The organism is Halobacillus sp. SY10, assembly GCF_045401165.1.
In the GTDB taxonomy this organism is placed as follows: domain Bacteria; phylum Bacillota; class Bacilli; order Bacillales; family Halobacillaceae; genus Halobacillus; species Halobacillus aidingensis.
The window spans coordinates 3,665,406-3,780,748 of sequence record NZ_CP174345.1 but is presented as its reverse complement, the minus strand read 5'-3'; the positions used below and the strand labels follow the sequence as shown (position 1 = coordinate 3,780,748).

Genomic DNA, 115,343 nt, shown 5'->3' with positions numbered 1-115,343 from the left:
AGCGCAAATGTTCTCAAGGACGATTCTTTCATTTTTATGATTTTGAGACAACCAACGGACGATGCCGTCATTGGTTAGTAACCCTGAAAAAGCCCGTTCTTTTGTGTAGATAGGGAACTGAGAGATCCCGTGCTGGTCGAACGCTTCCATCACGTGACTGAGCGCTGTATCTTCTTTGAAAAAGAGGACGGGACGAGTGGCGAATTCCAGGGCTTCGGGCGGTTGGTCAAGCGTTCGTTTAATTCGTTTCAATGCGTTTACGACATCCTCATGAGGGGTGGCGATAAAGTAATCCCCACTGATCCGTTCATGAACGATCGCATTTCGAAGTTTCGCATACTGCTTCAACTGGTCAAAGTGGATACGGATGACGCTATGCTTCAGTTTGGAACGCTGAAGAAGCTCCACGAAATTATCATTTTTCGGGAAGCCATTCAGTTCTTTCAAATGTTGATGGATCTGGTTGAATGTAATTTCAAACTGCTCCACAATGTCATTCATCTTGTTCACCTTTTCCTAAGGATTATCACTCGTTTTTACAGTTAGTGTGTGAATCCTAGACGAAAGTGATTCATTTTAACCATAATTCGATTTATGAATTACCCAAAGGTTTATTTAACTATAGCTCCCTATTCTTGAAGACTCAGTTTCGAGACTTTTGTTGAAGTGGATGGGGGCGGAGGGGAATAGCTCGCTTTCCGCTGGAGCGCGGTGAGTCTCCTCGGACTGCGTCCTGCGGGGTCTCACCAAGCACTTTTTTCCTCTTAGTTATCCGGTTCCGGCGCCTAGCGGCTAGTGAGACTTCCCTCGCTTCTGTACGATAAGTCAACATCGAATCACTCCGTTCTTCGTGTTTCCTTTATCTCCGCCAGCTCAGTCCAGTCCATACGCCGCTGATCGAGGCTCCTGCACACTTAAGATAGGAGTCTCGCCATTCCCCTCCGCCCCTTTGCCATATAATTATCTCGAAACCACTTCCAGAATAAAGCTGCTTCATGCACATCGAATTTGGAAGGAATCAATGACTAAAGTAGCTATTCTGCATATGGAAAGCTTGTTATAGAGCGTTTTTTCCTATACCAACAGAGTAGTGGAAGACAGCCTCTCTCGTTAATGGGGTTCTTTTCTCACCTATATCGAATGGGGTGGTTGGGAAGCTGCGAGACTCCCGTGGGAGAAAGGAGATAGGCGAGATCCCGCAGGACGAAGTCCGAGGAAGCTTGCCACTCCCCCACAGGAAAGCGAGTAGCTTCCCAGCCACCCCTAACGCTCAACACGGCAAACGAACCCCGAAACATCTCGAAATCAAGTCTTCCACAATCCTGCCATATACATGAAAAAAGCTAAAAAACGTTCGTTAAAATAAAACTTTCACTAAATAATTTGTATGATTGTACGATAATAAAAGATAGGGAATAGGAAGTATACACATAGAGGAAACGAAAGCATACATAGGACTCCGTATTGATTTTCGTGCTTTAAATAGAACGGTTGTTCAATCTGTGCTATACTCATATCAACAGGAAAGAAGGTGAGATCATGATCGGTGAACGCATTCAAAAAATTCGTAAAGACCGACATATGTCGCTATCTGAATTAGCCGAAAGGGCGGGAGTCGCAAAATCTTACTTGAGTTCGATTGAGCGGAATATCCAGACCAATCCTTCCATTCAGTTCTTGACTAAAATATCCCAGGAACTAGACGTTTCGATCAACTTTTTACTCCACGGAGAAAACGAACCTCAAGATGAAACGCTGGACAAAGATTGGATGAATTTGGTTCAGGAAGCGATGAATTCAGGGATCTCTAAAGAACAATTCCGTGAATATCTGGAGTTTAATAAATGGAGAATCCACCAGAATAAATAAAAGCCTGACTCTTTTTTTTAAGAGGTCAGGCTTTTCTCTTTTTCTTCCGGGAAACTCTGCTGGCTGCTGAATAATTTGTAGACGGTGACAAAAAGGAAGCCACCTAAAACAGCCCCGATCAGTACATCTGAAAAATAATGATGACCAAGATATACTCTTGAAACTAGAATGACGAATCCAAGAAAGATCCCCGCCCATTTCAGTCTGCTTCCAATTATCCACAGCAAGGCGATAAAGATGCCGACAAATAATGCTTGCTCACTGGGAAAAGAGGCACTCGCTTCTTTTTCGATCAATGGTGTGACCTCTTCAAGGGCTACGAAAGGTCTTTCCCTTGGCGCGATCCAGCGAATGGTCCTGCTAATGACTAACCCCATCACAGATGCAGCAATGGCCGTAAGTCCGAGCTTCCGCGTCGTTTTGAACAATGCCAACAAAAGGAATAAAGCGATCATCGCTTTGTATCCCCATGTGGAAAAGAAGATCATGAGTGCATCCACCCATTCGGCTTCAGAAAAATTATAAATCCATGATACGAATGCTTTTTCCATTTGTTTCTCCTTACATAAAGAAGGAGCGTGAAGAAATCACGCCCTTCCGTTTATTTATTCAATTGAGGGAACTTCTCTTTTAAGTAATTCATACTGATTTCCAAGCTTTCTAAAGGTGTGCGGCGGCTTTCATCCTGCTCGACGATCCAATACTTTACCCCGGCTTTCTCACCAAGAACAAACACCGTGTCTAAATCAACGCCGCCTGTCCCGAGCTCAGCGAAATATTGTTCTTCATCAAGGGTCATGTCCTTCAAATGAATCAATGGCGTACGTCCCTGGTAGCGGTCGATCCACGCAGAAGGTTGATCGCCTGCTTTTTGAAGCCAGTAGATATCGAATTCCGCCTGAACCTGGTTCTCATCGGTTTCCTCAAGGATCGCGTCCAGTGGCTTTCTTCCATCCGGCAGCGGCTCCAATTCGAAGTCATGATTATGATAGCACAAAGTAAGACCATGCTGACGGCATTCATCACCGATTTTTTTCAAATCCTCAATTAACTGCACATAGTCCGCTTCATTTCGATTCTCGATGTACGGACAGACGACATATTGGCTTCCAATCGTTTTTTGATCCTCGATGACCTGCGGAAGATTGTTTTTTAGTTCATCCAGCGGGACGTGGCTGGAAGCAGCTTTTAAACCAAGTTCATCTAATAAGCGTTTGACCTCGAGAGCTGTCATGTCACCAAAACCGGCAAACTCGACGGCATCAAAGCCTAAATCGGCTACTTTCCTTAACGTTCCAGCAAAGTCTGCGGCGGTTTCATTTCGTAAAGTATAAAGCTGTACTGCGATAGGTATAGGTGTATTCATATTGATCCCTTTCCTTTCATCCTCATTGCATTTAATTTTCTACTCTTATCAAAATTAGATTTCCATTGTCGAATTCCCTTCCGAAAACGAAAAATAACCAGAAGAAAGTAGAAAAAGAACAACCAAAGGTAGGGGACAAAGGGCATTTTGCTGATTTTGAAAGTGTCTGGGTACCGCGTAAGATAACGCTATAGCCAAACAATCAAAGGTGGGATACGAATGGGTTGGAAAGAGACGATGCAGGAAATGAATGAAGTTCACAGCGTTTGCTGGATGTGTAAAAAAGAGCTTCGTGAGTATGAAGTGTGTACGGTTACAGATGGAGCGACTCTTGAGATTGACTTTTGCTTTGAATGTTACGGGAAGCATGGGAGTGATGTAGGTTTGTCCGAAAAAGACACATTCCAAATGTTCTAGAATAGGATATCAGAAGAAAAGGTGAGGTGAATAGGAATGCCCGTATCTGTCGTCTTCAATCAAATCGCTGTCAACTCCATTACTGAAAATGGAATCATATCCACAGGGCAGAACAATCAACCCGATTGGTCCTGGCAAGGGAAGAACAATAATGCTGCAGGAATTCCCGTCGGTTTTTTCATTGCGACCAACAATGTGAATACGATTATTGATAATGATGTTAATGATACACCGATCGTTAACCCTACCGTCAGCAACCCTCAACCAAACGTCCAATATTAGGGGGGCTTCTGATCGATATTCAATTTGACTCCATCTATGTCAATCACATGACGAATAACTCCGGCATATTTGTCGGTCCGAACACCCAAACCCATTGGGAAGCGCAGGAAAAGCAAAATGCTGCCCTTGGTACAGTCGTAGGGGACGGAAACATCATTTCTTATAATGTGAATGTGATTCATGATAACGATGAAATCGATATGCCGATAACGAAAATGGCACGTCCATCCAAAAAGGAGAATGGAGCCGATCAATCTTCAGGATGATCCTCCATTTTCTTTTCCATGAGTTTTTGTACCCACTCTGGAATTTCCTGGCCGTTTTCTTGGGACATCAGGTCAAGAATGGCTGAGTCACTTAAAATGGAACGTACCCCTTCGAGGGTATTGCCATCTCCATAGACGTTCCCAAAGCCCTGGTTATGTTTTTGATAACTCTCAAAACCTGTCGGGATATTGTTTCCCATATTCAAACAGGAGGCATTTTCAATCGTTCCAATCCTTATGTTCCCTATGAAAAAGTAAGGAGACAGACCGGCCATATTAGGAATCCTCCTTTGATTTGAAGCTGAACTTCAATCCATTGTCCGTTCGGCTCAATTCAGGACGTGAAGAGTTTTTCGGTTTGACGTTCACACCGAAATTGTTTCCCATATTAAGGGCTCCGCTCAATTCGTCGATATCTAATTGATCCAACTGGAACGTCAATTGTTCAAGGTTGGGGTCATGGATATCGACTTGGTCAAAATGAATATGGTATTCCACATGCTTCCCCTGCATTCCTTGGATCACTTGTTTTAATTCATGAATCTCTTTTACAAGATGATCGATATCCGCTTGCTTGTCACGACGTTTTTTAAACAACATATCGTCTACACTCTTTTAGAAGGCCGTTTGATGACTAGATGTTTATTATGCTGGAGGGTGTTGTTATGACCAATGATTTTCCCGTTTCCCTCCCATCTCTGTTCCACGGCCTTAAATCCGGACTGGAGGTTGGTTCCTGAAAAGATTCCAGATGCATCACTGATTTGGTCAACGGACAAATTCCTAAATTGAATGTGACTCATATCATCACCTCCTATGACTAATGTATGAAAGGAAAAGATAAGCATGAAAGACATTATGAATTGGTTCAATCCTTTGGGCAAAGAGAGTTCTTTTCTTCCTGATGATTTGATGGATATGGGGAAAATGAATGATTTCGTGCAAAAGTCGATTCAGGATGCTCTGACACCAAAAGATCGACAAAAACCAAGCCATCCGAGCAGTGATTATAGAGTGATGGAGCTGATGAAGGAAGTTGTTGTTACCATCCCTGTTCCTTACGAAGTGGATGTAGAAGCGATAAGATTGAGTGTTGGAAGCGGGAAACTGTTTGTTAGCGGGATATGGGCTGAAAGGATGGAGATTGCGCTGCCTGCTCAGACCAGCAGAAGAAATGGGTATGCACAGTACCAGGACGGGGCCATCGAAGTTCGTTTACAAAAAAAGAGCTCTGATGAAAAAGAGATCTTTTTGCATTATTGATGATCCTCTAATTCAATGGGAATATCCTTGTTTTTGTGGCGTTTAAAAATGGTGACGATCAACAGGCCTTCTTTGTAGGCGGTCACGATATCTTCTGCAGTAAAATGAAAGGGCACTGGGATCACACGTTTGAAGCTCCCTTTCAAACGTTCGTTATGGATTAAATCTCCTTCCGCTACGGGGTAATCGGGAGTAATCTCCCCCCGGATAATCATGGACGTGCCTTCCTGGGTCAGATAGACCGGGTCGTTCTTTGTTAAACCTGGCAGTTCAATCACAAGGACAGCCTGATCTTCCGTTTCAAAAAAATCATAAGAAGGACCGCGTTTTGGAATAACATGATGCATGTCGTTCCAGAAATCTTCTCCTAACACCTTCTCCACATTTTCTGAAAAAGCCTCCCAATTGATCGGACCGTTCTTTTTCTTCATTTCTTTCACCTCACTCTTACAAAGTATGTGGAATCGCGTATGTTCATGACATGACACATAAAAGACGGAAAAAACGAATCTATGTAAACGCTGTCTATTTGGAGAATTATTTGAAAAATAGTGTTGTGTTTGGAAGACCCCCGTGTTATGATTTACTCAACTTCATTAATCAATGAATTTTGTGCAAACGTATTCACATCTTAATCAAAAGCATTTTTATAACTCATTGTTGGACAAGCGGATGAGTTTTTTAACTACCATTTGCGCAAACGTATGCGCACATGTTGCACAAGTTAGAAAACTCTTTTCTTAGATGTGATATGTAAGCGGATTCAACGATTAATAAATTAATAGGGGTGGATCAGATGAAAAGAAACAAATTTTATTCTGGGATTGCGACAGCATTGTTGGCGTCTACTGTAGCTCTTACTGGTTGTTCATTTGGATCAGACGACAGCAGCAGTTCAGACGACAATGCTTCAGGCGATGCCGTTACCGTCGATGTCTTTCAGTTTAAAGTAGAGTTCAAGGACCAGTTTGAAGAGCTTGTCTCTATGTATGAAGAAGAAAACCCAGACGTGAACATCAACGTGAAAACCGTCGGTGGAGGAAACGACTATGGGGCTTCATTGAAGACTTCTTTCTCTTCTGGAGAAGAGCCTGACATTTTCAACGTTGGTGGACCGACAGATGTCGATGAGTATGAGCAGTACTTAGCAGACCTTTCTGATACAGATGCAGCAAACGCAGCACTTGAAGGGACGCTTTCCGGCGTATCCCGTAATGACCAAGTATTAGGACTTCCTTTCAACCAGGAAGGATACGGTCTTCTTTATAACAAAAAAGTTTTTGAAGAAGCAGGAATCAATGCTGAAGAAATCACAACGTTTGAAGCTCTAGAAGAAGCTGTTCAAACGTTGGAAGATCAAAAAGGCGAGCTTGGAATCGATGCACCATTTGCCTTCCCGGCTAAAGAGAAGTGGGTCATCGGTAACCACTTAGCCAATGCGTATATTGCAGATGAATTCAACAATGACATCATGGAAGCTTATGAAGCGGACACGATTGAGTTTCAGATGGGTGACCAAATGAAACGTTTCGTAGACCTTCAAAATGAGTACTCTGTTCAGCCAACACTTAGCCTTGATTATTCTCAACAAGTTGAAGAAAACTTCTCTCTTGGAAAAGTTGCGATGATTCAGCAAGGAAACTGGGTATATAACACGATTGAATCCATGGATCCTGAATTTGCTGAAAATAACGTCGGCCTTCTTCCAATCCCTGTAGAAGGTTACGAAGGCAGCATCCCTGTTGGTGTACCAAACTACTGGGTTGTGAACAAAGAGTCTGAAGATGAAGTCGTACAAGCAAGTAAGGATTTCTTGGACTGGATGTACACATCTGATCAAGGTAAGAAATTCGTAACGGAAGAATTCAAGTTCATTCCGGCATACGAAGGATATGAAGATCAGGAAATCGCAGATCCGATTTCTCAGGAAATCTATGAGTATGCGAACGAAGGCAACACACTTGGATGGGTTTTCCTTGGAGCGCCGACTGGCTGGACTGAGGACGCATTCGGAGTAGCTGTACAAGAATACCTTGCTGGAGATATCAGCTGGGAAGAAGTAGAACAAAGAGCAACGCAAGCTTGGGAAGATGCTCGTCAATAATTAGTAGAATTGGAACCAGTAAGGGCTTGCAGCCCTTACTGGTACTATAAAAGATCCCCTCTATTAGGATATTTAAATAGGTAAGTATGTTAATAGATGGGATGTTTTATCCAATCATATGAGATCGATATCATAACGCGCGGTTTGTGCCGCTTAAAGCATTGGAGGAGTAATACATGCAGAATCGAAGTTTATCTTTCTGGCTGTTCCTGACGCCGGTGATCATGGGTCTTGGTATAGTCGTCGTCATTCCTTTCTTATATGGTCTCTTCTATTCCTTCACGGATTGGAACGGGATTACAGCAAATGCATTCATAGGTTTTGAGAATTACATTAACCTTTTCCAAGAAAGTGAATTCATGGATTCGATTTGGTTTACGGTTAAATTCGCCGTTGTAACCGTCATCCTCTTGAACATCATGGGCCTCGGACTGGCTCTTCTTGTTACTCGTAACATCAAGTCAGGCAACCTTCTGCGTACTGTATTCTTTATGCCGAACTTGATCGGCGGTCTGATTTTAGGATTCATCTGGCAGTTCATCTTCATCAGCGTTTTTGGAGATATTGCCGGTCTTACTGGAATTGAAGGATTGAACGGTTGGTTGTCTACGACGAACACTGGTTTCTGGGGTCTAGTCATCCTGACCGCATGGCAGATGGCTGGGTATATTATGATCATTTACATTGCTTACCTTGAAAACATTCCGAAAGAGTTGATCGAAGCAGCGAAAATCGACGGAGCAAGCAGCTTCCAACGCTTCAAAAACATCACGTTCCCGCTCGTTGCACCGGCCTTTACGGTCAGTATGTTCTTGACGCTTTCCATGGCCTTCAAGATCTATGACCAAAACTTGTCCCTGACAAACGGCGGACCATTCAACTCGACGCAAATGGTTGCGATGGAAATTGTTCGTACCGCGTTCTCTGATAATCAAATGGCTTACGCTCAGGCCAAAGCCGTTATCTTTTTCTTGATTGTTGCTGTTATTGCATTGACGCAAGTGTATTACAACAAGAAACGGGAGGTTGAGATGTAATGAAAAAGAATAAAGAAAAACGGAATTTAATCTCCATTGAAATTCTCGGCCTTCTGCTTGGTCTCATCTGGATTGCGCCCTTCTACTTGATGATTGTCAATGCGTTTAAAACAAAGCGTGACATCTTCTCAGGCGTTTTAGGTTTTCCGGAAGAAGTTGTATTCTCAAACTTTGTAGAAGCATTCATTGATTTGGCATTCTTGAAGTCACTGTTCAACTCTGTCTTGATTACAGGCTTGAGTATCGCCATCATCATCCTGTTCTCTTCTATGGCCGGATATGCCTTAGCAAGGAACAAAAGTAAACTCAGCGGCATCATCTTCTTCATCTTCGTTGCTGCAATGTTGATTCCGTTCCAGTCCGTTATGATTCCACTCGTCTCTATTTTCGGACAGGCGGACATGCTGAACGCTGGTGGATTGATCTTCATGTACCTTGGTTTCGGTTGTAGTTTGTCGATCTTCCTTTACCACGGAGCGATGACAGGGATTTCGAAGTCCATGGACGAAGCGGCCATCATCGATGGAGCGAACCGTTTCCAAACGTTCTGGTACATCATTTTCCCATTGTTGAAGCCGATTTCCGTAACCGTAGCGATCTTGAACGTCATTTGGATCTGGAACGACTATCTCCTTCCATCTCTTGTATTGAGTGAGTCCAATGCAACGATTCCATTGAAGATGTTCTACTTCTTCGGTCAATACACGAAACAATGGCACCTGGCACTTGCAGGTCTGACCATCGCAATCCTGCCAGTCATCGTCGGCTACTTCTTTGCTCAGAAACAAATCATTAACGGCGTATCCGAAGGAGCCGTTAAATAAGGTAGGAAAATGAAAGATAAATAGAGGAAAGGAGTCGATGGGCGTGTCTGTCACGATTAAAGATGTGGCGAGAGTTGCGAATGTCGCTCCTTCTACGGTATCCAGAGTCATCTCCGATAGTCCGCGTATCAGCGAACGGACAAAACGGAAAGTGAGAAAAGTGATGGAGGAACTGGGGTATCACATTAACTACAACGGTCGCGTCCTTGTCAGTCAATCGACACAGACAATCGGCATTGTAACCAAAGTTTCTACCGTTCATTCTTTCGATAACCCCTTTTTCTCAGAATTGTTGAGGGGAATCAGCGATGCATGTCATGAAGAGGATTACAGCATTTATTTGACGACAGGCAACACGGAAGAAGCGATCTTCAAAGAGGTTGTCAAAATGGTGCAGGGGAAGCGGGTCGATGGTGTCATCGTCTTGTACTCCCGTGAAGATGACAAGGTCGTTCCGTATCTAAGGGATTGCAATTTTCCTTTCGTGATGGTCGGAAAACCTGTGAATCGGGCAGGTGAAACGATGTTTGTAGATAATGACAACATCCTCGCAAGTAAAGAAGTGACGGATTATTTGATTCAACTGGGTCATGAGAGGATCGGCTTTATCGGAGGGGATTCTCATTTTGAAGTAGCCAGGGACCGTTTAGAAGGATTTCGACAAGCTTTGGCGAATGGTCATTTAGAGGAAGACAAGAATTTACAGAAAAATATTCAATCGGGACTGGCGGATGCCGATCAAGTGGTGGAGGAACTGCTTCAGGTAAAGGACCCGCCGACGGGCCTTGTCATCACCGATGATTATAATGCATTGACCGTCATGAGAGCTTTAACCTCCAAAGGTTTGAAGCTGCCGGAGGATATGAGCATCGTCGGGTTCAACAACACGATGATTGCCCGTTTATCAAATCCCGCACTAACAACAGTAGATACACAGTCGTTTCAATTGGGTCATGAATCAGCCAGGAGCTTAATTGATTTATTGAACCGTCCGGACATGATCAAAAAAAGTGTGATCATCCCGACGGTCATCGTAGAACGGGATTCCTGTCACCCAAGGAAAACGATCAAACAAAAAGATTAATTTTTTTCTCAGAAAGAAAGCGCTTATTTTACAGAAAAGGGGAATGAACATGAACGTACTAGTATGGAATGAAAACCGTCACGAAAAAGAAAACCAGGTCGTTGCTGATATTTATCCAGAGGGCATTCATAGTGCAATCGCTGATTTTCTTGGGGAAGATCATGAGAATGTGAAAACAGCGACATTGGATGAGGAAGAGCATGGATTGACCGATGAAGTACTTGCAGAAACGGATGTACTCGTTTGGTGGGGACACAAAGCCCATGATGAAGTGCAGGATGAAATCGCTGAAAAAGTTAAGCAGCGAGTGCTCGAAGGCATGGGACTGGTCGTTCTTCACTCTGCCCACTTTTCTAAGCCGTTCAAAAAGTTGATGGGCACGTCCTGTGACTTGAAATGGCGTGAAGCGGATGAGAAAGAACGCATCTGGGTCGTCGATCCAAGCCACCCGATCACGGAAGGCATCGGCGAGTTCATTGAAATTGAAAAAGAAGAAATGTATGGCGAACATTTTGATATCCCTACACCTGAAGAATTGATTTTCGTCAGCTGGTTTGAAGGTGGAGAGGTGTTCCGTAGTGGGGCTACTTTCCGTCGTGGCAGAGGAAAGGTCTTTTACTTCCGTCCGGGACATGAAACGTACCCGACCTATTACAACAAAGAAGTACAAACCGTCATCCGTAATGGTGTGAAATGGGCGAACAATACAGAAACGCCGACACCTGTTTACGGTAATGCTCAACCTTTAGAAGAAATTTCAACTAAATCATAAAGGAGCTTTTAACTATGACACAATTGAAAATTGCTGTAATTGGATGCGGAAGTATTGCTCAAAATCGTCACCTTCCGGAATATGTTGCAAATGAAAATGTTGAAGTCACAGCCGTATGTGACATCGTTGAAGAACGCGCGAGAGAAGTAGCGCAATTGCACGGTGCGATTCTTTACACAGACTATGAAGAGCTATTACAGAAAGAAGAAGTGGACGCGGTGAGTGTTTGCCTGCCGAACTATTTGCATGCACCAGTCTCCATTGCTGCACTGAATGCCGGTGCTCATGTCCTTTGTGAAAAGCCGATGGCAACGTCCAAAGAAGAAGCAGAAAAAATGATTCAAGCGGCTGAGAAAAACGGAAAGAAATTGATGATCGCTCACAACCAACGTTTTGTTCCCTCTCACGTGAAAGCGAAAGAACTGATTGAATCAGGAGCCATTGGAAAAGTGTACAGCTTCCGTACGGCTTTCGGTCACGGTGGACCGGAAGGATGGAGTGCAGAAGGGGAAGACAGCTGGTTCTTCAAAAAAGATCAGGCGTTCATCGGTGCCATGGGTGACTTGGGAGTACATAAGGCAGACTTGCTCCGCTACATCCTTGGCGAAGAATTCGTCGATGTGGCAGGTTTTGTCGAGAACAATGCGAAGAAAGACATTACGGTTGATGATAATGCTGTCTGTATTCTACGTTCTCAATCCGGTGTCGTCGGAACGATGGCAGCGAGCTGGGCCTACAATCCGAACGAAGACAACTCAACAGTGATCTACGGGGAAAAAGGAACACTTCGCCTTGAAGACGATCCAGAATACTCCTTGATCGCTCAATACACGAATGGCGATATCGTCAATTATCAGCTTGGAAAAATTCAATCCAATGAAGAAGGCGGACAAAGCAATTCTCATGTCATCGACCACTTCGTTGATAGCATTGTGAATGATACCGAGCCGCTCATCACTGGCGAAGAAGGTATGAAATCACTGGAAGTCATCCTCGGTGCCCTCCGCTCAGGCGAAACGAGACAAATCAGCAGCCTGGAGAAAATCACGAAATGACTCGCTTAAAAATGGGAATCATCGGAGTAGGGGGAATTGCCCAAGGACGGCATATTCCCTCTTTCCTTGATTTAAAAGACAAAGTGGAGCTTACGGCTGTCCAGGATGTGAATGAAGAACGAGCGGAAGAAGTAGCCGAAGCCCATCAGATTCCCTATATTTTCAAAGAGTATAAAGATATGTTCTCAAAAGTTGATGCGGTCACAATCTGTACGCCGAACAAGTTCCATGCAGAGATTTCCATTGCCGCCCTTGAAGCTGGTGTGCACGTGTTGTGTGAAAAGCCAATGGCGATTACGACAGAAGAATGCGAAGCGATGATGGAAGCGGCGGAGAAGAATGACCGTCTTTTATCGATTGCTTATCATTACCGGTACACACCGGAAGCGCAGCTGGCGAAAAAAGCGATCCTAAATAATGAAATTGGCGATCCTCTTGTTACAAGAGTCCAGGCCATGCGGCGCCGGAAAGTCCCAGGCTGGGGTGTATTCACGAATAAAGATTTGCAAGGCGGCGGCAGTTTGATTGATTTTGGCTGTCACTTGCTTGACCTTGCGCTTTGGCTTCTGGATGATCCGAAACCTGTAGAGGTGATGGGACGCACCTACGATCGATTGAGTAAAACTCCGGGACAGGTGAACGACTGGGGCGCGTTCGATCATGAATCGTTCAACGTTGATGATCATGTGACGAGTTACATTACGTTCGAAAACGGAGAGTCGCTTCAGTTTGAGTGTTCATGGGCGGCTAATATCAAGGAAGACCACACGTCGCTTTCGATTTCTGGTGTCGACGGTGGCCTCAGTGTTTATCCATTTGAACTCTATCAAGCCAAATACGGGGCGCTGCTCGATAGTACAGCGAAAATCCGTGAAGGCGAACCGACCCCTGGTCTCGCACAGGCAGAAAATTTTATCGACAGCTGCTTAGGGAATGACGAATTAGTCGTGAAGCCGGAACAGGCGTTGAAAGTAACGAAGCTGATGGAAGCGATCTATCAAAGTAGTGAAGCAGGAACGAGTGTGAAACTATAAACCTAGCAGGAGGAGATTGATCATGAAATTAGGCGTTTTTACTGTATTATTTTCCGATAAATCCTTTGAAGAAATGTTGGACCATGCAAAAGAAGCAGGTTTGAAAGCGGTCGAAATCGGGACAGGCGGCTACCCTGGCAATGCTCACTGTAACGTTGATGAGCTTCTTGAAAGTGAAGAGAAACGAAACGAGTACTTAAAGAAAGTTCATGATCGCGGACTGACCATCAGTGCTTTCAGCTGTCATGGAAATCCGGTTTCACCGGACAATGCTTTCGCAGAAGAGTCTCATGAAGCATTTGTAAAATCAGTGAGACTAGCAAGCTTGATGGATGTTCCTGTCGTGAATACTTTCTCAGGTACACCAGGCGGGCACGAAAACGATACGGCTCCGAACTGGCCGGTCACTCCATGGCCACCGGAGTATTCAGATGTGTTAGAATGGCAGTGGAACGAAAAACTGATACCTTATTGGAAAGAACAAGGAAAGTTTGCCGAAGAACATAACGTAAAAGTCGGTCTTGAACTGCACGCAGGATTCCTTGTCCACACGCCTTACACGATGTTGAAGCTTCGTGAAGCAACAAGTGATGCCATCGGGGCGAACCTTGATCCAAGTCACTTATGGTGGCAGGGCATCGATCCAGTAGCGGCTATCAAGATTTTGGGTAAAGAAAATGCGATCCACCATTTCCATGCGAAAGACACATACATCGATCAGGATAACGTCAACATGTACGGTCTGACAGACATGCAGAATTACGGAAACGTACAGACACGCGCATGGAGTTTCCGCTCCGTCGGTTACGGTCACGGAATTGAAGAATGGTCTAACATCATCAGTGCACTTCGTACGTACGGCTATGATCATGTCGTCAGTATCGAGCACGAAGATCCGATCATGTCGATCAACGAAGGATTCAATCAAGCCGTGAAAAACTTGAAGTCTGTGCTGATTGAAGAACCAGCAACGGAGATGTGGTGGGCTTAATTTAGAAACAGCAAAACCCCTCTGACTTTTGAGGGGTTTTTATATTTAGGAAGGGGAAACGTATGAAACAAACATCAGGAATCAGAGGCGGCCTTTATGCCGTCAGCGAGTGGATCAGTAAATTTGCATTAACCAACCTTCAGTGGGCGTTGTTCAATCTGCCTGTTGCGCTATTATTGTTGAGCTTATTGAACATTGGAGACGTAAAAGAATTGTGGTATTTGCTGCCTTTCATATTTTTCCCTGCTACCACCGCCATGTTTGCAAAAGCACGTGACTGGGTGAGGAAGGATCATAAAGAAACCGCTGATCGGTCTTATCTCAGCTATTACAAAGAGAATTATAAAAACAGCATGAAGGCTGGAATCGCTCTTACAATCTTGTGGAGTGTGCTGGCAGCTGATCTTTATTATTTTTCTACGACGAGTTCCCTGCTCATGAATCTGTTTCTGATCTTAGGAATCTTATTGTTCGTGTACACGATCAACACATTCAGTACGCTTGTCCATTTTGATTTGAAAGCAGGAGCGGTGCTGAAAAAAGCGTTTATGCTTACGTTTGTCAGTCCGGTGTTGTTCTTGACGGTTGCGATTAGTTCAGGGTTCATTCTGGCCGTCAGTCTGTACATCTTCCCGCTGATCATTCCGATCTTCACAGGATCCATCATCGCCTTTCTCGCCTTCTCCGCTTACTACAGGCTTTATTTGAAATTGAGTAACGACCAATAAAAATAAGGAACCTCCTTAGTAATAAAGGAGGTTCCTTATTTTTATAATATGAGAAGAAAGGAGCCGGCAATGATGAAAGTGACTCCCACAACTTTTTTCAGCGTAATGACTTCATCCAAGAAGTAGTAAGAAATGATCAAAGTCCATATATAAGTGATGGAAGTTAAAGGAAATACAATGGTGTAAGGCAAGAAAACCAATGTAATGATATTGATAATCGCTCCTATTCCATAAAAGAAAGCACCAATCGTCAACTGTTTCATGAAGTATTTATTAATATGGAAACCGTCACTCGTCGCTTTCTTGAAGAAGTATCCTCCGACTGCTCCGCACAATGTGAACAGAGCTACGACTAAAATCCATTTAATTGTCACCACCACCTATAAGGGCGGCACCGATCATAATTAATGACGTACCGATAATGTTACTTGTCGAGATTACTTCCTGTAAGACCACGGCTCCTAGGAATAAAGCGAATACGTAACCGATACTCAATAATGGATGGAGCACAGATAAGCTTCCAAACCGGAAGGACACGATCATTAAGACGGCTCCTAAACCATAGAGGAAAAATCCGATGAACAGATAAATGTTTATTTCTCCGTTAGACATCTTCCAAAACATCTGGCCGAGAGCTGTTTGAGAGGCAGCAAACACCATTAATATAATACCTAGCTTATTTTTCTTTATTGAGCTTTTAAAATCATTCATGTTGTACCTTCTTTTCCTTGTCTTCATATCGAATGAAGAGAATACCTATCACAAAAAAGGTGATCAGAACATTTGCGAATTGATAACGGAAGTCCTGAGCAGGTGTAGCAAGTAACATGACTCCTGTGTTCAAAAGGACAGGAGCAATGATTAGTAATGCCTTTCCATTGTTTCTTAGTGCAAGAACTACTCCAGACAAAAGAATAATCGTGGTATAAAAAGCTGGTCTCAGCAAAGGTTCAAGCAAATAACGCTCAATAGAAACGAGCACTTTGTTCCCAACTCTATAAGCGGTTGAGCTTAAAGGATCGGTTTTTAAGTCGTAATCATTGTACAAGTAAACATTACGGGCATATGTGCTTGTATATCCATCGTCCGGTTGATTAATCTGCCATAGAATAGAAGTCTGGTTAAGGTAGGATTCGACGGCCAGTCCAAAATTTTTGGAGACGACAGAAGCCCACGTACTTAAATAAAACCCAAAGTCATCAAAAATCACATCTTGATTATATTCACCGTCGAATTTAATAGGATCCGTCAAATATGGATTGTAGTTTTCTGCCCATTTATCATAAGGAAGAATGTTTCCTAAATATTGACGCTCTTCTTCTGACAGGTCCCCATTTTCTTTAATGATGTGAGCGAACTGTTGAGTTGGGATGCTCAAAGCTTCATTTGGGCTTGTTGCTCTTACATCCATGTAATCGAAAAATGGTCCAGTAATGACAAAGTACATGACTAGGACCGCCCCTGTAGTCAACAGGATTCTCAAGAAATATTGTCTGAAAGCAATAAGTAATAAAACACCCATGACAAAGGTAATAGGCAGACCGTTTGTCCTCATCAGACTGGTGGCAAGTGCAACGAGTCCGAAGAAAACGAGATGGATGTTTGATGACAACCATTTACCTCTAGAAGCGACAATATTAAAGATGATTACAGTAAATAAAAAGAGTAAACCACTATAAAAGATATCTTTCCAAATGGCAATTGGGAAAATTCCATTTAAAGGATAAAGAGCGAAAAGGATAATCCCAACCCAAATCCAACGCTGTGACACTCCGTTCTTCTCAATGCTATAGGCTGCGTAACCACCAAACAAAGCTAAAAGGACGATTTGCGAAAATGCGATGATCGCCGGAGACTTCCAAATCGTAGTAAGAAGCATGATATACCAAGTGTAAACAACGGGATGCCAATTACTGAAATCCAGCGTGTGAATTTGCTCCCAATGAGAAAGGGAGTCTGGGGTCATAGTACCTGGAAAATAAGCAACTAAATAAAAGGACCAACAGACGATCGGGATAATAGCATACAAAATAATTCTATGTTTCGAAACTTTGGTCGGGACTCCTTTGACATTCAACATCAAAAGAAGGATGGTAAACCAAGAAACACTAACCAATATGGTCAGGTAAGACCAAACAAGGACAAAAAGGTTAATGTTTAGTGTTCCCTGATTTAAGGAATCTGTTGAACTCTTAAGGCTCCATAAAAGCACGAACGAAAAAATGAGCCAGAAGGCTACTAGGAATACTTTTTTATAATAGTGTAGAAAACGGTTTGGATTGTTCTTTATCGTTTGATACATGAAAAAGAAGATGGTCCCAAAAAAAAGAAAGGTAAATCCGACAATGATCCAGTGTGTCTCCGAAAAGTCCTGGTACCAAGAAATTAAAGAATAAGTACTTAAAAGACTGATTAGAACACTGGCTAACACTGCAAATAAGTGACGGTTCATTTTTACAATTCCTTTGTATCTTGTTTGATTTTGTTTAGTTCCCATTCAAACTGTTTCTTGAAGTTCGAAGCTACAGTATCCAAGATTAAACCGCATGCGAATGATAGAACAGCTAAAATCACCAGGCCTACGGCAAGGATGGCTGATGGGACCTTAGAAATAAAGCCGGTATTGAAATATTCTACAATAACAGGAATTCCGGAAGCTAAACCGAGGACCAACAAAACAATCGACCAGAAAGAAAAGAACAACATCGGTTTATACTCTTTGAATAGAGTGAAAATCTTGTTCAAAACTTTGAACCCATCACTGAAAGTATTTAACTTGGACTCACTGCCTTCAGGTCTATCTTTATATTCAATTGGAATTTCCTTAATACTGAATCTCTTATCAAGTGTGTGGATCGTCATTTCCGTTTCAATTTCAAATCCAGGGCTCATAACAGGCATGGATTTGACGAACAAACGATCGAATGCCCGGTAACCGGTCATAATATCTCTTAAATCACTCTTGTATAAGAAATTAATCAGCCCACGCACAAGGTTATTACCGAAGTTATGGAATTGGCGCTTGTTTTCCTCTACATATGTTCCATTGGAGAGGCGATCACCAATCACAATGTTGGCTTCCCCTTTTTTTAAGGGATCCAATAGTTGGTGTACAAACCTTGCTGGATACGTACGATCCCCATCGGCCATTACATAATAATCGGCTTCGATGTCACGGAACATGGAGCGGACCACATGTCCTTTTCCTTGACGCATTTCTTTTTTTACAATCGCACCATGCTTTCTGGCAACTTCTGATGTTCGGTCTTTTGAATTGTTATCATATACATAAATATCAGCATCTGGTAACTCTTCTCTAAATTCATCTATCACTTGCCCGATGGTTTGTTCTTCATTGTAGCAGGGCAATAGGACGGCTATTCTCACTTTATAACTCTCCTTCAAAATAAAGTAACAAAAAATATTCACCACATTAGTTTATCAGCTTCTTCCTGTTAATGTAACCGAAAGTGGACTCAATTTATGCTGTTTTGAACAAAGGTGTTATTGCGAATGTTTAAGAAAGCGTTTACAATTAAAGGAGATATTAGTCATTAGTAGTGAATCGGAAGCGTGGGGATAACGGTGTCACAGACGGTCTATATTGGTAAAATAGCTATGCTATTATCCGCATTAGAAAGTGATGATCTTGGATTCATCTCTGAAGATCTAGAACACGTCTCCTACTGCCAAGGGAAAGCGGGTTCAATGGAAGTTCAAAAAGTGATTGCTGCAGTCGAGACCGCCGCCAAACGGAACGGCATCATTGCAGAAAACGTCTACAGGGAGACGCATGCGTTATATCATGCGATCTTAGAATCCTTACAGGGCGTGACGCGGGGGCAGATCGGTGTCGGCAATATGATGCGTACCGTCGGGTTGCGTTTTGCCGTCGTGCGTGGGAAACCTTATGACCGGAAGGAAGAAGGTGAGTGGATCGCCGTTGCTTTTTACGGAACAATCGGTGCTCCGGTAAAAGGTTTGGAACATGAGACATTTGGACTCGGTATCAATCATATATAAAGAATAGGTGGCCTATAGTCATGAGCGATGAGGGGGCGACAATGGTATTTCCTATGCCATTGTCGCCTCTTTTTGTAGAAAATCCACCAGAATCTTTTCAAGCGAAAGGGGGATTGTGGATGATCGAACTCAATGGAAGAGACTTAACAATTGAGCAAATGAAGGAAATTTGTTTCGAGAGTGCCAAAATCGGCTTATCAAAAACGAGCCTGATCGATGTCAGGGCAAGCAGAGAAACCGTCGAAGAAATCGTGACCCGAGGGCACTCGGTGTACGGCATCAATACAGGGTTCGGAAAATTGAGTGATGTCCGAATTGCTGCAGAAGACGTCGACAGCCTGCAGCACCATCTGATCCGTTCGCATGCGTGCGGAGTGGGGGAACCTTTTTCTGAAAAAGTAAGCCGTGCCATGATGGTGCTTCGGTTGAACGCCCTTATGAAAGGCTACTCGGGCGTCCGGGAAGTGCTCGTCCAAAGGCTGTGTGATCTCGTAAACCTTCATGTCCATCCGGTCATTCCGTCACAAGGGTCACTCGGGGCTTCCGGGGACTTAGCTCCGCTCGCCCATTTGGCGCTCGTCTTGATGGGAGAAGGGGAAGTATTTTATGAAGGAGATCGACATGCAACAAAGGATATATTACAGAGGCTGTCGTTGAAGCCATTATCGTTAAAGGCAAAAGAAGGGCTTGCGCTCATTAACGGAACCCAGGCGATGACGGCGGTCGGAGTCATCAGTTACATCGAAGCGGAGCGGCTGGCTTTGCAGTGTGACTGGGTGGCAAGCCTTACGCTACAGGCACTGGAAGGCATACGGGATGCTTTTCATCCGAGCATTCATGAAGCGCGTGGCTACCCGGAACAAATGGCTGTCGCCGAACGAATGCGCCATTTAATCAACGGCAGTCATCTTGTCACTTTTCAAGGAGAAAAAAGGGTGCAGGACGCTTATTCCTTACGATGTATTCCACAAGTGCACGGGGCGACATGGCAGACGCTGCATTACGTAAGGGAGAAATTGACGATTGAAATGAATGCGGCAACAGACAATCCACTGCTTTTAGAAGGTGGGAAAGTCGTCGTATCCGGTGGTAACTTCCACGGCCAGCCGATCGCTTTTGCGATGGACTTTTTAAAAATAGCAATCAGTGAACTGGCCAATATTTCAGAGCGGAGGATTGAACGTCTCGTTAATCCACAGCTCAATGATTTTCCGCCGTTCCTCAGTGCGAATCCGGGGCTTGAGTCGGGGTTGATGATCGTTCAATACGTCGCTGCATCGTTAGTTTCTGAAAATAAAACCCTCGCCCATCCCGCAAGTGTCGACTCGATCCCATCGTCTGCGAATCAGGAAGATCATGTGAGCATGGGCACAACGGCTGCCCGGCACGCGGCCATGGTCATCGACAACGCGACAAAAGTTGCAGCGATTGAGTTAATATGCAGTTTGCAGGCGTTGGAACTAAGGGGAATTGAGCGCGCATCGGTATTTGCTCAGGACCTTTGGAAATCAGCAAGGACTGTCGTACCGAAAGTGACGCAGGACCGAGTGTTTTCCAAGGATATCGAAAACGTGGAGCAATGGTTGAAAGAGAGTGCTTTTGACTGGAGAAAGTGGAAATCCGTTCATGAAGGAGGAGAAACGTATGTCGACAACACGTAAAGTGAAAGCCAAAACAGGAACAACGTTGGAATGCAAAGGATGGGAACAGGAGGCTGTCTTAAGGATGCTCTGCAACAACCTTGATCCGGAGGTCGCAGAAATTCCAGAAGAACTCGTCGTCTACGGGGGCATCGGTAAAGCGGCAAGGAATTGGGAAGCTTTTAATGCGATCGTTGCAACGCTGAAGCGTCTGGAAAAGGATGAAACGATGCTCGTCCAGTCCGGGAAACCTGTGGGTGTTTTTAAAACTCATGAAAATGCGCCGAGAGTGCTGTTGTCCAATTCCGTGTTGGTTCCGAAATGGGCGAATTGGCAGCATTTCCATGAACTCGATCAGAAGGGTCTCATGATGTACGGACAAATGACGGCAGGAAGCTGGATTTACATTGGATCGCAGGGCATTTTGCAAGGAACATATGAAACGTTCGCATCTCTTGCTGAAAAACATTTTGGCGGGTCGTTGAAAGGGACGATTACACTGACGGCGGGCCTTGGTGGCATGGGAGGAGCCCAACCGCTTGCAGTCACAATGAACGGCGGTGTCGTCATTGCTGCCGAAGTGGATCCTGACCGTATTTCCAAGCGTCTGCAGTCTGGCTACTGCGATGTGAGCACAGAGTCCTTGGAAGAGGCGGTTTTATGGGCGAAGGAAGCGAAGGCGAACGGGGAGGCTCTTTCAATTGCTCTATTAGGAAACGCGGCTGAAACGCATGAACGGCTTTTACAAAATGGGTTGGAAGTGGATATCGTCACAGACCAAACATCTGCCCATGACCCGTTGAATGGCTATGTACCTGTTGGATATTCGCTGCAGGAAGCGGCCGTATTGAGGAAAAAGGATCCGGGTGAGTATGTACGCCTTTCATCAAAATCCATGGCCAAACACGTTGAGCTCATGCTCCAGTTCCAAAGAAAAGGCAGCATTGTTTTCGACTATGGCAACAATATCCGTCAGGTTGCATTAGAAGAAGGTGTAAAGGATGCCTTCGACTTTCCAGGTTTCGTTCCCGCCTACATCCGTCCATTGTTTTGTGAAGGGAAAGGGCCGTTTCGCTGGGCAGCTTTGTCAGGCGACCCGAAAGATATCTACCGCACCGATCAGCTTATCAAGGAACTTTTTCCTGAAAATGAGAAGCTGTTGAGGTGGATTGGCATGGCACAGGAAAAAGTCCAGTTTCAAGGGCTTCCATCAAGGATTTGCTGGCTCGGGTACGGGGAGCGGAAAAAGATGGGGATGGCGATCAATGAACTGGTGAGAAAAGGGGAGTTGAGTGCACCTGTGGTCATAGGAAGGGATCACCTTGATTGTGGATCAGTCGCTTCACCGAACAGAGAAACAGAATCGATGTTGGATGGCAGTGATGCGGTTGGGGACTGGGCGGTGTTGAATGCACTCATCAATACAGCGGCCGGTGGCTCTTGGATTTCCTTCCATCATGGCGGAGGCGTTGGAATGGGATATTCGCTCCATGCAGGAATGGTTGTTGTGGCAGATGGCACAGAGCTCGCGGAAGAAAGACTGGAGCGCGTCCTGACGACTGACCCAGGCATGGGCATTCTTCGTCACGCTGATGCCGGTTATGATAAAGCGATCGAAGAAGCGGATAAGTATGAAATTGATATCCCGATGAAAAGGAGAGGACAGTGATGTACGATACGCTGATTGAAAATATTGGACAGTTGATTTTACCTGCAGAGGGTCCGCTAAAAGGGAATGCGATGAAACAGTTGGAAGTAAAAGAAAACATGGCGATCGCTTTTGAAGATGGCAAGGTCGCCTGGATCGGCACAAATGAAAAAGCACGGAAACTAAAAGCCAGCGAGCGGGTCGATGCTATGGAAAAAACTGTAACACCTGGTCTCGTCGATCCGCACACCCATCTTGTTTTTGGTGGTTCTCGGGAAAATGAGCTGGCGCTGAAGCAGGCCGGGGTCCCTTATTTGGAGATTTTGCAAAAAGGAGGCGGGATTTTATCAACGGTGGAAGCGACGCGGGCGGAAAGTGAAACGCAGCTTTACGAAAAAGCGAAACAGACGTTAGAGCAGATGGCTGCTCATGGGGTGACGACACTTGAAGCGAAGAGCGGCTATGGACTTGAGTGGGAAGCAGAGTTGAAACAGCTGCGTGTCGTCAAACGATTGAACGAAGAAAGCGTGCTAGATTTAGTTTCCACTTTTCTAGGTCCTCATGCGATCCCACCGGAGTATAAGGGGGAGGAAGAAGCGTTTCTTGATGAAATGATCCGTCTGTTGCCGGAGATTAGCGATGAAGGGTTGGCGGAATTCACGGACATTTTTTGTGAGACGGGTGTCTTTACCATCGAACAGTCCCGGCGGTTTATGAAAGCTTCCCAGGAACTCGGCTTTCAAACGAAAATCCATGCCGATGAAATCGATCCGCTCGGAGGAACGGAACTCGCCGTTTCCATGGGAGCGGCATCGGCAGATCATCTTGTTGCGGCTTCTGACGCGGGGATCGACACCCTTGTCGAGGGTGGCACGGTGGCTGTGCTGCTTCCGGGAACGACCTTTTACTTAGGAAAAGACCATTACGCGAATGCTAGAAAAATGATTGATATCGGAGCGGCCGTCGCCCTGGCCACCGATTTCAATCCCGGCAGCTGTGTGACATACAACCTGCAGATGATCATGTCGCTTGCCGCGTTAAAAATGAAAATGACACCGGAGGAGATATGGAATAGTGTGACGGTGAATGCCGCACATGCGATTGGAAGAGGAGACGTTGCCGGGTGTTTGAGTATAGGGAGAAAAGCGGATGTCGTTTTGTGGGATGTCCCGAATTATAAGTACATTCCGTATCACTATGCAGCAAATCATGCGAAGGCTGTATGGAAGAATGGAAGAAAGGTGTGGGAGAGGAGGGGCGCTCGTGTCTTTTCAGTACCTCAACCCGGGCAGGGATGCTAGATTCAAAGATCGTTATACGACAAAGGTGGATGAAACGGTCTCACATTACAAGCCGGGGAAAACTGGGGATATAGGGGTCATTGGACTTCCTTTATCTAAAACTTCCATTTCATTGTCGGGTGCATCAGAAGCACCTGCAACTATAAGAAGGGCACTGGGATCTTACAGTACGTATTCAGGGGAGAAAGACAAAAGTTATGAAGATGTGCAGATGTTGGATTTTGGGGACGTTCCGGTGCATCCGACGGATAACGAGGAAACACGGAAACGTTTGAAGATGAGTGTGAAAGAAATGATCGACACCGAAGCTTGTTCCAAGTATGTAATGCTTGGCGGGGATCATGGGGTTAGTTTTCCTAGTATTTCTGCCTTTCATGAAAAATACGGGAGAGTCGGCGTCATTCAATGGGATGCTCACCATGATTTGCGAAATGTGGAAGATGGAGGACGAACAAACGGGACCCCATTCCGCAGTTTAGTCGAAGGGAGAGTCATTCGCGGAGAAGATCTCGTCCAAATCGGCATCCGCGACTTCTCCAACGCCAAAGCCTACGCCGACTATGCTAGAAAACACAACATCCACACCTACACCATGGCCGACGTCGAAGAGAAAGGCATCCATATTCTAACAGACCAGGTCATACAGATATTGGAAAATAAATGTGACTGCATTTATTTGTCTGTCGATATGGATGCGGTTGATCAGGCGTATGCACCTGGATGTCCAGCCATTGGGCCAGGAGGTATGACGGCGAGAGAGCTGTTAAGCAGTGTGTCCCTTGCGGCCGCACATCCTCTTGTCAAAGGCATGGATATCGTAGAAGTTGATCCTACCAAAGATTTCAGGGATATGACGAGCAGGCTTGCTGCTCACGTCATGCTAAGGTACATGTATGTTTGATATGGAAATAACTGTTAGACCTGGTCATCCATGAAATGGATGACCAGGTCTAACAGTATTTGTAAGAAAGCATATACAAGCGTTTCTCCTTATGGTATTTTTAGTTTAATCTTGTGATTTGTTTTAGCTTTTGAGATGGGAGAATGAGAGACTAGCAATGAGAGAAGTTATTTTATTGTTGGCTGATGTAGTCAATGTTTGGCATGACGTCATTTTGAAATTCACGCAAATGATGGGGTGGAATCTGACAGATAAGGACCTCCACTTCTGGGTCATTGGTATCCTTGGAATTATCGGTCTTATTTTCGTTGATATTCTTTTCCATGCCATAGCAAAGTGGAGCATAACGGCCATTTCGTTTTTATTTACATTCGCCATGGTGCTTGTTTTTGTTTTTGCCGTTGAGATTCAGCAGAAAATAACCGGCAGTGGAAACATGGAGTTTGCAGATGCATTAGTCAGTGTGCTGGGCTTCTTTCTGTTTTCCGGCATTTATTTTGTTTTCATTGGGATTATCCGTGCCATAAAAAAATATACAGCAAATAAAAAGGAAGATCAGGATGCTGCCTAAGCAAGGCGTCCTGTCTTCAAATGAAAAGCCCCCTTCTCAGGCGAGAAGGGGGCTTTGTATTATTCAGAACCAAAATTAACAATCATGTCATGTGTTTTTTGAATCTCTTCTTCAGGCATGTCGATCAAATACATGCCGTTAGCCCGGAAGTTTTCTCCCTCCATTTGATAGGTGGTCGAATTTTTACGAGCACTGCTGTAATTCGTGACGAGTCTGCGCATATCCGCGAACTGCATGTTTGTGCTCACATTGTCACCGAGCACATCCATAACGTCACCGACTTTGTTCACAGCGTCAAGACGCGCTCCTTTATCGATGATGCCCTGGATGACCTGACGTTGCCGTTCATTACGGCCTAAGTCTCCGTTCGGGTCATTCTTACGCATGCGGACGAAAGCAAGCGCTTCACGACCATCCAGTTTAATTTCGCCTTCTTTGAAATTAAATGGACCTGAGCTGAAGGCACGATCGTTATTGACTGTGATTCCATTCACAGCATCGACAACTTGAGATAGTCCTTCCATATTGACCCGGATGTAATAATCCAACTCAATATCAAGGAAATTTTCCACTGTATTCACGGCCATGTCACTACCCCCATAGGCGTAGGCATGGTTGATTCGTGTCTTACGTCCGTCGCCTGCAATTTCTGCATACGTATCCCGCGGGATGCTGACCATCTGCATTTGATCGTTGTTCGGATCAAGCGTCATTACAATCATTGTATCGGAACGACCGACATCATTCTCCCTTTCATCAACACCGAGAAGGAGGATATTCAACGGTTCCTTGTTATCTACTTTTTCTTTGGTTTCATCTGTATCGATCGAAGTTACATCTTCGTGTAAATCCTGGTTCACCGTCGTACGAACTTCATTATAGATGGTATATAAATAAACGCCTCCGATTAAAAATATGAGTGCGACTACAAATAGGAGGACTTTCCAACGTCTGCGTTTACGCCTTTTCTTTCTCTTCAGTTCCCTGCGTTCCATTCACCCACCTCTTTCTATAAACTACTATCCTATTATACGATTTTTGTAGATACATGTAAAAACTCTCCCATAAAGAGAGGGAAATATGGAATGTAATTGTTAAATATTGGTGTACCAGGTCATCCAGAATATGGATGACCTGGTACGTTATTTTCTGGAAGGTGTGGTACGAGGGGAGGGTTCGGCATATAGTGGTATAAGCTATTCTTTTGGAGGAATGTAAATTGAGAAAGTGGTTGGGACTGGTGCTCGTTTTGGGTCTTTTAGTGGGATGTGCACAGAATGCGACAGAGAGGTCGATCCAACAGTTTACATCCTCAATGGAGAATGAACTGCATTTTGTTTATTTTTATGATCAAGAACCGCCCGATAAAAAAATCCGTTCGCAATTGAACGGAATGAAGGTGTATCTGGCTCGAAAAAATATCATCGCAACCATCAGCTATCAAAAAATCGTGTCCGAAAAAAATTATGAGGAACTCCTCAATGTGAAAGATAGCCAGATTCTTGTTTTTGATTACAAAGGGATCCGGTACAACGCAAGGAACATCCATGTGTTAGAAGGAATGGTCCTGCAAATGCAAATGAATCCATAAAAAAAGATCCTGCCGTATGCTTCAAATTGCCGGCAGGATCTTTTATTATCTCGAGAAAAATTCTTCTAATATCAATACGCATGCCCCGATCGCTGATGCGTGCTCTTCTAATTTGGATAAAACGATATGCGTTTCCTTCGCTTTACTTGTCAGTCCCCTGGAATGGATCGTTTCTTTGATTCCATCCATCAGAAAGTCCCCGGCCTTCGAAACGCCCCCACCAATAATAATTCGCTTCGGGTTCAATGTATGAATTAAGTTGGTCAAGCCGATACCGAGAAACCTTCCTGTCTGATTTAACAGTTCAATGCTGAACTCGTCCCCTTCACAGGCTGCTTCATAAACAAGCTTTCCGTCCACTTTTTCAAAATCGTGATCCACAAGGTCACGAATCATGGATGGCTTCCCTGTTTTCAATTCTTTGCGAGCTCTCTCTGCAATGGCTGGACCAGCAGCAAGCGTCTGCAGACACCCGTAATTGCCACATGTACATTTCGGTCCGGAAAGGTCAATCGTGATGTGGCCGATTTCTCCTGCGATATTGTTTTCTCCGTGAAAAAGTTGTCCTTTGATCATCATCCCAGCGCCGATCCCGTTCCCGACGTTGACACCGACCATGTTATCCGCATCGTTTCCGTTACCGAACCAATATTCTCCAAGCGTCATCGCCTTCGCGTCGTTCTCAACTTTGACAATCATATCAAACTCATTTTCAAGTTCCGCTTTTATGGGGATATCGTAAAGCTGGAATGATGGAGCGAAACGAGAGACTCCTTCAATCGGATCCACGATCCCGTGCATCCCGATGCCGATGCCGAGAAACTTTTCTGGATCGCATTTACCTGACGTGAAAAATTCACGAATACCGCTTTTCATCGTATCTAGAATATCCTCTTTTGACGGGTAAGAAGGAATGTCTTTTTTTGCGACATCCTTCAGTTCTCCATATAAGTTCGTAACCACAAAGTTCATATGGAAGGTCCCTACATCGACTCCGATGATGTAAAAATGATCCGCGTTGATCTCCAGTAATGTTGGTTTACGTCCACCTTTGGACTGCCCCTGTGTCGTTTCAATAACAAATTGTGTTTGGATAAGTTCTTTCACGATATTGCTCACTGTGGGTGGAGTCAATCTCGATTGCTTCGCGATATCCGCACGGGAAATAGGCCCATGCTCGCGAATCATATTCAAAATAATCGAGCGGTTCATCGATTTCATCAACTGAAAACTACCTCTAGTATAGTGCGTGCTCATACGATTCCTCCAACTATGTTCTACTACTTCCATTTTACCACAAAAAGAAACTTATTAAATTTATTTTACTAAGTTACTGTCATTAACGTTGTCTCTATGGTATCTATTATAGAACAGCCTTCTCTTTAAAAGAGTTAATTTTGAAAAAACTCTTTTCATTTGCATGGTTCTGTGCTACCTTATAACTAGTTAGTTAATTTATTTTATTAAGTTTTGAAAACGCTATCAAATATGGGGGAGGAAGACAGAATGAAAAATTGGTTGAAAAGTTTTCTTTTGGTAGGCCTTGTGGCTGGTGGACTGGCTGCTTGTTCCGGTGAAACAGGGGGAGAATCCTCTGGAGAGAGTGGAGAAAGTGGAGAACCATCCGGCGAAATTACCGTTTGGGGCTGGAACGTAGCTGCTGAATCGATGGAGCTTGCTGTTGATGGGTTCAAAGAACAATACCCAGATGTTGAAGTGAATGTGGAAGATATCGGACGTTTGGATGTTTATGAAAAGTTAACCGTAGGCCTGGCATCCGGTGGAAATGGACTTCCTGACGTAGTGATGGTCGAGTCTGATCGTCTAGCGAACTATCATGATCAATTCCCAGATGCGATCGCTAACCTTTCTGAGCTCGGTTATGATGAGCACGCAGATAAATTCGGAGAGTATAAAAAGTCTGTGACTCAAAACGAAGACGGTGAGTTTTTCGCAGCTCCTTGGGATGTAGGACCTGCAGGTGTCTTCTATCGTACAGATATTTTTGAAGAAGCAGGCGTCAACCCAGATGATATCAAAACGTGGGACGACTACATTGAAGCAGGTAAAACGATTCAAGAAGCAACAGGAACAAAAATGGTTCCAATTGACATCGCAGCGGACGATGCACTTTACCGTATGATGATGAACCAGCAAGGTGCTTTTTACTATGATGAGGAAGGCAACATTGATGTAGCTTCCGAAGAATCACAAAAAGCATTTGATGTGATCCAGCGTTTGCATGAGGAAGACCTTGTCCTGAACAACAACGGTTGGGATGGCGTCGTTTCTGCAACGGTTAACGGCGAAGTGGCCACCGTTCCATTCGGAGTATGGTATTCCGGTACGATCATGGACCAGGCCCCTGATCAAAGCGGCAACTGGGATGTCTTCTACTTGCCGGCATTTGAGGAAGGCGGCAACCGCGCAGCAAACCTTGGTGGTTCTGACTTAGTGATTCCATCTTCTACGGACAACGAAAGTGCAGCCTATGCATTCGTTGAGTATTTCACAACAGAAGTAGATCCGCAGATGAAGGCGCTTAAAGAAAAAGGAATTTTCCCATCTTTGGAAACAACGTATGAAGAAGACTACTTCAGCCAGGAATCCGAATACTTTAACAGCCAACCTGTTTTCCAACTGTTTGCGGATGAAGTATCTGATATTCCTGTAGCGAATTACACGTCGGATTATGCACGTGCGTTCGATACGATGTCTGATACACAAGCATCCATCCTGCTTGATGGCACGCCGATTGAAGAAGCGCTTCAAAACGCAGCGGACAAGCTTGAAAGTGAGACAGGACGCAGCGCCAACTAATCCGTTTCATTGATCTCCCTATATCAAATAGAATGAAAAAAGGTCGATCTCCCAACATGGAGATCGACCTTTTTGTTTCAACCCTTTATTAAAGTATATAGCAGGATTCTTGAAGACTCAGTTTCGAGACTTTTGTTGAGTTGATGGGGGCTGCGGGGAATGAGTCGCTTTCCGTGGGAGCGCGGTGAGCCTCCTCGGACTGCGTCCTGCGGGGTCTCACCAAGCACTTTTTTCCCACAGGAGTCTCCCCATTCCCCTTCGCCCCTTTGCCATGGAAGATTCTCGAAAACACTTCTAAAAGATCAGCTTTTATCATTAACGGTAGTGGATCATATAAACTGCTCCACAGAACGTAAAAGCTAATGCAGAGCGCTTTATACTTCTAACAGGGGGATAGTGGAAGACCATCCAACTTGGTAAAGGGGTTCGTTTCTCACCTATATCGAAAGGGGTGGTTGGGAAGCTGCGAGACTCCCGTGGGAGAAGGAGATAGACGAGATCCCGCAGGGCGCAGTCCGAGGAAGCTCGACGCTCCCCCACAGGAAAGCGAGTAGCTTCCCAGCCACCCCTGAGTCCCGTTATGGCAAAACGAAGCCCAAAAACATCTCGAAACTGAGTCTTCCACAATCGGGAGCTTTATTGAAGTGAAAATGAATGTAATTTTTCTGAAAATGGAGCAGACAAACGGAGGAGGCTATGTTACTATTAAGTAAATTAAATTAATTAACAAAGTCTGAAGCCGCAAAAATGAAAGCGCTTTTAGTACTAACCAATATCTTTGAGGGGGTAGAACATTGTGAGTCAACCGAATGCTGAACAGATGGCAAATACCAACCACGAAACGAACAAGCAGCCATCTAAGAAACCGGGTCCGTCCAGCCAAAAACCGAAATCCCGTAAGAAATGGATTACACCGAAAACGGTGCCGTACTTATTTATTCTTCCAGCCGTTACATTCTTCTTAATCTTTACCGTTTATCCAGTCATTTCGTCTTTATTATTGAGTTTTCAAACGCGTGCAGGATCAGGGTATGAATTCGTTGGACTAGATAACTACATTCGTTTGTTCCAGGACACATTATTTTACAAAGCCCTCGGGAATACGTTCCTCATTTTGCTCATTCAAGTACCGATCCAGTTGTTCTTAGCTGTTGTCATCGCAGTGGCGCTTAATTCGCAACTGGTGAAAATGAAGAGTTTTTTCCGGATTGCTTTCTTCATGCCGGCGATTACGGCATTGGTCGCATCCTCAATCATCTTCATGATCATACTTGATGAAAACTATGGCCTTGCGAACTATGTACTTTCGCTGTTTGGTATTGAGGCGATCGCCTGGTTGTCCGACCCATTCTGGGCAAAAGTTGCACTGATGGCAGCGATCACGTGGCGCTGGACCGGTTACAACATGGTTATTTTCCTTGCCGGTCTCCAAAACATCCCTGGTTCGCTTTATGAAGCAGCAGAGATGGACGGGGCAGGAAAGGTCCGTCAGTTCTTTTACATTACTGTGCCACAGTTAAAGCCGATTTTCTTGTTCACTTTCGTCTTATCAACGATCGGTACGCTGCAGTTGTTCGATGAGCCTTACATTCTTACACAGGGTGGTCCAAACAATGCCACACTGACCATCACCCTTTATTTGTATCAAAATGGTTTCCGTTACTTTGATTTCGGTTACGCATCCGCCATTGCTTACGTTCTTGTATTAATCATCGGGGTCCTTTCCTGGGCACAAATGAAATGGGCAGGTGAAGATAAATGAAGCAACAGATCAGTCCGCTTAAAAAGACGTTTCTATACGCTTTCTTATTCATAGGGGTTATCATTTCCGTCTTCCCGTTCTATTGGATGTTTGTCGGCGCGACGAACCCGTCAGGAGAAATTTTCAAGGTTCCGCCGAACTTCCTTCCTGGTGATTATGGATGGGAAAACTTTAAAAATCTGAATGAAAACATTGGCATCATCCGCGTCATGGGGAACTCCTTGTTCATTACACTGACCTTTACTGCCATTTCCGCCATCGTTTGTACGGCGGCAGGCTATGCGTTTGCGAAGTTCCAATTCAAAGGACGTAACGCAATTTTCTTCATGCTGCTTGTCGCGATCATGATTCCTTATCACGTAACGTTGATTCCTTTGTTCGAAATCTTCGGAAGTGTCGGCTGGCTGAACACGTTCCAGGCGGTCATCCTTCCACAGGTCGCTTATCCATTCGCGATTTTCCTAATGAGACAGAACATGCAGTCCATTCCGGATTCTTTGCTTGAAGCTGCGCGAGTGGACGGGGCCGGAGAGTTTCATATTTTCTTCCGGATCGTACTTCCAGTCATGCGCCCGGCGCTTGCCGCTGTTGCGATTTTCTTGTTCATGTTCCAGTGGAACAACTTTATTTGGCCGCTCGTCGTCTTGCAATCACAGGAGATGTACACCTTGCCGGTTGCCCTCTCCAGCCTTGTCGGGATGTCACGGATCGACTACGGGCAGGTCATGATGGGAACGACACTGTCTACCTTGCCGATCATGATTTTCTTCTTGTTGCTGCAAAAGCAGTTCATTTCCGGTATTCTCGGCGGATCTGTCAAAGAGTAGAAGGAGGAGCAGCCATTGATCTTTATTAATGAAGAAACACAACAATTTCATCTAACCAACGGCCAAATCAGTTACATTTTCCACGTCATGAAAAACGGCCAGCTCGGTCATCTCTACTATGGCAAAGCACTCCGTGGCCGGGACTTCCGCCACTTTCAAGACTATGAAAATACCAACCCTTCGACGACACATACGTTTGAAGGGGATCTTGGTTTTTCATTGGAAACCGTCAAGCAGGAAGCGCCGGTTTATGGAAAAGGAGATTTTCGTACGCCAGCGCTCATTTTAGAAGAAAAGAAGGGCGTGTCCGTCGCTGATTTTCGTTATAAACATCACCACACAATAAAAGGGAAGCCAAAGCTGGAAGGTCTTCCAGCAACTTTCGCTGAAGAGTCTGAAGCAGAAACGCTTGTGGTTACGCTCGAAGATGACCAAGCGCAGGTGGAGTGGGAGCTCATGTACACGATTTTCCGTGACCTGCCTGTCCTCACAAGAAGCAACCGCCTCACCAACCATGGTGAAGAGTCGGTGACTTTGAAGCATTCCATGTCTTCATCCATCGATCTCCCTGACGCTGATTATGAAATGGTTCATCTATCAGGCGCATGGGCCCGGGAACGTCACATCGAAACGAGAAAACTAACGCCCGGCGTTTCATCAATAGGAAGTGTGCGCGGGGCGAGCTCGCATCAGCACAATCCTTTTCTCGCTTTGAAAAGGGAAGCGACGACCGAAGACAGCGGGGAGGCGATTGCGATGCAGTTCGTCTACAGTGGGAACTTTTTCGCTCAGGCTGAGGTCGATCATTATGATACAACACGCTTGTCGATGGGCATCCATCCACAGGCTTTTCAATGGAAGTTAGAGCAGAATGAAAGCTTCCAAAACCCGGAAGTGATTTTGACTTATACAGAAAACGGTTTGAACGAAATGAGCCAGACGTTCCATGACTTACACCGCAAGCATTTGATTGCACCACGGTGGATGAAAAAAGAACGTCCGATTTTAATCAACAACTGGGAAGCGACATATTTTGATTTTAATGAAAAAAAGTTGGATCGTTTCACCGATGAAGCACGAGATCTCGGAGTCGAGCTGTTTGTCCTTGATGACGGCTGGTTTGGAAAACGCAATGATGATACCACTTCGCTTGGCGACTGGTTTGTCGATGAAAAAAAACTCCCAAACGGGATCGGAACGTTAGCGAAAAAAGTAAAAGAGAAAGGGCTTCAATTCGGGCTCTGGTTTGAACCGGAAATGATTAGTCCTGGAAGTGAACTGATGAAACAGCACCCGGAATGGGTCGTCGGTCCACCACACAGACATCAGACGCTGGAGCGGAATCAAAAGGTGCTCGATTTCTCCAACCCTCAAGTGGTCGATTACTTGTTCGAACGGATGAGTTCTCTCATTGAAGAGACCGGACTCGACTACATTAAATGGGATATGAACCGTAATATCACAGAACCATATTCCCAATATCTAGATGACCAGGTCAACTTTTTTCATCAGTACATCCTCGGAGTCTATGAGTTGTATGAGCGTTTGACGACGAAGTACCCGGATGTATTGTTCGAATCCTGCGCGGGCGGAGGCGGACGTTTTGATGCCGGGCTTCTTTATTATGCTCCACAGGCATGGACGAGTGACGATACGGATGCGGTCGAACGGTTGAAGATCCAATACGGCACATCCCATGCTTATCCATTGTGCAGCATGGGATCGCACGTATCCGCTGTACCGAACCATCAGACCTACCGCAACACACCATTAAAGTTCCGTGCCGATGTCGCCTACTTCGGAACGTTCGGCTATGAATTCGATCCCAGTCAACTGACTGACGAAGAAAAGGCCATCGTAAAAGAACAAATCACCGAATTTCAATCACTTCGTCGTTTGATTCATTCCGGCACATTTTACCGCCTGTCCAATCCGTTCAACCATCAGGATACGGCATGGATGGTGGTCTCAGAAGAAAAAGCACAGGCAGTGGTCGGCTGGTATCGGGCTCACTATTACCCGAATCCGAAGAACGACCAGGTTTTAAAACTGCGCGGTCTGGATTCTGAAAAACAGTATGAAGTAGAGGGAACAAGCTCAACATTTTATGGTGACGAACTGATGTATCACGGACTCCCACTTGGTGTGGAATTTAATGGAGCGAATCATCAGAAAGCAGAACGCAGCGGAGATCACCAGTCTCAGCTTTTCGTTATCAAAGAGAAAAAATGAAGAAGGAGGGAATAGAAATGGAGGATTTACTTTCCGTTTTTTATGAGAAATTCAACGGAGAACACGAAGCGCAGACGTTTTTCGCTCCAGGTCGTGTGAATTTAATCGGTGAGCACACGGACTACAACGGAGGACACGTTTTTCCATGTGCTCTGAGTGTAGGAACGTATGTAGCAGCAAGAAAAAGAGACGATCAGAAACTTCGATTTTATTCGATGAATTTTCCAGACAAAGGAATTGTCGAATCTCATCTAGAAGGACTTGTATATGAGGAAGATCATGACTGGGCCAATTATCCGAAAGGCGTCATCGATGTTTTTCGAAAAGCCGGCTACGACATCGATACAGGACTTGATCTTGCTTTTTATGGAAACATTCCGAATGGTGCCGGGCTTTCGTCCTCAGCATCGATTGAACTTGTCACAGGGGTTGTGCTGGAAGACCTGTTTGGTTTATCGATCGACCGCGTCAAAATGGTCCAGCTTGCTCAACAAGCAGAAAACGAATTCGTCGGCGTCAACTGCGGAATCATGGATCAGTTCGCCATTGGCATGGGGAAGAGCGATCATGCACTGCTTTTGAACTGTGACACACTGGACTATCAGTACACGCCTGTCCAACTCAAAAACCATGTGTTGATCATTGCGAATACGAATAAGCGCCGCGGTCTCGCCGATTCCAAATATAACGAGCGAAGAGAGGAATGCGAACAGGCGCTGAAGCAATTGAAACAAGTCGCTTCTATTCATAGTTTAGGAGATTTGAGTGTCGAAGATTTTGAAACACACAAATTACTCATAAAAGATGAGACCGTTCTGAAGCGTGCCAAACATGCCGTCTATGAAAACGAGCGCACGATTGAAGCGGTTCATCAGTTGAATGCCGGCGACATTGAAGGGTTCGGGAAGTTGATGAACGCCTCCCACGTATCACTGCGAGATGATTATGAGGTGACAGGAAAAGAACTGGATGCACTTGTCGAAGCGGCCTGGAACGAAGGGGCTGTCGGGTCTCGCATGACAGGGGCTGGATTCGGTGGATGCACCATTAGTATCGTCAAACGAACGCATGTGGATGGTTTTATCGAAGCGGTCGGACGACGGTATCAAGAACATACAGGCTTAGAAGCTGATTTTTATGTCGTAGAAATTGGAGATGGAGCGAAACGTTTGGAGGAGGAGAAAATATGACCGTACTTTTATGTGGAGGAGCAGGATACATCGGAAGTCACGCCGTAGCACAGCTCCTGGACCAGGGCGAAAACGTCATCGTCGTCGATAACCTCCAGACAGGTCATCATCCCGCGGTGCTGGATGGAGCGAAATTCTATGATGGAGACTTGCGTAATGAGACGTTCCTGAACACCGTATTCAATGAAAATGATATCGATTCGGTGCTCCATTTTGCTGCCGATTCTCTTGTTGGAGAAAGTGTAGAAAAGCCGCTTCAATATTATGATAACAACGTTGGGGGAGCTACGTCCCTTTTGAAAGCCATGGCTGCACATGACGTCAAACGGATCGTCTTTTCTTCGACTGCGGCTGTTTACGGAGAGCCCGAGCAGGTTCCGATTCAGGAAAACGATCCGACACAGCCGACGAACCCTTACGGGGAGACGAAGCTTGCCATTGAAAAAATGCTGAAGTGGGCCGAACAGGCTTACGGTATCCAGTACACCGTCCTCCGCTATTTTAATGTGGCGGGAGCGGACGTCAAAGGACGAATCGGAGAAGATCATCGTCCGGAAACCCACCTTATTCCGATCGTTTTACAAGTAGCCCTTGGAAAAAGGGAGAAGATCATGATCTTCGGTGATGATTATCCAACTGCTGATGGTACTTGTATCCGCGATTACATTCACGTCGAAGATTTGGTAGCTGCTCATCTGCAGGCGATCGACCGCTTGAAAAAAGGAGGCGCAAGCACCATCTACAACCTTGGAAACGGGCAAGGTTTCAGTGTGAAAGAAATCATCGAAGCGGTTCGCAAAGTGACAGGACACCCGGTTCCGGCGGAAGTAGCTCCGAAACGCGCAGGAGATCCGGCTCAGCTTGTTGCCTCCTCTGAAAAAGCGAGGAAAGAGCTCGGGTGGGAGCCTCAATATCCAGGAGTCGAAACAATGATAGAATCCGCATGGAAGTGGTTTCAAGAACATCCACATGGGTACGAAGATTAAAAGGGTGGTGAGGATATGACGATTTATCAAGACATTGAACATCTCATTCAGTATGGGCTGCACAAAAAAATGATCTCGGTATGGGATGTCGATTATGTCCGGAACCGTTTATTTCATTTGTTCAAACTTGAAGGCGCTTCCGTGGAAGTTTCTCATGAAGACGAAGACTACACTACTCCTGTCGCCATCCTTGAACGAATGCTTTCTTATGCGGTTGAAAAAAGAATCATCGAGGAAGATACCATCACGGACCGGGACCTCTTTGACGCGAAAATCATGGATATCCTCGTCCCGCGCCCATCGGAGGTGAACCGGGACTTCTACTACAAATTTGAAAAAGAAGGACCGGAAGCAGCGACGGATTACTTTTATCAACTATCCAAGAACTCCCATTACATCCGCACAGACCGCATTGCTAAAAACAAGCACTGGTACAGCCAGACGGAATATGGAGATTTAGAGATTACGATCAATCTATCAAAGCCTGAAAAAGATCCAAAAGCAATCGCAGCTGCGAAAGCGAAGAAACAAGCGTCTTATCCGGATTGTCTGCTATGTAAAGAAAATGTCGGGTACGCCGGCAGGCTCGACCACCCGGCTAGAGACAATCATAGGATTATCCCTGTCGATCTCGAAGGCGAGCACTGGTTCCTGCAGTATTCTCCGTATGTGTACTACAACGAGCATGCGATCGTTTTATCACGGGAACACCGTCCGATGAAGATCTCCAAGGAAGGCTTTGATCGTCTCCTCGATTTCACGGATCAGCTGCCTCACTATTTTGTCGGCTCGAACGCAGATCTGCCTTTCGTCGGAGGGTCGATTTTAAGTCATGATCATTTTCAGGGCGGTCACCATGAATTCCCAATGGCGAAAGCACCAGTGGAAGAAACGTTCGATATTCCAAGATTCAAAGATGTAAAGGCTGGCATTGTCCGCTGGCCGATGTCTGTCATTCGTATAAGTGGCGAGGACCGCTACCGTGTATCTGAACTCGGAGACGTCATTTTGCAGTCATGGCGAAACTATTCTGATGAAAAAGTGGAAGTTTATGCAGAAACGGAGGGCGAACCTCATAACACGGTGACCCCGATTGCCCGCTACAGAAATGGGCATTATGAGCTTGATCTCGTCCTTAGAAATAACCGGACGAACGAATACCATCCGCTGGGAATCTTCCATCCTCATGAAGAAGTGCATCATATTAAAAAAGAAAATATCGGTCTAATTGAAGTCATGGGTCTCGCCGTGCTTCCAGGACGATTGGTTGATGAAATGGAGCAGTTGAGCCGTTTCATCAAAGAAGAAAAGTTAGACGCTGCGGCTAATGATGGAGCTGTCGCGAAACACGTGCCGTGGGCGAAAGAGATCAATTGGAACACAACATCAGAACAAGCGGTTTGGGAACAAATGCAGAAAGAAATCGGCAAACGATTTTCTACAGTTTTGGAACATGCAGGGGTGTTCAAACGTACAGAAGAAGGGAAGGAAGCGTTCCGGCGTTTCATGAAACAATTAGGTTAAGGAGGCGGTGACCAATGGTCGATGTTTGTACGTACCAGAAGACAAAATTCAAGAGTCTGGATGCCGTTGTACTGGAAAATGAGAGTGTAAGAGCGGTGATCCTACCGGGATACGGAGGGAAGATGGTCAGCTTTTTTGATAAAGAAGCCGATTATGAATGGCTGTATCAGACGAATCGTCCGAATCTCGAAACCCCGCCGTACGGAGCGGATTTTTCCAAGTATGATTCTAGTGGTTTTGACGAAATGTTTCCTGGGATCGACAAGGGCCCTCATCCGACAGACTGGAAGGAGATTCCCGATCATGGTGAAGTATGGACGCTTCCATGGGAATATAAAGCGACCTATGATGGGGTTTCGCTTGAGGTCCACAGTCCAGAATTTCCTTATGCATTGAGAAAGAAAATCTGCCTGCATGGCGATGGAGTCACGATCAAATATGAAGCGATCAACAAAAGTGATGAGCCTTTTCCGTTCATTTGGACGCCGCATGCATTGCTCAATCTTGATGAACACACAGCCATCGAAGTACCGGAAGACTTGAAGCAAGTCATGAACGTGGAAAAAGGATCCCAGCACCTCGGCGACTGGGGAACGACACACGCTTATCCGGAAACGAAGTCAGAGAAAACAGGAAACACGATCGACCTCAGCGGGCTTGAGCCGATGGAAGAAGGGACGGCAGAGAAATTTTATTTCACAGAGCCACTTTCTAAAGGATGGTGCTCGCTCGTCCAGCCCAACTTGAACAGAAAATTGACGTATCGTTTTCCAGAAAAAAAAGTGCCGTATCTCGGCGTTTGGAAAACGCGCGGCGGCTACCGTGGTGAGCATAATATCGCCTTGGAACCTTGCACAGGCGTATACGACGATGTGTATCTTGCTGAAAAAATCGGCAAAGTATCTTACATCCCGGCCCACGGCTCTTATACGTGGACATTGAACATCGAGACAGGAGGCTTATAAATGACGTATTTAGGTGTCGATTACTATCCGGAACACTGGCCGGAAGAAATGATGGATGAAGACCTTCAAGGCATCAAAGACATGGGCGCGAACATCATCCGAATTGGAGAGTTTGCGTGGCATCTCATGGAAAAAGAGGAAGGTGCTTTTGACTTTTCCTACTTCGATCGTGTGATTGAAAAAGCGAAACAGAACGGCCTGGATGTCATGTTCGGGACACCGACAGCGACATTCCCAGCCTGGCTCGCTCAAAAACACCCTTCGATTTTATCCGAAAATGAAAACGGTAACACGAGGGTGTTCGGCGGTCGCCGTCAATACTGTTTCAACTCAGATAAATACCGTCAATACGCGGCGGGGATTACGAAAAAACTTGTTCAGCACTATAAGAACGAAGAAGCGATCGTCTCCTGGCAGATTGACAATGAATTCGGTCATGAAGGAAGTGACATGTGCTTCTGCGACCAGTGTCATGGCGCTTTCCATCAGTATTTGGGAAACAAATACGAAAGCGTGGATCAGCTGAATGACGAGTGGGGAACAATTTTCTGGGGACAGACGTACAACGACTTTTCTGAAATCCCGGTACCGAAGCCAACCGTGACAACTCACAATCCAACATTGAAAATGGAGTGGGCACGCTTCCGTTCCGCTTCTGTCAACGGGTTCACCCACGAAATGACAGCGATTGTGAAGGAGCACAAAGGAAGCCATCAAACCGTTACGACAAACGTGTCCGGTGGATTTTTCGATAAATGGTTCGACCACGAGGAAAATGTGAAGCCAATGGACTTCGTATCTTATGATAATTACCCGGTGTGGGGCGGCCTCGAAAAACCGATCCCTCCAGAAGCTATTGCGATGACGCATGATTTCAACCGTGGCTTGCTTGATCAAAACTATTGGATCGTCGAAGAACTGATGGGAGCCCAGGGCCATGATGTCATCGGCTATCTGCCACGACCGAATCAGGCGAAAATGTGGTCGTATCAAGCATTCGCGCACGGCTGTTCCAACATGCTCTATTTCCGTTGGCGTGGCATGACGAAAGGCGCTGAGCAGTTTTGCTACGGTGTCGTTGATCATGACAACGTATATGGACGCAAATATAAAGAGGTGCAGTTTCTTTTTGACGAAATCAAAGAGCATGAAGAGCTGTTGAATGCTGAAATCAAGTCTGACGTTGCAGTTCTCTATGATTACGACAACATCTGGTCATGGCGTTCACAAATCCAAAGCAAAGACTTCGACTTCAACGAAGAATTGCTTCGTTTGTATCGTCCGTTTTACCGTAAAAACACGAACATCGACGTCATCCCGGCCAGCCGTGATCTGAGTACATACAAAGTCGTACTGGTCCCTGTCATGCAGCTGATGGACGATGCGCTCGCCAGTCGTCTCCGTATCTTCGCTGAAGAAGGCGGAACCGTCATCTTTTCCTATCGTGCAGGATTGAAAGGTAAGGACAATAATATCCGACTCGGTGAAGTTCTGCCAGGTCCAGTCCGCGATCTGATCGGTGCTCGCGTCGAGGAAATCGAATCCTTAACAGCCGCGCATCAGCTTGAATTGCAAGGGGAAGGATCGTTCGCTGAGGTACCAGCGTCTATTTCCGTCTGGCGCGATCTCCTCGTTCCTGAACAAGCAGAAACGCTTTATTCGTATCAGGATCAATTTTACAAAGAATATGCAGCCGTGACGAAGAACACGTTTGGAAAAGGAAACGTCTACTACGTCGGCGGGGGCTTGAGTGAAGAGGCCTTGGAGAAAATTGCTCAGGATGTGACGAGTGACTGCGGCATCGAAACGATTGAGTCCGAGCTTGATGTGGAAGTATACCGCCGTCATATCGGTGGAGATTCCTACCTATTCTTGATGAATCACAGCGATAAGGAAAAGTCGTATGGTAATGAAAAGCTGGGTCCATTTGAAAGTAGAATTGTGAAGGGATAGAGAAAGTGCAGGAGAGAGCTCCTGCACTTTTTTAGTTTGATTGATATATTTTTGATTTGGCCGATATATTAGGAGTTTGGTTGATATATGTAGATTTTAATTGATATATCGTAATTTTGGTTGATAAAAGCCTCTCGTATAAACGAGAGGCTCTATGGTTTACTTATCGCTGTTATTCTTTTGCAAAACTTTCAATCCTTGATTCATGTCAGAGCCAAGGACGTAGTTGCGATCAACGAACGTTCCCCAGAAATAACCGCCTGCTGGATTATAAACACCAACCTGCTCCGGATTGCTAGGATCCGTGATATCCACCGCACGGATTCCTCCCGCATAGTGGGAAAGATACAAGGTGTTGCCATGAACTTTTGGATCATGGACGGTGTTAGCGAAGGTTATACCATCTTCCACATCATCGACGAGCTCTGTTTTGAATGTACTCAACAGCTTAGGATTCTGCTTATCTTTAATATCAAAAATTCTAGTGTAGCCGTAGGATTCTTCATAGCCTTCTTTCGTAGGGTTGTACACTTCGCGTGTCTCAATCAGCACATTCCCACCTTTCGCAAGGGCAGCGGAGTGTGCAGAACCCTGGACGTCAGGGGCGTAGTCTGTCCGACCTTCAAACTTCACGTTGTAAGGATCAGAGATATCGAGAATGATCGTACCGAGATCCCAGAAGGAAAGAAGGGCGGTATCTCCATTGTTATCCGTCATCGTACTGTGGTTGAAGACAGGTCGTGTTTTTCCATCAGGAGAATTCCAGTTGTATCCATCAAAGTCTTCATCGACTTCAGGAAGAATACGCGGATCAAATTCATAAATCGTTTTCGGAGCAGAAGGATCACTGACATCAACTAAAGCAAAATCTTTCTCTTCTCCGTGTGTTAAGAGATCCGCATATGGATTTGCTGCTAACACGAAAGGCTTTCCTTCTTTCACTGTCAGATAAAGTTCATGGGTACCCGGCACACGCTTGTCCATTTCCCAGAAACCAAGTTTTTCAGGGGACTCAGGATTCGATACATCATACAAAAGAAAACCTCCCTTAGAGTCAGGGTTGCTGCGGTTAAGCTGTTGGACACTTACGACAGCAAGATCGCCTTTGAATTCTTTCGTGTTCACTTTTTTAACGATGACCTTCTCCTGCCATGTTCCCGGAATGTCATCGGCAAACTTGGCGATTTCAACAGGATTGGATGGGTCTTTCAAGTCAAAGATACGAACGCCTCCTTCGCCGCCGTTCTTTGTATGTGTACCAACATATGCATAGCCGTCATAAGCATATACGTCAGCGGTATTATTTTGTACTCCGTCATATTTTTTCAACTGCGCAGAACCGACTTCGTTCCAGTTCCCCACGTTTTTCGTCCCTTCCAAAACAGGAATCTCATTAAGCGCTTGAGATCCCTCCTGCCCTTTCTCTACAAAGGCATCATCAAACATATCATGGGCAAACGTCGTCGGTGTAGCAGAAAAGACAAGAAGCCCAGCCATAGCTGAACTGAGAACGATGTGTTTTTTATTCATCAAATTTCCCCCTCTAATGAAATACTTACCAAAATATAGCATGTCAAGGAAATAATTTCATTAATATTCAGAAAAATGAATCAAATGAACAGGTAGTCCATAGGATATCTATCCTGATTCTCAAATCCTACGTGTGTCTAAAGAAATACAAACCAAAAGTATAATTGAGGAGAAAAGGGTGATTGACAAAATTTGGTGTACCAGGTCATCCATATTATGGATGACCTGGTACACCAAAAAAAGGAAATCAAAGCAACAGTAAAGCAACGATAGTGGAGACGACTAATCCGAGGATGACGGGGAAGAAGTTTTTCCGCACAAGCTCCATAACGGGGACGCCGCAGAATCCGGCGATCGCGATCAAGGAGGACCAGGCGATGATAGTCCCGCCTCCTGTCCAGATGGATCCCATCTGTCCGATGGCAGCGAGGGTCGAAGCGTCGATCGTTCCGTTTGCGAGTGAGGCAGATAACGCACCGGTAAGCGGAAGTCCTGAGAAACCGGAGCCATCCAATCCGGTAATGATTCCGATGATCAAAATACTAAACGCGGTCAAAAAGGCGCTCTGTGGCAAATAATCCTGGCTTGATTGGACAAGGTCGAACAAGAAGGGAGGAGTCGATTCAGCAGGAAGGACAAGAATATTTTTGGCAAAATCACCACTGCCAAGAAAAAAGAAACCGGCAATCGGAATCACGGGCCCCATCGCTTTAAAGGCAAAAACGAACCCTTCCGTAATATGCTCACTCACATCATCGAGTGCTTTCTGCTTTCCGAATGCAACACTGGAAAGCAACAATAAAACAACGGCGACGCCTCCGATAAAATCCGCTCCGTTTCCTCCTTCAAATCCACCCATTCGTCCTGAGCCGAGCTTGGTCGAAACCATATAAATCATTACGGCAAGCATGGAAAGCGGGACGAGAACGGCAAAAACTTTACTCCAGACATGAACGCGAGAGCTTGTCGTTTCTTCTGTTTCTTTGAGCCCTTGCATCTGAACAATTTCCTGTTGGTTCTGAGGGTCATCTTTGGTACGGAAACTTTTCCTATTGAAAAGGTAGGCGAGGCCGATGGCGACAAAACCTGTAACCAATGACAAAAGCAATGCCTGGTCCATGACGCTGCCCGTATCGATCCCAGCTGATTTTGCAGAGAGCTCAGGAGCCACTTGGATGATGTAGTCCGAAGACAACGCCATTCCCTGTCCGGCAAGCGCCACAGCCATCGCCGCCACCATCGCAGGCAGCCCCGTACGGATGGCAGCAGGTACAAGGAGTGCGCAAATGAGCGGAACGGCAGGAGTCGGCCAGAAGAAAAGCGAGACGACATAAGTGACCCCAACGAGAATGAAAAACGATACATGACTATTGATCATCACTTTTTGAATCGGCTGGATCATCCTTGTATCTGCCCCGAGATCTTTCAAAGAACGCAGCAGGGCGACCATAAAGGTGATGATCAAAAAGATATTGAACAATTCTTTTGCCGCCACAAGGTTGGCATTGAAAACACCGACAAACCCGCTGATCAAACTTCCATTAAACATCCAGGCGACCAAAAAAGTACCGAGTAAAGTGGGGAGCACGACCCCTTTACGGAAAATCATCGTCAAGATGATGAGAAGTGTGAATAACCCGTAAATCCAATGAGACATTGTCAATTCCATAAAAATGCCTCCTCTTTTTACATAGGCTATTCAATCAGTTCTGGAGGGGTGAACCGGGAGGGCTCTCTTTTTGTCAAAAATTGACCTTGAAATAAATTTTCTGAACATTATAATGATTAGTATTATTTATTTTTTTAGGGGGGATCATCGATGAAACAACAACTGACGAACATTTGGAAAGATTGGAGGCTGCATGCCATTGTACTCGCCATCGTCTTACTAACGGAAACGATCGGTACACACTCCTTCAATGTCGGTCCTGGTGTCGTTCTTTTATTACCGATGCTTTATGCCATCATTATTGGTCTTGCTTTATTTTTCACACCAGTGATCAAAGAGAAACAGTCGAAAAATGCGGAACCGCTCATCGTGCTTGGAGTCACGGTCCTCATTGCGAAAATTGGTGTCATCATCGGTCCGTCGCTTCCGCAGATCATTGAAGCGGGCCCTGCTTTACTCTTGCAGGAATTCGGAAACCTCGGGACGATTTTAATTGCCTTGCCTGTAGCCGTCTGGCTGGGGCTGAAACGCGAAAGCATCGGGATGGCCCACTCGGTCGCGCGTGAGCCGAACGTAGGATTGATTATGGACAAGTATGGATTCAACTCACCTGAAGGGCGCGGAGTCATGGCGATTTACATATTCGGGACCGTGTTCGGAGCTGTATTTATGGGGCTGATCTCAGGTTTTCTTGCTACGTGGACACCGCTCCACCCGTTATCTTTCGCAATGGCTTCTGGAATCGGGAGCGGAAGTATGATGGCAGCCGCCAGTGGATCCCTCGTTGCGGCCTTTCCGGGAATGGAAAATGATATCCTCGCCTTTGCAGGGGCCAGTAACCTTTTATCCTTATCGACAGGGTTGTATATGAGCATCTTTATCGGCCTGCCACTTACGGAACGTTTATATCAATTCATGACAAAGAAGAAAAACAACACAAGTGTAAGGAAAGGGGCGTAAACGATGCTGAAAAATATACAAGAATGGGTTTTGCTGTTGGGGATTTTTGGAGTGGTTGCGCTTGCTGGAAACTGGATCGGCTATGAAATCCTACCAACCAGTGCTGTACCTGGAATGCTTATTCTCATCGGTATTTGCCTCGTTGGATTAATCTTAGGTGACGTCCTTCCAGGTTCACTGCCAAGTATCGCTTACGTGGCACTCGTCGGCGTGCTCCTTTCTATGCCGTGGATGCCGGGATCTGAGTATATCGTTTCCGCAACAAGTGAGGTGGAGCTGCTTGCACTCACGACACCGATCCTCGCTTATGCAGGAATCGCGATCGGCCGCTCCTGGACAGACTTTGTCAAACTCGGATGGCGCAGCATCGTGGTCGCGGTTTGTGTCATGCTTGGCACATTTTTAGGTTCCGCACTCATCGCTGAAGCCATTTTAACGTTCCAGGGAATCATATAACGCCTAACTCAAGTAAGCAACGATTTAACCTGATTCAACAAAAAAAGCCGCGGAACCCCCGCGGCTTTCTTCCTATTTATTTTCCCCAGGCACTTCACAGCCATCTTCTGTACAAGCCGCTCCGCTCTCACTAGATAAATCCTCAAAAGCAGGTGTCTGTTCTTCCTCTGCAAAAGCTTTTTCAAGCCCTTGAACGAACACTTCCGTCGGCTGAGCGCCAGAGACGGCGTATTTCCGGTTGATGACAAAAAACGGTACGCCCTGGACGCCGATTTGCTGTGCTTCTGCTTCTTCACGGCGAACCGCTTCCGAATAATCCGCCCCCTCAAGGACAGAAGCCACGACATCACGGTCGAGTCCTACTTCTACCGCGAGCGTTGTAATCGTTTCATGATCGCCGATATCTTTGCCATCCGTCAGAACCGCCTTGAAAAAGCGTTCAGCAAAAGCTTTGCCTAATCCTTTTTCATTGGCTAATTGAGATACTCGATGAGCATCGAACGTGTTCGTCGGTACGACTGAATCAAAGCGGAAATCAAGACCGACCATCTTCGCCTGCTCGGTCATGTTCTGCGTCATCTCACGCGCTTCTTCCAAAGACCGGCCATATTTAGCGGCAAGTTTCTCATGCATGTTTCTTCCCATGTTGCGCTCGGCATTCGGGTCAAGTTCAAAGCTTTTATAGACGACATCCACCTGTTTGCCCGGAAAATGTTCCAATGCTTCTTCTAACCTGCGTTTTCCGATATAACAAAAAGGACAGACGAAATCTGACCAAATTTCTATTTTCATTGACGTTCACCTCTTCATTAGATTCCCTTCCATTTTACGATGCCCAACGACGGAATTCCATGATTCTGTTTGAGACCAATTCAGCGTATATATGGGAAAAAAGGAGGTTGGACTTTATGGGGATTACGTTGATTAAAATTTCAGCCGTCTATTTTGCCATAGGAGTCGCGATTGGTTATTACATGTCGAGTGCGCATGACTATGCGCTCACACCGGTTCACGTCCACATCAATTTACTCGGATGGACCGCCCTCACGCTTGCAGGTATTTTATATCATACTTTTCCTATCCTTGCGAAATCGTTATCGGGAAAAATTCATTTCTGGCTTCATAACATCGGTCTTCCGTTAATGATGCTCGGCTTATTTTTCGTCGTCGTTTTTAAAAATGAAGCCTTACTGCCGCTTGTGGCAACCGGAGCAACGGTGACATCCCTCGGTATTTTTTCCTTCGTCTTCAATGTGTTGAAAAACTTGAAAGCTTCCTGACACCAAATCCCTCTCCGTTTCGATTATAGAAGCATGGAGGGATTTTTAATGATTACTGTAGACACGTTGAAACAACGCAGCCTGAACAAAATGGGGAGCGTTCAACCGATTGTGAAAGAAAACGCGTGGAAAATGATCAAGCAAGCTTATAAGGATGGGATTTTTGTTCAAATCTCCTCCGGTCATCGCACGTATGAAGAACAGGCTCACCTGTATGGACAAGGCCGCCCGGACTATTATTGGAACGGGAAAAGGTATGGACATAGCGGCAACATCGTTACCTATGCTAAACCCGGAAAAAGCAATCATCACAGCGGTCGGGCGGTCGACTTTTTCCTCGTCAGTTCAGATGGAAAAAAAGCGCTCTGGACGGTGAATCAGGATTGGCGCCACGTAGCTGATATCGCTAAGTCTCTCGGTTTTCAGTGGGGTGGGGACTGGTCGAGCTTCAAAGATTATGCCCATCTCGAATGGCCGGAAAAATCCCAGAATGTCCGTGATCTTCAAACAAAGCTGCAGAAATTAGGCTACCAACCCGGACCGATTGATGGCATTTATGGACCGCGAACAAAACAAGCGATCATCGCTTTTCAACATCAGGAAGGGTTGGAAGTAGACGGGAGCGCAGGCCCGTTGACCACAAACAGACTCCACGCACGCACCTATCCCGGCTATCCCGTTCACTTCGGCTCCAAAGGGTCCGTGGTCCAACGAATCCAACGAGTAGTGGGCACAAAGGATGACGGCCACTTCGGCCCATTAACAGAAGCTGCCGTCTGTGCCTTCCAACAACAGCACCGTCTTAAAGTGGACGGGGTCGTCGGACCAAACACGTGGCGCAAGATGTTCGGTAACCAGCATCCCTCGTAGGATGCTGGTCTTTTTTAAAAGAATCGCTCAGATAAGTGTGGAAATCGATCAAACTCAAGCGAAAATCGCTCAAAGTAGCGTAGAAATCAATCAACCTCGAGAAAGAATCATTCAAAGTAGCTTAGAAATCAATCAAACTCACGAAAACTTCACACAAATGAGTTGGATCATCACACAAATCCTCGAAACTTGTCTAGTCATATCGTACCTGTTGACAAATAATGAGAATTTTAGAATAATACAAGTTGTAATATTCAGTTTAATCTAAATATTCTCAAAAATTTTTACGCACTTATGTTAACGCTTACATAAAGGAGGGTAGAGTCGTTGCTGATTCCGATTATTCTATCTGTCATAACCGTACTTTCTGTTGTTTTCGCACTGAAAAAGAAGCGGCCTTTCTTACTGGCGGTTCCGTTCATTGCGCTCTTTGGTGTCGCACTTACCAAGATCATTATGGTTCCGATGCCGTTCTGGGAAACAGTACAATTCATTTTTAACTTAAGGGGATAATTCGAAGGGAGGTGAACCGTTGTGAAAAAGATGGATCCACAGAAGGCGAAAGCGTATTTCCGTTTACGTACGACTTTGATTATCATCTATCTCGCCATTGGGGCAATCGTATCTTTCGGTGTTGTTCTTTTCGCCGAAAGCCTTCAGTCCTTTACAGTGATGGGCATTCCCCTTCCTTATTACATGGGAGCCCAAGGAGCCATTGTTACCTTTATTGCACTCCTTTTCTTCAATGCCATCATCAGTGATGTCGTCGATAAAAAATTCGGTTTAATTCCAAAAGAAGATTCCGGTCAAAATCAAGCAGTTAACCAATAAGATAGGGGGAGAAATATGGACGTACAGTTTATAGTCTCCCTTGCTTTAATTGTCGCTACTTTTGCTCTGTACATAGGTATCGCTGTCTACAATAAAGCAAGGGCTACATCAGATTTCTACGTTGCCGGCCGCGGGGTACCGCCCGTTTACAATGGCATGGCCATTGGAGCGGATTGGATGAGTGCGGCTTCATTCATCGGGCTCGCCGGTACGGTCATGATTCTTGGATATGATGGACTCGCATACATTATGGGATGGACAGGCGGTTATTTGCTGCTTACGTTCCTTTTAGCTCCACAGTTAAGAAAATATGGACGGTACACGGTGCCAGAATTCATCGGAGACCGTTACCGCAGCAACACCGCTCGATTGATTGCCGCTGTAGCAACGATCATAATCAGCTTCACCTATTCTGTAGGACAACTGTCCGGATCGGGCGTGGTTATCGGGCGTCTGTTCGAAATCGACACCGTGATCGGGACATTGATTGGCGTTGTGCTGATCGCCTTTTACTCAGCGATGGGTGGTATGAAAGGGATCACCTGGACACAGGTCGCACAATACTTGGTATTAATCATCGCGTATTTGATTCCGGTTATCTTCATGTCGCTGCAGCTGACGCAGAACCCTGTACCTTGGATTTCTTACGGGGACGTCGTTTCGGAAATGCGTACGATTGATCAGGAGTTGGGCATTTCTGAATACATCGTTCCATTTACAGAAGGATCGAAATGGCAGTTCATCGCCCTGATGTTCACACTGACGGCGGGAACAGCTGGTTTGCCACACGTCATCGTCCGTTTCTATACGGTAGCGACGATGAAAGCCGCTCGCTGGAGTGGAGCTTGGGCTTTGCTATTCATTGGATTACTCTATTTGTCCGCTCCTGCTTATGCTGCTTTTTCCCGTTTCATCTTGATGACGGAAGTAGCTGGATCACAATTGAACAATCTACCCGCCTGGACACAAGCCTGGGTCGATACCGGACGGCTTTCTCTTGCGGACAATAATAGTGATGGCGTGCTGCAATGGTCAGAACTCGTCATCAGTAATGATATTGTTGTCATGGCAACACCAGAGATCGCGAACCTTGGCATTTTCGTCATCGGTTTGATGGCTGCCGGTGCGATGGCGGCTGCCTTATCGACGGCCGGTGGTTTAATGATCGCCATCTCCGCAGCCTTGTCCCACGACATTTATTTCCGCTCCATCAATCCGAATGCGAGTGAGAAAAAACGTCTCGCTGTCGGACGCTGGTCGATCGTCCTTGCTACTGTAGCCGCAGGTTTGATCGCTTTGAACCCGCCAGGTGCCATCACGCAAATCGTTGCATGGGCTTTCGCCTTAGCATCGGGATCGTTCTTCCCGGCCCTGCTTCTCGGGGTATGGTGGAAGCGGGCCAATGGGCCTGGGGTTATTGCCGGTTTGGTTGTCGGACTTTCCGTGACCCTTGGATACATTTTTGCAGCAAAATATGGAGGATTTACTATCCTTGGAATCATCGATACAGGTGCCGGAGTCTTCGGAGCGACAGCCGCTATTTTAGCGAACGTTGTTGTCTCCCTCATGACTGCACCACCATCCAAACAAACCCAGGATGAAGTCACAGACCTCCGCTACCCAGAACAAATCGAATACAAAGACGGAGAATACTGGCTCAAAGAAAACGTCAAATAAATAATGGAAAAAATAGGTGTACCAGGTCATCCAAATATTGGATGACCTGGTACACCATTTATTTACATATTACATACGGTGAAGTTTTTCGAAGTCGGTTTGCAGTTTGCCTGAAAGGGACTCGTACACTTCAAAGAGGGCTTTGTATTTCTCATGATTTTCAGCGTTCGGTTCATACTGTTCCTTCATTGGAATGGAGGATTTAATGGATGCTAAGCTGTCCACATGGCCAAGGCTATAGAGAGCTACCCACGCGGCTCCCCATGCGGAACTTTGGTGACTCACCGGGATATCGATCCGCTTGTTGAAAATGTCTGCGAGCATCTGAACCCACATTTCTGAACGGGCAAATCCGCCGCTTGCGTAAATTTTGTAGTGCTTGTTGCCGAGGCGCTCCAGGGCACTTCCAATATGTAAAATGGAAAATAGTACGCCTTCCATCGCGGCTCTCGTCATATGACCCTTTCCGTGAGCAGGCGTCAGTCCGATGAAAGATCCTTTCGCTTCCGCATTCCAGAACGGCGCGCGCTCCCCGTTCAAGTAGGGAAGAAAAATTAAATTTCCCGCACCAGCTTCTACTTTACTTGCTAGATAATTCAGCTCTTCCATTGGAATTTCTTCCTCATCGGAAAATATTTGTTGAACCCATTTCAACACAAGGCCGCCATTATTGGACGGTCCGCCGGTAATCCACAAATCATTGGTGAAGCTGTAAGAGAACACTTCCTGTTGATCATCAAGTAGCGGTTCACTGGAAAATTGACGGATCGCTCCACTCGTGCCAATGGTTATCGCTGTCTCGCCTGGTTGAATTGCACCAATTCCAAGGTTCGCCAAAGGTCCATCACTTCCGCCGATGACAAAAGGAGTTCCGGCATCCAGACCAGACTTTTCAGCGGACTCCGCACTCATGCCTTTCATTACATATGTAGGTTCGACCGGTTGGAAAAGCTGCTCGCGGCGAATGCCTGCAAGGGCCAGTGTTTCTTCATCCCACTCGTGTTCGTGAATGTTGAAAAGACCAGTGGCTGCAGCAATCGAATAGTCGACCACTTTTTCCCTGAACCAGCGATACAACAAAAATTCTTTCACAGAAACAAAGTAATCCGCCTTATGCAGGGGTTCGTAGTGGTTATTTTTCATCCATAGTAGTTTTGATAATGGAGACATCGGATGAAGCGGTGTTCCTGTGCGCCTATACACATCGGGATGGTTTTCCTTCAATGTGGATGCTTCATCAGCACTGCGTGCATCCGCCCAAATCATTGACGGCGATAGAGGCGCTCCTTTTTCATCCATACAAATGAGAGAATGCATGGCAGCAGAGATTCCCACACCGACAATGTCCTCTCGTTCGATGGATCGTGTACTCAAACTCAACGCTTCAAGTGCGGCTTGTTCCATTTGAAGCGGGTCCTGTTCGGCGTGGCCGACGACAGGGTGGGAGAGAGGATAGGCCACTTCGTATTCAGCAGCAACCTCTCCATTTTTATGAAAGACGACGGATTTCGCACTCGTCGTTCCAAGATCTAATCCAATCACATAACTCATCTTAAACTTCCTTTCTACACACGCTTCCTTGATATCGCATCACGCATGCGCTGCGTAGCGGTCTGCGCTTGTTCCTTCATTTTCACACTATAATTGACAAAAAGCGAGTCGATCAGCGAGAGACCGGCGATCCTTGAAGCGAGGGCTTCCGAACGGAATTCCGTTTCCTCTGCGACGGTGTATAAAGACAAATCGACCACTTTTGTCAGTGGAGATTTAGCGAAGTTCGTAATGGCGATAATCTTCACATTGTTTTCCTTCGCGACATCGACAATATCAAGAATATCCTGGTTCGATCCGGTATGGGAAATGACGACCGCCACATCCGTTTCTCTCATTTGAGAGGCAGACATCAACTGCAAGTGCGTGTCCGGATATGCATACGCTTCCATTCCTGTCCGCATAAACTTGTGCTGAGCATCCATAGCAAGGATGTTCGAGCCACCACTTCCGAAAAAGAACACCCGATCGGCTTCGACCAGATATTCCATCGCTTTTTTTAATGAAAGCGGGTTTTGGACATCACGTGATGTTTCGAGCGCTCGGATATTCGCTTGAAATACTTTTTCAGTAATTTCAAAGTCCGTGTCTTCTTCAGATATCTTTTCATGGATATCCTGAATCGGATTGACGATTTCTGATGCTAAAGCAATCTTCATCGCCTGATAACCTTTAAAACCTAAGCGCTTACAAAATCTGAAAACGGTTGCATCCGCGACCATAAGATCATCCGCGACCTGGTTAATGGTAGAGTGAACGATGTCTTCTGTATTTTCTAAAATGTAATCAGCGATCAGTTTTTCTTTTTCACTGAACTGTGAATAAGAAGAACGGATTCTGCTAATGACGTGTTTCGTGGGAGCTTCAATCATAGGGATTCCTCCTTCGAATTTCCACTTTCTCTTATTGTATATGAAATTTATTTCAAAAGAAAGATTCGGGTCGGCGAAATTTTTTTCTAAAAAACTATTGAACTAAAAAAGATTTATTGTATAATCGTAATTACAGAAAATAATTTTCAGAGTTTTCCACAGCTTTTTTTTTAGGTAATCTTTGAAAGCGCTTCTATTAGGGGACGGGTGGAACTTGATCAAATGAAAGTTATTTTCTATGGAATCGATTCCTGTTTTTTGGCTTTTTGTTGAAAGCGGTTACTAGGAAGACGGGATGCACGCAAGCTTTGTGAAAAAAATTTTATATACAAGGGGAGAGGTAGAACATGAAGAAATTATTTGGTTTATTGTCGATGGTCCTTTTGATTACAGTATTAGCTGCTTGTGGTAACGGCGGAGCAGAGTCCAGCAGTGGCGATGGTGAAAGCGCTTCAGGTGACAGCGGCGAAACAAAAACGATTAAAGCCGGTATCGGTCTGAACAGTGATCACCCTCAGTACAAAGGTCTATTGAAGTTTAAGGAAATTGTTGAAGAGAAAACAGACGGCGCGATTAAAGTAGATACATATCACAGTGGTCAGCTAGGTGACGACCGTTCCATGACGGAAGCGCTTCAGCTTGGTACACAGGAAGTGGTTGTTCCATCTACAGCACCACTAGCGAACTTTGTACCAGAATTCAGCGTATTCGACATCCCGTTCCTTTTCCCTAACGAACAAGTAGCGGACGAAGTATTAGACGGTGAAGTTGGACAAGAATTGCTTGGAAAACTGGAAGAACAGAACCTTGTCGGGTTGGCATATTGGGAAAATGGTTTCCGTGACCTTACAAACAGTGAGCGTGCGGTAGCATCCGTTGATGACTTTGATGGTTTGAAAATCCGTACAATGGAAAACGATCTGCACCTGGATGCCTTCAAGGCACTAGGAGCAAACCCTACACCAATGGCATTCACAGAATTGTTCACAGCGATGCAGCAAGGTACGGTTGACGGTCAGGAAAACCCTTATGCAACCATCTACTTGCAAAAGTTCTATGAAGTTCAAAATCACGTATCAAACACACACCACATCTACAGCCCATTCGTATTCTTGATGAGCAAATCTTTCTATGATGGTTTGACAGAAGATCAGCAGAAGATTGTAAAAGATGCAGCGGTAGAAGCAGGTAAGCATGAGCGTAAGTTGAACCGTGAAGCGAACGAAAAGTATTTGAAACAGCTTCAAGAAGAAGGCATGGAGTACACAGAAATCTCAGATGAAGCTCGCCAGGAAATGGTCGATGCTGTAGCTCCTGTCATTGAAGATTACAAGAGCAAGATCGGTGAAGAAACAGTAGACCAAGTTTACAAAGCAATTGAAGAAGCGCAAAAATAATAGAATGACAGAGAGTACGCTGTAGCGGGACTGCAGCGTATTCTTCTCCATTCAGGGTCAGTTGAGGTGAAGAAAATGAACATCATTCTAGCGATCGACCGCAGATTTGAAGAAGTATTGCTCGTCATTTTCTCGACCATCATGGTCAGTGTCATTTTCCTGCAAGTCGCGATGCGTGTGTCGGGAAATTCATTGTCCTGGTCAGAGGAACTCGGACGGTACTGCTTCATTTGGTTAGTGTATATCGGAATCAGTTACGGAGTGAAGAAGCAGCGTCATATCAAAGTAGACGTCATGCTGCTTTTACTTAAAGGAAAAGCAAAATTATTGCTCGCGATCATTGCGAATCTACTATTCTTAGTTTTCAGTTTGTATGTTGTCGTCAATGGCTACAGCATTGCTTCCCAGTTACTATCGTTCGGCCAGCAGTCACCGGCCTTACATATACCGATGGGACTTGTTTACATGGCGACACCAGTCGGATTTGCCCTAACAGCGATCCGTCTCGTACAAAACTTGATTGTGCAGATCAAAATGTTGATTGGTAAAAAAGAACTCGATGTCGACGATGAACGCGATCGTATGCAGAAGCAGGAAGGAGAGGATGAATCATGACAACAATCGTATTATTCGGGACATTCGCCCTCTTCCTTTTGCTTAGTGTACCGATTGGAATCGCTCTCGGATTATCGACACTTGCGACCATCTTCTATACTGGCGCCATTCCGGTTCAGTTTTTAATGAAGGAACTCGTCACATCTGTCGACTCATTCCCATTAATGGCCGTTCCCTTTTTCATCTTAGCCGGTGAAATCATGGGGAAAGGCGGCATATCCGAAAGACTGTTCAACTTCGCGAACGCCCTCGTTGGTAACAAAACAGGTGGATTTGCGATGGCGACCATCGTTACATGTATGTTCTTTGCAGCGATTTCCGGTTCCGGACCGGCAACCGTTGCAGCCATCGGTGGGATTATGATCCCTGCCATGGTAAGACAGGGATATGATAAAAAGTTCGCGACAGCTACCGTAGCTGCTGCAGGTTCCATTGGTGTCATCATTCCTCCAAGTATTCCGATGGTCATCTACGGAGTTGTAGGTGGAGCTTCCATCGGAGACATGTTCATCGCAGGAATTATCCCAGGATTTATCGTCGGTGGAGCACTTCTTGCTTGGGCGTACATTTATTCAAGACAACAAGGGTATAAAGGTCTGGCAGAGAAAACGTCCCTCGCAAACATCGGAAAAACATTCTGGGAAGCCAAATGGGCACTTGTCATCCCGGTCATCATCCTGGGTGGAATCTACGGCGGAATTTTCACACCGACAGAAGCAGCTGTTATTGCTGTTGTGTACGGTATGATTGCCGGCTTGTTCCTATACGGTGAACTCAGCATCAAAGACATGCCGAAAATTTTCGCAGATTCTGCTTTGACGACAGCGACTGTCCTCATCATTGTTGGGTCCGCAACAGCCTTCGGTCGTCTGTTGACGATCGAGCAGATCCCGACACAAGTAGCCAACTTCATGTTGTCTATTTCGGAAAATGAGATCATTCTTATTCTGTTGATCACATTGCTTCTGCTCATTGTCGGATGTTTCATGGATACGCTGGCAGCAATCATCATCTTGACGCCGATCCTGCTTCCGATTGCAGTAAACCTTGGTTACGATCCGATCCACTTCGGAATCATCATGGTCGTGAACCTGGCGATTGGTTTCATTACACCACCACTTGGCGTAAACTTGTTCGTCGGATCCGGAATCTCCGGGCTCTCCATCGAACAGCTGTCCCGAGCGATCATCCCATACTTTTTTGCGATGATCTTCTCGTTACTGATGATTACGTTTATTCCAGAGTTATCTCTATGGTTGATCAGCTTCGCTGAATGATGAAAAAAGGACTGACCCTCCTTGTACGTCACCCGAGATCCCTTGCTTTTAGGCAAGGGGTTTTTCGGTTTATGGCTGGATTGTTATAAGACTTGAGTTTGAGATGTTTTGGGGTTCGTTGCTGAGTTGAGCGTCAGGGGTGGCTGGGAAGCAACTCGCTTTCCTGTGGGGGAGCGCCGAGCTTCCTCGGGCTACCGCCCTGCGGGATCTCGTCTATCTCCTTCTCCCACGGGAGTCTCGCAGCTTCCCAACCATCCCATTTGAAAATAAGAGAAACGAACCCACGTTTACTGATGGAGCGTCTACTCATAACCACTGATTTATCGAGAAAAAACGCCCTATATCAAGCTCTCACCACTGGTGTTCCTGATCATGGATATTTAAATTCCTACACCTCCCTTATGCTAAAAAGCTACTTATTCAGGAGGGGGGTCGAGAATCTCATAGGTTTAGGGGCGGAGGGGGATGGCGAGACTCCTGCGGGAAAAGAGTGCTTGGTGAGACCCCGCAAGGCGTGAGCCTGAGGAGACTCACCGCGCTCCCGCGGAAAGCGAGTCATCCCCCGCAGCCCCGATCCACCTCACTAAATGTCTCGAACCTGGGTCTTCCACAATCGGGAGCTATAGTGGAAGAATGAAAAGTTAGTATAATGAAATCAATCAGTTAAAAAAGAAAGGCGGTGCGGACGCTGTCTAATGGATGGCGGGACGCAGCCGAACGGTACTTTTGTTATGAGTGTATTCATCCAAGTCGTATTGCCGGTTATTCTGATCTTCGGAGCTGGCTTTACCATACAAAAAATCGCTAAATTAGATGTGAAATCTGTATCGACGATCGCGCTGTATGTGATGCTGCCCTGTTTGGTTTTCCAAACATTTTACGAAGCGGATTTGAATGGAGAATATTTGATGATGCTTGTCTTCTCCGGACTGTTGCTTTTCAGCATTCTTGGGATCAACAAGATTGTCAGTAAGGTGAAAAACTACGATCAGAGCATGGAGAGCGGGTTGATTTTATCGACGGCGTTCATGAATTCCGGGAACTACGGCGTACCGATCATTCTGTTTGCTTTCGGTGAAGAAGGCTTTGTTTACTCCGTTTCCTTTATGGTCCTTCAGGCGATCATTATGAACTTTTTCGGCGTGTACTATGCGGCTAAAGGTACATCTGGATTGAAAATGGCGTTGCTTTCTGTTTTGAAAATGCCGCCGACGTATGCAGTACTTGTGGCACTTCCGATGAACCTTGGGGGAGTGCCTGTGCCTGAGAACCTCATGAACAGCATCGACTTGCTTGCAGCCGCGACGGTTCCGATGGTGATGGTCGTACTCGGCATGCAGCTCGCAGGAATTCCATTGAGAAACCTGGAATGGCCGAAAGTTTCCTATGCAACGACTCTTCGTCTTGTCGGTTCACCACTCATCGCCTTCGTTTTGACATTAGTGTTGCCGATGAGTGACATGATGGCCGCCGTGCTGATTGTTTCCGCTGCGATGCCATCGGCTGCAACGACGACAATTTATGCCGTCCAGTTCAACTCGAAGCCTGACCTTGTTTCAAGCATCACTTTAGTGACGACGTTATTCAGTATCGTCACCATTCCTATACTATTGAACCTATTCATTTAAAGGAGGAGTAAAGAAATGAGCGAAAAAGTATCCAAAGATGTGAAGGTACACATGAAAGAAACCCAAACAATTATGGAGCTGTCCCAGATCATCCAGAGCTACGATTCAGAAATCATTCTGAAGAAAGTGGTCCAGGGAAGCGTGCACGAAGCCAACCTGAAAAGCTTCCTCGGACTGATCAACTTGAGGCTGCAAGAAGGCGACGAAATTGAAGTCATCTGCATAGGCCCCGATGCCGCCCAAGCCCTAGAAGAAGTTGAAACCTTCCTTCAGCCTTAATTGGGATTTTATGTAAGACCTGGTCATCCATTACTTGGGTGACCAGGTCTTACTTTATTTGCCAGTTGAACAAAAAACTCATACTGCTTCACGTCTTGGAAATAAGACAGAATGGTTGAGGTTGTAACGAACTCGGAGTAATAAGGATTGGGGGATAAATAGTGGGCGTAACTGCTCCACTTGTAGTCTTCAGGCTGGAAGGTGATGAGTGCCCGGCAAGGATTCAAGTGAATGTAGCGGCTGACTTGAAGCACGGCATTCACATCATTTTCAAGTTTCGCTTTATAGGGGCCTTCGAAAAGATGACCTACATAGCCATATTTCTTGTTGAAGTACATCGCGTATTGGGAGTGGAGATCTTTCATGAAGGTACCCGGTGGAAGTTCGATTGTTTCGATGAGAAGGTGTACGTGGTTGGACATGAGGCAAAAAGAGTGGAGGTGGAACGGATGGGAAAGCTTAGCTTCCTGCAACAGGGTTAAATACTTATACCTGTCTTTCTCATCATAAAAAATATCTGCTTTTCGGTTTCCTCTGGCCGTAATATGGTACCAGGCTTTCGGAAACCATCGACGTTTACGCATAACATCAATCCTTCCTCATTCAAATTCACACCTCTCCTTTATTCGACAAAAGCACTCAAACTCCTGCACCATTTCCAAATATTGTTGTACCAGGTCTTACAATTTCTGGTGTACCAGGTCATACAAATAATTCCATTAATAATTCCGATATGATTCCACATTTAATTCCGTAACAAAAAAGATCCGTCGTTTTAGACGGATCTTTTTTATGTGGAGCTTTGTTTTTTCTTTTCTTTCCAGAACATGTAGAGGTTCAGGCATAGAAACGCGACACTGAAGATGGCGCTGAACGTCGACATTTCGATGGCGTTCGTGAACCATCCCAGAATTAAATAAATGAGAAAAAATCCGGCAAAACCGAGATAAAGCATCGTCTCTTCCTTTCCATAAAACGTCGCTTCCATTATAACATTCTATGGAACGTGGAGGAAAATCACGATCATTCCGGTGGATACATGTGAAAACGGTAGACGGTGAATTCATTGCCATCTTCGATGCTGTAGGACTGAATGGGGAGGTGGGCAAATAGTGTGCCGTCGGTTTGTTCGATGGAGATGTCGAGTACAAGTTCTCGATCTTCTAACAGGGGCAGGGGAAAAGGGTTGACGATTTCAACCATCCATTCGTAAGCCAAACGCTCGAGGAAGGCATGGGTGAATGTTGTAGGCGCATCATCGAGCCAAATATTCGCAAGAGGAAACAAGGATCGGGACGTTTGTTCCAAAGAGGACTCCTCCGTTTTTCTTAGGATAATAGTACTTTCCCTTTTTATTCCACTAATAAACCGCTGGATACTTTCCTTTTAATTTGTTTCCGGGCTCTTTTAATAGTAGAAGGACTTTTACCAGATAAACGAGCAATTTCTGCCACAGTATAACCGATATAGGTTTGCTCAAAAATGATTTGTTCATTAAGGGTGAGAGATGAGTAATGCTGGATGTCAAAAAGGAGAAGAGGCTCTTTCAGAGGGTCTTTCTCTAGAGGTTTTTGTTGGATGGAGAAGAAATGGACGGCTTCCCTGTCGCGACGGTTTTTTCGGTTCTCCGTTTGGAAATGCCTGTACAGGGTTTGAAAGAAAAAGGTGGAGAATTTGCTTCGTTCGGGGTCATACCTTTCCACACATCGCGCGTAAATGAGGTAGCTTTCCTGCTGGCAGTCTTCATAGGGCTCAGGGAGTTTCCAACGACGCAGGCAGGAATGGATAAGACGTTGATATTCATGGAATTCGAGGATAGAATCTTTCATGACACACTCCTTTCTATATATCTATTATCCTGTATTTCCCAATGAATGGGAAGCGAAAATCAATTTTTCCCTAGAGAAAAATTGAAAAATTTGCAAAAACATGACACCAAAACCCTTTTTTCTATCGATTATAGTATGAAGGATTATTTAGGAGGGTGTGTCTTGGTCACAGATGAAATGTTTGAAAGACTAGTATCAGAAAGTGAAGATTTGATCCATTACCATATTCATAAGCTGAAAATCTGGGACAGAAATGGAGACTTTTATGCCGAAGGTCTTTTTGCTTTATGGAATGCTTACCGTACATACGACCCAGAAGCGGGAACATTGAAGTCATACATGCACTGGAAAGTCCGCAACGCCTTGATTGATAAAATTCGCAAAGACTCAAGAACGTATGAACAGGAAGAAGAGATCGCCGAGCAGATGGTGCAGGAAGGGCGCGATACATGGGAAGACGAGATTACGGATGAACTTCTATGGAAACAGGTGAAGGCGAGCCTCACACCTAACCAGTGGAAGTGGGTGTATCACTATATCATCATGGACCGTTCCATTGCGCAGATTGCCCATTTGGAAAAAGTAACCCCGGACGCCGTGAAAAACTGGGGCAGACACGCAAGGAAAAAACTGAAGGAACTTGGAACGAACATGTAAAAAGCCCCGGAGAAGTCCCCGAGACTTTGCGCTTATCTATTAATAGTTATGTTAATTTTGCTCAGTCCCAAGGCGCGTGCCGCTTTAATCATGCGGGCAGCTTCTTGCTCTGCATCCTGGATATGGACGTCATTTCTGGATATGCTCAGCGTCGTCCCGCCAGACAACATAGTCGCATCCTCTGATGTATTTTGATCTTCTTTAATAGACAAAAACGATTGTGGTTGTTCTTCAATCATATCTTCCTGACGCATACGATTGACGCGTCCGCGAATCTTACGACCGTGATACACGACGCTCGCATACGGGCATCCTGTCTCAGCAGCGATTTCTCGGTAGTTTTTATCTGTCTCGCCGATCAGACGCTTTACTTCGCTGAGGTCATAGTCGTACTGCTTACTCTTCTTCGCCATTTCGAATCCCCCTTTTTATTTTCTAGTAACATTGTATACAAATTTCACTCATAATAATAGTAGGAGTTAGTAATTCTTTAAATCTTTTAAATTTACTTACAGTTGTTGTAAACTATTAGGTATGTCAAAAGAAATGATAATAGAAAGTGTGACTTATTTTGTTTAAGAGAGTTATTTATAGTTTATTACCCCTGGGTGTAATGGGGTTGATTTTTTTCTTTTCTTCCCAACCTTATGAACAACAAGACCTACGTCCAACAATGAATTTTTATATGAATTTGGACCTATTAAAACCATTTCTGACTCTGATTGAATTTACCTATTACGGGGAGACGATCAATATAGAAAACCGTGGAGTCGATGGAATGCTTGAGTTTCTCATTCGGAAAGCCGCCCACTTGGCCGTATTTTTCCTCCTCATGGTCACAACATTTCTCGCTCTTCATCACAACACTAATTGGAGATTTAATAGAAAGGTGATCGTTTCTTACATAATCACCGTTCTCTATGCTTGTTTTGACGAGTATCACCAGTCGCTCACGCCAAACCGCACACCCTATGTTGGGGATGTGGTGTTGGATAGTGTAGGTGGTTTGATCGGGGTCTGCTTGATTCTTTTCTTTTTCTTAAGAAAAAGGAATCTTAAACGTTAATGCTGGATGTTCGTTCTGATATATAGCGCGCCAAAGGAAGGTCGAATCGCGCCAAAGGAAGGCCGAATCGCGCCAAATGGGGGCCAGATCGAGCCAAAGGGAAGCCGGATCGCGCCAAAGGGAGGCCAGATCGCGCCAAAGGGAGGCCAGGTCGCGCCAAATGGGGGCCAGATCGCGCCAAAGGGAAGCCGGATTGCGCCAAAGGAAGGCCGAGTCGCGCCCAAAGGGAGCGCAGGTCGCACCAAAAAGCACGATCCACAGAAATGGGAAACCTTTGAAGAGAAAGCAAAAAAAGAGAACCAGCGGATGATCCAGCTGGTTCTCTTTGCTATTTTTCAGGAGCTAATACGAATGTTTCGGCACCACTCAGATTCACTTGAAGCGGTTCGACTTGGTAATCTTCCAGAGCCAATTCAAGCCGTTTTCGTTTACCTTTATCCCATACATCAAAAAGGGCGACGGTGGTCGGTCCTGCCCCACTGATGTAGTGGCCGAGCGATTGTTCTTTTTCCAGGATCTCTTTAAAAGAAGAGAATCCAGGAATGAGAACCTGCCGGTAAGGCTGATGCCAGCGGTCGCTCTGCATCATTTTGCCGGCAAGCGGCCAATTTTTCGTAGCTAATGCGGCGACGAGGACATTGGCGCTTCCGCTATTGTTGACCGCCTGTTTGTAGTCCATTTCCACAGGCAGCAATCCACGTGCTTTTTCTGTTTCCAAATGATAGTCCGGAATGATCGCGAGCCAGGTCAAATCATCCATTCCTTCTGTAAAATGGACATAATCCAAGTGCTCGCCATCGTAATTGGACACCATGATCCCGCCAAAGATCGCAGGCCCTACATTGTCGGGGTGCCCCTCGATTTCGCAGGCGATTTTGAACTTCTCATAACGGCTCAAGCCGAGCCCGAGGAGATGATCGGCCAGTTCGATTCCTCCGACGACTGCGGTCGATGAGCTGCCGAGGCCGCGGGCGATCGGCACATCATTCGTTAGCTCTACATGGGTCGGAGGAAGCTCTTCATAACCCATGGCTTCTGCTGTGAATAACGCTGTTTTGTAAATCAGGTTGCTTTTACCCGAAGGAATATAGGGTTGGTCTTCTTCAGGAACGGAAAAAAACCACTGATCGGCCGGCTGACAGTCAAGCGTCACGTATTTTGATAGGGCAATGCCGACGGAATCAAATCCCGGGCCAAGGTTTGCGGATGTTGCTGGCACTCGGATTTGAAACCGGCTCATGATTGGACACCTGTCACTGCAGAAGCGAAAATGTTGTAGTCATTTTCAATGAGCGTCGGTTTGACCGGACTCTGTTCCATCGCTGTGGTTGGATCCTTCAACCCGTTCCCTGTTAACACATGAACGATTTTAGAACCTTGTGGAATCGTGCCGTCTTTCACTTTTTTGATCATACCTGCGATGGAAGCACAGGAGGCCGGCTCAGCGAAGACGCCTTCTTTTTCCGCTAAATATTGATAGGCTTCAACGATTTCGTCGTCTGTCACTTCATCAATCAGACCATTTGATTCATCGCGTGCGCTTAACGCTTTATCCCAGCTTGCCGGGTTACCGATCCGGATCGCTGTCGCCAGTGTTTCCGGATCTTCGATGATCTGGTTACGCACAATCGCCGCAGAACCGCTTGCCTCAAAGCCCATCATCTGCGGCAGACCAGAACCATGTCGCTCATTGTATTCTTTGAACCCTCTCCAGTACGCCGTAATGTTTCCGGCATTACCAACAGGGATGCTTAAAATATCCGGTGCAGAGCCAAGGGCATCACAGACTTCGAATGCGGCCGTTTTCTGACCTTCGATGCGGTAAGGGTTCACAGAGTTCACGAGTGTAACAGGTTCATTCTCCGCCATTTTCCGGACCATACGAAGAGCGTCATCAAAGTTCCCTTTGATTGCAAAAATTTCCGCGCCGTACATGACCGCCTGCGCCAGTTTTCCTTCTGCGATTTTCCCATCAGGAATGACAACGATGCAGCGCAGCCCTGCCCTGGCGGCAAACGCAGCAGCCGAAGCGGAAGTGTTCCCTGTTGAAGCACAAATGACAGCCTCTGAACCTTCCTCGATCGCTTTTGCCATCGCCATCACCATACCGCGGTCCTTGAAGGAGCCTGTCGGGTTCGCTCCTTCAATTTTTACATAGCCTTCAATTCCAAGGTCCTGCGAGATGGACGGAATCGGAAGGAGAGGAGTATTCCCCTCATGCAACGTCAGCTTTGGTGTTTTTTCGGAAACGGGTAAAAACTCTCCATACTCATGAATCAATCCACGCCACATGTCAGTTTCCTCCTTCTACACGGAATATGCTGTCGATGCTTCTTACAGAATCGAGCGACTCAATGTCCTGAATCGCTTTTTCAAAATCTTCCTCACTCACCTGGTGGGTCACCATCATCAATTCACGTTCCCCTTCATGATCTGTGGAACGCTGGGTGAACTGATCGAAGGAGAGGTCGTATTGAGCGAAAATGTTCGTCAGGTCGTTCAGCATTCCGGCTTTGTCATCGACGTGAAGACGGATATACTTCTTCGTCAGCTGATCTTTTTTCGCTTTGACCTGCTTCGGAAATTGCGGCTGTACATACGCCGTACCTGTCGTACCAAGGCGGATGTTTTTCAATACGGCGATTAAGTCCGCGACAACGGCAGTCGCTGTCGGAAGTTTACCGGCACCTGGTCCGTAGAACATCGTTTCGCCAACAGCATCCCCATACACATAAACCGCATTGAATTCATCATTAACAGAAGAAAGCGGGTGTTGAATTGGAAGTAATGTCGGCTCGACACTGACAGAAACTCCATTGTGGTTATTTTCCGCAATGCCGATCAGCTTGATGCGATACCCCAGCTCTTCGGCATAGGTAATGTCATCAGAAGAAATGCCTCGGATTCCTTTGATATCCACATCTTCTAAACTATAAGGCATAGAAAAACCTAAGATTGATAGAATTGTCATCTTTCTAGCCGCATCCAGACCGTCCACATCAGCTGTCGGATCTGCCTCTGCGAAACCAAGATCCTGCGCTTCTTTCAAGACGCTGTCAAAATCAACGCCGTCCTGCGCCATCTTCGTCATGATATAGTTCGTCGTCCCGTTAACGATTCCCATCATCTTTGTAATACGATCGGAGGACAAGCCATCCATGATCGAACGGATGATTGGAATGCCACCGGCCACACTCGCTTCATAATACAAGTCACAGTTATGCTTTTGGCAAGCTTCGAAAAGTTGCTCTCCGTGCTGGGCGACAAGATCCTTGTTCGCCGTTACGATGTGTTTCCCGTGTTCAATTGCTTCTAATAATATAGTAAGCGTGTGATCGATCCCACCCATCACCTCTACGATGACATCAATCTCCGGATCTCTCGTAATATCCTGGTACTGATCCGTCAACTGGGTCTCAGCCGGAACCTCGCGGGGCTTAGACATGTCACTGACGAGCACAGATTTAATCGTGACATCACACCCTGTCTTATGTTCAATGCGTTCTTTATGATCGCGGAGGATCTCAATCACTCCACTTCCGACCGTACCAAGTCCTAGTAGTCCTACGGTAATGGCTTTATTCATCGTTCACACTCCTTGTCTACTTGAAATAAACATTATTCTTTGTATAAAGGACATTGTAACGGAAAGGAAATTGAAGCACAAGACCGAATTATCCGACGATTTAATTATCCAGATATTGTATGACCTGGTACACCAATAAATGGAAGTTGAACTTCCCGTTATAGACACCATTTTTAGTGACCTGGTCATACATATTATGGAAGAAAGATTAAAGGAATTTACGGAACATTTACAAATGGTTAATGAAGAGCTAAAAAAAGAGTTTTATGACCACTTTTATACAAAGAAACTAAATTCTGAATCTATATTAAGGAGAAAATACATTTTTTTAGAATAATTTATTGTAAATTTTGTAAGGTCGAATAGAGAAGAAGATTAGGAGATATTGACTATTTATGTAAGGTACTTTATAACTAATATGAAAATATATTCCAGGAGGTGAGAAGTATGAAATATGGGGGATCCCCGATGCTGCCAATTTCATTAATGCTTTACGATCGTTACATTAATGATCTTGTACAGAAATGGGGTGTATATACGAGAAAAGATGAATTTATTCGAGAAGGCATGAGGACGGCCTATCGAGTACACAAAGAAAAAGAAAATGTTTGTAATCAAGATACGATGCATATGGAAGTTTGTGGTGAAATCCACAAATCCCTACTTAATTTTTTCCCCTCAGATTAAAATCACACATGGAGCAGGAAAGAAAAGAAGGCCGCTAGCCTACCTCAGCGACCTTCTTTTTTTTATGGAAATGATAGGGAGACCAGGTCATACAAATATTAACATCAACAATTCATATAATAGAATCCCCATAAACAGGCCTTATTCTATTGATGGTAATAAAAGGTGTACCAGGTCATACATATATTTCCATAAGAGAACCCTCCAACTAAAATGTTACAATAATAGGAGCGGTTGCATAGTTTATTAGCTCTCGGTGTAAAAGGTAAAGAAAAAGAAAAGATTTCTATCTAAATACGCCGAAAAAACAGGAATTCCACCAAATAGTGGCGAATGAAAAGAACTAGAGAAGAACGAGTAGGAATCCTATGTTGGGGTGGGCTGACTCCCCTGTTACTAATCAAAATTCCGCTCTTAGAAAATGACTTCCCTAAATAGTTAAAGAAAAATAATCACGAAGGAGTGTTGTGCATGTGGAAAAATGATTACAACCGTTGGAAAGGATTTACCGAACTTGATGCCGATCTTGCATCAAATCTAGAAGAACTAACATCAGATGAGCAATCTTTGGAAGATGCTTTCTACAAGAACCTGGAATTCGGGACAGGTGGAATGCGCGGAAAGCTCGGACCAGGAACAAACCGCATGAACATCTACACAGTGAGAAAAGCAGCCGAGGGTCTGGCTACGTATGTCAATGATCAGGGCTTGTCCAACAGGGGCGTAGCGATCGCTTATGACTCTCGATATATGTCCAAGGAGTTTGCTGTTGAAACTGCTCGTGTCCTTGGTCACCACGGCATTCCTTCTTACGTATTCACGTCCTTAAGACCGACACCGGAATTATCTTTTGCTGTCCGTCATTTGAACGCGGCTGCAGGCGTTGTCGTAACGGCAAGCCACAACCCGCCGGAATACAATGGTTTCAAAGCCTACAACGAGGACGGCGGTCAACTTCCTCCTGAGCAGGCGGAAATCATGATCGATTTTGTGAACAAAGTGGAAAACGAATTGAAAGTCGAAGCAGCTGATCAGCAGGAGCTTGAAGAAAAAGGACTGCTTCGCTGGATTGATGATGAAGTTGATGCGGCTTATCTGGAAGCACTGAAAGGTGTAACCGTCCAGCCGGATATCAAAAAGGACCTATCCCTCGTGTTCACACCACTGCACGGAACCGCTCGTGATCTTGTGGAAAAAGGACTGGAGCAAAGTGGATTCACGTCTATTCATATCGTAGAAGAACAAGCAAAGCCGGATCCTGAATTTTCTACCGTCGCATCTCCGAACCCTGAGGAACATCAGGCTTTCGAAATGGCGATTGAACAAGGGAAAGCCATCGGTGCTGACTTATTGATGGCGACAGATCCTGATGCCGACCGCCTTGGGATTGCTGTTCCGAACGAAAAAGGCGAATATGTCGTCCTTACAGGTAACCAGACTGGAGCGCTTTTACTGGATTACATCCTCGGTCAATCCGAACAATTGCCGAAAAACGGTCTCCTGATCAAGACGATTGTAACGTCTGAATTCGGTCGGGTCATCGCAAACTCCTACGGCATCCGTTCCCTTGATACATTAACAGGATTCAAATTCATCGGGGAAAAAATCCGTGAATATGAGCAAAGTGGAGAGCACACGTTCATGTTCGGTTATGAGGAAAGCTACGGGTATCTCGTCAAAGACTTTGCCCGTGATAAAGACGCCGTCCAGGCTGCTGTCCTTGCAGCAGAAGTTGGTGCGCACTGGAAGAATCAAGGCAAAACGCTGCTGGACGCTCTTGATGAGTTGTATGAAAAGCACGGCTACTTCCTGGAAGACCTTCAATCCATGAAGCTCGAAGGGAAATCAGGGACTGAACAAATCCAGGCTATCATGGAGGACTTCCGTAACGCTGAAATCAAAGAAGCGGGTGGGAAGAAAGTCGTTGCTATCGAAGATTACGCGACGACCATTCGTAAACATGTCCAGGACGGCACCGAAGAGGAAATCGATCTTCCGACATCCAATGTCGTCAAGTTCATCCTCGAAGACGATTGTTGGTTCTGCTTACGCCCATCAGGCACAGAACCGAAGATCAAGTTTTATTACGGTGTGAAGTCCGGGACTAGAAAAGAAAGTGAAGAACTACTGGCCGCAGTGAAAGCAACCGTTAACGAACGCTTGCATGCGCTCATCTAAATAAAAAACCTCGATTCCGTTTCCCACGGAGTCGAGGTTTTTTATTATGGATTTACGTTAAGTCGTTATGAACCTACGTTAGGGCGCTATGCTCCTCAGTTAGGTCGTTATCCATCATCGTTAAGTCACTATGCACCCACCCGTCAACACCATCCTCAAAACAAACGAACACCCACAGCCCATTCCATATAAATCGCTTTCATTTTGTTGACAAATACGCGATAATAGAATAAAATACTGAAAATTCAGATTTAATGAAAAAGGGGTGGGCCCATGTTGAACATAAAAATGCTTAAGCCATACTATGTTAAAGAAGACAAACGCTTCATTCGAGTCGTTCTAGCCTACCAGTACTTTTCGCTATTTATTGACAACGAGTTGTATCAGTTCATCCCAATGGAATCAAGAGAAATTATAATCGACCGCAATCGTCAACGGGTGCATAACGTTTTCGATATATTCGTCTTCCAGCGAGGCAAGAAAATGGTTTATGTTTCTGTCTCTGATTTACTGCAACTGCCTGAGTTTATCAAGCACCTTCATTCGATTGTGTCGCCGTATTATGAAGAGGGGATCGAAATCAGTCAGCAATCATCTAAAGAAGTGAAGGAAATCATCCGTGAATTAGAAAAAAACAACCTTCGACGCCTCATCGACAAGGCGATCGATCAAAATGATGAAGACGCCTTCCGTCTTCTCACTGAAAAATGGAATAACATGTACACGTAAAAATACCCAGGTATGACCAGTCTCATACCTGGGCATTTTTAAAAAAACTATATTCTACATAAAACTACAATTAATTTATAGAAAAATCAGAAAATTATCTGAAATATGTGATAAAAAAGTGAATAATATTAAATTTCCATCTATACCCATCTATTATACTAGTAATTAGTAAAAGAAATAACAAAAAACCCAAGGACTCTTGGGAATAGGGTAGGACCGTTCACGAGACTAATCTCACAGATTTGACCATTATAGGGGGAGGTTGACCGGATGGAGACACTGATTAGAGATTGTAAATTGGATGACGAATGGGTTTCACTTTTAAAAGAAGCAAAAGAGCTTGGTTTAAGCGTGGAAGAAGTCAAAAGCTTTTTGAATAATGACCATAGGAAAAAGAAAATGGTCTGACACCCTCTTGAGTGGGTGTTATTTTTTTGTCATCAAAGATATAATAGTGAGTAAAAAGATGGTGTGGAGAGGGGGGGCTTTATGACCAAATATGAAATTATCAATCTTTTAAAGGACTGTTCCATCGTACTACGCACACCGGTTTTGTTGATTAATGACCGGAATAAGTTGTCTTACCATTTTCCTGATAGCTTTCAAAAGCCACCGAAAGTAGTGAGGTCTTTACATCGAAGTTACATAAATGAAAGCAGAAAGCGGCCATACACCTTACAAATGTTCACAGATTCATATGATCAATACCTTTTTTTATACCCTATTAAGGTGGAGCTGGATAAGGAGTTCATTTTGGGTATAGGACCTTTTCTTCAAGAAGAAGTTGTGAGGAAGCACATAAAGATGAATCTTGTCATGAACGACCTTGATGTAAAATATGAGGAACAGTTCGTGCAATATTTCGAACAGCTTCCGGTTCTCAATCAAGTGCAGATTAGTTCAATGAAACGGATCCTGGACCTATTATTACCTCAAAAAATAAACGATACGAACAAAGCTATTGAGGAAGAGAAAATGCGTAAACAATATCAAAACTTCACCAAAACTCTTCGTTCTTATCCTGAAGTAGTTGCGTCTAAGCAGCATTTTATTGAGCTATTTAAAAAAGGGGATTCGAGAGCCTTAGAACAGTATAAGGTCCACCGGGAGAAAAGCTTGGCAAGCCCAAATGTCCGCACTATGAAAAACCAATTGATCAGACTTGTTTCTGAGTTAGGTCTTATATGTGTTGAAAAAGGAATCCAACGGGACGAAATGGATTCACTCTGTGATTTTTATATTAATTTCTTAGAATCTCAAGAGACTATTGATAGCTTAGAGTCTCTGGAACAGAATATTCTTCAGTCATTTTTAGACCGAATGAAAAAAAGGGATGAAAACCCTAAACATTCACCTCTTGTTGAAAGAACGCAAAAACACATCTTTCAAAACCTAACTAAAGACCTGACATTAAAGGGAATAGCGGAAACGCTAAATGTGAACCCTAATTACTTATCTGGTATATTTACAAAAGAAAAAGGTGTTTCCATTACACAGTTCATAAATCAGCAGCGAGTAAAGGAAGCAAAGGAGCTGCTTTGTATTACTCAGCATTCCTTGATGGATATCAGTATTTTGCTTGGTTACAATAGTCAAAGCTACTTTACGAGAGTATTTAAAAGTATTGAAGGAATTGGACCAAAAGAGTTCAGGCAAAAATATCAAAACACACAAGACTAAACAATCGGCATTATCCGATTGTTTTTTTAATCGAATTGTTCTTAAAAGAGAATTATGTTGAGTATTTATGAGAAAATAGGAGAAAAGTTACTAATTTTCGTTCTTAATAGTGGAATACAAACATTTCCATCAAGTATGAATAGCATTATAATATTCTTTATAAAGAACAAATGAAATTAAAATGTACGCTAGTAAAAGGGTAGCGGAAGGTGAGGGAAGACACTTGATGTCAATAGGTGAAAAGGTACGTACCTTACGTGTAGGGAAGGGGTTATCAGTCAATGAGTTCGCTAAACAATCAGGAGTTTCCAAATCTTATATAAGTAATATTGAGAGGGGAGTTCAAAAAAACCCATCTTTAATAATCATGGGGAAGCTTGCTAAAACTTTAGGCGTATCCTTGGAAGAGCTGCTCACACACAAGTATGCGGAGGAGACAGGCCAAGATATTAATTGAGCATTTAGTAAAAAGGGGACGAATGGATGCTTACTAAAGGAGAGCGAAGGATTGACCCTGAGTGGGTAGAGTTGATTAAAGAATCAAAAGAATTGGGGCTATCCATAAAAGAAATTGAGGAGTTCCTTCAACATGGACAAGTACCTATCTCCTGAATGAAGTAATAGGAGGGAAGGGTTTTGAAGAATAAAGTCATGTTTAGACGTGAAGCCGCTCGTAAAAATATTTGTACAAAAGCCTACCCTCCAATCCCTATCAGAGGTTCCGGCACGCTTGATTTGAGTGGGGTTGTAGATCAGTATTCACAATTGAAGCTAAAGGCTGGATGGAGAATATACACATCGTTCGATTATGTATATGCAATGGTCAACGAAGAGACGGGTACAGATGATTTGATGGCTGGTATTACAGGTGATGAATCTCCGCTCTCATATCTCCAGGCAACGGTGTGTTATCATCATTTAATGGAATACAGTGTTAATAAAACGGACCTTATTTCACAGGCGATTTTGGATGACGATTACTTAAGACAGCTGAACTTGATGGGAAAGTGGAACATTAGAAATATCAAGAGAAGTCTTAATCCAGTATTTTTTTATGATTCCCTCATGCATCCTGTAGTTATTTTGTTTACTTACCACCAGGAAGGTATTCAAGTGATTCAAAAACACATACACAGATTTAATTGTGAGAGTTATAAGCTAAAGACCTTACAACGGAATTGGGCAATATTATCATAAAAAGGGTATAAGACCGGTTGCTTTTGCACGGTACTTATACCCTTTATTCACAGAATTCTTTAAAAAACATATCATATTAGTAACATTCTTCTTTTCAAAATATAGGAACTAAGCTATGATAAAAGAATCATATAAAGCTTTTGACATATTTCCCCGGAAATAATAATTTCCTTGAAACTTTTATAACTTTATGTCGTCTAATTGACTAGATACATAAGATGCCGTCAGAAAAAGTTGTTTAAGAACGAACACTTAGGTAAATAGAAGAATAATAGAATTTTTAAAGAAAAGGTGGGTAGCATGGAAAACTTACAAGAAGTGTTGCAAAATATCATTCAGAAAACCGAGAACTCAGAACTGCTATCATCCAAAGAAGTCATTGATCATATAATTGAACAATTACAACAATAGATCGGGCATCCGTAAACCATTTGTTTGCGGGTGTTTTTGCGTTAAATATAAGTCTGAAAATGTGATAACACGTTTGCATCTATATGATATAATGTAATCGCCTTAATCACGCAAAAATGAGAAGTTAGCGAGGATTCATATGAACATCTACTTAGAAATGACAATTGCGATTATTCTATCAATGGCTGTCAGCTATTTGCTTGTCTTTCCAGTCATGAAGCTTGCAGTGAAATGGAAAATGATGGACTACCCTGAATTAAGGAAAATTCATAAGGAAATCACTCCGCGTATGGGTGGATTAGCTATATTCGGAGGTGCGACAGCTGGCATTTTGTTTATTCGTCCAGAACTTCCCTATATTATCCCTATTTGTATTGGGGCCACCATTATTGTCGTGACGGGTCTTCTGGATGATCGTTTCCAAATCCGTCCGATTATGAAGCTAGGGGGTCAAGTATTAGCAGCGGCCGTCTTAATTTTCTCCGGGTTGAAAATAGATGTGATGAGCATTCCGTTTGTTGGTATGGTGAGTTTGAACGAACCAGTTAGTATCATCTTTACATTCTTGTGGATCATTGGGATAACGAATGCGATTAATTTAATTGATGGGTTGGATGGTTTAGCAGCTGGAGTATCAACAATTTCTCTCATAAGTATTGCTGTTATGGCACTAGCAATTGAACCCCAAGTAGCCATCGTGTATTTATGTGTGGTGTTAATAGGGAGTAACATCGGGTTCTTGTTTCATAACTTTTACCCAGCAAAAATATATATGGGGGATACCGGATCACTGTTTTTAGGTTATTCTATGGCGGTCATATCCATGGTCGGTTTGTTCAAAAACGTGACCCTATTCAGTTTCATCATTCCAATTATTGTTTTAGCTATTCCAGTGTTTGATACATTATTCTCTATTTTAAGACGAATTATAAATAAGCAAAAAATCATGATGCCGGACAATAAGCACATTCATTACCAAATTCTAGCGGCAGGTTTCAGTCATCGTACAACCGTTTTGATCATTTATGGGTTCAGTGCGTTGTTTGGGTTTTTGGCATTGCTGTTCTCCCTGACTTCTTTCGGTGTGTCACTGATTATTACATTTGTACTTCTTTTCCTTCTTCATCTGTTTGCTGAAATGACGGGTGTTGTCTATAGGGGAAAGAGACCGGTAATCGATCTTTTTTCAAAAGGTCAAAAAAAGAAAGACGAATCATAAAAGATGCTTGCTGATTTTCATAATCAGCAAGCATTTTTTATGATTAAAAAGAATCCACGTCGCCTGGTGTAATAAACCACATGTTTGAATCATTCATTTGTGTCGTGCCTTCTGCAATTTCTTTTCCGACCAATGGCATGGGGCTGTCTTTGTGAACAAAACCGTGAGCCTTCATTGCTTTTGCTGCGTGTGTGTGTGGCAGTGCCCAGCTTTGGATCATATCGGATTCCCCTAGTATTTGAACCACTTCAATTAATAGAGCATTCCATGCCTCCTCATCCACAGCCAGCCAATCGATCAGCAGTCCATTTCGAAAAGAGTTCTTTTGCTCTTTGGTAACCGCATACCCGCATAATTTTTCATTTTTATATAAGGCGTGCAGTTCATAATAATTTGTTGGATGATCAAGATATCTCCAATTTAAATAGGCGGCATCTCGAATGATTAAGGCTTCTGACAGGTGGCGGGTTTCATTCGCAAGATCATCAAAGGTTTGATCGCATTTAGAAATTTTTTTCATATGGTAACGATGGTCTGAGGAGGGTTTATTCTTAATTAAGCCCACAATTTTATCCAAGGGTTTGAACAATCGGAAAGCAGAAAACCTGCTTGCTAATAAGGAAAACGGCTTCTGGATAGAAACCCATCTGGGCATATCGGTCATATGGGTCGCATTTGTGTACCGGATGAACAGTTCTTTAGCTTTCGGTGCAGGAAAGCCGTATATAAAATCGACGCTTTCTGCCTCAGCTTCTTCTAATAGTACCTCATTTAACTTTCGGTAAATTCCTTTCCCCCGGGCAGATGGATCGACCATCGTATCGACACGTAACCCTATCGTTGCTCTTTTCCCATGGAAAAAAGCCTCCGTAAGCCACAAACTGATATGACCTAGGATTTGATCGTTCTCTTCATATACAAGGATAAAAGGCTTTTCTTGTTTCGGGTTGTCTTTAAATTTCCATTCCCATTCAGATAGAGGCCTTTCATGATTGAATGTTTTTGTGAATAAGGACTGAATTTGCGTTTCGTCCCCTTTTTGGTATCTTCTTACGGACATAGAATTCGTTCCTTTCAAATATGGAAATACTTTTAGAGTATATCAAAAGTTCAAGTGGTATGCTGATTCTTAACCATGTGAAAAGGACATGGCCTCATCGAGAGTGTCCATGTCCTTTTTGTTCAGATTAACTGGTCTTTGCTTCTTTTACGTCTTTGTTCATTTTTAGCATGTTGATAATCAATAGAACAATACTGATGGCCAGGTATATGCTGACCGCTGGAGCATATAAAACGTGACCCGCCAAGAACGCAATCCCTGTACCGAATCCAATCGATAATAAAATCAGCATGTTCAATGGATGTAAGAGAGTACCTGGAGTTTGGAACAACAATTTCAAGAAAAGTCCAATAATTGTAAGGAATGGAAGAAGAATCAAGATAATTCCCAGTATTCCATAGGAAAAGAATAAATCAAAAAAGTCCATCTCAATCAATTTACGATCTTCAGGTGATTCATAGTTTCCAGCATAACCCATCCCGAACATTTTCTGAACAGGATCAGCTTCTACGTAATAATTGTACATTTCCGTAAAATACAAATTCCGGGCACTCAGGATGATGACCAGAATCGGAGAGTCCATGAGTTGAGTTTCTTCTTCCTTAGAAGGTTCTTCCTCGGCTGAAGGGTCTTCAGAACCGAACTCACTTTCAGAGTCCTCCTGATTTTTTTCTTGTTGCTCTTTTTGCTGCTCTTCAATGGCCCCCATGTCCCCTGACACGTTTGTAAACGTAGGGGAAAACGGAGTGACGGCAAGTAGAGCAATCAAGAAAACAAATGAAAAGATCAGTCGCAATCGGAGCAATGGATCTTGGACTTTCTTTCTCTTTTGAATGATCCAATAGATGACATAAGTGACAAATACAATAACAGCTGCAAGTAAGACCGCAAAGTAACCGACTTTTGTTCCAATAAGAATGGCTACAGAAGCAAGCAATACGACTGGGATGAAATAGTATATTTTCTTTGCTTCCTCCATCTTCAATAGAGCATATAGGTAAATGAGTGGAAAACATACAGCAACGATTGAACCGAGTTCGTTTCCGGAGTGGAACCAACCTTTCATTCCGAATTTGTTCCATTCATAAGTTTCAGATGATGTACCAGTTAGAATGGCAATGAACATAGAAATCGAAATGATGAGCATAGCAATAGATGTGTATTTAAGTATTTGCATTCTTTTTTCTGATACCTTATCAATGGAAGTGAACAATAGTAAGTAAGAACCGAGCATGACATGGAAATAGACAGTCTTAGCAATGAACTGTAGTTCAAGGAACGGGTTAAAGATAGGTTTAGCAAAGAAGTTGTAAACCAACCCGATTCCGAATACGACTGCAATAGCGATTAAATACCACAAGACATACTTTTTCAATTTGCTGGAGTTGCCGAAGAAGATGAACCATAAAGACAATCCCATGAAAAGGACACGGACGACAATTCCGATCGTCAAGCTTGTGTCTAAAGCACGTAAAGAAAAATATGTAAGAATATCAAGAATCGGTTGTAAAACAATGAAATATAATAAGAGCTTTTCCAACAGCTCTTTTTTGAATAATTTTGGCATAAGTCACACCTCTATATGGAATGTCCTGAATACATATTGAAGTATAAACCATTCTCATTCCACTGTCTATGAGTGATAAATAATGTACGAAAGTTAGGGAAGAGGTATTATTTTGTTGAACAATAGTGCGGGCAAGACGTATAATTGTATATGTGAATGAATGATCAAAATAGCAGAAAGCACAGGTTATAAGGTAGAATAGGAAATGGTCTCAAGTCCTGGATAACGAACGTCATAAAAGTTGAATTTTGTCGAATGTTATAAAGGAGCTAAGAAATACGAAAAGATCATTAATAAAAAGACGATTATATTCCTTAATGAAGAGGAATCATCCTATTATAAAAGATGATTTTTAGAACATAGAGAAGACTTTGTTAAGCAAAAGCAGTTCAATATCAACTAAGATGCATCACTAGCCATGTTTGTGATTGGAAGAAAGGGAGTTATTTGAATGAAGAAGTCATTATGTGTCGTAGGTCTCGGATATATCGGTCTTCCTACGTCCGTTATGTTTGCTATACACGGTCATAAAGTCCACGGAGTTGATGTCAACCGTAAGGCCGTGGAAATGATCAATGCAAAACAACTGCACATCGAAGAGAATGGTTTACAAGAACGTTTAGAAGAGGCTGTCGATGCCGGCAACTTCAAGGCTGCTATGGAGCCTGAAGAAGCAGACGTGTTTGTAATCGCAGTACCTTCTCCGATTCGTGAAGATAAAACGGCGAACTTGGATTATGTGCGCAAAGCGACAGAAGCCATCGTTCCTTACGTTCGGGAAGGGAATCTGGTCATTTTAGAATCTACGGTACCCCCGCGTACGGTCGAGGACGTCATGCTCCCTGTCCTAGAGGGAACAGGCTTGAAAATAGGGGAAGAGTTGTTTGTTTCACACTCTCCTGAACGTGTCATCCCTGGGAAAGTGTTCCAAGAATTGGTGGACAATGACCGAATCGTCGGAGGAATCAATGAAAAGTCATCGACCATGACAAAAGAGTTGTATCAATCGTTTGTGAAGGGGAACATTCATTTAACCGATGCGACGACAGCTGAAATGGCAAAGGTAATCGAAAATACTTACCGTGACGTCAATATTGCATTTGCCAATGAACTCGCTTTGATCAGTGATAAGATTGGCGTGAATTCATGGGAGGCCATCAAATTGGCCAACTATCACCCTCGTGTCAATATACACACTCCAGGTCCAGGAGTCGGAGGTCATTGTATAGCCGTTGATCCATGGTTCTTAGCAGAAATCGAACCCGACCTTTCCAAGATCATTCAACTCTCTCGGAATACGAATGATCACATGCCTGTGTACACAGCGGAGCAGATCGTGAAGATTGCTAAAGAACAGTTCATCCACGACCCTAAGGTAGCGTTGTTCGGTCTTTCCTTCAAAGCAAATATCGATGACCAGCGTGAAAGTCCATCATTGAAAGTGATATTGGAATTGGTTGAAAAAGGAATCAGTTTCACCACTTACGATCCGCACATTAAAGAAAATGTCGCTTCCAATCAGACACAAGATATGGACGAAGCCCTTGATGGCGCGGATATTCTAGTCATCTTGACAGATCACGATGAATTCAAGGCCCTTGACCCTGAATATATTAAAGGTAAAATGAAAAATAAGCTTGTTTTTGATACGAAAAATGCGCTATCGTTAGATGAGTGGAAACAAGCTGGTTTCATCTCGAAACGCTTAGGAGATTCAAAAAACGGATAGGGGTCTAGGTGAAAACATGAAGGAACAGTTTTTAGGAGTTGACGTGAGCAGTTATTCTTACGAGCAGCTCAAGCAAAACATAATCACTGATATCGATCAGAATAAACAATCCTTTATTGTAGCGATTAATCCAGAAAAAATACTACAAGCGCAAAAGGATGCGGATCTGATGCGTTTGTTGAATAAAGCTACTTACCAGATCCCTGATGGTGTTGGAGTATTGTTGGCTTCTAAATTAAACCGCGGAAACATATCGCAAAGAGTGACAGGGATCGATATGCTCCTCACGCTTTGTGAACAAGCCGCTGACCATGATAAATCCGTCTTTCTTTATGGGGCTAAACCAGGGGTAGCGGATAAAGCGAAGGATAGCTTGAAGGAGAAATATCCGAATTTGAAAATTGCTGGTGTGATCGATGGATATGAGAAAGATGAGAATCGGATCATACAAACCATCAATGAAACTCAACCGGATATTCTGTTCGTTGCACTAGGTAGTCCTAAACAGGAGTACTGGATTTTGGACCATATGAAAGACTTGAATGTGAAGATTTTTCAAGGAGTCGGAGGATCTTTCGATGTCATTTCAGGACGAGTGAAAAGAGCTCCAGACATTTTTCAACGCTTTGGTTTGGAATGGTTATATCGTCTTGTGACGGAACCTTGGCGAATAAAACGCCAGATCAAACTGCCAAGCTTTCTTTTTAAAGTATGGAAAGATAAAAGATAAATCACAGAAAATCCCAGAGTAACCGTTACTCTGGGATTTCTTATATTCTATAGGTCTTCTTGTATGGCTTTCTTAATTCCTTCTTCAGAAGCCGGCACGTTTTCATCAAAACTAAAGCTTCCTAATGGCCACGCATCTACACGAAGAGAGACCTTGCCTTCAGTATTTTCCCTCAACTCTTTTAAAATAACTTGGACCACATCAATGAATGGTTCCAAATCAGGCTCTTTTTGATCGGGATTTGACATTAATTCATTGTAATCGTCAAACGATTTCAATTCCATTTCTTCTTTAACTGGTCTAAATTCCACATAAAAGGTCAAGTCTTCACATCGATTGTTTTCGTCATAAGCATCACACCGGACTCCTAAGGTATCGGAAAACGGGCCGTGAGGGTTGCCGGCAAAATGAAAATAGGTTTTTTCCAGAGATTGGAATAATCCTTGATATCTGCGATCTAAGAAATAATCAAAGTAATCACTTTCGTTTTCTTTGAAATGTTGAGCGAATTCCTCTTTGTTTTCAGGTTTTAAATCGTAAAAGGTTAGGTAGCCTTTCTCATGATTAGTCGGTACTTCAATCCATATGTCATTCAAATCTAAAGGAGTCTTCTGAACAAGTTCTAAAAGCTGATAGTATTGATCAATCCATTCCTGTTCACTATTGAAATTCTCTATTTTCTTTATGCTTTTCATATTTAGAGTAAATTCCGTTTGATCTTTAATGACATCATAACTCACAAGGTTTCTTTCATCAGATTTCGTGAATCCGACTCTTTCGAATTCGGGAAGGTAACTTTTTAGTTGCTTGTATTGTTGAAAAGCTGCCTTCCCCAGTTCAAGTTCATCGCCTACAACTTCAAACCTTTTGGTGAATAACCCTCCATCAACATGAACACCGAATACGAATTCGGGTTGATCTTTGAAAGCGACCATATGTGTTACGTCTCCCATATTCCCAGCATGTCCGGCTTCTTCTTTTACTAGAGTAATTTCCTTATTGTATTTTTGTTTAATATATCGATTGATTTTAGCTTCCGTGTTAGGAAAAAAATAAATGTATATGACTAAGCTTATCATCAACATGAAAGACAAAACGACAATCATGAGTTTCTTCAATCATATTCCTCCAATCGTAAGGTGAACAAAAAAATGAACCAAAAACTAAATCATAAAGGTTTAGTTTTTGATTGTTTTTTTAAAGGTTTGTATGATATCTGCAACCGTTCCAGTCGTTTCACTTTTCGCAATTCGGTTGACATCCCTCAGTTCATCCCGGTGGACCTGTTGATTGGATAAAGTTTTTATAGAAACCTCATGGAGCTTCTTCCACTCCCAATTCTCATCTTCAATATGAAAATCTACGGGACGGTTATAAATCTGAGCAAGTGAATCAATTTTTGGATCATAGGAAATCGGTACAAAAGGCGTCTCGCAAACAGCAGAGAAAATCAAGGCATGAAGGCGCATGCCGATCAATAATTCTGAGGCTGTTATGATCGCCATCTTCTCCTCAATGGAAGAGTCTGCTGGTGATACATAAGCTCTATGCTTCATATTAGCAGTAATCTCTTTGGAGAATTCATAATCAGAAGCACCATGCATCGGCACAAAAACAATGGAATACCCCTCTTCAGTAAGCTGATCGGCTGCCTGTGCGAGCTTGGGAATGAATTTCTCCTTCCCAGTCCAGTCTCTCGCGCTAATAGAAATAATCGGCGATTTAACCTGATTTTCCTCAATCCAGGAGCTCGGCTCTTCAGAACGCTCCAGACCTAGAACAGGGTCTGGAACAAGGCTGATTTCCTTTTTCACCCCTATCGTCCGCAATAAGTCCATGGAATCCTTGTCTCTTACGGTAATTTTAGAAACGCGGTTCAAGGTGTACGTGACCAATTTCTTCAGAAGAGACTGGCGGAAGGGGCCCATTCCTTGAGCGTAGATGTACACCGGTTTTCTTAGAAAGCGCGCCATATTCATGATGGCCGTGTAGTAAATGATGGACCGGGGACCAGTAGCGTTTTGAAGAAGGCTTCCGCCTCCGCTGATCAGACCGTCAGCCTTTTTCAATATACGGACAACATCATTGATCTTCCAACGGTTGACGGATTCAACACCGTAAGTCGCTGTTGTGTGAATCTCATCATTCGTTAAGACCGTAATACGGATTTCAGGATCAGCGTTTCTTAGTTGTTTAATCATCGAAGCTAAAATGGCTTCGTCTCCAGCATTGTGAAAGCCGAAGTAGCCGGATAATACGACATGCATAACAATCACTTCCTTACAGCTAGTGAGTAGATTTTAATACAGATCATGCCAATAAGAAAACCGAATACGATGCTGTATCCTGTTCTTAATAGGGAGAGATACAACGGGATATGAAAGTGTGTGAACGTGTTGACGATGGACATGAATCCTATGACTCCAGGGATGAGCAGGAATTTTCCGATCTTTTGATGGTCTGCCATCACATATAAGCCGAGGAGATAAGCGGGAATACCGATTAAAAATTCTTTTGTTCGTGGTCTTGCATAGAGCCATTCCTCTAATTTGTTTCTGAAAGCGAGTTCCCATTCTGGTACTAAGTTGCCGTTCCCGCTTCGAAGTAAATAATAGAGGGCGAAGAGACCGAATACACCGATGAATAGGATGTGCCACCATTTTGTTTCCCGAATGACCGCTTTTAAAGAAATTCCCCATACCGCTGCAATGGTAAAGAATATTAAAGGAGCGATATAAAGCAGCTTGACACCTCTGAACAGTTCAATACCTGCTAAGAAAACCGAGCCGTTCAACAAGCTGATGAGGATAAGAATTCCTATAGAAATAATTCCTAAAGCCTTCAAAAACATCAGGGTTATAAATTTTATTTCTTTTGTTCCAAATGCCGTAGCTCTCAAAGCGAAAATCGGAGCAGCAATCGCGGTGATCAAAGCGAAACCTTGAAGTAAGATCAGTTTTTGAGTGACGATATAACCGAGCGCAATCAAAAAAGGGAGAGCCGTGAGCCACTGCCACTTCTTACTTTCAAAAGTGGAGGAGAGCGCTAGATATGTATAGATGATCCCAGCAATCAAAGCGGTTAGGATTTGAAAGAAAGAAGGCTCAAAAGAAGGAATTCCATTTGCTTCTCCTAATGAGAATTTGGAAGGCATATTTTCATTAACTTGCTTGATATACTCAAGGGTGAAATCAAAGGAAGCCATCTCTTCTGAAGTCATAAGGATGGATCGTTGATTCCTTTCTTTAACGGCACGAAGGGTACGGTCCACCTTTTCCTCCAAAGTTTGTTTCCCGTGCATAGAGCCGAGGTCGTGTAGGCGCACAACGTCATGGTCCAGTTGCTCAGTAAAATAGCTCACCCCACGGTAGGTTTTGAACTCTGTCAGATAAATTCCATCGCTTCCTTCTTCCAAGAGTTGAGCATACAAATCCATTAGTTTTTTATCTGGATAACCCGGCATATTTTTACTTGCGATATGTAAATAGTCCTCATCGCCTTCATATGTATCCTTAATAGACTGCCATTGTTCAAGATTCTTCGATGAACCATCATTAAAGTAAGACAGGATAACCTCAAGGTCCGCGTCTCTTACTTTTTCTATGAGTGGCTGTTTTTCATCAAGGGAGCGGGAGGAAAAAAGGACGCCGGACAGACCAGCATCCCTAAGGGACTCAATGATTTCTTCTTCGCTCTCAGTTTCAATCATTTGAGCAAGCCTCTCATCGGTAAGGATGATTTCATATTCATTTTGTGTCCATTCAATCGACCAACGTTCGATAATGCTTGGGATGGATAGAAGGAGTAGACCAATCATGACCATCCATAAGACTTTTTTTTGTTTCATACTTAACCCTCCATTTTAGACAAACCACTTACCAACTAGAGGCATGGATTTCAACGTTTTCTGATCGAGCGCTTTTGTGAAGTATAGGAGAAGGACATAAATCAGTCCTCCGACTACGATGGAACCAAGGACATATAAGAAGGAAACGATCCGAGACCAATTTTCTACGGGAAAGATTAACGTAGGGAAGCCGATGACACCTCCCATCACACAAGATGCCACGATAATCTTCCATAGGGTATGCTCGAAAATGCGGAACCGTATCCGTTTGTAAATGAAGGTGGTATTGTAGATTGTCAGAGCAAGATAGACGATCAGTGTCGTATAACCCGCTCCTTCAATTCCAAGAACAGGGACGAACACGAGGTTTAAAACAAGCTTCAGAGCTACGCCTGCAATGATGATCCAAGCGGCTGATTTCGCATAATCCATCCCTTGTAAGACACCTGTCCCTATGATCGTCAGAGAAGTGAAAATGGAGCTTACTCCAAGAATCGCAATGACGAGGCTTCCTTCTGCGTTTGTAAATAAGGCTATATTTAGAGGCACAGCCAAAGCAAAAAGCCCAACTGCTGCCGGCCATGAGATCAAGTGGGTAAGTCGGTGAGTCAATTCAATAGTTGAACGCATGCCACTCTCATCGTTTTCCTTTTTTCTGGCTGTCAGCAATGGAACCAACGGAAGGATGACAGAAGTAGCGAATACCGTGGCGATCTGCACGAGTGAAAGACCCCGCCCATAAATGCCGTATACATAGGAGATCGATTGCTCCACACCCAACTTTTCTAAACCGAACGGTACCGTAAAAGAATCGACAATATTCAAAAGAGCCATCGTTACCGTTCCTACAGCGATCGGAAAGGAAATGACCAAAATCGTCTTCGCCCATTCCATAAAATCGCCGAAGGTGTACCGGTCTTGAGAAGCCTTCACCCTGTGTGGAGATTTAACGTATAAGAACCTTAAAAACAATAAAGAGGCGAGGACACCAGCGACGGATCCAATCATTATGCCTCCCGCAACCTTTTCATCTGAAAAATTCTGTGCGATAAGTATGTAGGCGATGAGGATAATCAATCCTGCTCTGACGAACTGTTCAATCACTTGTGAATATGCGGTTGGATTCATATCGTCGAAACCTTGGAAGTAACCACGGTAAACGGCCATATAAGGGGCAGCGAGCAGACTCGTAGACACAAGAAGAAGCGCTGCCCTCGATTCCTCTCCTCCCAGAAGCTCACTGATGGGGGAGGAAAAAGCAGCGATCACAGAAAAGCTTACAAGACCGAACAGCAATCCAAGCAGACTGGCGGTTTTATAAATCTTTCGGATGTCATCGTCCTGTCCAGCCACTCTTGCCTCAGATATGAGCTTGGAGATGGCGATTGGAATTCCGGCGACAGATAATATGAGTGTCACCATATACACCGGGTAAACGAGAGTGAAAATTCCAAGGACGACATCGCCGGCTATATTTTGAAGCGGAATACGAAACAAGCTACCCAACATTTTAGAAAGCAGGGTAGCCAGGGTAAGGATGAATGTACTTTTTATAAATGTGTTTTTACTCATGGCGATTTCTCACCTTTTGTTTGATGACATGATAAGTGAAACGGGGTAGGGCGAGCATTCGTCTCCAACGGCTCGGCTGTTTGAGAAGACGATACAACCATTCCAGGTTTTTGTTCTGCCAACTGAGGGGGGCACGTTTAACCTTGCCCGCAACAACGTCAAAACTTCCTCCCACACAAATGAAAACGCCATGGTCGAATTGGTCGATATGCTCAGCAATCCACTTTTCCTGCTTAGGAGCACCCAGCGCTACAAAAATCAAGTCAGGTTGGACTTTTTTTATTTCTTCTGTAATCGTATTTTCATTCCAATTGAAGTACCCGTCATGAGATCCGACAACTTCAATATGAGGATAAAGCAATTGAATATTCGTTTTAGCGGCTTGGAGGGTATCTTGTTCTGCACCCAATAAGTATATTTTGTACTTTTTCATATCTGAGACTCGTAAAAGCTCCATCATGACGTCATAACCTGTTACACGCTCAGGGACCGTCTGACCGAGAATCCTGGAAGCTTTAACGATTCCGATACCATCCGCTGTTATGTAAGTGGCACGTTGGAGGTTTTTCATATAATCCCAGTCGTCGTTTGCTCTCATCACGATTTCAGGATTGGCCGTAATGATGAAAGACTTTTCTTTGTTTTCGATATGGTGTTCTATATCGTCGATCAACATCGATTGATCGGTAATTGAGAATGGAACGCCTAAAATATTTACGTGATTCATTTTATGATGGGACTCCTTTAATATACACAATCCTACTCTCCATAATATAACACAAAAAAGGAGCAACAATATAGTTGTTGCTCCCTCATTTTAACATGATTCGTCATTTAGCCACAGGTAATTTTTTGAGACTCGTACCATAGTACGAATATCCATCACTATAGACGAAAGTTTGGTCATAATTATAGTCAGCGAAATTTTCAGGCGTCACTTCGTACCAGGTTCCACGTGCCTGAACTTCGTCGAGAATTTGGAAATTCACTCCGAATTTAGGCATTTGATAGAGTTTGTTGTCTCCAACTTCAGGTGTGGAACGGACATTTACGTAAGAGGTGATCGTCTGTGCAAGATCGTAAGCTCCATTTTCAGCTTCTTGTTCGTATTGTTGACTCAAGTAACGATCAGCGCGGAACATGTGACCAGCTATTTTTTGTCCCCAGTAGGCATCGGAAGCGTATTTAACGTTCATACCTGTGCTCTTGTTACCAAGGTGTGCTCCGTTATAAATAGAGGAGCTTGATTCAAAGTAGCGAGGAACGATGAACGCTTCAGCAGCTTCAAGAATTCCTTCTTCATAGCTCTCATATTCCCAGGCATCTTCATAAGGATTCCCGTCGTTAGCTCCGATTCCGAACAAGTTATTCTTATCTCTTGCAATGGCGCTTTTACCCCAATTGCTTTCATGAATGGCATGCGCCAGTAAATATAACGCATTTGTTCCATATTCTTCTTCTGCTTTCTTAAAAGCATGGCCCGTTCCAATTAACGGACTGTCAGGAGAGATATGGGCCAGGTACTCATCCAGCTGTTCTCCTGTATAGTTGGTTTTCGTATAAAGAGGCATTTGGTTGAAATACTGGTAAGCTTCTCCTGCGAGCGTGCCATCTTCAAGGTAGAACGTGTTTCCATTTTCGCTATAATATTTCGCGCCCTCTTCCATGAAGTCTGCAGCCTGGCCGTACAAGTAGCGCGACGTTCGATCCGTAATCGCGTTGTATAAGCGGTGGTAAAGCAGGCCGTCATTCACTTCATAATAAGAGCGGTCTTTAACCATGTGTTCTGGCGTCAAGTTGATTTTGCCTGGTGCGACATATCCTTCCGTATCTGCAAGGCGGATTTTAATATAATCCTGTTGTATTTCCAGCAGCTCAACATCTACACCACTTGTTGTATAAGTGACACTTGAATTCATATCCTCTGTCGTGTAAAGGATTGTGAAAGCATTTGTCGTTCCCTGCCCTTCATTGATCCAGGCAATGTTATTCCCCTTTAATACCACCTGGTTTCCAGAGGCGTAGGAAACGGCTTCTTCATACGTTTCAAAATCTTTATGTATGATAGGTTCATTATCCAAGTCCAAAGTAGCGACGCTGTAATCCAGTTCTTTCGGTGGGTTCAAAACCTTCAACAAACGATTGATGACAGCCGCGGTTTCTCCTCGGGATGTTTCATCAAAAGGTGCGAAGTAGATGTTTCCTTCGATTTCTTTTCCGTTAATGATTCCTAGATTCTTTAACCGTTTCACAGCATCAAGAGCATAGGGTTTGATTTCATTGCTATCTTCAAAATCCAACGCCTCAGACTCACTGATGACCCCTTTCATTTCTGCGGCACTAACAATAATCATGGCCATGTCCTGACGTGTTATGTAATCGGTTGGTCCAAAATTCCCGTTTGGGTAACCTTGGATGAGACCTTCTTCTGTTGCTGCAAGGACATAAGGATAATACCATTTACCAGGATCAACATCCCCATAGTCATTACTTTCCGAGGCACCGACTTCCGCGATTTCTTCTTCTCCGTATTGGATGTCAAGTGCACGGACAATAAACGTTGTGAATTGTGCACGTGTCACTTTATCATCGGGTCCGTATCGACCGTCCCCATATCCCTCCATAATCCCTGCATCAATAAGTGCTTTCATATCATCCTCAAAAAGTGTTCCTGTAATGTCATCCTCAGCAGCCGCTGAAACAGGCATGGTCAAGGTGATAAAAAAGACAAAGCTTAGGCAAATGATAAGCCATTTCTTCATGTAATTTGTTCCTCCCTGTCGAATAGTAGATTCATGTATTAATCTACCAGAAACATAGGATGATGAATAGCTATCATTCTACCTAATTTTGCAAAAACTCAATCTTTACCCAAATCATAGTGCGGAAAAACTATGAAATGATAAAAATTTGTAAATTAGTCTTTTCGTAGGATAAAAATTTTGTCGTATATACCGATATAATGAACAACTAGATGATGGTTGCTCTTACATATTATGGATTAGTTGTCGGTAGGAAGGAGGATTCATCAGGTTGCTGTCGATTTTTGCTTCTGGGATATTAACTAAAAGGAGTACGACTAAAATGTTTAAGAAAGTTTCTAGTTTAATTATAGGTGTTTGTTTGTTGAGTGTGATACTTGGTTCAACTTATGACATAAAAGTTTTCGCTTCATCTGTGGAAGGAATCCCTACTGAGTACGAGAGTGAAATCACTTATTTGACCGACCAGTCGATCATCAAAGGATTTCCAGATGGAAATTTCCATGGGAAAGATGAAGTAACAAGAGAGCAGGCGGCTACGATGGTCGGCCGTGCACTTGGTTTAGATGGAAAGGAAAGAGATACAAAATTCCCGGATGTGAGCGAAGAGTCATTTGCTTCAGGATTCATTCAGTCTGCTGTGGAAGCTGGTGTAATCAAGGGCTACCCAGACGGAACCTATCAACCGAAGTCTATTATGACTCGTGGAGAAATGGCTTACTTGATTTCGAATGCATTCAAATTGAAGGAAACAGGTGATGTTTCCTATCATGATGTGGATGAAGAAAGTGCTGTTTATCAGCCCGTGAACCTCCTGACCACAGCTGGGATCACGGAAGGAACACCAGGTGGTTATTTCATGCCTGAGAAAACCATTACTCGGACGGAATTCTCTTTGTTCGTTGCGCGTGGATTGAATTCTGACTTCAAAGTATCTCAAGAAGAGGAAGAAGAAGGGCCTGAAGAAGAAAAGCTTGAAGTACTCAGTGAAAAAGTGGTGGATGCCGACTTCTTGAACGTGCGCCAAGGTCCTGGAACCAAACATAAAGTAGTAGGCAAGTTAATGACGGGGGAAACGGTTTCTGTTTATAAGGAAGAAGGAGATTGGAGATATATCCAGGCTGGCAATGTGAAAGGATATGTCCATTCTTATTATTTGTTGGACAAACCTGAAGGAGATTGGAAAATAGCGATCGATCCTGGACACGGAGGGAATGACCCTGGTGCGAGTGCCAATGGTCTGATTGAAAAAAATGTAGTTCTTGATGTCAGTCTAAAAGCAAGAGAATACATTGAAAATGCTGGAGTCAATGTAGTGATGACTAGACAGACGGATTGGTATCCATCATTGGACGGCCGAGTAGCGATTGCGACGAAGAATGACGCGGATGCCTTTGTGAGTGTCCATGCAAATGCGTTCGTCAGCAGTGCTACAGGTGTAGAGACATTCTATTATGCCGCTGGTTTGTCTGATCGTGAATACGCGAGTGTTAAATTAGCTACATTCATCAATGAACGTCTTTATAAAGAAATGGATATGGGCAACCGAGGGGTTAAAAACGTTGGATATCGTGTTGTTAAACACAATCCTCTTCCTGCCGTCCTTACTGAAATCGGCTTCCTGACAAACGATGAAGATTCCTCAAAATTAAAAACAGACAAATATAGAGAAGCAGCAGCCCGTGCCATTGCGATGGGAATTGTTGACTATTATAATTGGAAAGAATAAGGTTATAGAAGCGGACATTTTGTTCGCTTCTATTTGTTTATCATCAGGGAGGGGAATTGCATGAAACGCGCAATCAGGAAAGTGGTTTTAAGTTCTATCATTCTATTCTCTATTATTTTTGGAGTACAAGTCTCTGCAGCGGAAGACGAGAAAATGGACCGGGTCATCATTGGTTTTGAGGAAACGATTAATCCTGAAATCCTTGAATCCATTCAAGTACACCATACATACGAAAACATACCGGCCGTTTCAGCAACTTTAGACAGCGGAGAGTTGGAGCGGATTCAGTCTCACTCTGATGTTATGTGGGTTGAAAAGGATCAGAAAGTAGAAACAAGTGGCCAAAAAGAAACGTGGGGATTCAAGTCCACGCAAGCCTTGCAATCGAGAGAATGGGGGTTGGATGGGGAAGGAGTAAAAGTAGCAATCATCGACACCGGGATTGCTCAAGATCATCCTGATTTAGATGTGGTCAAAGGCATCAGCGTTATCGATGGATCCGATAGCTGGGCAGATGACAATGGTCACGGTACACACGTGGCTGGAGTGATTGCTGCTAAAAATAATGATGTAGGAGTCGTTGGGGTAGCTCCTGATGCTGAACTGTACATAGTCAAAGCTCTTGACCAACAAGGCGATGGTTGGGAAAGTGAGATCATTGCAGGCATAGAATGGGCGATTGCGCAGGAAGTGGACATCATCAACTTGAGCCTGACCTCCTGTCAACCTTCCACGGGGATGAAAAATACGCTGAAACAAGCGGAAGAATCGGGAATCTCTGTTGTTGCAGCTTCTGGAAATGGAGTCCTATGCAGCGGAGAATACTTAGATGATGTGATGTACCCTGCCCGTTATGAAAGTGTCATCAGCGTCGGAGCCATTGATGATAAAAACATGAGGGCATTATTTTCTTATGGAGGCGCATCTCTTGATTTTGTAGCTCCAGGTACAGGCATTTACAGTTCTTATATTACGACAGAAAAACATCCCGATGGATACCGCAGTATGAACGGCACATCGATGGCTGCTCCTTTTGTTAGTGGAGTTATGGCATTAACAAAGCAGGCTTACCCTCATACAGACATCAATGATTTGGAGGATCTTCTCATTGAAAACGCCGTTGACCTTGGGGAGGAAGGAAAGGACTTTGATTATGGACATGGCTTAGTGCAGTCACTGTCTCAGCCGTTTAATGATATTGCAGAGAAAAGCTGGTACTATTCCTATGTTCAGGAATTATATAATGATGGAATTATTAAAGGAATTAAAGATGGGGTGTTCGCTCCTCTCGGTGAGATCACTCGTGAAGAAGTCGTGACAATGATTGGAAGAAGCATTGGATTGGATGGAGAAAAACGAGCGACTCCTTTTCCTGACGTAAATGCTGCGTCCTTCGGCTCCGGCTACATTGCATCAGCAGTGGAACGAGGAATCATCAAAGGTCTTCCAGACGGAACCTTTGGACCGAAGAAAAAAATCTCAAGAGGAGAAGTTGCTGTGATCATCGACCGGGTGTATGATCTGGAGTCCACTACCCAGGTTTCGTTCCCGGATGTTTCCTCTGGTGTCTATTACTATGACGCGGTCACGGCTGTTTCGACAGCGGGGGTCGTCACAGGTTTTCCTGATGGAACCTTCGGACCTCAAAAGAACATAACCCGCTCTGAACTTGCTGCAATTTTAGCGAGAGCAATGTGAAAAAATGCCTTCCCATTTAATGTTGGGAAGGCATTTTTCTTATAACGTCACATGGTTGGAGAACCTCAATTTGTAGGTTCGGCATACTCATAAATTGCACCGTCACTGGAAGGGTCATTGTACATCATCACTACAAGATCAAAATCATGTTGATCGATATAGTTTAGAAGGGAACGGTCACGATTATGACGTGGGTCATAATAAGTAGTTTCATAGAATTGTTGTGCAAGCAAAAAAGATAAAGCATTGGCATACGAGTCTTTAATAATCAGGATGCGCTCTCCATCCTTTTCTAAGTCTGGATTTGTAATTTTCATTTCACGGTAATCCCTTGTATGGAGGGTACTGTAATACACTTCTTCCTCCTCTCTATGAAAGGCGCGTCCGTAAACGTCTTCCACAGCAGATTTTTTCCCGTTAATTTCAACTACATAATCATTATATTGTTGATCTTTTGGAGTGTAGGCACACTTATTCTCAACGGTATCAATCGTTAAATATAATTGCCGGTTGAAACTGCCGACAAAATCTTTGTCCGGTAAACACTTTTCCTCATAACTCTCTACCTGAAGCGCATCTGGTCGTGCAGGTTCCTCGTTCTGCTGTTCAGCTAACCAGTTCACAATCATCTGATAGCCTTTAAAGGCTCCTTTGGCATTCCAGTGGTGGTCTGTTTTGAAGAAAAGATTCTTCATTTCTGCTTCTGTATAGGTTTTATTGAACTGCTCAATCATGTCGAGTTTAGGGATATCTTCATCCAATGAAGATAGGAAATGATTGCGTACTTGATCGTAAGCGCCACGTTCAATGTATTCGGGAAGCAGGAATTGCATGTTACTGACCTTATGAGGCGTATTCACATAGTAAAAATCAATCTCTTTTTCCTCTAACCGTTTATATAACTCACTTACTTTTTCTGCTCCTTTACTCAATTCGCTTTTAGGATAACTGTGTTTAGGTTCGGTCGTGATCCACCCATTATCAGAAACATAATAACCCATCAGAAAGGTTTTTCCTAAAGACGACTGAAGGTGCAAGTAGGCCTTTAACCACTCATCACGAAGAGGGAACTGATCAGTAAAAAAGTTCTCGAATTGACCCATAAACCCACCGCTGATGAATTGCTCTTTTTCCAGGGGAGGCGGAGCAGCAAGAGAACGGTTTTCGATATAAGACGTTTCCCGATTCGGGGTGATGACCACGTAAATAGCAATTATGAAAATCATAGAAAGGAAACCGAAGGCAACTAAAAGATTCGTGATTTTTTTCATTGTTCTCCATCCCCCCCTAAAATCTGAAATAAATGAATGGGTTGTATGTGGAATTGACGAGCTGAAGCGTCGCCCCAATCATCAACAACATATAAAAAGCTGTAGACATTAAAGGTATGGCGTACTGTAAAGGTTTCGTCTCCATAACAGATGCGGTCTTTTTCTTTAAGTAAGGGAACACCGGCAGACTGAATAGAGCGCCACATAAGAAAATATACCAATAGTCGTTCAAATAGATATAACTTTGACTGTCCAGGTAACCATGAATCTGCCAGCCGAACATTCGCTGAATATAAGAAAGAGAATAAGAAAAGTCATCGGCACGGAAGAAGACCCAGCCAATCATGACGATGAGTAATAGATAAACGTGTTGAACAGGTCTCCATAGTCTTCCCAATACTTTTGAAAGACCGATGCGTTCGAGTGTAATCAACACGCCATAATAGAAGCCCCAGGCCATAAACGTCCAACTTGCCCCATGCCAAAACCCGGTGATCGACCATACAATTAATAGATTCCGGATCGTCTTTGCCCTTCCACCTCGATTTCCCCCTAGAGGAATATAAAGATAATCCCTGAACCAGGAGCCTAAGGAAATGTGCCATCGTTTCCAAAATTCTGTAGCACTTCTAGCGATGTATGGATAATTGAAATTCTCCAAGAAGTCAAAACCGAACATCTTGCCTAAACCGATGGCCATATCACTGTAACCGGAGAAATCGAAATAAATTTGCAGCGTGTAGGCGGCAATGCCGAGCCAGGCCGTGACTAAACTGAGCTCATCAGCTGGAGTAGCAAACACTCCATCCGCCACTTCTCCGAATGCATTGGCAAGCAGAACCTTTTTGGCAAGTCCGATGATGAAACGTCTTACCCCATTGGAAAACTTCTCAAGTGTGACGAATCGACTCTGAAGCTGATCATTGATGGAATGATAGCGGACGATCGGGCCTGCAACCAACTGTGGGAAAAACGAGATATACAGAGCCAAGGAAATCAGATTCTTTTGAGGTGCTACCTCTTTTCTGTACACATCAATGACATAACTCATCGCCTGGAACGTGAAAAAAGAGATTCCAATCGGCAGCGGGAGTTCCAACGGTTGATAGGATGTGTCGAATATATAGTTTACGTTTCTAATCAGAAAGTCTATGTACTTGAAAAAAAACAAGATGAGAAGGTTACCGATGATGGCCATAGAAAGGAAAAGCTTCTTATTGGAAGATTGACCAAGCCAACGACCCAAAAAGTAATTCATATGGATGGAAAACAGCATCAGCAAAATGTAAATCGGTTCACCCCAGGCATAAAAGAATAAGCTCGCCATCAATAGAATGATATTTTTCAAGGCCCTAGGTGATAGAAAGTAAATAAGTATGACAGCAGGTAAGAAACAAAAAAGAAAGACTAAATTACTAAAGACCATGGTGGACCACCTTTAAACAAGCAATAGGGCACAACGGTGCCACCTATTATTTTATCACTTTTTGTAGATGTTTGAAGGATTTGTTAACCAGAAGGATATAGTGTAAGTCTATAAGCATAAGCCTTTTATCACTAATAGAATAGAGTATATTCAGAAATATTACAGAGGCATTTCATTATGTAGTTTTAAATAAATACAGTAAAAAATTCAATATTGACGAAAATATGTCGATATAACAACAAGTAATGGTTTATTTTGACACAGATATCATTAATTTCTAAAAAATATAATTCTATCTGTTGAAATAAAACTGAAATCTTGTATGATTAGTAAGTGAGTAAATTTAACCCATACAATGAATTTATATCCAATTTAGTAACCATATAGATTCATAAGTCACCTGTGATTTGTACATAAAAGCATAAATGGGTTAAACGAATCAAGTATATCTACTGACATGTGAACCTTTTATTGGAAGGGGAACCAGTCAGTTGAATAATACCTTTTATAGGAGGAACAACATTATGTCTTACCAACCAAAGTCTAACCGTAAATTTTATGCAACTGCACTAACTACTGCTGTAGTAGCATCTGCAGTCGCACCAGTTGCTGTATCCGCTGACCATGTTTTCAGTGATGTAGAAGATGGCCAATATTACTCAGAAGCCGTACATCATCTAGCTGACCAAGGTGTTCTTCAAGGTCCTGGAGACGGAACATTCAATCCAGATGGAAAGATCATCCGTGCTTCAGCAGCTGAAGTCCTTATGAAAGCTCAAAGCCTTACACCTGGTGGAACAGAGGACTTCTCTGACGTTGACGAAGATGATTGGTTCTATAACGCTGTACGTGCAACATCTCCATCAATCTTTGAAGGTGACGGATCTGGCGAATTCAATCCTAGTGATCTTCTGACTCGTGAACAAGCCGCGGCAATTATCGTCCGTGCATACGGCTTGACAGGCGATACTGATCATTCCTTCTCCGATGTAGAAGATGGAAGCTGGGCTGAAGAAGCGATCGCGATCGCTGCTGAAAACGGAATCATCGAAGGTTACAATGGTAAATTCATGCCTAAAGACGATGTTACTCGTAAAGACTTCGCTGTAATGGTTTACCGTGCTATGCAGAATGAAGAACCAGAACCAGTACTTACAGTCGAAAGCACTACTGTAGTAGATGCTAATACACTTGAGGTTACTTGGAGCAATGGTGAAACGACTACTGTTGAGCTGGAAGAAGCTCTTGTAAATGGCGACAACGAAGTAACTTTCGAAGTTGATGGTGAAGAGTACACGGTAACAGTAAGCTATGATGCTTTAACTCCAGCTGTAGAAGCTGCTGAGGAAGCTATCGCTAACCTTCCAGAAGAATTGACTCTTGAAGATGCAGAAGCAGTAGAAGCTGCACGTGCTCTTGTAGATGTTGCTCTTGAAATCGACGAAGATGCAGAAATCGAAGGTCTTGAAACTCTAGTAGCTGCTGAAGAAACTGTTGCAGCACTTGAAGCAGAAGCGGCTGCGATTGCTGAAGCTACTGAAGCTGTAGAAGCTGCTGAAGAGTCCCTTCTAGAAGAAGATCTTGCTGACGCTCAAGAGCTTGTTGATGAGCTTTCTGACTCTGACGCAAAAGTTCTATTGAACGCTCGCCTTGTTAACGTACAAGATCAGTTGGACAGCATCATCGAAGCTGTCAATGATGCAGAAGGTGAACTAGAAACGTTCCGTGCTCTAGATGTGAAGCCTTTTGAAAACGTGAACGAAGATTACATCGATGAGTACGTTGCTAAAATTACAGAAGTAACTACTGATGAAGATAATAACTTTGTTCCTTTCGAATCAATTGCTGATATTCAAGAAGTAATTGATACTGTCAACAAAGAAATTCTTGATACTGAACTAGAAGGTGACTTAACGGCCGCTGAAAATGCTGTTATGGCTGTGGAAGCTGTAGAAGCATCCGTTAAAGATGGTTCATTAAAAGTTGAAAACTTTGATGCTGAAGATTTCACAAAACTAGTGGAAACTGCACAAACAGCTATTGATGAGCTGCCTGCGGACTATAAAGTTGATGAAGAAGCTGACGAAACTGAAGTTGAAAGACTTCAGGACAGTCTTGATGAAGCTGTAGAAGTAGTTGAAAACTATGTAAACGTAGTTGATCCAGTATTGACTGCAGAAACACAAGTTGAACTATTCAATCTATTAACAGCTGACTTTGAAAATGTAGATGAAGATAATATTTCTGATTATCAAGCAGCTTTAGAAGGATCCGTAACAGTAAACGGTAATTCTTATGACATCGACACAGTGACACTTGAAGATGTTCAATATGCTGTAGACTTCGTCAATGCTCAAAATGCTGTTGAAGGCTTCACTGTAGATGCTGAAACTACTCAAGCTGACATCGACGCTCTTAAAGCACTTGTTCCAATGACAGGTGAAAAAGATGATGATGGCAATGCAACTGCAACAGATGCAGAAAAAGTCCTACTTGAAGAAGTAAAAGCAATTCAGGATGACTTTAACGCTCTAGTTGAAGCTACAGAAGCTCTTGCAGAGGCTGTAAATGAAGCTACAGAAGCACAAGAAGCTTACCTGGCAGCAGGTGGAGACGTAGATGATGCTGACTACAAAGCTGTTGTAACTGCCCTTGAAAGTGCAGAAGATGTTGATGTTGACAGTACTTCTGATATCACAGCTGCCACTGAGTCTCTTAACACAGCAACTGCTACACTTGAAGCTAGCACAAAAGCAATGGTAGATTTGGCTGAAGCAGTAGCTAAAGCTGAAGCTGCACAGGAAGCTTACCTAGCAGCAGGTGGAGAAGAAGATGATCAAGACTATCAGGATGTCGTGACTGCTCTTGATGCTGAAACACAAGTAGAAGCTGATATTGAGACTGCAACGAAAGCACTGGAAGCTGCTACAGCAGAGCTTGTCCTCGTTAACGATGTAAACGATGCTGAAACTGCAGAAGAGCTTGAAACAGCTCTAGTTAACTTGGGTAACGACACTTATAACAACCTTACAAGTGTCCAACGCCTAGAAGTTGCGGAATGGTTCCTAGCTACCGTAGCAGACCAAGACCCTGCTTACGCTGATTCTACAGTGATCTCTAGTGATTTATCGGATGCAATCTCTAACACTAGTGAGAATGGGTACCTTGATCTATTAGAGGATGTTAATGAAGCTACATCTATTTCTATTACTGCTACAGACGCTGCTCTTGAAGCACTTGAAATCGAAGAGTATGAAGCACTTACTGCTGCTGAGCAATTGGAAGTAGCTGAAAATGTATTGAACGATAAGCCTGATGGTGGATACACTTCCATATCTTCTATCGTTGCAAACTTCTAAGCTACAATCTATATTGAAGAAGCCAACCTTAATTGGTTGGCTTCTTTCTTACATAAATGGAGGAGCTGATCTATATGATGAACATGACAACAGAGACAGGAACACGAGCTTCCGTCCACATTCAGCCGATTGAAATGAAAAAAGTAACGTTCACATCTACCCCCTATACCACTTCTCAAATACGTTATCAATCTATGAAAAATCAATACAACTTTCTACTAAACAAAGCCCCGATGGATAAAGAAGATGTGGACGAATTTCGTTCGATGGTAAACGCATTGATAACAGAACTTGATCAGTACGAAGAAGGTCTATTCATGTTACGGAAAATTCAAAAGCAACTTAGAAAGCAACAAAAAAAGCACGAAACTAAAGCTCAATCGGAAACTTTAGAAGACTTCCTAATCAATAAGAAGCTGATGAATTTTATCAATATAGGTGCTTTGGGGAGAAAATGGGTCGCCGGACGTCTTGATGAAAAAAAACTAAGGAGATCATCGGAGGGTGAAATAACAGAACAGGTAAATAAGCAAATCACAAGATTGAATGACAAAATCTCTTTAATAAAGAAAGAAGACAATAAGGAAATTCTTATGAGTCAACTCTCAGAGTTGGATATTGCATTTGATAATGACTTGTTAGCTGAGAAAGTGATGGAAGGGTTATTATTAGAAGATCTATCGGATGTGAATACATTATCTGACCTCAACAAACGGATTGTAACTATGAAAAATGATATTGAAGAGGCGGGGATTGTTGATAGTACTTTTGAAGAGCAGTCGATCGAAAAACTTCATCACTCTTCTGAACCTACAGAAAAATGACTAAGAAAGCAGTTCAGTTAAGGATGACAAGGTGGAATCATCATTTTGTCTTCTTATCTGAACTGCTTTTTTATGAATATGGAACCACGGCTAAATTCCTTTCACCTTCTCATCATCTACAAAAGTGGGAATAGGATGACATCCATCTCTTTATCTGTAGTACAATGAAATTAGTAAATTCTGTAAGGAGGGAATGTGGTTATGAAAAAGCTTTTGACGGGTGCACTATCATTAACGTTTGTATTTTCCCTTTTCTCCACAAGTATAAGTGCTTCGGATTCTTTCCCGGACCTCGATCAGGCAAGCTGGGCGAAGGAAGAAATCCTTTATCTGCATGAAGAAGGAATTATTAATGGGTTACCGGATGGGACGTTCGGTCCCAAAGAGAATGTGACTCGAGCTCAAGTAGCCGTCATGCTGGTAAGAGACCTTTACCCTAATGAAAAGGCTGAAAATGAACCCCCTTTTAGTGATTTATCGAAAAGTGCCTATTATTATGATGCAATCGCAGTAGCATACGAAAAAGGAATCATGAAAGGTGATGGCGCTAACATGCGGCCGCAAGATCCCGTAAGCCGTGCGGAAGCCGTTGTGATGGTTGATCGCGCTTACGACATTGAAAGAGATGGAGAAGTCAGTGGTTTCCCTGATGCGAATGATATTTCCTGGGCAACCGAAAGCATTTTAGACTTGTCTTCTCAGCACATCATCAATGGAACACCTGGTGGTACATTCGAACCTTTCCAAAACATTACGCGTGCATCTTTTGCTAAAGTTTTAGCTGCGACAATTGAGCCTTCCTTCCGAAATGATGCAGCGGGATTGAGTAACAGTCAAATAGCTAACAAAGTGGATACCTTACAGAGTAAGGTCCATACGACTCTGTACAATGATTTGAAGGAATACGGAGTAGACAAGGAAGATCGTGATTATGCACGCATTGAAGAAGAAATAGCACAGTATGCGACTGAGAATTTCAGTGAAGGAGTTGAAGGTGCCTATTATGATGCCTGTTTAAGTTGTGACACTTTATATTACTTCAATTCTTATGCATGGGACATCCACATGAATGTTGTTGAAAACGATGGTGAGAAGGTCATTGTTGAGACGGTTCAGCCGGAGACCTTCGGATATTTAGGGTCATTTGAAACCATTACTTTAATGAAACAAAATGGGAATTGGAAGTTGGATACTATTGAACAAACACTGTTTGATGATGAGCGACACCTTGACCTGACTGTAGAAGAGGCGAAACAGAGAATAGAGGATGAAATTGGTGAAGATAATGTGACTTACTTGGACACATATGAAAGGCGTGTACAGGATTGGGAGGGAGATTATTACGTTACTGATATTCACGTCTTCAAGAACAATAATGATGACTCTGAAATAGAAGTGGATGCTTCCACTGGTGGTATTCCGATCTAATTACCATCATAAATGAGAGCCAATGAAGGGCTGCTGTAAACTACAGCAGCCCTTCATTTTTTATTCTCCTTGAAAACTCCATCTGTTATTCACACAAATGTGAAACCCTCACTTCACCAAAGAAAAATGTATAAAGATATATAGGTTAAAAGACTCAAAAAAGTAACAAACATCTTACTATTTATAGTATAATTGGAATATTGCATACAAAAAGGAGGATTATGGAATGATGAAAAAAATAGTTTCATTCGTATTTGTAATTACACTTGTATTATCTTTTTCCAACCAAAGCGTGAGTGCGAATAGTTTTCCGGATTTGGATAAAACACCGTGGGCAGAAGAAGAAATCTTATTCTTGAATGAGCAAGGCATCATTAATGGATTACCAGATGGGACATTTGGTCCTAAGGTTAATGTAACTCGGGCTCAAGTAGCCGTTATGCTGGTCAGGGATCTATACCCGAATGAAAGCCCGGAAGCTGAACCGCCTTTTAATGATTTGTCTAAAACCGCTTATTATTATGATGAATTGGTCGTTGCCTATGAAAAAGGCATTATTCAGGGTGATGGTGAAAACATGAGACCCACCGATTATATAAGTCGCGCCGAAGTAGCGGTCATGGTAGATCGCGCATATGAAGTAAAAAGGAACGAAGAGGTCAGTGGCTTTCCTGACGCGAACAATATTTCCTGGGCAACAGAGAGCATTTTAGACCTTAATTCTCTTCATATCATCAATGGTCTTCCGGACGGAACATTCAAGCCGTTTAAGGATATTACCCGGGCAGAATTTGCAAAGGTCTTAGCGGCAACCATTGAGCCTTCTTTCAGGGAAGACAAGACTCCGGAGTTATTAAGCAACAGTCAAATCGCTGATAAAGTAGATCAGTTGCAGGATAAGGTATTCAATACGATGTATGACGATTTAATGGAGCATGCAATTTATCCTTCAAATGATCGTGACTATGATCGAATCGAGGGTGAACTAAACCCTTACATAACCGATGATTTCAATGCTGAGGTTGAAAGTAACTACTATAATGCTTGCGTAGAATGTGATAACTTGTACTACGCGATTAATTTTTCATGGAACGCTCATATGAAAGTACTGGAAAATAATCAGAATAAAATCATTGTGGAAACAGTCCAATTGGAGAACTATATGAGCTACGGATCGTTCGAAACGATAACGTTGGTGAAAGAAGATGGAAACTGGAAGCTCCATAACATGTATTGGAAACTCTTCGATGCCCAACGTCATTTAAATTTGACCGTTGAACAGGCAAAACAGAGGATTGAAGAAAATATGGGGATTACGAATGTCAGCTATTGGTATTCTTATGAACGATATAACCAGGATATGGATGGGGATTACTATTTCACAGAAATCCATGTCTTCATGGACCATAATTCTGGAGGAGAAATAGAAGTGGACGCTTCCACTGGCGGAATCCCGCTTTAATCATCGTAAAAAAATGAAAGGCTCCTGTACCCTACAGGAGCCTTTCATTTTTATTTCGTTGGCGACTTATCTCCCCCATAAGTCTTCCAGATTGTAATAAATATGAATGATATGTAAAAAGTCTGTCAAATTAGAAGAATATGTAGGAATTCTACGAAAATTCTTGTAATATAAAAGGTAGTTACATAGTCTTTGACCTGTATTAGGGGGGATCCATTTACATAGGTTTCCACTGCACATTCGGACTGTATTTTCTAATTTATTCAAGGAGGAATCATCACTAATGAAGAACTTGAACAAACACAAAGGAAAAATTTCAATCACTGCCGCTGGGGCAGCGATGCTTGCAGCTTCACTTACGCCGGCAGCTACCGTTTCTGCTGATCATATTTTCCCGGACGTATCGGAAGACCACTTGTATCATGGCATTATTAACGATCTGCATGAAGCAGGAGTTGTGAATGGTTATGATGATGGTGAATTCCACACAGGCGATCCTGTCACCAGAGCACAAGCCGCTAAAATGATGGCCAAGATGCTTGATTTGGATACGGATAAGCTTGGTTCTCATTTTACGGATGTAGATGAGGATGCGTGGTACGCCGGATCCGTCAATGCACTTCATGAAGCCGGATATATTGATGGTGTTGGAAATGAAAAATTTGCACCAAAGAAAGAAATGTCCCGTGCGGAATTTGCTGAGTTGATTGTCGATGCTTATGGATTGGAAAGAAAAGAAGTCGATCACCCGTTTGAAGATTTGAAAGAAGGGGCCTGGTATGAGTCAGCCGTTGAAACTTTGTATGCCCATGGGTTGGTGTCAGGGCTATCTGAGACGCAGTTCGGTCCAGATTATAAAATCAAACGTGGTGACTTTGCCTGGTTGTTGGCGACTACGGATTACAAGTTCGGAAATAAGCTGCCAAAGCCTGAAAAAGAGAATTTTGAGCTTTCGTTAATGCATACAAACGATACGCACGGTCACTTGGATGATGTCGCTCGCAGAGTAACAGCAGTCGAAGATGTCAGAGAAGAAAAACCTGAAGCTTTACTTCTGGATGCAGGAGATGTATTCTCAGGCACGTTATACTTCAACGAGTTCAAAGGACAGGCAGACTTAGAGTTTATGAACATGATGGAATATGATTTGATGACTTTCGGAAACCATGAATTCGACCTTGGTTCAAGCCCGGAAGGCCACAAAGCATTGGCTGATTTCGTAAAAGGTGCCGATTTTCCGTTTGTCAGTTCTAACGTCGATTTCAGTCAAGACGAAAACCTGTCTCCCCTATACAAAAAATACGTGAGCAAATTACCATCTGACGGAATGGCCTACAATAGCATTATCAAAAAGGTGGATGGTGAAGAAGTCGGTTTCTTCGGCCTTACGACAGAAGAAACAGCTGATATTTCCAGTCCTGGTGAGGTTCAGTTCGATGATTACATTGAATCAGCAGAGGATCGGGTAGAAGCTCTTGAAGAATTAGGAGTAGACAAGATTGTCGCCATTACCCATATCGGCTATGATGATAACCCGGCTTATGATAACGATCAATTACTTGCGGAAGTAGATGGGATTGATGTCATTGTCGGAGGTCACAGTCATACGAAATTAGAGGAGCCTATTGAGGTAACAACCGATGAAAATGGCGAACCTAAAGACCCTACGATTGTAGTACAAGCTGGCCAGTACGGGGGATATCTTGGAACCTTAGACGTAGAGTTTGATGAAAATGGTGTAGTTACAGGCTATGCTGGAGAATTGATTGACGTATCAGAAAAAGAAGAAGACCCCGAGGCAGCGAAAATCCTCGCAGGATACACAGAAAAAATTGAAGAAATTCGAAATGAAGAAAGTGGCGGAGTGGCTGCAGAAGCATTCCCTAATCCACGAGCAACCGATGAGAACCCTGTAAGTGTAAGAAATAGTGAAACAGCACTTGGGAACTTGATTACAGATGGAATGTTAGCAAAAGCGCAGGAATTCAATCCGAACACGGTAGCAGCTTTCCAAAACTCCGGAGGCATTCGGACATCGATTGACAAAGGACCGATTACCATTGGTGAGATCTTAACAGTGATGCCATTTGGTAATACCTTGGCTACCATGGAACTTACAGGTGCTGAAATTAAGACTGCTCTGGAGCACAGTGTAAGCAATGCTCCTAAAGAAAGCGGTGGCTTCCTTCAAGTTTCAGGTTTGAACTACACGTACGATAGCTCAAAGGATGCAGGAGCACGTGTAGAAGAAGTTAAAGTCAATCAAGATGGCGAATGGGTCGCATTGAATGATAGCGAAACCTACGTAATCGCTACAAATGCTTTCACAGCTAAAGGTGGCGACAATTACGATGTATTCGCAAATGCCTACGATGAAGGGCGCGTAACAGATCTCGGTCTCTCCGATTGGGAGGTCTTCCGTGAGTATGTGGCTGAAAAAGGAACAGTCGAACCTGTCATAGAAAACCGTATTGTAGATACGGCAACTGAATAACCGGTGGTATCAAGGGTGAGGAAGTCGAAGGGCTTCCTCACTTTTTTTGTTGTTTTTAAAGAAATTAAGATGTATAGTCTTACATTTTAGGATTATGAAAGTAAAAAAAGACGCAACAGATCTGTTGCGTCTTTAACATATATCAATCCAACCGGTACTCTGGAGCAATCGAACGCGTCATAAACACAGCAAATTGATCACGAGATACGGTTGTCTTCGGTGCAAACGTATCAGGCTCACCATAACCATTCGTTATCCCAGCATGATACAGACGATTGACTTCCTCTGTGTACCAGGATTCAGCTGGTAGATCTTCAAAAGGATTGCCTTGATTCGGTTGTGGGAAATCATATAAGCGTTGCAGCACAACAGCCATTTCAGCACGTGTTAATGTAGCTCGTGGCTTAAACTCTTGATTTCCTGTTCCCTGGAACAGCCCTTCATCGACAGCGGCTGCTATTTCCTCATAATAGGGGTAGTCTTTCGGCACATCTTCAAATCCCGGATCAGGACGATTTCCGATTTCCGTTTGATTCGCTCTAGTAATTAAAAGAACGGCCTGCCAGCGTGTTAAAGGATCTCCGATGCCGAATTTTCCACCTGGAATTCCGTTCACAATATTACGGTCATACAAGTGGTTGATGTGATCACGGGCATAATAATCCTCCGATACGTCGCTGAAGGAGAAAGATAGATACATAGATGTCATAAAACCGGTCTTTCCGCTCTCCGTTCTGACAGGGTACCATACAAAGTGATTCTTTTTGTTTTCCTTGTATTCGTATACGAATGGACCGGTGATTTCTACTTTTTCATTTTTAGAGATTCCCTCTACGATAGGACTGTCGACGGTGGGAAGTTCTCTTAATCTTGTATCGGTAAGAGCTTGCGCTTCATAACCTTTTTTCAATTCATGACGTGTCTTGGTCAAAGGAAGATTGAATTCGTATTTCATCTTGTTGAATGTAATGTTGTCACTGCTTTCGCGGTCGTATTCAAAATCATCTTTCTCAAATGGTATCGTAACGAGGTCGAGACCGCTGTACTGGTTGATCAGGCGAAAGACTTCTTCCTGATAAGCTTCCTCATTATACTCCCCATCGCGATCGATCGGGCTGTTCACGGGTTTGATTCCGTTATAAGCCATGACCGCAAAGTACCAATGTTCGATGACGTTTCTTTCACCGCCGTTGATGGTAGGCAGATCATTTCTTTCGTACATCTCATCAAGGATTTGTACACCTGCTTCAATATTATAAGGCAGGTCATATTTCAGACGCTTTTCATCCAATAATGGCTTGTTCGTCACTTGCATGAGGCCGATGCCGCCGTCGTCGGAAACAATTGGTTCACCGTTCTCATCGAAATGGCTCCAGTTTCCGTTTTCTTTTTCAGCTACCGCTTTCACGATTTCCGGCGGAACATCGTATTTCAATGCGGCTTCTGTCAATAAACAGTTGACGGTTTGCAGGTCAGGATTTTCCTCTGGTAAATCGAGTACATTGCATTTTTCTGAGATGGTGCTTTCAGCGTTGACATGGATATTCGTGAATGTAAGGACACTCATAACCACGACGATGATGGATAGTGCTTTTTTCATATGTAATGGCTCCCCTTCTATTGTTCTATGTACCTTAGAGTACCATAATTTGGAGGGTATATAAATGAAGATAACTAGAATACTAGAAAACAATTGGAAATCTAAGGTATAATAGAGGGTGTGAGAGTCGAGTGCTTTTTTTACATCGTAGATTTAGTAGGAGGTCGTCATTGCAATGAAAAAACAAGTCAGTGTGCGGATCGAAGAGAGTTTGAATGATGAAATTGAGAAGAAAGCGAAAGAGTTAGGAATCAGCAAAAGTGCATTCATGTCTTTCTCCACTCAATTTTTCCTTCGTCAATTGACTCATGCCGAAAGCTCGTCCGCCTCTAAGCAATATAATATGTATGAACTCATTAAAACAAATTTGGAAAATCAATATAAAAGCCATTAGAAAAGGACCGCTCGTAAAGCGGTCCTTTCGTCATTTTTGTATGGGATACGCTCGCCATTTCGTAAGGTCCAGTACATCCGCCTTCAGGGAATCAGCGGGGAAAATGAAGCTCCATGGCTTGCTTGTATTTGCTTTAACGCTGAGGGATTTTAATTTGAATCCACCTTCAGCGACGATATCACCAGAGGCATCTTCAAAACGAAGCGGTAAATAATTCAGGGTTATATCCTTTTCATTTCCGTTTCGAATCAAAAGTGTGACATGGAGATCGCCATTTTCTAAATGCCGGGCATCCAGGCCGAAGAAATTGATTTCTCCCTTTTTAGGTGGGGACATGGAAGTGACAAGTTGAGTAAGTTTTGTAACCTTTTCTTCAGGCAACTTTTCTTTCCATTGGAGATCAAGATCCAGCTTATGGGCAGCGGGTTTTTTATTCAATTCTAAAGCGAGCCGCCAGCCGTGTTCCAGTGTTTTTCCATCTTTTTGAACGATGCTGGAAGGTGGGAACAAGAATGTCCACGGACGGCTGGATTTTCGCGGGATATTCCCAAGGTTTCCTAAATCAAAGGGTTGCCGGGCGATGACCTCTCCTTGTTGGTTCAACACTAGGACCGTCGCTGGCTTTAGCTGGATCGCTTTAGAAAGGGAGTGACGGACAAAACCGTCCACAATGAGTCCACCGTCTTTTTCTTTGAAATCCACCCCGTACACACTAATTTGATTTGGTCGAAGGGGAGGAAGTTCCTGATTTAAAAATCGGTACACATACACTTCCTCTTCCGGTAAGTGCCAGTTTGGATGAAGGGAAAGATCGGTAAAAACTTCACTTTCTCCACTGGATAACTCTTGGCCATCCATCATGTCCCCTGCATCTATGCCATTCTCATCATAAGCTTCAAAGTCTTTCTCTTTCTTTTTCAGGAAATTAAACATCCTTATTCCGCCCCTTTTCTGCACGGTCCGTTAATTTGGCCATAAGGATGACCATTTCTTTCTTGATTTGATAGAAGTTGTGCTTGAAGATATCCAGGCCATCCTCTTGGTAGAGACGGATGGGATCTTCTTGCTGGTACTGACGGATGCCAATCCCCTCTTTCAAGCGGTTCATCATTTCCAGGTGCCGCACCCAAAGCTGATCGATGGCTGCCACAGATCCTTGTTTCCAACGCTCTTGTAGGGTGGAGGAGTCTTGAGATACCTTTAGGCTGGTGAGGTAACGGTCCGCATATGGAGTTAAAAATTCTTTTAAATCTTCAATATGTTCATAGGACCTTTCAGATACTGCTGCATCTTTTACCGTTGGAATACCTCTTTGTAACTCTGCTTCTAAGTGCTCAAGCGGCCAATCCTCGGGCACAATCGTTTCTGGACAATACCTTTCTGTTTCGTGGATAAGAAAATCCATCACCATCGGAGATACGAACTCATGGATTTGATTCTCTTTTAAAACACGATCCCGCAGCTCGTAAATCACTTTACGCTGGTCATTAATGACATCATCCAATTTCAAAGTGAATTCGCGAATATTATAATGGCTTCCCTCACTGATCTTTTGGACCGTATCGATGAACTTATGAATGTCCTTGTTCATGACTTGGTGATTTTCGCCAGTTTTAATGGACTTTAATTTGCGGTCTCGTTCCACTCTGGCGAACCTTTCGATCATGTTGTCTTCTAAAGAAATGATAAATTGGGAAGAGCCAGGGTCTCCTTGACGTCCGGATCTTCCTTTCAGTTGGTTGTCAATTCGACGTGATTCATGACGTTCGGTACCAATGACATGGAGTCCTCCCAGTTCTGCTACTCCTTCACCGAGTTTGATGTCTGTACCTCGACCAGCCATATTAGTGGCGATGGTGATCGTCCCTTTTTCACCAGCAACAGAAATGAGGTGAACCTCTTGTTCAACGCTTTTAGCGTTCAATAGCTCATAAGAAAAACCGGCCTTGTCCAGATATTCCGCAGCTTTGTCGGATTGAACAATGGACGACGTTCCGATCAGGATCGGCTGCCCGGTCGGATGGATCTCTGCGATTTCGCGGACGAGCTCCTCATATTTTTGTTCCTTTGTCATAAATACTCGGTCCGGCCTGTCTTCACGGATTACAGGTCGGTTCGTCGGAATCTGGATCACATCCATCCCATAAACCGTCTGGAATTCCTTCTCTTCAGTTTTAGCTGTACCGGTCATGCCGGATAAAGTGGGATACATCCGGTAATAGTTTTGCACAGTGATGGATGCCTGCGGTTTATTTTCTTCTGTAATGCTGAGGCCTTCTTTTGCTTCCAGAGCCTGATGCAGACCGTCGGACATCGTCCGCCCTTCCATCAAGCGTCCGGTGAACATATCTACAAGTTTTAGTTCCTGCTCTTCAATAATATAATCGACGTCGCGTTCAAACATGACTAGAGCACGTACCGCTTGAATCATATAGTGGTAGAGCGTTTGATGTTCAATATCAAATAAGTTATCAATACCAAAGGCGCGTTCAATTTTAGTGATTCCTTGTTCTGTCAAGCTAACACTCTTTGTTTCCCGATCATATTGATAGTCTTCATCCTGAGTGAAAGAACGGGAAAGCCTGGCTCCTATCTTATGAAGGTTCGCACTTGATTCCATCTTGCCTGCAATGACAAGTGGGGTCTTTGCTTCATCGATCAGGACACTGTCCACTTCATCGACGATTGCAAAATGGTAGGGGCGCTGGACCTTTTGACTGATGTCTTTAACCATATGGTCCCGGAGAAAATCAAAACCGAATTCTGTTCCAAGTCCATAGGTAATGTCTGCTTGGTAAGCCGCTCTTTTCTCCGCTTGTGAACAGCTGGGTACATTCAGACCCACAGAAAGTCCCAGGAATTCATACAAAGGTCCCATCATTTCAAAGTCTCTTCGTGCAAGGTATTCGTTGACTGTAATGACATGGACTCCTTTACCTTCCAGTGCTCTCAAGTAACTAGGGAGAGTAGCTACTAACGTTTTTCCTTCACCGGTAGCCATCTCCGCAATGTCTCCTTCGGTAAGCACGAGGCCCCCGACCAGCTGTACATCGAAATGGCGCATTCCGAGCACACGTTTGGATGCTTCTCTCACTACGGCAAATGCTTCTTCTCTTATATCATAAATACTTGATCCATTATGTAGCGCTTGTTGAAGCTGAACGGTCTTATTCCTCAATTCATCATTGGACAAATGAACCATTTCGTCTTCATAAGCATTGATGGACTGGACAGATGAATCGTATTTTTTCCATTGACGTTCATTCTTGGCAGGTAAAATCTTTTTCATTGATTCTATCATCTATACAGACGCTCCTTGAAAAAATAGTCATTACTTCATATTTTAGCATGTTATCAGACTTTTTTTCTACAAACCTTCCAATTAAACTATTTCCAGTAACGAAGTATTTTGTCGTATTCATTGATTTGTTAGAATAATTTGAATATAATTGAAGTTGTAAAATAATAGAAAGGAGAGGGGTCTAAAGTAAGTACTAAAATAGAAAGAGGAGGAACCTTTTTGAATTTGAAAAAGAGTTTGATTTTGTTCTTTATTTTCCTTCTGGCCTTTTCGAACTCCGCACTCGCAGCTACTGGTCTCCCTAGTCATAAAAGCTTAGGAGAAACAGGTTCTGCAGGAGCAGAAAAAGGAACAGAAAGAGTATTCAAAGCCGAAGAGGCAGAAAAAGATTTTGACCCGAATGAAGAAGTACGCGTGATTGTGGAATTAGAAGATGAACCAACCATTTATTCAGCTCAAAGCTTAGGTAAGACTTATAGTGAACTATCAGATTCGAATAAGCAGAAACTACGAAAAGCTGCTTTGGATGCCCAGGAACAAGTCAAAGCATCCATTCAAAACCAATCGATTCCGATGGACTACAAAGAAAGCTTTACAACTGTAGTCAACGGTTTCAGTGGTACAGTGACATACAAATCTGTCAAAGTGATAGAGAGCTTACCGAATGTCGGCAAAGTACATATCACAAACGAATACGAGCGTCCGACAGAGCAGCCAGAATTGCTTTATAGTAAAGAACTGGTCAAAGCTCAAAAAACTTGGCAGGAGTATGGCTATAAAGGGGAAGGAATGACAGTCGGTGTCATTGACACAGGAATCGATCCTGATCATAAAGACATGGTCCTAAGTGAAGAAACGGACCCCGAAATCAGTCCTTCCGATGTCGATGCATTGACAGCGACAGGGGAGCTTGACGGGAAATATTTCACAGAAAAAGTCCCTTATGGTTACAACTATGCAGATGAAAACAATGAAGTCCTAGACCTTGGCCCTGATGCAAGCATGCACGGGATGCACGTATCCGGTACAGTCGGTGCCAATGGCGATGAAGATAACGGAGGCTTGAAAGGGGTAGCACCAGAAGCTCAGATCCTAGGATTGAAAGTTTTTGGTAATGATCCTGAAATGCCATCTACGTATGGTGATATCTACGTTAAAGCGATTGATGATGCGATTCTACTAGGAGCGGATGTCATCAATATGAGCCTTGGTTCTACAGCGAGCTTCGTAGATGAAGAAGATCCAGAACAGAAAGCGATTGCAAGAGCGGTGGATAATGGCGTGATGATGGCGATTTCTGCCGGGAACTCCGCGAAATTCGGAGAAGGTTTCGACACCCCATTGGCGTCAAATCCTGACATCGGTCTTGTAGGAGCTCCTGGTCTTTCTACAGACTCTCTACAAGTAGCATCATTCGAGAATAAATATTTGATGCTTGATGGATTCAACACAAGAATTAATGGAGAAGAAGGACCTGCTGTTCCTTTCCTATCTGCCAGTGATGTTCACCCTGATTCGCTGGAAGAAGGGTATCATGAATTGGTGTATGCAGGACTAGGAAGAACTCCAGGTGATTCTGATGCATCACCGGAAGCCAACGATTTTGAAGGTGTAGATGTCGAAGGTAAAATCGCGTTGATTCAACGTGGAGAATCCACCTTTGTCAGTAAGACACTGAACGCCCAGGAACGCGGGGCAAAAGGGGTCATCATTTTCAATAACGTTTCTGGTTATATCAGTATGGCTTCGAGTGGGGAAATTAATATTCCTCAATTGTCCATTATGAAAGATTTGGGCGAAAATTTAAGAGATGAATTGCAAGCAGGAAACACAGTAGAAATTTCCTTTGAAGGAGAAGAGGTTCAATCTCTCAACCCTGAATTCGGAAGCTTGTCTTCCTTTACGTCCTGGGGTGTCACACCGAACCTTGATTTCAAACCAGAAATCACAGCTCCAGGTGGAAACATTCTATCCACTCTTCAGGATGATGACTATGGTTTGATGAGTGGTACTTCCATGGCAGCTCCGCACGTTGCTGGGGGCTCCGCGCTAGTGATGCAGCGTATAGAAGATGATTTTGACTTAGCTGGTGAAGACCGCGTCGAAATGGCGAAAAACATTTTGATGAACACTTCTGTTCCGCAAATGGATACAGGTACGTATAATAGTGGACTCAATTTCGGTCTACCTTTCTCCCCTAGAAGACAAGGGGCAGGGTTGATGGATTTACACGCTGCTATGCAGACACCTGTGATTGCAACAGAGAAAGAGACAGGCATTGGTAAAGTCGCTCTTAAAGAAATCAATGATCAAGCTTCCTTTACATTGACAGTAGAAAACTTCAGTGATGAGGGAGCTACGTACAATGTCGAAGGTACTGTCCAGACAGACCTTATTGTAGAGGGCAGAAGCCTTGAAGAAGCACAAGGAATCTACAAAGAAGGAACCATTAGTGAAGGAGCACCATATACAGGTGAATATCCAATTGAGGTTTCTTCAGATAACGGTCGTCAAGTCAATGATGACTATCAGGTATTCATTCCTGCTGGAGAATCTATTGAAATTGATGTAAGCCTAGACCTTGAAGATGGAGTCGATTGGGCTTACAACGTGCCATTAGATGAAATTTTTGAAAATGGATACTTTGTAGAAGGGTTCATTACATTGGTGGATCCAGCGGATGTTAATCCAGCACTGAATGTTCCTTACGTTGGATTTAATGGCGATTGGGACGAAGCGCCAATTGTGGATGACACCATTTACGAAACAGATGGAGAAACTTTCTATGGGCAAACAGGTCTATTAACACCATACGGAGCAGAACTCTATTATCTAGGGGTCGACCCACTCCTTGGTGAAGAAGAAGCACTGACTGGTTCTGAGCTTCATATCGGTTTCTCTCCAAATGGAGACGGTATGGCTGATACCGTAATGCCGATTCTATCATTCTTAAGAAATGCGAAAGAAGTAGAATTCAATATTCTCGATGAGGATATGAATGAACTTCGTACGCTTCGTACAGAGGATGAAGTGAGAAAGAATTACTTCGATGGAGGCGCTGGTCCTTCCTACAACATTTATGATCAGGCCGCATGGGACGGAAAAGTAGATGGCGAAGTCGTAGAAGATGGTATGTATTACTATGAAATCAAGTCTGTGGTCGACTATCCGGATGCTGACTGGCAGTCCAAAGTGATCCCCGTACGCGTGGATACCCAAACTCCAGAATTGAACGTGGATTATGATAGTGAATCAAATGAAGTGACATGGGAAGCTACCGATCAAGGGGCGGGCATTTCCCACTTTGAAGTTCTAGTAAATGGAAACAGTGTCACAGAAGATCCGTTGTCTTCGAATACGGATTCTTATGAGCTAGGAACAGAAGAAGTGGAAAAAGTCAGAGTTGTCGCTTATGACTATGCAGGAAATAGCACGACAGATAGTGCGCTGGAAGTTGAAGACGAAACGATTCCTTACGTTACAGCTCTTACTCCCCTTGCACTGGAATTCGAAACAGACAGAGAAGTTCAAGTCATTGGATACGTTACAGATGATTCAGAAGTTGAGAGTCTTACTGTCAATGGACAAGAGGTCAAATTGACATGGAACTCTACCGAAGAGCGTTATGACTTCAATACAACGGTAGAATTCAAGACGGATGGTCTGAAAGAACTTGAGTTCATCGCTGTTGATGATAGCGGAAATGATATCTCGTTCACTCGTCGTTTCATGCTTGATTCAACAAGCCCTGAACTAAATGTCGAAGGTCCGCACGTAACGAGTGAAACTGAAGTTGATCTTTCTATGAACATGAAAGATAACGACGATGCTCTGCGCCTTTATGTCAATGGAAACGAAGTGTATGCACAAGAAAACGACACTCCTTATGATATGAATGACACAGAGCAGGATTACACGCATACGGTCGGTTTGAAAGACGGCAAGAACATGTTCCAGATTGAAGTGGAAGATGCTGCTGGAAACATGACCGAAAAAACGGTTACGGTTTACCACAGTGATGAAGAACCAAAAGCATTCAACGATATTAGTGAAAATTACTTTGCTAAGGAAGCAATTGAGAAATTGAATGTGGCTGGTGTCATCAATGGGTACCCAGGTGGCGATTTCGGAATCAATGATCCGATTACTCGTCGTCAAGCTGCTCAAATGATCGTCCGTGCTTTCGATCTTGAAACTTCTAATGTGGAAGATCCAGGGTTTAGCGACGTAGACACAGAAGATCGGGCTTATGGCGAAATTGCAGCCATCGCGAAAGCGGGCATTATGGTAGGTTCCCCTCAAGGTGAATTCATGCCAGACAAGACCCTTACTCGTGCCGAAATGGCAAAAATCGTTGTCGAAGCTTACGACCTCGAAGGTTCTACTTCGAAACGATTCGAGGATGTCTCCCCAACAAGCTGGGCAGCTCCTTACATCAATACGCTATCAGCGAATGAAATTACCACTGGTTATCCAGATGGAACATTCAAGCCTGGTAACGAAACAAGACGTTCTGAGTTTGCTATGTTCATAGCAAGAGCAGAAGACGATCGTTTCAAAGAATAAGGCTGTAAAATTACGAAAATAAGGACCGCTCTTTAGAGCGGTCCTTATTTTTATCTCAAGAAATAATGATAAAAGTGTAAAAAATCGAAATGAGTCGATTTATCCTCTTTTTTAGCACATAAAAGATAGTATAATAGAAATGGATAGATTTAGTTGAAAAATAAAAAAGGAGGATCCTTGTCCAAAATGTTGAAAAATTGGTTATATGTAGGTTTTGGTTTATTGCTTTTTGGTTTAGTTGTTTTCCTTCCCCAAGGAAAAGTGTTGGCGTTCCATGACGTTCCGGAAAAATATGAAACAGAGATTCACTATTTGATTGATCGTGGAATCATTCAAGGTTACCCTAACGGCAATTTTGCACCAACGGATGTGGTGACACGGGAACAGGCCGCCACAATGGTAGGAAGAGCATTGGGGTTAGATGGACGTCAAAGAAATACAGTATTTCCAGGGGTGGACGCCGATTCGTTTGCATCAGGATACATACAGTCTGCTTATGAGGAAGGAATCATCACGGGGTATACAGATGGTACATACAAACCTAAGGAGACAATGACTCGCGGGGAAATGGCTTATTTGATTTCAAAAGCCTTCTCATTACATGAAATAAGTGCCGTGACGTATGAAGATGTGCAAAGTTCAGGCTCACAATATGAAGCCATCAATAAAGTGTCGACAGCAGGCATCGCTAATGGGTATGATGACGGTACATATAGGCCGGATGCATCCATTACAAGAACAGAATACTCCCTCTTGGTCGCACGCGGGCTGAATGATTCATTCAAAGTGTCACAAGAAGAGGATGTATTAGAAACAAGAGTGGTAACCACTGATGTGTTAAACGTCCGTTCAGGTCCGAGTACCTCTTATTCAAGAGTCGGGCAGTTTGTAAGGGGAACAGTCATCGAGGTTCATCAACAACAAGGAGACTGGTTGAAAGTATCAACAGGAAGTCTCAAAGGATACGTACATAAAGATTACACCGCTCGTACAGCTTCTGGAAGCCGTGTCATTGCAATTGACGCTGGTCATGGAGGAAAAGATGGTGGAGCAGAATTCAATGGTCTAGTAGAAAAGGAAATCAATTTGAATGTCGCTAAACGTGTGCGTAATTACTTAGAAAACAGTGGCGTCAAGGTCATCATGACGAGATCAGATGACACATTTATTCCACTGGATGATCGTAACAGCTATGCTGTAAATAATGGCGCCGATACATTCGTAAGCATCCATTCCAATGCTTTCAGTGACCCGAGTGCCAATGGGACAGAAACTTTCTATTCTTCACAGAGTCAACGAGTGACTGACAGCAAACAGTTGGCCTTATTCATCCAGGATAGTCTCGTAGAAGCACTAGGAACGAAAGATCGTGGAGTAAAAGATGTACCTTACCGAGTCATCAGGAGTACATCGATTCCGTCTACGTTAGTAGAATTAGGGTTTACCACCAACGACTCTGATGCTGAGAAATTAGGTTCCAGCTATTGGAGAGACCGTGCAGCAAAAGGTATATCTGATGGTATCATTGATTACTATGAATGGAAAGGAAAATAAACGAAAGGGAAAGCACGCCATATGCGGAGCTTTCCCTTTTTGTTTATTTTTAAAACGTGTGAAACGAAAGAATTAATAAGGAAAGACGGTTAGGCTTATTACCAAGCCAGCCTGTTCTCCCATGGATACTATAAAGGAGACCAAATGGCTATAGGTGTAACCACGGGGCTCACTTAAATCCTAGGTGCCAACTTTTCGCACTCAGCAGATCTTAGTTATAGGTAATTTTCAATGGAATTAATAGAGGCAAGGAAAAGGGCGCTCTAAGTGGAGCTGGGTGTAGAAGATGGAGATTCTAGTAGAAAGAGGTTTAGAATTTGAGGGGAGGAGGAAAACAAAAAGGAGAAACTCTTGTGAGTTCCTCCCATTGTATCAAGTCTATTTGATTGCGCGATATAAGAATACTGTTAATTCACTTCTGGTTGCTTCATTTTCAGGTCTGAAGGTGTTATCTGTATAACCGTGCGTGATACCAGAAGCAGCAAGACTTTGGATATCATCATAAGCCCAGTGGTTTCCATCTACATCTTTAAAGTTTGAAGTAGAGCCACTCAAGTTGAATGCTTTGTTGAATAGTGCTGCAATTTCTTCACGCGTAATATCGGAATCCGGACCGAATGTACCGTTAGTGTAACCAGTGATGTAACCTTTCTTCGCTAGAGCATTGATGTGGCCAGAAGCCCAGTGGGAAGAAGGAACATCAGAGAACTGTTGATCGTTAGAAGGACTGATTCCAAGAGCTGTTGTTAACATCTTCGCAACAGATCCACGTGTAATGTTTTCGGTTGGCATGAATGAACCATTGTATCCTTCAATGATGCCTTCATTACTCATGTACTCGATGTGATCTGCTGCCCAATAGTCTACACGGACATCATTATATTGATCTAATGTTTCTGGTTGTTCTGCTACTTCTACATGCTTGTCTTCAATCACTCGTTTAGCTCCAGCGTAGTTACGATCCCAATACCCAGTAAGAGAAGCTACTTCGATATCATCGGAAGGGTTTTCCGCAGAAATCATTTTGTTATTTCCTATGTATATACCAACGTGCCAGATCGGGCTGCCGAAGAAGACTAAATCTCCTGGTTTCAAATTAGAACGGCTGACGTAGTCGCCTTGGGTGTACTGTTGACGGGAAGTACGATTAAGGTCAATTCCCGCTTTGCCAAAAACATATTGAGTAAAACCGGAGCAATCGAAACCACTTGGTGATGTTCCTCCATATACATACGGTGAACCTGAGTAATCAAATGCAAGATCTACTACTTGGTCCCGAACACTTTGTCCTGCAAAAGCATTAGGTGTAAATAGTAGAAAAACCGTGGCAAAAGCGACAAGTGACGATAAGACTTTTTTCATTTTAGTAATACTCCCCTTGTGTTTTTTTGTCTGTCCTTGTAATCCTTTACAAGCGTAACATAACAAGATTCGTCATAGTTTTACAGTTGTGTAACATTTAAGTTTCATAGGTTTTACTAAGCTACTAATCGGGAAGGAAGAGTTTAAGGGTATAGTGTAACCAAAACAAAGACGACCAGGATCATCCTGGTCGTCTTTGTCTTTAATCTTATCGTTAACCGGCCATCGTGGTTTGTTGTTTTACTTTCGGCTTTTTCGGTACATTAAATTTGCCAACAATTAAAGCTCCATAGGGAACCTTATTGAGTACATACGTGATCAGCATCGGCCCAATGACACCAATCAAAAACATCACGATGATATGCACACCGAAGTTCATATGGAACGGCATATCTTTCAAGGCGTTCATTGTACTTGATTGCAGCAATGGGTGGAGAAGGTAGATACCGTA

106 protein-coding genes (2 of these 106 cut by a window edge) are annotated in these 115,343 nt (G+C 43.7%); 65 read left to right on the top strand and 41 right to left on the bottom strand.

All coding sequences use genetic code 11. From position 1 onward, the window contains the following. A protein-coding gene (locus ACJA3J_RS19135) for a CBS domain-containing protein (protein WP_406945020.1) crosses the window boundary here: on the bottom strand, positions 1 to 501 show its 5' portion. Its footprint begins 222 nt before the window's first position; the window shows 501 of its 723 coding nt (coding positions 1–501); the start codon lies at positions 499 to 501; its stop codon lies off the left edge, out of view. Between the two features lie 1,038 nt (positions 502 to 1,539). On the opposite strand from ACJA3J_RS19135, the gene ACJA3J_RS19130 reads away from it, so the two are divergent. Further along, positions 1,540 to 1,869, top strand: coding sequence for a DNA-binding anti-repressor SinI (locus tag ACJA3J_RS19130; protein ID WP_089652036.1), 330 nt, complete (start codon positions 1,540 to 1,542; stop codon positions 1,867 to 1,869). A 17-nt stretch (positions 1,870 to 1,886) separates the two neighbouring features. On the opposite strand, the gene ACJA3J_RS19125 is transcribed toward ACJA3J_RS19130, so the two are convergent. Both ACJA3J_RS19125 and ACJA3J_RS19120 read right to left on the bottom strand, forming a co-directional pair. Next, a complete protein-coding gene (locus ACJA3J_RS19125) occupies positions 1,887 to 2,420 on the bottom strand; it encodes a phosphatase PAP2 family protein (protein ID WP_406945019.1) in 534 nt (177 codons plus the stop codon). Between the two features lie 50 nt (positions 2,421 to 2,470). Next, positions 2,471 to 3,235 carry a sugar phosphate isomerase/epimerase gene (locus ACJA3J_RS19120; RefSeq protein ID WP_089652034.1) on the bottom strand — a complete coding sequence of 255 codons (765 nt, stop codon included), beginning with the start codon at positions 3,233 to 3,235 and terminating at the stop codon, positions 2,471 to 2,473. Between the two features lie 219 nt (positions 3,236 to 3,454). Here ACJA3J_RS19120 and ACJA3J_RS19115 point away from each other — a divergent pair, with 219 nt between their 5' ends. The 3 genes from ACJA3J_RS19115 to ACJA3J_RS19105 are packed head-to-tail and all read left to right on the top strand — an operon-like array spanning position 3,455 to position 4,200. Further along, on the top strand, positions 3,455 to 3,652 hold the full coding sequence (locus ACJA3J_RS19115) for a hypothetical protein (protein ID WP_406945018.1): 198 nt from the start codon (positions 3,455 to 3,457) through the stop codon (positions 3,650 to 3,652). Between the two features lie 36 nt (positions 3,653 to 3,688). Beyond that, the gene (locus ACJA3J_RS19110) at positions 3,689 to 3,934 is read left to right on the top strand and encodes a hypothetical protein (protein WP_089652032.1); all 246 of its coding nucleotides are present in this window, start codon (positions 3,689 to 3,691) and stop codon (positions 3,932 to 3,934) included. A 47-nt stretch (positions 3,935 to 3,981) separates the two neighbouring features. Next, positions 3,982 to 4,200: a hypothetical protein gene (locus ACJA3J_RS19105; protein WP_089652031.1), complete on the top strand. Its 219-nt coding sequence runs from the start codon at positions 3,982 to 3,984 to the stop codon at positions 4,198 to 4,200. Here the strand turns inward: ACJA3J_RS19105 and ACJA3J_RS19100 are convergent. Genes ACJA3J_RS19100 through ACJA3J_RS19090 form a run of 3 tightly spaced genes read right to left on the bottom strand, consistent with a single transcriptional unit; the run spans position 4,185 to position 5,003 of the window. Continuing rightward, positions 4,185 to 4,475: a hypothetical protein gene (locus tag ACJA3J_RS19100; protein WP_406945017.1), complete on the bottom strand. Its 291-nt coding sequence runs from the start codon at positions 4,473 to 4,475 to the stop codon at positions 4,185 to 4,187. The genes ACJA3J_RS19105 and ACJA3J_RS19100 overlap by 16 nt on opposite strands. Before the next feature lies 1 nt (position 4,476). Further along, positions 4,477 to 4,800 carry a hypothetical protein gene (locus tag ACJA3J_RS19095; protein WP_089652029.1) on the bottom strand — a complete coding sequence of 108 codons (324 nt, stop codon included), beginning with the start codon at positions 4,798 to 4,800 and terminating at the stop codon, positions 4,477 to 4,479. A 5-nt stretch (positions 4,801 to 4,805) separates the two neighbouring features. Beyond that, a complete protein-coding gene (locus ACJA3J_RS19090; RefSeq protein ID WP_406945016.1) occupies positions 4,806 to 5,003 on the bottom strand; it encodes a hypothetical protein in 198 nt (65 codons plus the stop codon). Positions 5,004 to 5,046: 43 nt separating this feature from the next. Between ACJA3J_RS19090 and ACJA3J_RS19085 the strand changes: the two genes are divergently transcribed. Beyond that, entirely contained in the window at positions 5,047 to 5,463 is a 417-nt protein-coding gene (locus ACJA3J_RS19085; RefSeq protein ID WP_406945015.1) for a hypothetical protein, read from the top strand. On the opposite strand, the gene ACJA3J_RS19080 is transcribed toward ACJA3J_RS19085, so the two are convergent. Beyond that, positions 5,457 to 5,894 carry an Hsp20/alpha crystallin family protein gene (locus ACJA3J_RS19080; RefSeq protein WP_115893376.1) on the bottom strand — a complete coding sequence of 146 codons (438 nt, stop codon included), beginning with the start codon at positions 5,892 to 5,894 and terminating at the stop codon, positions 5,457 to 5,459. The two genes, ACJA3J_RS19085 and ACJA3J_RS19080, sit on opposite strands and share 7 nt — an antisense overlap. 365 nt (positions 5,895 to 6,259) lie before the next feature. Between ACJA3J_RS19080 and ACJA3J_RS19075 the strand changes: the two genes are divergently transcribed. The 9 genes from ACJA3J_RS19075 (at position 6,260) to ACJA3J_RS19035 (ending at position 15,092) form a co-directional block, all read left to right on the top strand. Continuing rightward, positions 6,260 to 7,567, top strand: coding sequence for an ABC transporter substrate-binding protein (locus ACJA3J_RS19075; RefSeq protein WP_089652025.1), 1,308 nt, complete (start codon positions 6,260 to 6,262; stop codon positions 7,565 to 7,567). 176 nt (positions 7,568 to 7,743) lie between these two features. Then, entirely contained in the window at positions 7,744 to 8,604 is an 861-nt protein-coding gene (locus tag ACJA3J_RS19070; RefSeq protein ID WP_089652024.1) for a carbohydrate ABC transporter permease, read from the top strand. Beyond that, a complete protein-coding gene (locus ACJA3J_RS19065; protein WP_089652023.1) occupies positions 8,604 to 9,428 on the top strand; it encodes a carbohydrate ABC transporter permease in 825 nt (274 codons plus the stop codon). The genes ACJA3J_RS19070 and ACJA3J_RS19065 overlap by 1 nt, the downstream gene beginning before the upstream one ends. A gap of 43 nt (positions 9,429 to 9,471) precedes the next feature. Further along, a complete protein-coding gene (locus ACJA3J_RS19060; protein ID WP_089652022.1) occupies positions 9,472 to 10,512 on the top strand; it encodes a LacI family DNA-binding transcriptional regulator in 1,041 nt (346 codons plus the stop codon). A 49-nt stretch (positions 10,513 to 10,561) separates the two neighbouring features. Beyond that, positions 10,562 to 11,284, top strand: coding sequence for a ThuA domain-containing protein (locus ACJA3J_RS19055; protein ID WP_089652021.1), 723 nt, complete (start codon positions 10,562 to 10,564; stop codon positions 11,282 to 11,284). A 14-nt stretch (positions 11,285 to 11,298) separates the two neighbouring features. Next, complete coding sequence (locus ACJA3J_RS19050; RefSeq protein WP_406945014.1) at positions 11,299 to 12,339, top strand: Gfo/Idh/MocA family protein; 1,041 nt, start codon at positions 11,299 to 11,301, stop codon at positions 12,337 to 12,339. Continuing rightward, a complete protein-coding gene (locus ACJA3J_RS19045; protein ID WP_406945013.1) occupies positions 12,336 to 13,373 on the top strand; it encodes a Gfo/Idh/MocA family protein in 1,038 nt (345 codons plus the stop codon). The genes ACJA3J_RS19050 and ACJA3J_RS19045 overlap by 4 nt, the downstream gene beginning before the upstream one ends. 22 nt (positions 13,374 to 13,395) lie before the next feature. Then, positions 13,396 to 14,364, top strand: coding sequence for a sugar phosphate isomerase/epimerase family protein (locus ACJA3J_RS19040; protein ID WP_406945012.1), 969 nt, complete (start codon positions 13,396 to 13,398; stop codon positions 14,362 to 14,364). A gap of 62 nt (positions 14,365 to 14,426) precedes the next feature. Then, positions 14,427 to 15,092, top strand: a complete 666-nt coding sequence (locus ACJA3J_RS19035; RefSeq protein WP_406945011.1) for a YesL family protein — start codon at positions 14,427 to 14,429, stop codon at positions 15,090 to 15,092. A 41-nt stretch (positions 15,093 to 15,133) separates the two neighbouring features. On the opposite strand, the gene ACJA3J_RS19030 is transcribed toward ACJA3J_RS19035, so the two are convergent. Genes ACJA3J_RS19030 through ACJA3J_RS19015 form a run of 4 tightly spaced genes read right to left on the bottom strand, consistent with a single transcriptional unit; the run spans position 15,134 to position 18,479 of the window. Next, the gene (locus ACJA3J_RS19030) at positions 15,134 to 15,466 is read right to left on the bottom strand and encodes a DMT family transporter (RefSeq protein WP_406945010.1); all 333 of its coding nucleotides are present in this window, start codon (positions 15,464 to 15,466) and stop codon (positions 15,134 to 15,136) included. Next, positions 15,456 to 15,803, bottom strand: a complete 348-nt coding sequence (locus ACJA3J_RS19025) for an EamA family transporter (protein WP_406945009.1) — start codon at positions 15,801 to 15,803, stop codon at positions 15,456 to 15,458. The genes ACJA3J_RS19030 and ACJA3J_RS19025 overlap by 11 nt, the downstream gene beginning before the upstream one ends. Continuing rightward, the gene (locus ACJA3J_RS19020; RefSeq protein ID WP_406945008.1) at positions 15,796 to 17,589 is read right to left on the bottom strand and encodes a DUF6020 family protein; all 1,794 of its coding nucleotides are present in this window, start codon (positions 17,587 to 17,589) and stop codon (positions 15,796 to 15,798) included. The genes ACJA3J_RS19025 and ACJA3J_RS19020 overlap by 8 nt, the downstream gene beginning before the upstream one ends. After that, positions 17,547 to 18,479, bottom strand: coding sequence for a glycosyltransferase family 2 protein (locus tag ACJA3J_RS19015; RefSeq protein WP_406945007.1), 933 nt, complete (start codon positions 18,477 to 18,479; stop codon positions 17,547 to 17,549). The genes ACJA3J_RS19020 and ACJA3J_RS19015 overlap by 43 nt, the downstream gene beginning before the upstream one ends. Positions 18,480 to 18,671: 192 nt before the next feature. On the opposite strand from ACJA3J_RS19015, the gene hutP reads away from it, so the two are divergent. The 6 genes from hutP (at position 18,672) to ACJA3J_RS18985 (ending at position 25,176) form a co-directional block, all read left to right on the top strand. Continuing rightward, complete coding sequence (gene hutP / locus ACJA3J_RS19010) at positions 18,672 to 19,115, top strand: hut operon transcriptional regulator HutP (RefSeq protein WP_406946330.1); 444 nt, start codon at positions 18,672 to 18,674, stop codon at positions 19,113 to 19,115. A gap of 119 nt (positions 19,116 to 19,234) precedes the next feature. Then, positions 19,235 to 20,776, top strand: a complete 1,542-nt coding sequence (gene hutH, locus ACJA3J_RS19005) for a histidine ammonia-lyase (protein ID WP_406946329.1) — start codon at positions 19,235 to 19,237, stop codon at positions 20,774 to 20,776. Further along, positions 20,760 to 22,424 (top strand): urocanate hydratase, encoded by a 1,665-nt coding sequence (gene hutU / locus ACJA3J_RS19000; RefSeq protein ID WP_406945006.1) that lies wholly within the window; start codon positions 20,760 to 20,762, stop codon positions 22,422 to 22,424. Before hutH ends, hutU begins: the two co-directional genes overlap by 17 nt. Continuing rightward, complete coding sequence (gene hutI, locus ACJA3J_RS18995) at positions 22,424 to 23,704, top strand: imidazolonepropionase (protein ID WP_406945005.1); 1,281 nt, start codon at positions 22,424 to 22,426, stop codon at positions 23,702 to 23,704. The genes hutU and hutI overlap by 1 nt, the downstream gene beginning before the upstream one ends. After that, a complete protein-coding gene (gene hutG, locus ACJA3J_RS18990) occupies positions 23,667 to 24,605 on the top strand; it encodes a formimidoylglutamase (protein WP_406945004.1) in 939 nt (312 codons plus the stop codon). Before hutI ends, hutG begins: the two co-directional genes overlap by 38 nt. Before the next feature lie 157 nt (positions 24,606 to 24,762). After that, complete coding sequence (locus ACJA3J_RS18985; RefSeq protein ID WP_115823942.1) at positions 24,763 to 25,176, top strand: hypothetical protein; 414 nt, start codon at positions 24,763 to 24,765, stop codon at positions 25,174 to 25,176. 59 nt (positions 25,177 to 25,235) lie between these two features. On the opposite strand, the gene ACJA3J_RS18980 is transcribed toward ACJA3J_RS18985, so the two are convergent. Next, entirely contained in the window at positions 25,236 to 26,171 is a 936-nt protein-coding gene (locus tag ACJA3J_RS18980; protein ID WP_406945003.1) for an LCP family protein, read from the bottom strand. Positions 26,172 to 26,395: 224 nt separating this feature from the next. Between ACJA3J_RS18980 and ACJA3J_RS18975 the strand changes: the two genes are divergently transcribed. Beyond that, positions 26,396 to 26,767 (top strand): hypothetical protein, encoded by a 372-nt coding sequence (locus ACJA3J_RS18975; protein ID WP_406945002.1) that lies wholly within the window; start codon positions 26,396 to 26,398, stop codon positions 26,765 to 26,767. A gap of 45 nt (positions 26,768 to 26,812) precedes the next feature. Here the strand turns inward: ACJA3J_RS18975 and ACJA3J_RS18970 are convergent, their stop codons facing one another. Next, entirely contained in the window at positions 26,813 to 28,024 is a 1,212-nt protein-coding gene (locus tag ACJA3J_RS18970) for an ROK family transcriptional regulator (RefSeq protein WP_089652010.1), read from the bottom strand. A 249-nt stretch (positions 28,025 to 28,273) separates the two neighbouring features. Here ACJA3J_RS18970 and ACJA3J_RS18965 point away from each other — a divergent pair, with 249 nt between their 5' ends. From ACJA3J_RS18965 to ACJA3J_RS18925, 9 genes are all read left to right on the top strand, one after another. Then, a complete protein-coding gene (locus ACJA3J_RS18965; protein WP_115893366.1) occupies positions 28,274 to 29,587 on the top strand; it encodes a sugar ABC transporter substrate-binding protein in 1,314 nt (437 codons plus the stop codon). Between the two features lie 796 nt (positions 29,588 to 30,383). Further along, positions 30,384 to 31,349 carry a carbohydrate ABC transporter permease gene (locus ACJA3J_RS18960; protein ID WP_406945001.1) on the top strand — a complete coding sequence of 322 codons (966 nt, stop codon included), beginning with the start codon at positions 30,384 to 30,386 and terminating at the stop codon, positions 31,347 to 31,349. Next, on the top strand, positions 31,346 to 32,176 hold the full coding sequence (locus ACJA3J_RS18955; RefSeq protein WP_115823937.1) for a carbohydrate ABC transporter permease: 831 nt from the start codon (positions 31,346 to 31,348) through the stop codon (positions 32,174 to 32,176). Before ACJA3J_RS18960 ends, ACJA3J_RS18955 begins: the two co-directional genes overlap by 4 nt. A gap of 15 nt (positions 32,177 to 32,191) precedes the next feature. Beyond that, on the top strand, positions 32,192 to 34,408 hold the full coding sequence (locus ACJA3J_RS18950; RefSeq protein ID WP_406945000.1) for an alpha-galactosidase: 2,217 nt from the start codon (positions 32,192 to 32,194) through the stop codon (positions 34,406 to 34,408). Between the two features lie 17 nt (positions 34,409 to 34,425). Beyond that, on the top strand, positions 34,426 to 35,598 hold the full coding sequence (locus ACJA3J_RS18945; protein ID WP_406944999.1) for a galactokinase: 1,173 nt from the start codon (positions 34,426 to 34,428) through the stop codon (positions 35,596 to 35,598). Beyond that, positions 35,595 to 36,584, top strand: coding sequence for a UDP-glucose 4-epimerase GalE (gene galE / locus ACJA3J_RS18940; protein ID WP_406944998.1), 990 nt, complete (start codon positions 35,595 to 35,597; stop codon positions 36,582 to 36,584). Before ACJA3J_RS18945 ends, galE begins: the two co-directional genes overlap by 4 nt. 15 nt (positions 36,585 to 36,599) lie before the next feature. Continuing rightward, entirely contained in the window at positions 36,600 to 38,108 is a 1,509-nt protein-coding gene (galT, locus tag ACJA3J_RS18935) for a UDP-glucose--hexose-1-phosphate uridylyltransferase (protein ID WP_406944997.1), read from the top strand. A 14-nt stretch (positions 38,109 to 38,122) separates the two neighbouring features. Beyond that, positions 38,123 to 39,073 carry a DUF5107 domain-containing protein gene (locus ACJA3J_RS18930; RefSeq protein ID WP_406944996.1) on the top strand — a complete coding sequence of 317 codons (951 nt, stop codon included), beginning with the start codon at positions 38,123 to 38,125 and terminating at the stop codon, positions 39,071 to 39,073. Continuing rightward, the gene (locus ACJA3J_RS18925; RefSeq protein WP_406944995.1) at positions 39,074 to 41,026 is read left to right on the top strand and encodes a beta-galactosidase; all 1,953 of its coding nucleotides are present in this window, start codon (positions 39,074 to 39,076) and stop codon (positions 41,024 to 41,026) included. It begins immediately after the preceding gene. 159 nt (positions 41,027 to 41,185) lie between these two features. Here ACJA3J_RS18925 and ACJA3J_RS18920 read toward each other — a convergent pair whose 3' ends face one another. Next, a complete protein-coding gene (locus ACJA3J_RS18920; protein WP_089652002.1) occupies positions 41,186 to 42,556 on the bottom strand; it encodes an LVIVD repeat-containing protein in 1,371 nt (456 codons plus the stop codon). A gap of 247 nt (positions 42,557 to 42,803) precedes the next feature. Beyond that, on the bottom strand, positions 42,804 to 44,225 hold the full coding sequence (locus ACJA3J_RS18915; RefSeq protein ID WP_406944994.1) for a hypothetical protein: 1,422 nt from the start codon (positions 44,223 to 44,225) through the stop codon (positions 42,804 to 42,806). A 150-nt stretch (positions 44,226 to 44,375) separates the two neighbouring features. On the opposite strand from ACJA3J_RS18915, the gene ACJA3J_RS18910 reads away from it, so the two are divergent. Both ACJA3J_RS18910 and ACJA3J_RS18905 read left to right on the top strand, forming a co-directional pair. Continuing rightward, positions 44,376 to 45,185, top strand: a complete 810-nt coding sequence (locus ACJA3J_RS18910) for a DUF3100 domain-containing protein (protein WP_406944993.1) — start codon at positions 44,376 to 44,378, stop codon at positions 45,183 to 45,185. A 3-nt stretch (positions 45,186 to 45,188) separates the two neighbouring features. Further along, on the top strand, positions 45,189 to 45,641 hold the full coding sequence (locus ACJA3J_RS18905; protein ID WP_115823928.1) for a hypothetical protein: 453 nt from the start codon (positions 45,189 to 45,191) through the stop codon (positions 45,639 to 45,641). A gap of 72 nt (positions 45,642 to 45,713) precedes the next feature. Here the strand turns inward: ACJA3J_RS18905 and ACJA3J_RS18900 are convergent, their stop codons facing one another. After that, a complete protein-coding gene (locus tag ACJA3J_RS18900; protein WP_089651998.1) occupies positions 45,714 to 46,433 on the bottom strand; it encodes a DsbA family protein in 720 nt (239 codons plus the stop codon). Positions 46,434 to 46,549: 116 nt separating this feature from the next. Here ACJA3J_RS18900 and ACJA3J_RS18895 point away from each other — a divergent pair, with 116 nt between their 5' ends. The 5 genes from ACJA3J_RS18895 to ACJA3J_RS18875 all read left to right on the top strand — a co-directional run bounded on the left by ACJA3J_RS18895 (position 46,550) and on the right by ACJA3J_RS18875 (position 50,299). After that, positions 46,550 to 46,921, top strand: a complete 372-nt coding sequence (locus ACJA3J_RS18895; RefSeq protein ID WP_406944992.1) for a cytochrome-c oxidase — start codon at positions 46,550 to 46,552, stop codon at positions 46,919 to 46,921. A 48-nt stretch (positions 46,922 to 46,969) separates the two neighbouring features. Continuing rightward, entirely contained in the window at positions 46,970 to 47,791 is an 822-nt protein-coding gene (locus tag ACJA3J_RS18890) for a peptidoglycan-binding protein (protein ID WP_406944991.1), read from the top strand. 327 nt (positions 47,792 to 48,118) lie between these two features. Beyond that, on the top strand, positions 48,119 to 48,304 hold the full coding sequence (locus ACJA3J_RS18885; protein WP_160911035.1) for a hypothetical protein: 186 nt from the start codon (positions 48,119 to 48,121) through the stop codon (positions 48,302 to 48,304). A 21-nt stretch (positions 48,305 to 48,325) separates the two neighbouring features. Next, positions 48,326 to 48,622 carry a DUF4212 domain-containing protein gene (locus ACJA3J_RS18880; RefSeq protein WP_115893352.1) on the top strand — a complete coding sequence of 99 codons (297 nt, stop codon included), beginning with the start codon at positions 48,326 to 48,328 and terminating at the stop codon, positions 48,620 to 48,622. A 15-nt stretch (positions 48,623 to 48,637) separates the two neighbouring features. Next, positions 48,638 to 50,299, top strand: a complete 1,662-nt coding sequence (locus tag ACJA3J_RS18875; RefSeq protein ID WP_406944990.1) for a sodium:solute symporter family protein — start codon at positions 48,638 to 48,640, stop codon at positions 50,297 to 50,299. 69 nt (positions 50,300 to 50,368) lie between these two features. Here ACJA3J_RS18875 and ACJA3J_RS18870 read toward each other — a convergent pair whose 3' ends face one another. Together ACJA3J_RS18870 and ACJA3J_RS18865 are read right to left on the bottom strand one after the other, a co-directional pair. Then, complete coding sequence (locus tag ACJA3J_RS18870) at positions 50,369 to 51,850, bottom strand: gluconokinase (protein ID WP_406944989.1); 1,482 nt, start codon at positions 51,848 to 51,850, stop codon at positions 50,369 to 50,371. 14 nt (positions 51,851 to 51,864) lie between these two features. After that, positions 51,865 to 52,722: a MurR/RpiR family transcriptional regulator gene (locus tag ACJA3J_RS18865; RefSeq protein WP_089651991.1), complete on the bottom strand. Its 858-nt coding sequence runs from the start codon at positions 52,720 to 52,722 to the stop codon at positions 51,865 to 51,867. Between the two features lie 347 nt (positions 52,723 to 53,069). Between ACJA3J_RS18865 and ACJA3J_RS18860 the strand changes: the two genes are divergently transcribed. The 5 genes from ACJA3J_RS18860 to ACJA3J_RS18840 all read left to right on the top strand — a co-directional run bounded on the left by ACJA3J_RS18860 (position 53,070) and on the right by ACJA3J_RS18840 (position 57,918). After that, positions 53,070 to 54,119, top strand: coding sequence for a DctP family TRAP transporter solute-binding subunit (locus ACJA3J_RS18860; protein ID WP_406944988.1), 1,050 nt, complete (start codon positions 53,070 to 53,072; stop codon positions 54,117 to 54,119). A 75-nt stretch (positions 54,120 to 54,194) separates the two neighbouring features. After that, positions 54,195 to 54,734 carry a TRAP transporter small permease gene (locus ACJA3J_RS18855; RefSeq protein WP_406944987.1) on the top strand — a complete coding sequence of 180 codons (540 nt, stop codon included), beginning with the start codon at positions 54,195 to 54,197 and terminating at the stop codon, positions 54,732 to 54,734. Further along, positions 54,731 to 56,011 carry a TRAP transporter large permease gene (locus ACJA3J_RS18850; protein ID WP_115823919.1) on the top strand — a complete coding sequence of 427 codons (1,281 nt, stop codon included), beginning with the start codon at positions 54,731 to 54,733 and terminating at the stop codon, positions 56,009 to 56,011. Before ACJA3J_RS18855 ends, ACJA3J_RS18850 begins: the two co-directional genes overlap by 4 nt. A 731-nt stretch (positions 56,012 to 56,742) precedes the next feature. After that, on the top strand, positions 56,743 to 57,639 hold the full coding sequence (locus ACJA3J_RS18845) for an AEC family transporter (protein WP_089652073.1): 897 nt from the start codon (positions 56,743 to 56,745) through the stop codon (positions 57,637 to 57,639). A 15-nt stretch (positions 57,640 to 57,654) separates the two neighbouring features. Beyond that, on the top strand, positions 57,655 to 57,918 hold the full coding sequence (locus ACJA3J_RS18840) for an HPr family phosphocarrier protein (protein ID WP_406944986.1): 264 nt from the start codon (positions 57,655 to 57,657) through the stop codon (positions 57,916 to 57,918). 23 nt (positions 57,919 to 57,941) lie between these two features. On the opposite strand, the gene ACJA3J_RS18835 is transcribed toward ACJA3J_RS18840, so the two are convergent. The 4 genes from ACJA3J_RS18835 to ACJA3J_RS18820 form a co-directional block, all read right to left on the bottom strand. Further along, positions 57,942 to 58,502 carry a transposase gene (locus ACJA3J_RS18835; protein WP_406944985.1) on the bottom strand — a complete coding sequence of 187 codons (561 nt, stop codon included), beginning with the start codon at positions 58,500 to 58,502 and terminating at the stop codon, positions 57,942 to 57,944. 206 nt (positions 58,503 to 58,708) lie between these two features. Further along, positions 58,709 to 58,906, bottom strand: coding sequence for a hypothetical protein (locus ACJA3J_RS18830; RefSeq protein ID WP_089651984.1), 198 nt, complete (start codon positions 58,904 to 58,906; stop codon positions 58,709 to 58,711). A 35-nt stretch (positions 58,907 to 58,941) separates the two neighbouring features. Beyond that, entirely contained in the window at positions 58,942 to 59,226 is a 285-nt protein-coding gene (locus ACJA3J_RS18825) for a hypothetical protein (RefSeq protein WP_406944984.1), read from the bottom strand. A 44-nt stretch (positions 59,227 to 59,270) separates the two neighbouring features. Continuing rightward, a complete protein-coding gene (locus tag ACJA3J_RS18820; RefSeq protein ID WP_406944983.1) occupies positions 59,271 to 59,747 on the bottom strand; it encodes a sigma-70 family RNA polymerase sigma factor in 477 nt (158 codons plus the stop codon). 162 nt (positions 59,748 to 59,909) lie between these two features. On the opposite strand from ACJA3J_RS18820, the gene ACJA3J_RS18815 reads away from it, so the two are divergent. Then, positions 59,910 to 60,404 (top strand): sigma-70 family RNA polymerase sigma factor, encoded by a 495-nt coding sequence (locus ACJA3J_RS18815; RefSeq protein ID WP_258871236.1) that lies wholly within the window; start codon positions 59,910 to 59,912, stop codon positions 60,402 to 60,404. A gap of 32 nt (positions 60,405 to 60,436) precedes the next feature. Here the strand turns inward: ACJA3J_RS18815 and ACJA3J_RS18810 are convergent, their stop codons facing one another. Continuing rightward, positions 60,437 to 60,817, bottom strand: coding sequence for a hypothetical protein (locus ACJA3J_RS18810; protein WP_089651982.1), 381 nt, complete (start codon positions 60,815 to 60,817; stop codon positions 60,437 to 60,439). A gap of 200 nt (positions 60,818 to 61,017) precedes the next feature. Between ACJA3J_RS18810 and ACJA3J_RS18805 the strand changes: the two genes are divergently transcribed. Next, positions 61,018 to 61,470, top strand: a complete 453-nt coding sequence (locus ACJA3J_RS18805; protein ID WP_406946328.1) for a VanZ family protein — start codon at positions 61,018 to 61,020, stop codon at positions 61,468 to 61,470. Between the two features lie 328 nt (positions 61,471 to 61,798). Here ACJA3J_RS18805 and thrB read toward each other — a convergent pair whose 3' ends face one another. From thrB to ACJA3J_RS18790, 3 genes are read right to left on the bottom strand one after another with little or no spacing between them, the layout of a single operon-like run. Next, complete coding sequence (gene thrB, locus ACJA3J_RS18800) at positions 61,799 to 62,710, bottom strand: homoserine kinase (RefSeq protein WP_406944982.1); 912 nt, start codon at positions 62,708 to 62,710, stop codon at positions 61,799 to 61,801. Next, a complete protein-coding gene (thrC, locus tag ACJA3J_RS18795) occupies positions 62,707 to 63,762 on the bottom strand; it encodes a threonine synthase (RefSeq protein ID WP_406944981.1) in 1,056 nt (351 codons plus the stop codon). Before thrC ends, thrB begins: the two co-directional genes overlap by 4 nt. Position 63,763: 1 nt before the next feature. After that, positions 63,764 to 65,056 (bottom strand): homoserine dehydrogenase, encoded by a 1,293-nt coding sequence (locus tag ACJA3J_RS18790; RefSeq protein ID WP_406944980.1) that lies wholly within the window; start codon positions 65,054 to 65,056, stop codon positions 63,764 to 63,766. Positions 65,057 to 65,503: 447 nt separating this feature from the next. Between ACJA3J_RS18790 and ACJA3J_RS18785 the strand changes: the two genes are divergently transcribed. From ACJA3J_RS18785 to ACJA3J_RS18745, 9 genes are all read left to right on the top strand, one after another. Beyond that, on the top strand, positions 65,504 to 65,743 hold the full coding sequence (locus ACJA3J_RS18785; protein ID WP_406944979.1) for a hypothetical protein: 240 nt from the start codon (positions 65,504 to 65,506) through the stop codon (positions 65,741 to 65,743). 471 nt (positions 65,744 to 66,214) lie between these two features. Continuing rightward, the gene (locus ACJA3J_RS18780) at positions 66,215 to 67,921 is read left to right on the top strand and encodes a phospho-sugar mutase (RefSeq protein WP_406944978.1); all 1,707 of its coding nucleotides are present in this window, start codon (positions 66,215 to 66,217) and stop codon (positions 67,919 to 67,921) included. A 273-nt stretch (positions 67,922 to 68,194) separates the two neighbouring features. Continuing rightward, positions 68,195 to 68,650, top strand: a complete 456-nt coding sequence (locus tag ACJA3J_RS18775; RefSeq protein WP_089651975.1) for an IDEAL domain-containing protein — start codon at positions 68,195 to 68,197, stop codon at positions 68,648 to 68,650. A gap of 270 nt (positions 68,651 to 68,920) precedes the next feature. Then, entirely contained in the window at positions 68,921 to 69,058 is a 138-nt protein-coding gene (locus tag ACJA3J_RS18770) for an anti-repressor SinI family protein (protein ID WP_406944977.1), read from the top strand. Positions 69,059 to 69,454: 396 nt separating this feature from the next. Continuing rightward, positions 69,455 to 70,330 (top strand): helix-turn-helix domain-containing protein, encoded by an 876-nt coding sequence (locus ACJA3J_RS18765; protein ID WP_406944976.1) that lies wholly within the window; start codon positions 69,455 to 69,457, stop codon positions 70,328 to 70,330. Positions 70,331 to 70,556: 226 nt separating this feature from the next. Beyond that, positions 70,557 to 70,787, top strand: a complete 231-nt coding sequence (locus ACJA3J_RS18760; RefSeq protein ID WP_406944975.1) for a helix-turn-helix domain-containing protein — start codon at positions 70,557 to 70,559, stop codon at positions 70,785 to 70,787. Between the two features lie 26 nt (positions 70,788 to 70,813). After that, positions 70,814 to 70,942, top strand: a complete 129-nt coding sequence (locus ACJA3J_RS18755) for an anti-repressor SinI family protein (RefSeq protein WP_406944974.1) — start codon at positions 70,814 to 70,816, stop codon at positions 70,940 to 70,942. A 24-nt stretch (positions 70,943 to 70,966) separates the two neighbouring features. Then, positions 70,967 to 71,527 (top strand): hypothetical protein, encoded by a 561-nt coding sequence (locus ACJA3J_RS18750; RefSeq protein WP_406944973.1) that lies wholly within the window; start codon positions 70,967 to 70,969, stop codon positions 71,525 to 71,527. A 550-nt stretch (positions 71,528 to 72,077) separates the two neighbouring features. Then, positions 72,078 to 73,157, top strand: coding sequence for a glycosyltransferase family 4 protein (locus ACJA3J_RS18745; protein WP_406944972.1), 1,080 nt, complete (start codon positions 72,078 to 72,080; stop codon positions 73,155 to 73,157). Between the two features lie 43 nt (positions 73,158 to 73,200). On the opposite strand, the gene ACJA3J_RS18740 is transcribed toward ACJA3J_RS18745, so the two are convergent. Beyond that, positions 73,201 to 74,217 (bottom strand): GNAT family N-acetyltransferase, encoded by a 1,017-nt coding sequence (locus tag ACJA3J_RS18740; protein WP_406944971.1) that lies wholly within the window; start codon positions 74,215 to 74,217, stop codon positions 73,201 to 73,203. Positions 74,218 to 74,344: 127 nt separating this feature from the next. Beyond that, entirely contained in the window at positions 74,345 to 75,784 is a 1,440-nt protein-coding gene (locus ACJA3J_RS18735) for an O-antigen ligase family protein (protein ID WP_406944970.1), read from the bottom strand. 451 nt (positions 75,785 to 76,235) lie between these two features. Between ACJA3J_RS18735 and ACJA3J_RS18730 the strand changes: the two genes are divergently transcribed. Together ACJA3J_RS18730 and ACJA3J_RS18725 are read left to right on the top strand one after the other, a co-directional pair. Then, entirely contained in the window at positions 76,236 to 77,513 is a 1,278-nt protein-coding gene (locus tag ACJA3J_RS18730; RefSeq protein ID WP_406944969.1) for a nucleotide sugar dehydrogenase, read from the top strand. A 16-nt stretch (positions 77,514 to 77,529) separates the two neighbouring features. Continuing rightward, on the top strand, positions 77,530 to 78,243 hold the full coding sequence (locus tag ACJA3J_RS18725; RefSeq protein WP_406944968.1) for a WecB/TagA/CpsF family glycosyltransferase: 714 nt from the start codon (positions 77,530 to 77,532) through the stop codon (positions 78,241 to 78,243). Positions 78,244 to 78,290: 47 nt separating this feature from the next. Here ACJA3J_RS18725 and ACJA3J_RS18720 read toward each other — a convergent pair whose 3' ends face one another. The 6 genes from ACJA3J_RS18720 to ACJA3J_RS18695 form a co-directional block, all read right to left on the bottom strand. Continuing rightward, positions 78,291 to 79,361, bottom strand: a complete 1,071-nt coding sequence (locus ACJA3J_RS18720; protein ID WP_406944967.1) for a hypothetical protein — start codon at positions 79,359 to 79,361, stop codon at positions 78,291 to 78,293. Between the two features lie 60 nt (positions 79,362 to 79,421). Next, positions 79,422 to 80,510: a polysaccharide pyruvyl transferase CsaB gene (gene csaB / locus ACJA3J_RS18715; protein ID WP_406944966.1), complete on the bottom strand. Its 1,089-nt coding sequence runs from the start codon at positions 80,508 to 80,510 to the stop codon at positions 79,422 to 79,424. A 5-nt stretch (positions 80,511 to 80,515) separates the two neighbouring features. Beyond that, positions 80,516 to 82,090 (bottom strand): DUF5693 family protein, encoded by a 1,575-nt coding sequence (locus tag ACJA3J_RS18710; RefSeq protein ID WP_406944965.1) that lies wholly within the window; start codon positions 82,088 to 82,090, stop codon positions 80,516 to 80,518. A 15-nt stretch (positions 82,091 to 82,105) separates the two neighbouring features. Further along, entirely contained in the window at positions 82,106 to 83,662 is a 1,557-nt protein-coding gene (locus ACJA3J_RS18705; RefSeq protein WP_406944964.1) for a polysaccharide biosynthesis C-terminal domain-containing protein, read from the bottom strand. After that, positions 83,655 to 84,389 (bottom strand): WecB/TagA/CpsF family glycosyltransferase, encoded by a 735-nt coding sequence (locus ACJA3J_RS18700; protein ID WP_406944963.1) that lies wholly within the window; start codon positions 84,387 to 84,389, stop codon positions 83,655 to 83,657. Before ACJA3J_RS18700 ends, ACJA3J_RS18705 begins: the two co-directional genes overlap by 8 nt. A 103-nt stretch (positions 84,390 to 84,492) precedes the next feature. Beyond that, positions 84,493 to 86,424: an S-layer homology domain-containing protein gene (locus ACJA3J_RS18695; RefSeq protein ID WP_406944962.1), complete on the bottom strand. Its 1,932-nt coding sequence runs from the start codon at positions 86,422 to 86,424 to the stop codon at positions 84,493 to 84,495. 322 nt (positions 86,425 to 86,746) lie between these two features. Here ACJA3J_RS18695 and ACJA3J_RS18690 point away from each other — a divergent pair, with 322 nt between their 5' ends. Together ACJA3J_RS18690 and ACJA3J_RS18685 are read left to right on the top strand one after the other, a co-directional pair. Then, on the top strand, positions 86,747 to 88,153 hold the full coding sequence (locus ACJA3J_RS18690; RefSeq protein WP_406944961.1) for an N-acetylmuramoyl-L-alanine amidase: 1,407 nt from the start codon (positions 86,747 to 86,749) through the stop codon (positions 88,151 to 88,153). A gap of 60 nt (positions 88,154 to 88,213) precedes the next feature. Beyond that, a complete protein-coding gene (locus ACJA3J_RS18685; RefSeq protein WP_406944960.1) occupies positions 88,214 to 89,851 on the top strand; it encodes a S8 family peptidase in 1,638 nt (545 codons plus the stop codon). Positions 89,852 to 89,916: 65 nt separating this feature from the next. Here the strand turns inward: ACJA3J_RS18685 and ACJA3J_RS18680 are convergent, their stop codons facing one another. Together ACJA3J_RS18680 and ACJA3J_RS18675 are read right to left on the bottom strand one after the other, a co-directional pair. Then, the gene (locus ACJA3J_RS18680; RefSeq protein ID WP_406944959.1) at positions 89,917 to 91,122 is read right to left on the bottom strand and encodes a DHHW family protein; all 1,206 of its coding nucleotides are present in this window, start codon (positions 91,120 to 91,122) and stop codon (positions 89,917 to 89,919) included. Positions 91,123 to 91,138: 16 nt separating this feature from the next. After that, positions 91,139 to 92,548 (bottom strand): MBOAT family O-acyltransferase, encoded by a 1,410-nt coding sequence (locus tag ACJA3J_RS18675; protein ID WP_406944958.1) that lies wholly within the window; start codon positions 92,546 to 92,548, stop codon positions 91,139 to 91,141. 524 nt (positions 92,549 to 93,072) lie between these two features. Between ACJA3J_RS18675 and ACJA3J_RS18670 the strand changes: the two genes are divergently transcribed. From ACJA3J_RS18670 to ACJA3J_RS18650, 5 genes are all read left to right on the top strand, one after another. Then, positions 93,073 to 95,907, top strand: a complete 2,835-nt coding sequence (locus ACJA3J_RS18670; RefSeq protein ID WP_406944957.1) for an S-layer homology domain-containing protein — start codon at positions 93,073 to 93,075, stop codon at positions 95,905 to 95,907. Positions 95,908 to 95,981: 74 nt separating this feature from the next. After that, positions 95,982 to 96,731 (top strand): hypothetical protein, encoded by a 750-nt coding sequence (locus ACJA3J_RS18665; protein WP_406944956.1) that lies wholly within the window; start codon positions 95,982 to 95,984, stop codon positions 96,729 to 96,731. Positions 96,732 to 96,932: 201 nt separating this feature from the next. Further along, entirely contained in the window at positions 96,933 to 98,159 is a 1,227-nt protein-coding gene (locus ACJA3J_RS18660) for an S-layer homology domain-containing protein (protein ID WP_406944955.1), read from the top strand. Between the two features lie 226 nt (positions 98,160 to 98,385). Beyond that, complete coding sequence (locus ACJA3J_RS18655) at positions 98,386 to 99,621, top strand: S-layer homology domain-containing protein (protein WP_406944954.1); 1,236 nt, start codon at positions 98,386 to 98,388, stop codon at positions 99,619 to 99,621. A 283-nt stretch (positions 99,622 to 99,904) separates the two neighbouring features. Continuing rightward, on the top strand, positions 99,905 to 102,115 hold the full coding sequence (locus ACJA3J_RS18650; protein WP_406944953.1) for a 5'-nucleotidase C-terminal domain-containing protein: 2,211 nt from the start codon (positions 99,905 to 99,907) through the stop codon (positions 102,113 to 102,115). A gap of 142 nt (positions 102,116 to 102,257) precedes the next feature. Here the strand turns inward: ACJA3J_RS18650 and ACJA3J_RS18645 are convergent, their stop codons facing one another. Then, the gene (locus tag ACJA3J_RS18645) at positions 102,258 to 103,715 is read right to left on the bottom strand and encodes an S-layer homology domain-containing protein (RefSeq protein WP_406944952.1); all 1,458 of its coding nucleotides are present in this window, start codon (positions 103,713 to 103,715) and stop codon (positions 102,258 to 102,260) included. A gap of 175 nt (positions 103,716 to 103,890) precedes the next feature. Between ACJA3J_RS18645 and ACJA3J_RS18640 the strand changes: the two genes are divergently transcribed. Further along, complete coding sequence (locus ACJA3J_RS18640; protein WP_406944951.1) at positions 103,891 to 104,109, top strand: ribbon-helix-helix protein, CopG family; 219 nt, start codon at positions 103,891 to 103,893, stop codon at positions 104,107 to 104,109. A gap of 30 nt (positions 104,110 to 104,139) precedes the next feature. On the opposite strand, the gene ACJA3J_RS18635 is transcribed toward ACJA3J_RS18640, so the two are convergent. Both ACJA3J_RS18635 and secA2 read right to left on the bottom strand, forming a co-directional pair. Further along, the gene (locus ACJA3J_RS18635; protein WP_406944950.1) at positions 104,140 to 105,042 is read right to left on the bottom strand and encodes an accessory Sec system S-layer assembly protein; all 903 of its coding nucleotides are present in this window, start codon (positions 105,040 to 105,042) and stop codon (positions 104,140 to 104,142) included. Further along, complete coding sequence (secA2, locus tag ACJA3J_RS18630; protein ID WP_406944949.1) at positions 105,035 to 107,410, bottom strand: accessory Sec system translocase SecA2; 2,376 nt, start codon at positions 107,408 to 107,410, stop codon at positions 105,035 to 105,037. Before secA2 ends, ACJA3J_RS18635 begins: the two co-directional genes overlap by 8 nt. A gap of 219 nt (positions 107,411 to 107,629) precedes the next feature. Here secA2 and ACJA3J_RS18625 point away from each other — a divergent pair, with 219 nt between their 5' ends. Continuing rightward, positions 107,630 to 111,976 (top strand): S8 family serine peptidase, encoded by a 4,347-nt coding sequence (locus ACJA3J_RS18625; RefSeq protein WP_406944948.1) that lies wholly within the window; start codon positions 107,630 to 107,632, stop codon positions 111,974 to 111,976. Positions 111,977 to 112,162: 186 nt separating this feature from the next. Further along, on the top strand, positions 112,163 to 113,530 hold the full coding sequence (locus ACJA3J_RS18620) for an N-acetylmuramoyl-L-alanine amidase (protein WP_406944947.1): 1,368 nt from the start codon (positions 112,163 to 112,165) through the stop codon (positions 113,528 to 113,530). A gap of 378 nt (positions 113,531 to 113,908) precedes the next feature. Here the strand turns inward: ACJA3J_RS18620 and ACJA3J_RS18615 are convergent, their stop codons facing one another. Both ACJA3J_RS18615 and ACJA3J_RS18610 read right to left on the bottom strand, forming a co-directional pair. Further along, positions 113,909 to 114,892 carry an S-layer homology domain-containing protein gene (locus ACJA3J_RS18615; RefSeq protein ID WP_406944946.1) on the bottom strand — a complete coding sequence of 328 codons (984 nt, stop codon included), beginning with the start codon at positions 114,890 to 114,892 and terminating at the stop codon, positions 113,909 to 113,911. A gap of 214 nt (positions 114,893 to 115,106) precedes the next feature. After that, positions 115,107 to 115,343: the final stretch of an acyltransferase family protein gene (locus ACJA3J_RS18610; protein WP_406944945.1), read on the bottom strand. Its footprint extends 855 nt past the window's final position; only the last 237 of its 1,092 coding nucleotides appear in the window; its start codon lies off the right edge, out of view; its stop codon occupies positions 115,107 to 115,109.

What these genes read in the sequence shown, in the direction of transcription:
- ACJA3J_RS19130 (WP_089652036.1), top strand. Translation starts at nt 1,540, where the DNA reads ATGATCGGTGAACGCATTCAAAAAATTCGTAAAGACCGACATATGTCG.
- ACJA3J_RS19125 (WP_406945019.1), bottom strand. Translation starts at nt 2,420, where the DNA reads ATGGAAAAAGCATTCGTATCATGGATTTATAATTTTTCTGAAGCCGAA.
- ACJA3J_RS19120 (WP_089652034.1), bottom strand. Translation starts at nt 3,235, where the DNA reads ATGAATACACCTATACCTATCGCAGTACAGCTTTATACTTTACGAAAT.
- ACJA3J_RS19115 (WP_406945018.1), top strand. Translation starts at nt 3,455, where the DNA reads ATGGGTTGGAAAGAGACGATGCAGGAAATGAATGAAGTTCACAGCGTT.
- ACJA3J_RS19110 (WP_089652032.1), top strand. Translation starts at nt 3,689, where the DNA reads ATGCCCGTATCTGTCGTCTTCAATCAAATCGCTGTCAACTCCATTACT.
- ACJA3J_RS19105 (WP_089652031.1), top strand. Translation starts at nt 3,982, where the DNA reads ATGACGAATAACTCCGGCATATTTGTCGGTCCGAACACCCAAACCCAT.
- ACJA3J_RS19100 (WP_406945017.1), bottom strand. Translation starts at nt 4,475, where the DNA reads ATGGCCGGTCTGTCTCCTTACTTTTTCATAGGGAACATAAGGATTGGA.
- ACJA3J_RS19095 (WP_089652029.1), bottom strand. Translation starts at nt 4,800, where the DNA reads ATGTTGTTTAAAAAACGTCGTGACAAGCAAGCGGATATCGATCATCTT.
- ACJA3J_RS19090 (WP_406945016.1), bottom strand. Translation starts at nt 5,003, where the DNA reads ATGAGTCACATTCAATTTAGGAATTTGTCCGTTGACCAAATCAGTGAT.
- ACJA3J_RS19085 (WP_406945015.1), top strand. Translation starts at nt 5,047, where the DNA reads ATGAAAGACATTATGAATTGGTTCAATCCTTTGGGCAAAGAGAGTTCT.
- ACJA3J_RS19080 (WP_115893376.1), bottom strand. Translation starts at nt 5,894, where the DNA reads ATGAAGAAAAAGAACGGTCCGATCAATTGGGAGGCTTTTTCAGAAAAT.
- ACJA3J_RS19075 (WP_089652025.1), top strand. Translation starts at nt 6,260, where the DNA reads ATGAAAAGAAACAAATTTTATTCTGGGATTGCGACAGCATTGTTGGCG.
- ACJA3J_RS19070 (WP_089652024.1), top strand. Translation starts at nt 7,744, where the DNA reads ATGCAGAATCGAAGTTTATCTTTCTGGCTGTTCCTGACGCCGGTGATC.
- ACJA3J_RS19065 (WP_089652023.1), top strand. Translation starts at nt 8,604, where the DNA reads ATGAAAAAGAATAAAGAAAAACGGAATTTAATCTCCATTGAAATTCTC.
- ACJA3J_RS19055 (WP_089652021.1), top strand. Translation starts at nt 10,562, where the DNA reads ATGAACGTACTAGTATGGAATGAAAACCGTCACGAAAAAGAAAACCAG.
- ACJA3J_RS19050 (WP_406945014.1), top strand. Translation starts at nt 11,299, where the DNA reads ATGACACAATTGAAAATTGCTGTAATTGGATGCGGAAGTATTGCTCAA.
- ACJA3J_RS19045 (WP_406945013.1), top strand. Translation starts at nt 12,336, where the DNA reads ATGACTCGCTTAAAAATGGGAATCATCGGAGTAGGGGGAATTGCCCAA.
- ACJA3J_RS19040 (WP_406945012.1), top strand. Translation starts at nt 13,396, where the DNA reads ATGAAATTAGGCGTTTTTACTGTATTATTTTCCGATAAATCCTTTGAA.
- ACJA3J_RS19035 (WP_406945011.1), top strand. Translation starts at nt 14,427, where the DNA reads ATGAAACAAACATCAGGAATCAGAGGCGGCCTTTATGCCGTCAGCGAG.
- ACJA3J_RS19025 (WP_406945009.1), bottom strand. Translation starts at nt 15,803, where the DNA reads ATGAATGATTTTAAAAGCTCAATAAAGAAAAATAAGCTAGGTATTATA.
- ACJA3J_RS19020 (WP_406945008.1), bottom strand. Translation starts at nt 17,589, where the DNA reads ATGGGAACTAAACAAAATCAAACAAGATACAAAGGAATTGTAAAAATG.
- hutH (WP_406946329.1), top strand. Translation starts at nt 19,235, where the DNA reads ATGATCGAACTCAATGGAAGAGACTTAACAATTGAGCAAATGAAGGAA.
- hutU (WP_406945006.1), top strand. Translation starts at nt 20,760, where the DNA reads ATGTCGACAACACGTAAAGTGAAAGCCAAAACAGGAACAACGTTGGAA.
- hutI (WP_406945005.1), top strand. Translation starts at nt 22,424, where the DNA reads ATGTACGATACGCTGATTGAAAATATTGGACAGTTGATTTTACCTGCA.
- ACJA3J_RS18985 (WP_115823942.1), top strand. Translation starts at nt 24,763, where the DNA reads ATGAGAGAAGTTATTTTATTGTTGGCTGATGTAGTCAATGTTTGGCAT.
- ACJA3J_RS18980 (WP_406945003.1), bottom strand. Translation starts at nt 26,171, where the DNA reads ATGGAACGCAGGGAACTGAAGAGAAAGAAAAGGCGTAAACGCAGACGT.
- ACJA3J_RS18970 (WP_089652010.1), bottom strand. Translation starts at nt 28,024, where the DNA reads ATGAGCACGCACTATACTAGAGGTAGTTTTCAGTTGATGAAATCGATG.
- ACJA3J_RS18965 (WP_115893366.1), top strand. Translation starts at nt 28,274, where the DNA reads ATGAAAAATTGGTTGAAAAGTTTTCTTTTGGTAGGCCTTGTGGCTGGT.
- ACJA3J_RS18955 (WP_115823937.1), top strand. Translation starts at nt 31,346, where the DNA reads ATGAAGCAACAGATCAGTCCGCTTAAAAAGACGTTTCTATACGCTTTC.
- ACJA3J_RS18945 (WP_406944999.1), top strand. Translation starts at nt 34,426, where the DNA reads ATGGAGGATTTACTTTCCGTTTTTTATGAGAAATTCAACGGAGAACAC.
- galE (WP_406944998.1), top strand. Translation starts at nt 35,595, where the DNA reads ATGACCGTACTTTTATGTGGAGGAGCAGGATACATCGGAAGTCACGCC.
- galT (WP_406944997.1), top strand. Translation starts at nt 36,600, where the DNA reads ATGACGATTTATCAAGACATTGAACATCTCATTCAGTATGGGCTGCAC.
- ACJA3J_RS18930 (WP_406944996.1), top strand. Translation starts at nt 38,123, where the DNA reads ATGGTCGATGTTTGTACGTACCAGAAGACAAAATTCAAGAGTCTGGAT.
- ACJA3J_RS18925 (WP_406944995.1), top strand. Translation starts at nt 39,074, where the DNA reads ATGACGTATTTAGGTGTCGATTACTATCCGGAACACTGGCCGGAAGAA.
- ACJA3J_RS18920 (WP_089652002.1), bottom strand. Translation starts at nt 42,556, where the DNA reads ATGAATAAAAAACACATCGTTCTCAGTTCAGCTATGGCTGGGCTTCTT.
- ACJA3J_RS18915 (WP_406944994.1), bottom strand. Translation starts at nt 44,225, where the DNA reads ATGGAATTGACAATGTCTCATTGGATTTACGGGTTATTCACACTTCTC.
- ACJA3J_RS18910 (WP_406944993.1), top strand. Translation starts at nt 44,376, where the DNA reads ATGAAACAACAACTGACGAACATTTGGAAAGATTGGAGGCTGCATGCC.
- ACJA3J_RS18905 (WP_115823928.1), top strand. Translation starts at nt 45,189, where the DNA reads ATGCTGAAAAATATACAAGAATGGGTTTTGCTGTTGGGGATTTTTGGA.
- ACJA3J_RS18900 (WP_089651998.1), bottom strand. Translation starts at nt 46,433, where the DNA reads ATGAAAATAGAAATTTGGTCAGATTTCGTCTGTCCTTTTTGTTATATC.
- ACJA3J_RS18895 (WP_406944992.1), top strand. Translation starts at nt 46,550, where the DNA reads ATGGGGATTACGTTGATTAAAATTTCAGCCGTCTATTTTGCCATAGGA.
- ACJA3J_RS18890 (WP_406944991.1), top strand. Translation starts at nt 46,970, where the DNA reads ATGATTACTGTAGACACGTTGAAACAACGCAGCCTGAACAAAATGGGG.
- ACJA3J_RS18875 (WP_406944990.1), top strand. Translation starts at nt 48,638, where the DNA reads ATGGACGTACAGTTTATAGTCTCCCTTGCTTTAATTGTCGCTACTTTT.
- ACJA3J_RS18870 (WP_406944989.1), bottom strand. Translation starts at nt 51,850, where the DNA reads ATGAGTTATGTGATTGGATTAGATCTTGGAACGACGAGTGCGAAATCC.
- ACJA3J_RS18865 (WP_089651991.1), bottom strand. Translation starts at nt 52,722, where the DNA reads ATGATTGAAGCTCCCACGAAACACGTCATTAGCAGAATCCGTTCTTCT.
- ACJA3J_RS18860 (WP_406944988.1), top strand. Translation starts at nt 53,070, where the DNA reads ATGAAGAAATTATTTGGTTTATTGTCGATGGTCCTTTTGATTACAGTA.
- ACJA3J_RS18855 (WP_406944987.1), top strand. Translation starts at nt 54,195, where the DNA reads ATGAACATCATTCTAGCGATCGACCGCAGATTTGAAGAAGTATTGCTC.
- ACJA3J_RS18850 (WP_115823919.1), top strand. Translation starts at nt 54,731, where the DNA reads ATGACAACAATCGTATTATTCGGGACATTCGCCCTCTTCCTTTTGCTT.
- ACJA3J_RS18845 (WP_089652073.1), top strand. Translation starts at nt 56,743, where the DNA reads ATGAGTGTATTCATCCAAGTCGTATTGCCGGTTATTCTGATCTTCGGA.
- ACJA3J_RS18840 (WP_406944986.1), top strand. Translation starts at nt 57,655, where the DNA reads ATGAGCGAAAAAGTATCCAAAGATGTGAAGGTACACATGAAAGAAACC.
- ACJA3J_RS18835 (WP_406944985.1), bottom strand. Translation starts at nt 58,502, where the DNA reads ATGCGTAAACGTCGATGGTTTCCGAAAGCCTGGTACCATATTACGGCC.
- ACJA3J_RS18830 (WP_089651984.1), bottom strand. Translation starts at nt 58,906, where the DNA reads ATGGAAGCGACGTTTTATGGAAAGGAAGAGACGATGCTTTATCTCGGT.
- ACJA3J_RS18820 (WP_406944983.1), bottom strand. Translation starts at nt 59,747, where the DNA reads ATGAAAGATTCTATCCTCGAATTCCATGAATATCAACGTCTTATCCAT.
- ACJA3J_RS18810 (WP_089651982.1), bottom strand. Translation starts at nt 60,817, where the DNA reads ATGGCGAAGAAGAGTAAGCAGTACGACTATGACCTCAGCGAAGTAAAG.
- ACJA3J_RS18805 (WP_406946328.1), top strand. Translation starts at nt 61,018, where the DNA reads ATGGGGTTGATTTTTTTCTTTTCTTCCCAACCTTATGAACAACAAGAC.
- thrB (WP_406944982.1), bottom strand. Translation starts at nt 62,710, where the DNA reads ATGAGCCGGTTTCAAATCCGAGTGCCAGCAACATCCGCAAACCTTGGC.
- thrC (WP_406944981.1), bottom strand. Translation starts at nt 63,762, where the DNA reads ATGTGGCGTGGATTGATTCATGAGTATGGAGAGTTTTTACCCGTTTCC.
- ACJA3J_RS18790 (WP_406944980.1), bottom strand. Translation starts at nt 65,056, where the DNA reads ATGAATAAAGCCATTACCGTAGGACTACTAGGACTTGGTACGGTCGGA.
- ACJA3J_RS18785 (WP_406944979.1), top strand. Translation starts at nt 65,504, where the DNA reads ATGAAATATGGGGGATCCCCGATGCTGCCAATTTCATTAATGCTTTAC.
- ACJA3J_RS18780 (WP_406944978.1), top strand. Translation starts at nt 66,215, where the DNA reads ATGTGGAAAAATGATTACAACCGTTGGAAAGGATTTACCGAACTTGAT.
- ACJA3J_RS18775 (WP_089651975.1), top strand. Translation starts at nt 68,195, where the DNA reads ATGTTGAACATAAAAATGCTTAAGCCATACTATGTTAAAGAAGACAAA.
- ACJA3J_RS18770 (WP_406944977.1), top strand. Translation starts at nt 68,921, where the DNA reads ATGGAGACACTGATTAGAGATTGTAAATTGGATGACGAATGGGTTTCA.
- ACJA3J_RS18765 (WP_406944976.1), top strand. Translation starts at nt 69,455, where the DNA reads ATGAATCTTGTCATGAACGACCTTGATGTAAAATATGAGGAACAGTTC.
- ACJA3J_RS18760 (WP_406944975.1), top strand. Translation starts at nt 70,557, where the DNA reads ATGTCAATAGGTGAAAAGGTACGTACCTTACGTGTAGGGAAGGGGTTA.
- ACJA3J_RS18755 (WP_406944974.1), top strand. Translation starts at nt 70,814, where the DNA reads ATGCTTACTAAAGGAGAGCGAAGGATTGACCCTGAGTGGGTAGAGTTG.
- ACJA3J_RS18745 (WP_406944972.1), top strand. Translation starts at nt 72,078, where the DNA reads ATGAACATCTACTTAGAAATGACAATTGCGATTATTCTATCAATGGCT.
- ACJA3J_RS18740 (WP_406944971.1), bottom strand. Translation starts at nt 74,217, where the DNA reads ATGTCCGTAAGAAGATACCAAAAAGGGGACGAAACGCAAATTCAGTCC.
- ACJA3J_RS18735 (WP_406944970.1), bottom strand. Translation starts at nt 75,784, where the DNA reads ATGCCAAAATTATTCAAAAAAGAGCTGTTGGAAAAGCTCTTATTATAT.
- ACJA3J_RS18730 (WP_406944969.1), top strand. Translation starts at nt 76,236, where the DNA reads ATGAAGAAGTCATTATGTGTCGTAGGTCTCGGATATATCGGTCTTCCT.
- ACJA3J_RS18725 (WP_406944968.1), top strand. Translation starts at nt 77,530, where the DNA reads ATGAAGGAACAGTTTTTAGGAGTTGACGTGAGCAGTTATTCTTACGAG.
- csaB (WP_406944966.1), bottom strand. Translation starts at nt 80,510, where the DNA reads ATGCATGTCGTATTATCCGGCTACTTCGGCTTTCACAATGCTGGAGAC.
- ACJA3J_RS18710 (WP_406944965.1), bottom strand. Translation starts at nt 82,090, where the DNA reads ATGAAACAAAAAAAAGTCTTATGGATGGTCATGATTGGTCTACTCCTT.
- ACJA3J_RS18705 (WP_406944964.1), bottom strand. Translation starts at nt 83,662, where the DNA reads ATGAGTAAAAACACATTTATAAAAAGTACATTCATCCTTACCCTGGCT.
- ACJA3J_RS18700 (WP_406944963.1), bottom strand. Translation starts at nt 84,389, where the DNA reads ATGAATCACGTAAATATTTTAGGCGTTCCATTCTCAATTACCGATCAA.
- ACJA3J_RS18695 (WP_406944962.1), bottom strand. Translation starts at nt 86,424, where the DNA reads ATGAAGAAATGGCTTATCATTTGCCTAAGCTTTGTCTTTTTTATCACC.
- ACJA3J_RS18690 (WP_406944961.1), top strand. Translation starts at nt 86,747, where the DNA reads ATGTTTAAGAAAGTTTCTAGTTTAATTATAGGTGTTTGTTTGTTGAGT.
- ACJA3J_RS18685 (WP_406944960.1), top strand. Translation starts at nt 88,214, where the DNA reads ATGAAACGCGCAATCAGGAAAGTGGTTTTAAGTTCTATCATTCTATTC.
- ACJA3J_RS18680 (WP_406944959.1), bottom strand. Translation starts at nt 91,122, where the DNA reads ATGAAAAAAATCACGAATCTTTTAGTTGCCTTCGGTTTCCTTTCTATG.
- ACJA3J_RS18675 (WP_406944958.1), bottom strand. Translation starts at nt 92,548, where the DNA reads ATGGTCTTTAGTAATTTAGTCTTTCTTTTTTGTTTCTTACCTGCTGTC.
- ACJA3J_RS18670 (WP_406944957.1), top strand. Translation starts at nt 93,073, where the DNA reads ATGTCTTACCAACCAAAGTCTAACCGTAAATTTTATGCAACTGCACTA.
- ACJA3J_RS18665 (WP_406944956.1), top strand. Translation starts at nt 95,982, where the DNA reads ATGATGAACATGACAACAGAGACAGGAACACGAGCTTCCGTCCACATT.
- ACJA3J_RS18660 (WP_406944955.1), top strand. Translation starts at nt 96,933, where the DNA reads ATGAAAAAGCTTTTGACGGGTGCACTATCATTAACGTTTGTATTTTCC.
- ACJA3J_RS18655 (WP_406944954.1), top strand. Translation starts at nt 98,386, where the DNA reads ATGATGAAAAAAATAGTTTCATTCGTATTTGTAATTACACTTGTATTA.
- ACJA3J_RS18650 (WP_406944953.1), top strand. Translation starts at nt 99,905, where the DNA reads ATGAAGAACTTGAACAAACACAAAGGAAAAATTTCAATCACTGCCGCT.
- ACJA3J_RS18645 (WP_406944952.1), bottom strand. Translation starts at nt 103,715, where the DNA reads ATGAAAAAAGCACTATCCATCATCGTCGTGGTTATGAGTGTCCTTACA.
- ACJA3J_RS18640 (WP_406944951.1), top strand. Translation starts at nt 103,891, where the DNA reads ATGAAAAAACAAGTCAGTGTGCGGATCGAAGAGAGTTTGAATGATGAA.
- ACJA3J_RS18635 (WP_406944950.1), bottom strand. Translation starts at nt 105,042, where the DNA reads ATGTTTAATTTCCTGAAAAAGAAAGAGAAAGACTTTGAAGCTTATGAT.
- secA2 (WP_406944949.1), bottom strand. Translation starts at nt 107,410, where the DNA reads ATGATAGAATCAATGAAAAAGATTTTACCTGCCAAGAATGAACGTCAA.
- ACJA3J_RS18620 (WP_406944947.1), top strand. Translation starts at nt 112,163, where the DNA reads ATGTTGAAAAATTGGTTATATGTAGGTTTTGGTTTATTGCTTTTTGGT.
- ACJA3J_RS18615 (WP_406944946.1), bottom strand. Translation starts at nt 114,892, where the DNA reads ATGAAAAAAGTCTTATCGTCACTTGTCGCTTTTGCCACGGTTTTTCTA.